This window comes from Spongiibacter sp., from assembly GCF_984394615.1.
On sequence record NZ_CFHTQA010000004.1, the window covers coordinates 1 to 112,411 of the forward strand.

117 protein-coding genes and 5 tRNA genes (1 of these 122 cut by a window edge) are annotated in these 112,411 nt (G+C 55.5%); 40 read left to right on the forward strand and 82 right to left on the reverse strand.

Features of this window, described 5'->3' with window-relative positions:
* Positions 1-248 precede the first annotated feature (248 nt).
* Entirely contained in the window at positions 249-587 is a 339-nt protein-coding gene (locus AC5DB9_RS02575) for a hypothetical protein (protein ID WP_204996545.1), read from the reverse strand.
* A 571-nt stretch (positions 588-1,158) separates the two neighbouring features.
* On the opposite strand from AC5DB9_RS02575, the gene AC5DB9_RS02580 reads away from it, so the two are divergent.
* Complete coding sequence (locus AC5DB9_RS02580; RefSeq protein ID WP_272993671.1) at positions 1,159-1,473, forward strand: hypothetical protein; 315 nt, start codon at positions 1,159-1,161, stop codon at positions 1,471-1,473.
* 404 nt (positions 1,474-1,877) lie between these two features.
* On the opposite strand, the gene AC5DB9_RS02585 is transcribed toward AC5DB9_RS02580, so the two are convergent.
* From AC5DB9_RS02585 to rrtA, 3 genes are all read right to left on the reverse strand, one after another.
* The gene (locus AC5DB9_RS02585) at positions 1,878-2,231 is read right to left on the reverse strand and encodes a response regulator transcription factor (RefSeq protein ID WP_272993672.1); all 354 of its coding nucleotides are present in this window, start codon (positions 2,229-2,231) and stop codon (positions 1,878-1,880) included.
* Positions 2,232-2,254: 23 nt separating this feature from the next.
* A complete protein-coding gene (locus AC5DB9_RS02590) occupies positions 2,255-3,163 on the reverse strand; it encodes a LysR family transcriptional regulator (protein ID WP_272993674.1) in 909 nt (302 codons plus the stop codon).
* 147 nt (positions 3,164-3,310) lie between these two features.
* Positions 3,311-3,910 (reverse strand): rhombosortase, encoded by a 600-nt coding sequence (rrtA, locus tag AC5DB9_RS02595; RefSeq protein WP_272993677.1) that lies wholly within the window; start codon positions 3,908-3,910, stop codon positions 3,311-3,313.
* Positions 3,911-4,130: 220 nt separating this feature from the next.
* Here rrtA and AC5DB9_RS02600 point away from each other — a divergent pair, with 220 nt between their 5' ends.
* Positions 4,131-6,137 carry a fibronectin type III domain-containing protein gene (locus AC5DB9_RS02600; RefSeq protein ID WP_483374820.1) on the forward strand — a complete coding sequence of 669 codons (2,007 nt, stop codon included), beginning with the start codon at positions 4,131-4,133 and terminating at the stop codon, positions 6,135-6,137.
* Between the two features lie 115 nt (positions 6,138-6,252).
* The gene (locus tag AC5DB9_RS02605) at positions 6,253-6,669 is read left to right on the forward strand and encodes a hypothetical protein (RefSeq protein ID WP_272993682.1); all 417 of its coding nucleotides are present in this window, start codon (positions 6,253-6,255) and stop codon (positions 6,667-6,669) included.
* A 142-nt stretch (positions 6,670-6,811) separates the two neighbouring features.
* Here the strand turns inward: AC5DB9_RS02605 and gspG are convergent, their stop codons facing one another.
* The 8 genes from gspG to AC5DB9_RS02645 form a co-directional block, all read right to left on the reverse strand.
* Positions 6,812-7,276: a type II secretion system major pseudopilin GspG gene (gspG, locus tag AC5DB9_RS02610; protein WP_272993685.1), complete on the reverse strand. Its 465-nt coding sequence runs from the start codon at positions 7,274-7,276 to the stop codon at positions 6,812-6,814.
* Positions 7,277-8,269, reverse strand: coding sequence for a YhdH/YhfP family quinone oxidoreductase (locus tag AC5DB9_RS02615; RefSeq protein WP_272993687.1), 993 nt, complete (start codon positions 8,267-8,269; stop codon positions 7,277-7,279).
* Positions 8,270-8,284: 15 nt separating this feature from the next.
* On the reverse strand, positions 8,285-9,319 hold the full coding sequence (gene sohB / locus AC5DB9_RS02620; protein WP_022957181.1) for a protease SohB: 1,035 nt from the start codon (positions 9,317-9,319) through the stop codon (positions 8,285-8,287).
* A gap of 63 nt (positions 9,320-9,382) precedes the next feature.
* On the reverse strand, positions 9,383-10,030 hold the full coding sequence (locus AC5DB9_RS02625; protein WP_272993690.1) for a hypothetical protein: 648 nt from the start codon (positions 10,028-10,030) through the stop codon (positions 9,383-9,385).
* Positions 10,017-11,759, reverse strand: coding sequence for a FimL-related protein (locus tag AC5DB9_RS02630; protein WP_272993693.1), 1,743 nt, complete (start codon positions 11,757-11,759; stop codon positions 10,017-10,019). The genes AC5DB9_RS02625 and AC5DB9_RS02630 overlap by 14 nt, the downstream gene beginning before the upstream one ends.
* Positions 11,760-11,927: 168 nt before the next feature.
* Complete coding sequence (gene dnaQ, locus AC5DB9_RS02635) at positions 11,928-12,641, reverse strand: DNA polymerase III subunit epsilon (RefSeq protein ID WP_272993696.1); 714 nt, start codon at positions 12,639-12,641, stop codon at positions 11,928-11,930.
* A gap of 2 nt (positions 12,642-12,643) precedes the next feature.
* Positions 12,644-13,090: a ribonuclease HI gene (rnhA, locus tag AC5DB9_RS02640; protein WP_022957185.1), complete on the reverse strand. Its 447-nt coding sequence runs from the start codon at positions 13,088-13,090 to the stop codon at positions 12,644-12,646.
* Positions 13,087-13,860 carry a class I SAM-dependent methyltransferase gene (locus AC5DB9_RS02645; protein WP_022957186.1) on the reverse strand — a complete coding sequence of 258 codons (774 nt, stop codon included), beginning with the start codon at positions 13,858-13,860 and terminating at the stop codon, positions 13,087-13,089. The genes rnhA and AC5DB9_RS02645 overlap by 4 nt, the downstream gene beginning before the upstream one ends.
* Before the next feature lie 92 nt (positions 13,861-13,952).
* Between AC5DB9_RS02645 and gloB the strand changes: the two genes are divergently transcribed.
* From gloB to AC5DB9_RS02705, 12 genes are all read left to right on the forward strand, one after another.
* Positions 13,953-14,723, forward strand: a complete 771-nt coding sequence (gloB, locus tag AC5DB9_RS02650; RefSeq protein ID WP_272993700.1) for a hydroxyacylglutathione hydrolase — start codon at positions 13,953-13,955, stop codon at positions 14,721-14,723.
* 5 nt (positions 14,724-14,728) lie between these two features.
* Positions 14,729-16,321 (forward strand): LysM peptidoglycan-binding domain-containing protein, encoded by a 1,593-nt coding sequence (locus tag AC5DB9_RS02655; RefSeq protein ID WP_272993702.1) that lies wholly within the window; start codon positions 14,729-14,731, stop codon positions 16,319-16,321.
* A 28-nt stretch (positions 16,322-16,349) separates the two neighbouring features.
* On the forward strand, positions 16,350-17,378 hold the full coding sequence (locus AC5DB9_RS02660) for an ABC transporter permease subunit (protein WP_272993705.1): 1,029 nt from the start codon (positions 16,350-16,352) through the stop codon (positions 17,376-17,378).
* Complete coding sequence (locus tag AC5DB9_RS02665; protein WP_272993707.1) at positions 17,378-18,427, forward strand: ABC transporter permease; 1,050 nt, start codon at positions 17,378-17,380, stop codon at positions 18,425-18,427. Before AC5DB9_RS02660 ends, AC5DB9_RS02665 begins: the two co-directional genes overlap by 1 nt.
* Positions 18,420-20,255, forward strand: a complete 1,836-nt coding sequence (locus AC5DB9_RS02670) for an extracellular solute-binding protein (protein WP_272993709.1) — start codon at positions 18,420-18,422, stop codon at positions 20,253-20,255. The genes AC5DB9_RS02665 and AC5DB9_RS02670 overlap by 8 nt, the downstream gene beginning before the upstream one ends.
* Complete coding sequence (locus AC5DB9_RS02675) at positions 20,252-21,247, forward strand: ABC transporter ATP-binding protein (RefSeq protein ID WP_272993712.1); 996 nt, start codon at positions 20,252-20,254, stop codon at positions 21,245-21,247. Before AC5DB9_RS02670 ends, AC5DB9_RS02675 begins: the two co-directional genes overlap by 4 nt.
* On the forward strand, positions 21,240-22,226 hold the full coding sequence (locus tag AC5DB9_RS02680) for an ABC transporter ATP-binding protein (protein WP_272993715.1): 987 nt from the start codon (positions 21,240-21,242) through the stop codon (positions 22,224-22,226). The genes AC5DB9_RS02675 and AC5DB9_RS02680 overlap by 8 nt, the downstream gene beginning before the upstream one ends.
* Before the next feature lie 32 nt (positions 22,227-22,258).
* Positions 22,259-23,371, forward strand: a complete 1,113-nt coding sequence (locus AC5DB9_RS02685; protein ID WP_022957194.1) for an AraC family transcriptional regulator — start codon at positions 22,259-22,261, stop codon at positions 23,369-23,371.
* Positions 23,368-24,255, forward strand: coding sequence for a tyrosine-protein phosphatase (locus tag AC5DB9_RS02690; protein WP_272993720.1), 888 nt, complete (start codon positions 23,368-23,370; stop codon positions 24,253-24,255). Before AC5DB9_RS02685 ends, AC5DB9_RS02690 begins: the two co-directional genes overlap by 4 nt.
* Before the next feature lie 5 nt (positions 24,256-24,260).
* On the forward strand, positions 24,261-25,394 hold the full coding sequence (locus tag AC5DB9_RS02695) for a methyltransferase (RefSeq protein ID WP_272993723.1): 1,134 nt from the start codon (positions 24,261-24,263) through the stop codon (positions 25,392-25,394).
* A 106-nt stretch (positions 25,395-25,500) separates the two neighbouring features.
* Positions 25,501-25,980: a low molecular weight protein-tyrosine-phosphatase gene (locus AC5DB9_RS02700; protein WP_022957197.1), complete on the forward strand. Its 480-nt coding sequence runs from the start codon at positions 25,501-25,503 to the stop codon at positions 25,978-25,980.
* Positions 25,981-26,022: 42 nt separating this feature from the next.
* Positions 26,023-26,892 carry a TIGR03619 family F420-dependent LLM class oxidoreductase gene (locus AC5DB9_RS02705; protein ID WP_272993726.1) on the forward strand — a complete coding sequence of 290 codons (870 nt, stop codon included), beginning with the start codon at positions 26,023-26,025 and terminating at the stop codon, positions 26,890-26,892.
* On the opposite strand, the gene AC5DB9_RS02710 is transcribed toward AC5DB9_RS02705, so the two are convergent.
* Together AC5DB9_RS02710 and AC5DB9_RS02715 are read right to left on the reverse strand one after the other, a co-directional pair.
* The gene (locus tag AC5DB9_RS02710; RefSeq protein WP_272993728.1) at positions 26,870-28,180 is read right to left on the reverse strand and encodes a methyltransferase domain-containing protein; all 1,311 of its coding nucleotides are present in this window, start codon (positions 28,178-28,180) and stop codon (positions 26,870-26,872) included. The genes AC5DB9_RS02705 and AC5DB9_RS02710 overlap by 23 nt on opposite strands.
* Entirely contained in the window at positions 28,180-28,446 is a 267-nt protein-coding gene (locus tag AC5DB9_RS02715) for a hypothetical protein (RefSeq protein ID WP_272993731.1), read from the reverse strand. Before AC5DB9_RS02715 ends, AC5DB9_RS02710 begins: the two co-directional genes overlap by 1 nt.
* 139 nt (positions 28,447-28,585) lie before the next feature.
* Between AC5DB9_RS02715 and AC5DB9_RS02720 the strand changes: the two genes are divergently transcribed.
* Complete coding sequence (locus tag AC5DB9_RS02720) at positions 28,586-29,665, forward strand: 3-deoxy-7-phosphoheptulonate synthase (protein WP_272993733.1); 1,080 nt, start codon at positions 28,586-28,588, stop codon at positions 29,663-29,665.
* A gap of 122 nt (positions 29,666-29,787) precedes the next feature.
* On the opposite strand, the gene AC5DB9_RS02725 is transcribed toward AC5DB9_RS02720, so the two are convergent.
* Genes AC5DB9_RS02725 through nfuA form a run of 4 tightly spaced genes read right to left on the reverse strand, consistent with a single transcriptional unit; the run spans position 29,788 to position 32,109 of the window.
* A complete protein-coding gene (locus AC5DB9_RS02725; RefSeq protein ID WP_272993735.1) occupies positions 29,788-30,582 on the reverse strand; it encodes an endonuclease/exonuclease/phosphatase family protein in 795 nt (264 codons plus the stop codon).
* On the reverse strand, positions 30,583-31,044 hold the full coding sequence (locus AC5DB9_RS02730; RefSeq protein ID WP_272993738.1) for a YchJ family protein: 462 nt from the start codon (positions 31,042-31,044) through the stop codon (positions 30,583-30,585).
* On the reverse strand, positions 31,044-31,457 hold the full coding sequence (locus AC5DB9_RS02735) for an acyl-CoA thioesterase (RefSeq protein WP_272993739.1): 414 nt from the start codon (positions 31,455-31,457) through the stop codon (positions 31,044-31,046). Before AC5DB9_RS02735 ends, AC5DB9_RS02730 begins: the two co-directional genes overlap by 1 nt.
* A 49-nt stretch (positions 31,458-31,506) precedes the next feature.
* The gene (gene nfuA / locus AC5DB9_RS02740) at positions 31,507-32,109 is read right to left on the reverse strand and encodes a Fe-S biogenesis protein NfuA (RefSeq protein WP_272993740.1); all 603 of its coding nucleotides are present in this window, start codon (positions 32,107-32,109) and stop codon (positions 31,507-31,509) included.
* Between the two features lie 156 nt (positions 32,110-32,265).
* Here nfuA and metH point away from each other — a divergent pair, with 156 nt between their 5' ends.
* The gene (gene metH, locus AC5DB9_RS02745) at positions 32,266-35,961 is read left to right on the forward strand and encodes a methionine synthase (RefSeq protein ID WP_273009824.1); all 3,696 of its coding nucleotides are present in this window, start codon (positions 32,266-32,268) and stop codon (positions 35,959-35,961) included.
* Between the two features lie 110 nt (positions 35,962-36,071).
* Positions 36,072-36,293 carry a DUF2970 domain-containing protein gene (locus AC5DB9_RS02750; RefSeq protein ID WP_022957207.1) on the forward strand — a complete coding sequence of 74 codons (222 nt, stop codon included), beginning with the start codon at positions 36,072-36,074 and terminating at the stop codon, positions 36,291-36,293.
* A gap of 66 nt (positions 36,294-36,359) precedes the next feature.
* On the opposite strand, the gene AC5DB9_RS02755 is transcribed toward AC5DB9_RS02750, so the two are convergent.
* Positions 36,360-36,482 (reverse strand): hypothetical protein, encoded by a 123-nt coding sequence (locus AC5DB9_RS02755; protein ID WP_022957208.1) that lies wholly within the window; start codon positions 36,480-36,482, stop codon positions 36,360-36,362.
* A 271-nt stretch (positions 36,483-36,753) separates the two neighbouring features.
* On the opposite strand from AC5DB9_RS02755, the gene AC5DB9_RS02760 reads away from it, so the two are divergent.
* A complete protein-coding gene (locus AC5DB9_RS02760) occupies positions 36,754-38,397 on the forward strand; it encodes a nitrite/sulfite reductase (protein WP_273009822.1) in 1,644 nt (547 codons plus the stop codon).
* A complete protein-coding gene (locus tag AC5DB9_RS02765; RefSeq protein WP_022957210.1) occupies positions 38,390-38,875 on the forward strand; it encodes a DUF934 domain-containing protein in 486 nt (161 codons plus the stop codon). The genes AC5DB9_RS02760 and AC5DB9_RS02765 overlap by 8 nt, the downstream gene beginning before the upstream one ends.
* 68 nt (positions 38,876-38,943) lie before the next feature.
* Here the strand turns inward: AC5DB9_RS02765 and AC5DB9_RS02770 are convergent, their stop codons facing one another.
* The 3 genes from AC5DB9_RS02770 to AC5DB9_RS02780 form a co-directional block, all read right to left on the reverse strand.
* Positions 38,944-39,513, reverse strand: a complete 570-nt coding sequence (locus tag AC5DB9_RS02770) for a YceI family protein (protein WP_272994367.1) — start codon at positions 39,511-39,513, stop codon at positions 38,944-38,946.
* A 170-nt stretch (positions 39,514-39,683) separates the two neighbouring features.
* On the reverse strand, positions 39,684-40,613 hold the full coding sequence (locus AC5DB9_RS02775) for an electron transfer flavoprotein subunit alpha/FixB family protein (protein ID WP_272994369.1): 930 nt from the start codon (positions 40,611-40,613) through the stop codon (positions 39,684-39,686).
* Entirely contained in the window at positions 40,613-41,362 is a 750-nt protein-coding gene (locus AC5DB9_RS02780) for an electron transfer flavoprotein subunit beta/FixA family protein (RefSeq protein ID WP_022957213.1), read from the reverse strand. The genes AC5DB9_RS02775 and AC5DB9_RS02780 overlap by 1 nt, the downstream gene beginning before the upstream one ends.
* Positions 41,363-41,738: 376 nt before the next feature.
* Between AC5DB9_RS02780 and AC5DB9_RS02785 the strand changes: the two genes are divergently transcribed.
* A complete protein-coding gene (locus AC5DB9_RS02785; RefSeq protein WP_272994371.1) occupies positions 41,739-43,394 on the forward strand; it encodes an electron transfer flavoprotein-ubiquinone oxidoreductase in 1,656 nt (551 codons plus the stop codon).
* Between the two features lie 1,120 nt (positions 43,395-44,514).
* Positions 44,515-46,221: a group II intron reverse transcriptase/maturase gene (gene ltrA, locus AC5DB9_RS02790; RefSeq protein ID WP_272994372.1), complete on the forward strand. Its 1,707-nt coding sequence runs from the start codon at positions 44,515-44,517 to the stop codon at positions 46,219-46,221.
* Positions 46,222-46,404: 183 nt separating this feature from the next.
* On the opposite strand, the gene AC5DB9_RS02795 is transcribed toward ltrA, so the two are convergent.
* The 27 genes from AC5DB9_RS02795 to AC5DB9_RS02925 all read right to left on the reverse strand — a co-directional run bounded on the left by AC5DB9_RS02795 (position 46,405) and on the right by AC5DB9_RS02925 (position 73,692).
* Positions 46,405-46,947 (reverse strand): DUF1285 domain-containing protein, encoded by a 543-nt coding sequence (locus AC5DB9_RS02795; RefSeq protein ID WP_272994374.1) that lies wholly within the window; start codon positions 46,945-46,947, stop codon positions 46,405-46,407.
* A gap of 13 nt (positions 46,948-46,960) precedes the next feature.
* Complete coding sequence (locus AC5DB9_RS02800; RefSeq protein ID WP_022957216.1) at positions 46,961-48,133, reverse strand: phosphoglycerate dehydrogenase; 1,173 nt, start codon at positions 48,131-48,133, stop codon at positions 46,961-46,963.
* Positions 48,134-48,154: 21 nt separating this feature from the next.
* On the reverse strand, positions 48,155-48,925 hold the full coding sequence (locus AC5DB9_RS02805; protein WP_272994375.1) for a 4'-phosphopantetheinyl transferase family protein: 771 nt from the start codon (positions 48,923-48,925) through the stop codon (positions 48,155-48,157).
* A gap of 78 nt (positions 48,926-49,003) precedes the next feature.
* Positions 49,004-50,884, reverse strand: a complete 1,881-nt coding sequence (locus AC5DB9_RS02810) for a SurA N-terminal domain-containing protein (RefSeq protein ID WP_272994377.1) — start codon at positions 50,882-50,884, stop codon at positions 49,004-49,006.
* Between the two features lie 112 nt (positions 50,885-50,996).
* Entirely contained in the window at positions 50,997-51,269 is a 273-nt protein-coding gene (locus AC5DB9_RS02815) for an HU family DNA-binding protein (RefSeq protein WP_022957219.1), read from the reverse strand.
* 251 nt (positions 51,270-51,520) lie between these two features.
* Positions 51,521-53,947 carry an endopeptidase La gene (gene lon / locus AC5DB9_RS02820; protein WP_022957220.1) on the reverse strand — a complete coding sequence of 809 codons (2,427 nt, stop codon included), beginning with the start codon at positions 53,945-53,947 and terminating at the stop codon, positions 51,521-51,523.
* Between the two features lie 157 nt (positions 53,948-54,104).
* Complete coding sequence (gene clpX, locus AC5DB9_RS02825; RefSeq protein ID WP_022957221.1) at positions 54,105-55,379, reverse strand: ATP-dependent Clp protease ATP-binding subunit ClpX; 1,275 nt, start codon at positions 55,377-55,379, stop codon at positions 54,105-54,107.
* Between the two features lie 109 nt (positions 55,380-55,488).
* Entirely contained in the window at positions 55,489-56,118 is a 630-nt protein-coding gene (gene clpP / locus AC5DB9_RS02830; RefSeq protein ID WP_022957222.1) for an ATP-dependent Clp endopeptidase proteolytic subunit ClpP, read from the reverse strand.
* Positions 56,119-56,234: 116 nt separating this feature from the next.
* Positions 56,235-57,563 (reverse strand): trigger factor, encoded by a 1,329-nt coding sequence (gene tig, locus AC5DB9_RS02835; RefSeq protein WP_272994381.1) that lies wholly within the window; start codon positions 57,561-57,563, stop codon positions 56,235-56,237.
* 70 nt (positions 57,564-57,633) lie between these two features.
* Positions 57,634-57,718 (reverse strand) — tRNA-Leu (locus AC5DB9_RS02840).
* Between the two features lie 147 nt (positions 57,719-57,865).
* Complete coding sequence (gene fadA, locus AC5DB9_RS02845) at positions 57,866-59,041, reverse strand: acetyl-CoA C-acyltransferase FadA (RefSeq protein WP_272994383.1); 1,176 nt, start codon at positions 59,039-59,041, stop codon at positions 57,866-57,868.
* 18 nt (positions 59,042-59,059) lie between these two features.
* Positions 59,060-61,207 carry a fatty acid oxidation complex subunit alpha FadB gene (gene fadB / locus AC5DB9_RS02850; protein ID WP_272994385.1) on the reverse strand — a complete coding sequence of 716 codons (2,148 nt, stop codon included), beginning with the start codon at positions 61,205-61,207 and terminating at the stop codon, positions 59,060-59,062.
* Between the two features lie 143 nt (positions 61,208-61,350).
* Positions 61,351-62,409 carry a beta-N-acetylglucosaminidase domain-containing protein gene (locus AC5DB9_RS02855; protein WP_272994386.1) on the reverse strand — a complete coding sequence of 353 codons (1,059 nt, stop codon included), beginning with the start codon at positions 62,407-62,409 and terminating at the stop codon, positions 61,351-61,353.
* A gap of 3 nt (positions 62,410-62,412) precedes the next feature.
* Positions 62,413-63,531: a glycine cleavage system aminomethyltransferase GcvT gene (gene gcvT / locus AC5DB9_RS02860; RefSeq protein WP_272994388.1), complete on the reverse strand. Its 1,119-nt coding sequence runs from the start codon at positions 63,529-63,531 to the stop codon at positions 62,413-62,415.
* A 32-nt stretch (positions 63,532-63,563) separates the two neighbouring features.
* Positions 63,564-64,337 (reverse strand): TatD family hydrolase, encoded by a 774-nt coding sequence (locus tag AC5DB9_RS02865; RefSeq protein WP_272994390.1) that lies wholly within the window; start codon positions 64,335-64,337, stop codon positions 63,564-63,566.
* Between the two features lie 63 nt (positions 64,338-64,400).
* On the reverse strand, positions 64,401-64,751 hold the full coding sequence (locus AC5DB9_RS02870) for a PilZ domain-containing protein (RefSeq protein ID WP_022957229.1): 351 nt from the start codon (positions 64,749-64,751) through the stop codon (positions 64,401-64,403).
* Between the two features lie 73 nt (positions 64,752-64,824).
* Positions 64,825-65,808, reverse strand: a complete 984-nt coding sequence (locus AC5DB9_RS02875) for a DNA polymerase III subunit delta' (protein WP_272994392.1) — start codon at positions 65,806-65,808, stop codon at positions 64,825-64,827.
* Positions 65,801-66,436 carry a dTMP kinase gene (tmk, locus tag AC5DB9_RS02880; RefSeq protein WP_272994393.1) on the reverse strand — a complete coding sequence of 212 codons (636 nt, stop codon included), beginning with the start codon at positions 66,434-66,436 and terminating at the stop codon, positions 65,801-65,803. Before tmk ends, AC5DB9_RS02875 begins: the two co-directional genes overlap by 8 nt.
* The gene (gene mltG / locus AC5DB9_RS02885; protein ID WP_272994395.1) at positions 66,433-67,491 is read right to left on the reverse strand and encodes an endolytic transglycosylase MltG; all 1,059 of its coding nucleotides are present in this window, start codon (positions 67,489-67,491) and stop codon (positions 66,433-66,435) included. The genes tmk and mltG overlap by 4 nt, the downstream gene beginning before the upstream one ends.
* Positions 67,484-68,293: an aminodeoxychorismate lyase gene (gene pabC, locus AC5DB9_RS02890; protein ID WP_272994397.1), complete on the reverse strand. Its 810-nt coding sequence runs from the start codon at positions 68,291-68,293 to the stop codon at positions 67,484-67,486. Before pabC ends, mltG begins: the two co-directional genes overlap by 8 nt.
* Positions 68,294-68,326: 33 nt before the next feature.
* On the reverse strand, positions 68,327-69,571 hold the full coding sequence (fabF, locus tag AC5DB9_RS02895) for a beta-ketoacyl-ACP synthase II (protein WP_028968018.1): 1,245 nt from the start codon (positions 69,569-69,571) through the stop codon (positions 68,327-68,329).
* 177 nt (positions 69,572-69,748) lie between these two features.
* Complete coding sequence (acpP, locus tag AC5DB9_RS02900; protein ID WP_022957235.1) at positions 69,749-69,985, reverse strand: acyl carrier protein; 237 nt, start codon at positions 69,983-69,985, stop codon at positions 69,749-69,751.
* Between the two features lie 201 nt (positions 69,986-70,186).
* Positions 70,187-70,924 (reverse strand): 3-oxoacyl-ACP reductase FabG, encoded by a 738-nt coding sequence (gene fabG / locus AC5DB9_RS02905; protein ID WP_272994400.1) that lies wholly within the window; start codon positions 70,922-70,924, stop codon positions 70,187-70,189.
* Between the two features lie 32 nt (positions 70,925-70,956).
* Positions 70,957-71,895, reverse strand: coding sequence for an ACP S-malonyltransferase (gene fabD, locus AC5DB9_RS02910; protein ID WP_272994402.1), 939 nt, complete (start codon positions 71,893-71,895; stop codon positions 70,957-70,959).
* Between the two features lie 41 nt (positions 71,896-71,936).
* Positions 71,937-72,956: a phosphate acyltransferase PlsX gene (plsX, locus tag AC5DB9_RS02915; protein ID WP_272994404.1), complete on the reverse strand. Its 1,020-nt coding sequence runs from the start codon at positions 72,954-72,956 to the stop codon at positions 71,937-71,939.
* Positions 72,957-72,963: 7 nt separating this feature from the next.
* Positions 72,964-73,143, reverse strand: a complete 180-nt coding sequence (rpmF, locus tag AC5DB9_RS02920; RefSeq protein ID WP_022957239.1) for a 50S ribosomal protein L32 — start codon at positions 73,141-73,143, stop codon at positions 72,964-72,966.
* Positions 73,144-73,164: 21 nt separating this feature from the next.
* The gene (locus AC5DB9_RS02925; protein ID WP_022957240.1) at positions 73,165-73,692 is read right to left on the reverse strand and encodes a YceD family protein; all 528 of its coding nucleotides are present in this window, start codon (positions 73,690-73,692) and stop codon (positions 73,165-73,167) included.
* Between the two features lie 131 nt (positions 73,693-73,823).
* On the opposite strand from AC5DB9_RS02925, the gene AC5DB9_RS02930 reads away from it, so the two are divergent.
* A complete protein-coding gene (locus AC5DB9_RS02930) occupies positions 73,824-74,414 on the forward strand; it encodes a Maf family protein (RefSeq protein ID WP_272994406.1) in 591 nt (196 codons plus the stop codon).
* A gap of 3 nt (positions 74,415-74,417) precedes the next feature.
* On the opposite strand, the gene AC5DB9_RS02935 is transcribed toward AC5DB9_RS02930, so the two are convergent.
* Together AC5DB9_RS02935 and rluC are read right to left on the reverse strand one after the other, a co-directional pair.
* Positions 74,418-75,056 carry an HAD family hydrolase gene (locus AC5DB9_RS02935; protein ID WP_272994408.1) on the reverse strand — a complete coding sequence of 213 codons (639 nt, stop codon included), beginning with the start codon at positions 75,054-75,056 and terminating at the stop codon, positions 74,418-74,420.
* Entirely contained in the window at positions 75,040-76,002 is a 963-nt protein-coding gene (rluC, locus tag AC5DB9_RS02940) for a 23S rRNA pseudouridine(955/2504/2580) synthase RluC (RefSeq protein ID WP_272994410.1), read from the reverse strand. Before rluC ends, AC5DB9_RS02935 begins: the two co-directional genes overlap by 17 nt.
* A 518-nt stretch (positions 76,003-76,520) precedes the next feature.
* Here rluC and rne point away from each other — a divergent pair.
* The 9 genes from rne (at position 76,521) to AC5DB9_RS02985 (ending at position 83,841) form a co-directional block, all read left to right on the forward strand.
* Positions 76,521-79,457, forward strand: coding sequence for a ribonuclease E (rne, locus tag AC5DB9_RS02945; RefSeq protein WP_273009656.1), 2,937 nt, complete (start codon positions 76,521-76,523; stop codon positions 79,455-79,457).
* Between the two features lie 155 nt (positions 79,458-79,612).
* Positions 79,613-79,700 (forward strand) — tRNA-Ser (locus tag AC5DB9_RS02950).
* A gap of 141 nt (positions 79,701-79,841) precedes the next feature.
* Entirely contained in the window at positions 79,842-80,510 is a 669-nt protein-coding gene (locus AC5DB9_RS02955) for a Bax inhibitor-1/YccA family protein (protein ID WP_022957294.1), read from the forward strand.
* A gap of 57 nt (positions 80,511-80,567) precedes the next feature.
* Positions 80,568-80,912, forward strand: coding sequence for a DsrE/DsrF/TusD sulfur relay family protein (locus AC5DB9_RS02960; protein ID WP_272992921.1), 345 nt, complete (start codon positions 80,568-80,570; stop codon positions 80,910-80,912).
* On the forward strand, positions 80,913-81,191 hold the full coding sequence (locus AC5DB9_RS02965) for a hypothetical protein (protein ID WP_272992918.1): 279 nt from the start codon (positions 80,913-80,915) through the stop codon (positions 81,189-81,191).
* Positions 81,188-81,421: a hypothetical protein gene (locus tag AC5DB9_RS02970; protein ID WP_022957297.1), complete on the forward strand. Its 234-nt coding sequence runs from the start codon at positions 81,188-81,190 to the stop codon at positions 81,419-81,421. Before AC5DB9_RS02965 ends, AC5DB9_RS02970 begins: the two co-directional genes overlap by 4 nt.
* Before the next feature lie 32 nt (positions 81,422-81,453).
* Positions 81,454-82,440, forward strand: coding sequence for a glycosyl transferase family protein (locus AC5DB9_RS02975; RefSeq protein WP_272992913.1), 987 nt, complete (start codon positions 81,454-81,456; stop codon positions 82,438-82,440).
* Complete coding sequence (trmA, locus tag AC5DB9_RS02980; RefSeq protein ID WP_272992910.1) at positions 82,437-83,534, forward strand: tRNA (uridine(54)-C5)-methyltransferase TrmA; 1,098 nt, start codon at positions 82,437-82,439, stop codon at positions 83,532-83,534. The genes AC5DB9_RS02975 and trmA overlap by 4 nt, the downstream gene beginning before the upstream one ends.
* A gap of 16 nt (positions 83,535-83,550) precedes the next feature.
* Positions 83,551-83,841 carry a 4a-hydroxytetrahydrobiopterin dehydratase gene (locus AC5DB9_RS02985; protein WP_022957300.1) on the forward strand — a complete coding sequence of 97 codons (291 nt, stop codon included), beginning with the start codon at positions 83,551-83,553 and terminating at the stop codon, positions 83,839-83,841.
* A gap of 15 nt (positions 83,842-83,856) precedes the next feature.
* On the opposite strand, the gene AC5DB9_RS02990 is transcribed toward AC5DB9_RS02985, so the two are convergent.
* The 7 genes from AC5DB9_RS02990 to AC5DB9_RS03020 all read right to left on the reverse strand — a co-directional run bounded on the left by AC5DB9_RS02990 (position 83,857) and on the right by AC5DB9_RS03020 (position 88,621).
* Complete coding sequence (locus tag AC5DB9_RS02990) at positions 83,857-84,693, reverse strand: hypothetical protein (RefSeq protein ID WP_272992906.1); 837 nt, start codon at positions 84,691-84,693, stop codon at positions 83,857-83,859.
* Positions 84,690-85,295: a dUTP diphosphatase gene (locus tag AC5DB9_RS02995; protein WP_028968026.1), complete on the reverse strand. Its 606-nt coding sequence runs from the start codon at positions 85,293-85,295 to the stop codon at positions 84,690-84,692. Before AC5DB9_RS02995 ends, AC5DB9_RS02990 begins: the two co-directional genes overlap by 4 nt.
* Before the next feature lie 102 nt (positions 85,296-85,397).
* Entirely contained in the window at positions 85,398-85,637 is a 240-nt protein-coding gene (locus tag AC5DB9_RS03000; RefSeq protein ID WP_022957303.1) for a hypothetical protein, read from the reverse strand.
* Between the two features lie 14 nt (positions 85,638-85,651).
* Positions 85,652-85,975, reverse strand: coding sequence for a hypothetical protein (locus tag AC5DB9_RS03005; RefSeq protein WP_272992901.1), 324 nt, complete (start codon positions 85,973-85,975; stop codon positions 85,652-85,654).
* A gap of 98 nt (positions 85,976-86,073) precedes the next feature.
* On the reverse strand, positions 86,074-86,895 hold the full coding sequence (gene queF / locus AC5DB9_RS03010; protein WP_272992898.1) for an NADPH-dependent 7-cyano-7-deazaguanine reductase QueF: 822 nt from the start codon (positions 86,893-86,895) through the stop codon (positions 86,074-86,076).
* A 10-nt stretch (positions 86,896-86,905) separates the two neighbouring features.
* Positions 86,906-87,679, reverse strand: a complete 774-nt coding sequence (locus AC5DB9_RS03015) for an ABC transporter permease (RefSeq protein WP_022957306.1) — start codon at positions 87,677-87,679, stop codon at positions 86,906-86,908.
* A gap of 24 nt (positions 87,680-87,703) precedes the next feature.
* Entirely contained in the window at positions 87,704-88,621 is a 918-nt protein-coding gene (locus AC5DB9_RS03020) for an ABC transporter ATP-binding protein (protein WP_272992893.1), read from the reverse strand.
* Positions 88,622-88,722: 101 nt separating this feature from the next.
* On the opposite strand from AC5DB9_RS03020, the gene AC5DB9_RS03025 reads away from it, so the two are divergent.
* Complete coding sequence (locus tag AC5DB9_RS03025; protein WP_272992892.1) at positions 88,723-89,124, forward strand: PA2817 family protein; 402 nt, start codon at positions 88,723-88,725, stop codon at positions 89,122-89,124.
* Positions 89,125-89,205: 81 nt separating this feature from the next.
* On the opposite strand, the gene AC5DB9_RS03030 is transcribed toward AC5DB9_RS03025, so the two are convergent.
* From AC5DB9_RS03030 to AC5DB9_RS03055, 6 genes are all read right to left on the reverse strand, one after another.
* A tRNA-Gly gene (locus AC5DB9_RS03030) sits at positions 89,206-89,281 on the reverse strand.
* Between the two features lie 184 nt (positions 89,282-89,465).
* Positions 89,466-89,541 (reverse strand) — tRNA-Glu (locus tag AC5DB9_RS03035).
* Positions 89,542-89,740: 199 nt separating this feature from the next.
* Entirely contained in the window at positions 89,741-90,721 is a 981-nt protein-coding gene (locus AC5DB9_RS03040) for an NAD(P)H-dependent flavin oxidoreductase (RefSeq protein ID WP_491732024.1), read from the reverse strand.
* A 37-nt stretch (positions 90,722-90,758) separates the two neighbouring features.
* The gene (locus AC5DB9_RS03045) at positions 90,759-91,784 is read right to left on the reverse strand and encodes an SDR family NAD(P)-dependent oxidoreductase (protein ID WP_272994575.1); all 1,026 of its coding nucleotides are present in this window, start codon (positions 91,782-91,784) and stop codon (positions 90,759-90,761) included.
* A 29-nt stretch (positions 91,785-91,813) separates the two neighbouring features.
* Positions 91,814-92,314 carry a phosphotransferase family protein gene (locus AC5DB9_RS03050; RefSeq protein WP_337924585.1) on the reverse strand — a complete coding sequence of 167 codons (501 nt, stop codon included), beginning with the start codon at positions 92,312-92,314 and terminating at the stop codon, positions 91,814-91,816.
* Positions 92,197-92,853, reverse strand: coding sequence for a phosphotransferase family protein (locus AC5DB9_RS03055; RefSeq protein ID WP_272994579.1), 657 nt, complete (start codon positions 92,851-92,853; stop codon positions 92,197-92,199). Before AC5DB9_RS03055 ends, AC5DB9_RS03050 begins: the two co-directional genes overlap by 118 nt.
* 121 nt (positions 92,854-92,974) lie before the next feature.
* Between AC5DB9_RS03055 and AC5DB9_RS03060 the strand changes: the two genes are divergently transcribed.
* The 3 genes from AC5DB9_RS03060 to AC5DB9_RS03070 all read left to right on the forward strand — a co-directional run bounded on the left by AC5DB9_RS03060 (position 92,975) and on the right by AC5DB9_RS03070 (position 95,359).
* Positions 92,975-93,694: a TetR/AcrR family transcriptional regulator gene (locus tag AC5DB9_RS03060; protein WP_022957344.1), complete on the forward strand. Its 720-nt coding sequence runs from the start codon at positions 92,975-92,977 to the stop codon at positions 93,692-93,694.
* Between the two features lie 20 nt (positions 93,695-93,714).
* Positions 93,715-94,383: an NADPH-dependent F420 reductase gene (gene npdG / locus AC5DB9_RS03065; protein ID WP_022957345.1), complete on the forward strand. Its 669-nt coding sequence runs from the start codon at positions 93,715-93,717 to the stop codon at positions 94,381-94,383.
* A gap of 286 nt (positions 94,384-94,669) precedes the next feature.
* Positions 94,670-95,359, forward strand: a complete 690-nt coding sequence (locus AC5DB9_RS03070; protein WP_022957347.1) for a TetR/AcrR family transcriptional regulator — start codon at positions 94,670-94,672, stop codon at positions 95,357-95,359.
* 61 nt (positions 95,360-95,420) lie between these two features.
* Here the strand turns inward: AC5DB9_RS03070 and AC5DB9_RS03075 are convergent, their stop codons facing one another.
* The 4 genes from AC5DB9_RS03075 to msrB all read right to left on the reverse strand — a co-directional run bounded on the left by AC5DB9_RS03075 (position 95,421) and on the right by msrB (position 99,296).
* Positions 95,421-95,570 carry a hypothetical protein gene (locus AC5DB9_RS03075; protein ID WP_273009660.1) on the reverse strand — a complete coding sequence of 50 codons (150 nt, stop codon included), beginning with the start codon at positions 95,568-95,570 and terminating at the stop codon, positions 95,421-95,423.
* Positions 95,571-95,702: 132 nt separating this feature from the next.
* Positions 95,703-98,081, reverse strand: a complete 2,379-nt coding sequence (locus tag AC5DB9_RS03080; protein WP_272994581.1) for a TonB-dependent receptor plug domain-containing protein — start codon at positions 98,079-98,081, stop codon at positions 95,703-95,705.
* Positions 98,082-98,661: 580 nt separating this feature from the next.
* Positions 98,662-98,737 (reverse strand) — tRNA-Glu (locus AC5DB9_RS03085).
* Between the two features lie 160 nt (positions 98,738-98,897).
* Positions 98,898-99,296: a peptide-methionine (R)-S-oxide reductase MsrB gene (gene msrB / locus AC5DB9_RS03090; RefSeq protein ID WP_272991362.1), complete on the reverse strand. Its 399-nt coding sequence runs from the start codon at positions 99,294-99,296 to the stop codon at positions 98,898-98,900.
* A 118-nt stretch (positions 99,297-99,414) separates the two neighbouring features.
* Here msrB and AC5DB9_RS03095 point away from each other — a divergent pair, with 118 nt between their 5' ends.
* The gene (locus AC5DB9_RS03095) at positions 99,415-100,647 is read left to right on the forward strand and encodes a pyridoxal phosphate-dependent aminotransferase (protein WP_022957351.1); all 1,233 of its coding nucleotides are present in this window, start codon (positions 99,415-99,417) and stop codon (positions 100,645-100,647) included.
* Here the strand turns inward: AC5DB9_RS03095 and AC5DB9_RS03100 are convergent.
* Together AC5DB9_RS03100 and AC5DB9_RS03105 are read right to left on the reverse strand one after the other, a co-directional pair.
* A complete protein-coding gene (locus AC5DB9_RS03100; RefSeq protein ID WP_272991360.1) occupies positions 100,644-101,582 on the reverse strand; it encodes a class I SAM-dependent methyltransferase in 939 nt (312 codons plus the stop codon). The two genes, AC5DB9_RS03095 and AC5DB9_RS03100, sit on opposite strands and share 4 nt — an antisense overlap.
* A gap of 6 nt (positions 101,583-101,588) precedes the next feature.
* Positions 101,589-102,719, reverse strand: coding sequence for an ATP-NAD kinase family protein (locus tag AC5DB9_RS03105; RefSeq protein WP_272991358.1), 1,131 nt, complete (start codon positions 102,717-102,719; stop codon positions 101,589-101,591).
* A 121-nt stretch (positions 102,720-102,840) separates the two neighbouring features.
* On the opposite strand from AC5DB9_RS03105, the gene AC5DB9_RS03110 reads away from it, so the two are divergent.
* Positions 102,841-103,062, forward strand: coding sequence for a hypothetical protein (locus AC5DB9_RS03110; RefSeq protein WP_272991357.1), 222 nt, complete (start codon positions 102,841-102,843; stop codon positions 103,060-103,062).
* Here the strand turns inward: AC5DB9_RS03110 and AC5DB9_RS03115 are convergent.
* The 4 genes from AC5DB9_RS03115 to AC5DB9_RS03130 are packed head-to-tail and all read right to left on the reverse strand — an operon-like array spanning position 103,028 to position 106,137.
* Positions 103,028-104,161 (reverse strand): 4-phosphoerythronate dehydrogenase, encoded by a 1,134-nt coding sequence (locus AC5DB9_RS03115; protein ID WP_273009662.1) that lies wholly within the window; start codon positions 104,159-104,161, stop codon positions 103,028-103,030. The genes AC5DB9_RS03110 and AC5DB9_RS03115 overlap by 35 nt on opposite strands.
* Positions 104,158-105,072, reverse strand: coding sequence for a 5'-3' exonuclease (locus AC5DB9_RS03120; RefSeq protein WP_272991192.1), 915 nt, complete (start codon positions 105,070-105,072; stop codon positions 104,158-104,160). Before AC5DB9_RS03120 ends, AC5DB9_RS03115 begins: the two co-directional genes overlap by 4 nt.
* Positions 105,072-105,647, reverse strand: coding sequence for an elongation factor P hydroxylase (locus tag AC5DB9_RS03125; RefSeq protein WP_272991191.1), 576 nt, complete (start codon positions 105,645-105,647; stop codon positions 105,072-105,074). The genes AC5DB9_RS03120 and AC5DB9_RS03125 overlap by 1 nt, the downstream gene beginning before the upstream one ends.
* Positions 105,640-106,137, reverse strand: a complete 498-nt coding sequence (locus AC5DB9_RS03130) for a gamma-glutamylcyclotransferase family protein (protein WP_022957358.1) — start codon at positions 106,135-106,137, stop codon at positions 105,640-105,642. The genes AC5DB9_RS03125 and AC5DB9_RS03130 overlap by 8 nt, the downstream gene beginning before the upstream one ends.
* A gap of 129 nt (positions 106,138-106,266) precedes the next feature.
* Here AC5DB9_RS03130 and AC5DB9_RS03135 point away from each other — a divergent pair, with 129 nt between their 5' ends.
* Complete coding sequence (locus AC5DB9_RS03135) at positions 106,267-106,938, forward strand: hypothetical protein (RefSeq protein ID WP_272991190.1); 672 nt, start codon at positions 106,267-106,269, stop codon at positions 106,936-106,938.
* Positions 106,939-106,962: 24 nt separating this feature from the next.
* On the opposite strand, the gene tusA is transcribed toward AC5DB9_RS03135, so the two are convergent.
* From tusA to AC5DB9_RS03150, 3 genes are all read right to left on the reverse strand, one after another.
* Positions 106,963-107,196: a sulfurtransferase TusA gene (tusA, locus tag AC5DB9_RS03140; RefSeq protein WP_028968037.1), complete on the reverse strand. Its 234-nt coding sequence runs from the start codon at positions 107,194-107,196 to the stop codon at positions 106,963-106,965.
* A 62-nt stretch (positions 107,197-107,258) separates the two neighbouring features.
* A complete protein-coding gene (locus tag AC5DB9_RS03145; protein ID WP_157581086.1) occupies positions 107,259-107,483 on the reverse strand; it encodes a YheU family protein in 225 nt (74 codons plus the stop codon).
* Positions 107,484-107,506: 23 nt separating this feature from the next.
* Positions 107,507-107,821 (reverse strand): MTH1187 family thiamine-binding protein, encoded by a 315-nt coding sequence (locus AC5DB9_RS03150; protein WP_272991188.1) that lies wholly within the window; start codon positions 107,819-107,821, stop codon positions 107,507-107,509.
* 94 nt (positions 107,822-107,915) lie between these two features.
* Here AC5DB9_RS03150 and AC5DB9_RS03155 point away from each other — a divergent pair, with 94 nt between their 5' ends.
* Positions 107,916-108,437 (forward strand): glycine cleavage system transcriptional repressor, encoded by a 522-nt coding sequence (locus tag AC5DB9_RS03155; protein ID WP_022957363.1) that lies wholly within the window; start codon positions 107,916-107,918, stop codon positions 108,435-108,437.
* On the opposite strand, the gene AC5DB9_RS03160 is transcribed toward AC5DB9_RS03155, so the two are convergent.
* From AC5DB9_RS03160 to prmB, 5 genes are all read right to left on the reverse strand, one after another.
* Positions 108,434-108,646 (reverse strand): hypothetical protein, encoded by a 213-nt coding sequence (locus AC5DB9_RS03160; protein WP_272991187.1) that lies wholly within the window; start codon positions 108,644-108,646, stop codon positions 108,434-108,436. The two genes, AC5DB9_RS03155 and AC5DB9_RS03160, sit on opposite strands and share 4 nt — an antisense overlap.
* Positions 108,647-108,706: 60 nt before the next feature.
* Positions 108,707-109,138 carry a hypothetical protein gene (locus AC5DB9_RS03165; RefSeq protein ID WP_022957365.1) on the reverse strand — a complete coding sequence of 144 codons (432 nt, stop codon included), beginning with the start codon at positions 109,136-109,138 and terminating at the stop codon, positions 108,707-108,709.
* 22 nt (positions 109,139-109,160) lie between these two features.
* Positions 109,161-110,354: an MFS transporter gene (locus AC5DB9_RS03170; RefSeq protein ID WP_272991186.1), complete on the reverse strand. Its 1,194-nt coding sequence runs from the start codon at positions 110,352-110,354 to the stop codon at positions 109,161-109,163.
* Between the two features lie 6 nt (positions 110,355-110,360).
* The gene (gene aroC / locus AC5DB9_RS03175) at positions 110,361-111,458 is read right to left on the reverse strand and encodes a chorismate synthase (RefSeq protein ID WP_272991185.1); all 1,098 of its coding nucleotides are present in this window, start codon (positions 111,456-111,458) and stop codon (positions 110,361-110,363) included.
* Positions 111,459-111,536: 78 nt separating this feature from the next.
* Positions 111,537-112,411, reverse strand: the 3' portion of a protein-coding gene (gene prmB / locus AC5DB9_RS03180) for a 50S ribosomal protein L3 N(5)-glutamine methyltransferase (RefSeq protein ID WP_272991184.1). 34 nt of this gene lie beyond the right edge of the window; only the last 875 of its 909 coding nucleotides appear in the window; the start codon falls outside the window, past its right edge; it ends in the stop codon at positions 111,537-111,539.

Here is a 112,411-nt window from a genome sequence, read left to right on the forward strand (position 1 = left end):
CGAAAACCTGCAGGGTGGGGTTCTGCGCCACGGTCCGCGAGAGGGCATTGGCAAGCGTGAGAGGTACCTGCTCGGCGTACGCAACAGTGCCCGCCAGGGTTAGCACGAGAAGACACAGCAAGGTGTTAAAAAATTGACGCGGTATTGCCCGCAGCCCATTTTTAATGGGCATTCCAAAAAACATGAAACTACTCCTACGCAAGTCTAAATGACAGTAATTCCCCGGGTTGGGGAAAGTGCTCGCAGGATCAAACGATAGGAGGGCGGAAAGGAGAGGATTGATCGACAGAGGAAAAGCGGGCCCGGTAACCCGTCAGGCTTTTCTCCGGCATATTGCCCAAAGCGTCAGGCAGGTAACCCATCGATAGCATATGGCAGTGCCCATGGCATAGATCACATTGCACGAATGAGTCGCCGGAATCGTCCGGCGCGGCGGGAGACTGATTGCCGATCGTGTCGGCTGGCTCAATATCCGAGGACTCAGTTAAAAGCTCAGCATCATGGTGAACCACTCCCGGATTGTAAAACTGACCCATATCAGCAACAGACACCACCGACTGCAAAGCCATCAGGAGCATCATTGCCATTATGAATCTGCGTCTAACCACGCCAGTTATGCCCAAACAAAAAGGAAGGGAAGTCTAGCGGCACAGCAATTGCCTGTAAAGTCCTCTACGCATTCGGGGGCTACGTTCAGCGCCAAGACATTTACCAAGACCATGAAACGGTTGTCCGTGAGTGCTGGATAAGCTCTATTCATTGGAGTTTTTCCTTTGATTAGCGACTAATATCCAGATTCATTTATTATAGATCGTCAAGTCCCAGCGGTCGGTTGGATGGTTTTTTACCGGGTCAATTTGCAAATCGGCCGCCTGCCACCAGTATTTTCCCAGCCATTGTGATGCGGGCAGAGCGCCTGACTAGACAGCAAATTGAACGGATCGTGATATCCGCGACCATTTCGAACATTACCAGCAGCGTACAGCAGAAGACCGCCAGCAGGAGCGCGAACAATCCCGTTCAGTTAACCAGGGGCTGAAGGATCAGATTCAGGATCTGCAACACCGGCTCGCTCAGGCAGAGTCGAGAACGACAGAGCTATTTGACGCTAATGCGCAGTTACAACGCAATGCTGATGAATTAAAACAGGCCAATGCGGTGCTACGCAGCGACTTGAACGGCAAGATAGAAGATATCCAGAAGCTGAAACACGAGCATGAAGAAGCCGTGACGAAGTGCCGGGAATACCAGTATAAAAATGACCAATTGACGGAAAATATGGCAGTGCTCACCGCTCAGAAAGCAGATGTCGATAAGCAAGTGGCCGTGTTGTCCCAAGCTATGGAGACCGTCAAAGCCGAATTGAAAACTGCCCAAGACAAAGTGATGTTTCTGACGGACGAGAACAAGGTGATTCTTCAGGAAAAGGCGGTGATCCAGGGCCGGTTTAAACAACTTCAGGAATCGCTATAGTTTCATATCAGATAGGATAGAAGTGGCTAATAGCAACGCTTTTACCGCCCTAGCCTACCCCTCATCGCGGAAATCCCCCTGGTGAGCCAAGTTGGAATCTGCCTTACTTGGAATTAATACGGAATTGCTGACAGTAACCATGATTTCATTGACAAGCTTTGTTGGATCGATAGCTACTGGCCGTACAGTGGAATAGAAACGTTACATAACAGAGGCCGCTGCCTGAGTTTATCTGTTATATTCATTATAATTATCAATAAGTTGTGATGCTATGGAAGTTTTATGCTCTATATGTCGAAACACCCCCACTATTGATTTAACTATTGCGGCCGTAAACGCCCCGTCCGCCTTCGTATACTTGGGCATTAGGTTCCCTCTAAAAATGTTGCAGCGCTGGGGTGTCTTTACTGAGTTGCAGCGTTGTTTTGCGAAAAGTCGGCCATATCCAGATGGTTCAGGTTAAGTACACCGTGCTGGACGGCGACCAGTGTCGCCATCGCACGATTTCTAATCCCGAGTTTTCGGTAAATTTCTTTCACGTATCCGTCTACCGTGTACATGCTGATAGATAAGATATTTGCAATCATCTTGTTGCTCTTACCCATCGCGAGTTCTTGGAGCACCTGGCGTTCGCGTGGCGTGAGGGGCAGCGGTTTTGCACTGGAATACGGGGTATTAGCGTTGTCGAGGGGCATTTTGGCGATCACTTTTTCGTTGCGATTGCCGAGTATCTTCCCCTGTGAATACGGGGCTGACAAATGAATAATTCAGCGCTTTCAGATTAGATTATCTTATCCGACCATTCTTTGGCGATGATGCCTGCTACCCACTGATGGAAGTCCTGAATGACTTGATCACCCTGATGCTTGTTGCTGTAGGTCAAAAAACATTCACCGTGTCGGGTAACTTTCTCGACCATTGGCAGCACCAACTCATCGTCGCTGCGCATGAATTGGTAGGACGTGGGCAGGTAGCCCATTGCGACGCCGATGTTGCTCTTCGCGGCCTCAATACTCGCCTGCACCGTGCTGACTACCAGCTCATTCGCAATATCCGGAAGCAGGCCCCACTGCGTTTGCCATCGTGGCCATTGGTAAGTGTCGTTGGCGATTTTAATGATCCGGCAGCCGCTGAAATCGCCGGCGCTCAAGCCGGGGTGTTCAGCGAGGTAGCTCCGTGTGCAGATGGGCGTCAACGAGATTTCTACCAGGGGATGGTAGGTAAGCTCGGGCTCATTGCCACATTCGTGACGGATAGCGACGGTGGTTTCCGACTGCTCCAAATCGACCCGCGAGACATCGGAATCGATCTGGATTGTTAGCTCTGGATATTTCGCCTGGAACTCGTGGATGTTGGGAAACAGTAACAGTGTTGCGATATTTGGCAGGGTATTGATGACAAAACGCTGCTTTTTCCGCTCTTTGCGTACAGCCAGTGTTGCGGTATCAATCAAGTCCAGACCGCGTTTGACGTGCAGATAGTAGCGTTTGCCTTCTGCCGTCAGGGAGATTTTGCGATTTTCCCGTTTGAACAGCGCCACACCCAGATTTTCTTCCAGCGCTTTGATCTGGTGGCTGACTGCCGGGGGCGACACAAACAGTTCGTCTGCGGCATCTTTGAAGCTTAATCGGCGAGCGGCAACTTCAAAAACACGAATCAGGTTAAGTGAAGGCAGGTGCGGTGTGGGCATACGATACGACTCAACGATACAGCAGGCTAATCTATACGAGTGTTGCGGAATAACAACAAGAATATCCTAATGTTACGCGCGATATCACCCTGCACGCCGCAGATGCCGAAATGCCCCACTCCCCTGTTGCTTAGGCAGACCATCACCCTACTCACCTCCACGCCCCAATGCTCGGCTGAGGCGCTGCGCAAGTGCCGACATCGCGCACAGAGTAACGCCGGATACCGCCCCCCATAAATGGGCCTCGGTAGCGACTCGCATGCCTATCAGCAATTCCGTGCTGCGGGTATCCAGCAGTCCGCTTTGTTCCAGTACGATTTTTGTCAGGAGCAGCAACAACAGCACTGGGCCGCTTATCGCATGTTCGCGCCACAGCCAGATGCCGATGACCACGCTTAAACCATGTAACACCCCGGACAAGCCCACATAATGCTCCAACTGGGGCTCCATCAGCAGGAGAAATCCGCTTGAGAGCAGGGCTATGACGATCACGACCGGCAGGAGGTAATTCCTGTTTTTGTCGGGAATCAAACCGGCGAGTAATATCAAGGCAGCGAGATTCATCGCCATGTGTATGAGGTTCGCGTGAACAAAGTGTCCGCTGATTAGCCGCCACGGCATGGCGGCCAGAATGGCCTGGCGTTGATAACTCAACTCGGTTACGCCGCTCTCTGTTACTAGTTGCAGCACTATCAGCAAGGCCGCGATTCCCAGCAGCGCCGGATATGGCCAGTTATTTTTCAACACACATTTCTCAACACGCGCCCTTTAGCGCTCATTTCCAGAGCCCTCAGTAAACACCGAATACTGCCCAGCGTGACCTTAAGGTGTCACATATGCGCGTCAGACTACAGCGGCGTTCTCGGTAGAACGCCCCTTTGCGAGTCGCCGCCGAGATCTGCTTCACACCGCCCCAATATACATGACGAGGTCTCTCCGGATGACGTTTCTGCGCGCAGTCATAACGATGTGCAGGCTGCTTATCGCCCTTTCTCTAATTGCCCCCAGCCATGCCGACACTACCGCGCCACTGCCCTTTCACGGCTGGACGCTGACGCATGACGACATGGCCTACAATTTATCGGCGATAAGCAGAATGCAAGAATTCGGCGTGACACATGTTCAGCTCTCTCACCGCATTGTCACACGCGTCGACCAGTTCCAGTCAGAACCAGAGGTCGTAGATCGCGTCCGGACACTGGCCAGTGCCATCCATAGTCAGGGTGGCCAGGCGATTGTCTGGATGCAGGAGCTTAACACCTCAGATACGCTCTCTTACTGCTTTGACCTGGACGGTGAGCAGATGCAGGAAAAAATGCAGGCCTACCGGGATGCCCTGACAGCCGCGCCGGAAATAGACGGTGTGATGATTAGTTTCGGCAGCGCGCCGAGCGAGTTGCAGTACGTGCTTCCAAGCTGCAAGCCATTGGAGTTTGCACAGCCCAAGGCTCGTTACAAAGCCATCATCGAGGCGGTTTCTCGTGTGGTCATGGATGAGTTCGGCAAGCAGGTGTATGTGCGAACCTTCTATCACAAGGGACACGAGATACCGATTCTTCGCAATGCCTTGCAGGAAACCAAGCGGCCCATTGTGGTGATGTCTAAAGCCGAACCCAATGATTTCGAACCCTATTACCCGCTTAATCCCTTAATTGCCGACGTCGGCGATCACGATCAGTTTTTCGAGCTGGATTGCGCCGGGGAATACTGGGGGCGTGGAGCGCTTCCCTTTGTTGCGATCGAGTACTTCGTACAGCGCTATCGCGAAGCCGCCCAGCGTCAAGCCACGGGCAAGGGCCGCTTTATTGGATCAACGTGCCGAGTCGACCGCTACGAATACTCAGCACTGGAAACCCTGAATGAAGCCAATCTGTTTGCGCAGGCTCAGCTCGTTCGCGACCCCAGTGTGAGCGCGCAGACGATTCTTCGTCGTTTCGTGGAATCGCAGTACGACCTCCCTGTGGGCAGCGATGAGCACCACGTGCTGGCCGACATTCTGCGCCGCACTTATTGGATTGGTCGAAAAATGTACTACGCCAAGGGGGAGTGGGCGTTCAAGAAAGGGAGCGACCTCCCGTCCAGTAATACCGATGCCCTGGGCAATATGATCGACAAGAGCATCTCTCAGTGGGAGCCCGCCTACACGCCGATTACCGCCGCCCTGCTCTCACCCGGCCGCCAGACACTGCAGGAGCTGGGGCAGGAAAAGTTTGAAGCCAGTGACCTCGCGCGGCGAAATCTTGAGGCCCTGGAGCAGTTACGGAGTGCGCTGCAGCCGAGCGATTACACAGCGATCGAGACGCTATTGCTGAAACAGCGAATCGCCGCGGACATTTGGCGGCATATGTCCGGCGCGGTGTTTGCTGCGCGCAGTTTGAACCTGGCGTCGTCGAACTGGGCCGCTTGGCATCTCGAGCAGATGGAAGCGATTGCCCAGCAGTTGGACCAACAGTCCTACCCTCAACTGGCCGATAATACGTATCCCTTCCCTAGCGACGACGTTCGGGCGTTTGTGGAGAGCGAGCGTCGGTTCTTGTTGGCTACCGCAGCCTCCCCGCTGGAACAATTGACTATCAGCATGATTGATATCGTGCCTAGCACTAGCAATTCCCTCACGCTGCGCTGGTTGGCGGAACCCGATACCCAGTACCGCATTGAACTCAGCCAGCAACTTCCCAACTACACGACCGAGATAGCGATCGACGGGACGACTGAGGCCCTGCCGAGCCTGAATGACTTTACGATTACCGATCTTGAGGCGGACTCGCCGTACTGGTTACGCATCACGGCCAGCCGCGGCGAGGAAACGGTGAGCTCTGGCGATTTTCCTGTCTGGACCTTGAGTGCGCTCGATGAGCAAGATTCCGGGACACCGTCACCGCAGGCGCGCTCGGCATCGGGTGGCGGCGCACTGTCACTGTGGTTCCTTATCAGCTTGGCAATGATGCAATGGGCGCGCCGACGCGGGCCTTAGTCTTAGGGCCTTAGTCGTAGCGCGCGTCCCGCCCCACCTGGGCAGCACACTTCCCCCTGCGACCGACAAGCGCGTAATATTGCTCAGGACTTTCCTGTCAAAAGGCGTTGTTGATATGTCACGTGGAATGAAAATCTATGCGGCTCTGCTCGTGGCGCTGGGCGGGTTTATCGTATTCAACATATTTTTCGAGCCGTCAGATGTCAGGGCGCTGAATGCTACGCTGAAACAAGATGAACAACTCAGCAGCTACCCCTACACCTTTCGCGTTTTACGCCTGAAAGATCGCGTGGCGACGATGACATCCCCGCGCTCGGCGTCCGTCCCCGTACCGATGATTATCAGCGTCATCGAGCCGGCGCTAAGCGGCATATCCGTCAACGACGAGCGTTTCTTTGCGGCTCAACAACGCCTTGCCGACATCCAGTCGAGAGCGCATACACTGGTCACCGCCAGCCCCGACGTCGACCGCGTTATATGGGCCTTGGACGAAGCCTGGCTTCAATCTCAGGGAATCACACTGCCCCGCTAACGCCTTGCCCGCGCTACGGCGTTCGTGGGACAAGGGCAATAAAGTAGTTGCTGCTTTGCTAGCAACCGTGTCGCCTCGTGGAATCAAGCCGATGCGTATGAAAGAAAAAGGCTGGGGACGTCTGGGATCAGATTAGCGGGAGCTAGTAGTCGGCGTCACTTTGAAAACGGAGCAACACATCGCGATCAATGCCGCTGCCACCCGCTTCTCCGTCCGAGCCAAAGCTTGTCAGCTCGAAAGAAGGCGGCGCGTCGGAGCTATCGTAGCGATAGGGTCGCTGCCAGGGATCTTCAAGCAGGTTGGCCCGGCTCAAGTAGGGCCCCGCCCAGTTGGGTGCCAGCGGGGCTGTCTGAGGGGGCTGCAGCAAGGCGCTCAGGCCTTGCTCCGCGCTGGGGTAGCGCAGATTGTCCAGTTTGTATTGGTGTAGCGCTAGCGAGATACGTTCGAGATCTGCTGCGGCGTGGTGGTGCATTGCCTCTTCCGCGCGGTGCTTAACCAAACTACTTACATAGATAGCAAGCACCGCAACAATAACGAGCACCCAAATCACCTCGCGACGGGTAATCCCCGCCTGGCGGCGCGCGCAGACACAGTAAGACTCGGACATTTACAGCTTGACTCGGGTTCTCCCGCACACCGAAACGGTAAGAAACCGCGCCAGTTGATCGGGAACGGCTGCCAGTTCAATTTCAGTCAGAAGGTTTGACCACTGGTCGGATGATAACTTCCACGGACCGGCAAAACGCTGCCAAATTTCCGCTTTTCTGGCAGGGGAAATTTCCACTGAATCGACGCCGAGAAGACAAACACCTCGGAGTATAAAGGGGAATACACTGCTTTCGATATCGGTGCCGGCAGCCATGCCGCAGCAGGCCACAGCGCCTTCCGGGCAGATCATTTTCAGCAGATTACTCAGTGGTTCACCACCAAGCGTGTCAACAGCGGCATCAAACTGGGGTTTGACCATCGCCTTTTTCGCCGCATCGTCAAACAAATCAGGTGAACAGCATTGATCCGCGCCAAGCTGCTTCAGCATGGGATATTGCTCCCCCTTGCCGCTGATCGCCGTCACTCTTGCGCCGAGATGACTGAGCAGCGCGACGGCGATAGAACCGACACCGCCACTGGCCCCGGTCACTGCGATGCGCAGACCCTGAAGTTCGCCTAACTGGCGCTGCAATTTGTCGACACAAAGTCCCGCTGTGAGACCTGCCGTCCCCAGGCCCATCGCTTCGGCAGCATCCAGGCCTTCAGGCATTTTCAGCACCCAGCTTCCCGGAACCTGAATTTGTTCCGCCAAGCCGCCGTCGGTATTCATGCCGAGGTCGTAGCCGGTAACGATGACCTTATCGCCCACCTGAACGTTATCGCAGGTAGAGGCCACGACCTCGCCTGCGGCATCAATGCCTGGTGTGTGGGGGAAATTACGGGTAACCCCCTTATTCCCGGCGGCAGACAGTGCATCTTTGTAGTTCAGCGATGAATAGGCAACCGCAACCCGCACCTGTCCCTCTTCGGGCTCGGGGAAGTCACTTTTATCAATCAACTCTACGCGGTAGCTACCCTGCTCTTCTCGAACCTGAATGGCTTTGAATGACATATCGCCCTCCCGTAATCAGCCGTGGAAGCGGCTGCTTCGCAGCTTATCGATAACGCGCCACAGCCCGCGATCAACTGCCCCTTCAGCAGCCAGGCCCAAGCGTTCTTGCAAACTGCGCTTGTATTTGAATTTAACGGCATAAATATCTGCTTCATCGCGCTTTTCAAGCAAATAGTCGTCGCTGGTTGAAAGGCCGTCAATCAGACCTTGGTCGACGGCCCGGCGGCCATACCAGACCTCCCCGGTAGCGATGGCGTCGATATCCAACTGCGGACGGTGCTCTCCCACAAACTCTTTGAACAACTGATGGGTGTCTTCGAGTTCTTCAATGAACTTTTTCCTGCCTTCTTCCGTGTTCTCACCGATCATCGTGAGTGTGCGCTTATGCTGACCAGCCGTATGCAGCTCAACATCGATATCGTGTTTTTTCAGCAGGCGATTGAAATTGGGAAGCTGGGCAACCACACCAATGGAGCCGATAACGGCGAACGGCGCGGCCAACAGGCGGTTGCCGATACAGGCCATCATATAGCCGCCACTGGCGGCCACGCGGTCTATGGCAATGGTCAGCGGGATATTCTTGTCGCGCAGGCGTTGCAATTGTGATGCGGCCAAACCATAGCTGTGCACCAGTCCGCCGGGGCTTTCCAGGCGCAGCAACACTTCGTCCTGTGGCGTTGCAAGCGTCAGAATGGCGCTGATCTCATGGCGCAGACACTCGACCTCTGACGCTCGAATATCGCCGTCGAAGTCGAGAACAAACAGCCGTTTCTTGTCGGATTTCAGTTTGCCTTTGCGCTCTGCTTTCTCGTGCTTGCGCCGCTCCTTGCGCAGCTTTTTATACTGCTCATCATTCATCAGCGCATAGTTCAGGGTGTCCTGCCAGTCTTCAAAACGTTCGTGAAGCCGACTGACTTCTATGTGCCCGTCTTCGTTTTCGCGCTTGTTGCGCTGGGACAACGAGCTGATCAAGCTGATAAGAATAAGGATAAAAACCAGGCCAGTAATCGCTTTAGCGAAGAACAGACCGTACTCAAGCAAAAAGTCCAAGGTGGCTCCAGAGAAAAAGCAAAAGGATCGCCATAGTCTTATGACTGGCCGTTTGGGTCAAGCTCACCAGTGCTGCAAGGCGTTGATGGCAATTGGGTTTTCCGGTTTGATAAACATACCACTGCGCCCGAGGTAGACGCCATAAAGCGCACCGTCAACCAGGGGCGCATATACCCCGCTGCCGAAGTCCACTTCCACCCAGTCCCAGATAAAAGGCTGGTCTCGCAAGAGTTGCCATGAGTCGACCCATTCTCCCCCTTGCAAGGGATAAACACTGCGCAGTTGTTGCGCCTCATCAGCGGGATCACGATAGCGGCTGCTCAGGCGTTCCAGGCGCACCAGATTATTGAGTCCAAGCTTTCCCAGCGCCGCGTCCCAGCGGAGTACCCGCGCATCCAATCGCCACTCATCGCCGTGCATTGTCGCATCCAGCGCTAACTGCTGATCGTCGGTATTGACGTGAATAAGAAAGCCCTTCGCCGGATCCTCGGCCACAAACACCGTGGCAACACGCTGCTCTTCCGCGAGGTTGCGATAGGCCAGCAAATCCTGACTGAGGAACACGACGCCCCCCGTCAGTGGCGCGACGAGGAGTAAGGCAAGCGTTGCACCGAGCGGCCGCCGTCGCAACAGCAGGAGTAGCAGCAGGGTCAGGCCAAGGCTGACACCACACAGCGCCAGCAGCAGACTATCAAGATCAGGAAGCCACATATTCCGGCTCAGCCGTGGCGACGGGGTAGCCCAGTTGTTGCAGGGCCTCTTCGGCAATACCCAGAATACTGTCATCGGGCAGGTGTCGCCGCTCCATCTCGCCCAGGTAGTATTCCATGCTGATCATGGCGTCTGCCAATGTCTCGAGAGACTGGGCATCCCGCGTAGGATCGATATCTCCCCGCGCAACAAACGCTTGCATGAATGCCACCGACGACACCGCGACAGCGGCAAGACGGCGCATTTTCAGCATCTGGAATGCCCCTCTTACGGTATTGAGGCTTGTCGGGGTATTGGCGATATGGGTGGCGTCAAAGCCCGAGTCGATATAGGCGGCAATCGCGCGTTTAACAAGACTGATTGCGCTCTTTGCCTCGTCCAGCACAATCGCCGTCGCTTCGCTGACCTGATTATCGGCACTGATGCTGTCGCGTTTGTCGATACTCAGCGCATTCAGCTCGTCGTAGTTCAGCTTGCGGCGGTCGATCTGCGCCAGACTGCTCTCGATAAATAACAGCGTCTCCGCCAATTCCTCCAGTTCACTGCGGTGGCGACTCAGGTCTTTACCAACAAAACTCAGCAAGGCTTTCGAATGCGTGTTCAACACTTCCGACAAGGAAGGCAGGTTCAGTACCAGCAACACATCGGCGCCCTGCTGCAGCAACTCGCTCAGTGGTCGAATTTCTTCGTCATCACTTCGGCCATGCTGCGCAAGGAGTTCGAGAATATCCTTGGCGTGACGCAACTCGCCGCGCAATTCATTCAATACTGATGATACGGTGTCATAACTCAGCCCGAGCATCTGCTGGCGCAGGCGCTGCAGCTCAGCATCATCGAGTTCTGAGGGTGACGCCCCAATGGCTCTCAGAAGCTTGCCGCCCAGCCCCTCTTGCCACGCTGAAAGCCTGAGCAGGAACAGCAGTTCAGCTTCCAGCACATCGTCGGACGGTTTGCCTGCCGCCAGGCGCCGGAGCTGTCCATCCAAAGCAGACAATACCCGCTTACGTCGTGGGTTGAGCTCCAGCCCCTTATTCAGAAACGCCTCGATCACCGCCGTCGCCAGCAACCAGAAACGCTGTTGGGGGCCGCCAGTCAGCGCCGAGCAGAGCTTGCGCAAGGCACGGGCGATCAGCGTCAACTGCATTTCGACCTGGGCATCGCGCAGTACACCGAGCAAGCCCCGCTGATACGCTTGGCGAACACGTTTCAGCAAGGCCTCAAAGTCCGCCTCTGACAGATTTTCACTGCGCAATACCAGGCGGCTGTCGCGACTGAACAGAAACCCGGTTTCAGGCAGGAAATAGCTGTCTGGCAGCAGCAACTGGCGGTGAGCCGCTCGAAGTTCATTCGCGTGAGTAATGGCCAGAATGGGAATATCTTCTGCGTGGCTCTGCACGAACTCCAGGTACCGGGGCAGAACAAAAAAAGCCGTACTCAGAGCGTTCAGCTGTGCCTCGGGCAATTCCTGCGTGTTAGCAAGAATACTTTGGCAGAGCGCTCGCATTTCATCGGCGATCAGCGCGGCGCCACGCACTTCAATCAAGCGCAGCGTACCGCCAATCTGCCGAAGATCTGTTTCACAATGTTCGAGCAATTGCAGGTCATGTCGCTCTGCAAGAAAGGTCTCAAACACATTGGTCGCTTGCTGGACCGTATTATTCAGTTCTGCATCCACCAGCGCAAAGGAGCTGGTGTTGATGGCTGTTTTTATTTCAACTGGCTTTAACACGCGTGATTGCCCCACCTGATTCCGCCGCAGACCGGCACCTTGATAGGCCGACCCTTTCCGGCTGCAATGGCGCAGTTTTAGCAGGTCTTGCCGACGCTGCCCAGTCTCTGCAATGCGAAATACCTACTGGGACACAGTAAATGCCTGCGTCCATTTGAGTATTGGCTGTCACCCTTCCGGAGAGGAGCGCCATAAACACTGGCCGCCACTGGCCTTGTCAATAATATCCAGCTGCTCCTGATGGGCCGCCAGTTCGACATCGCTGGCACGCACCACCCGCAGCGGTTGACGCTCAGCCGCAAGTCGACGAATGCCACTACTGCCCTCAGCGCTGCTGTCTTCTTCACCCGCCAGCGCCAGATTGGTCTGACCACCGGTCATCGCCAGATAGACGTCAGCGAGGATCTCCGCATCCAGCAGAGCCCCGTGAAGATCGCGCTGGGAGTTATCGACGAAATAGCGCTGACATAAGGCATCCAGGCTGTTGCGCTGTCCCGGATGTTTCTGACGCGCCATGACGAGGGTGTCTAGAACCCCGCAAATCTCGCGAATACGAGGCTGGGCCGACATCAGCCCCAGTTCCATATCGAGGAAGCCCACGTCAAAGGGCGCGTTGTGAATGACCAATTCGGCGCCGCGTACAAACTCCAGGAACTCATCGGCAATCGATGAGAATACCGGCTTGTCTGCCAGCATTTCATTGGTGATGCCGTGAACTTCAATCGCCCCCTGCTCGACTTCTCGCTCGGGGTTGATATACACATGAAAATGGCGCCCGGTGAGCTTGCGGTTAAGCAGCTCGACACAGCCTATTTCGATAATTCGATGGCCGTCGTTGGGGTCGATACCCGTGGTTTCGGTATCCAGAACAATCTGCCGCATGATTACCTCTTTAATTCATCAATACCGCGATTGGCCAGAGCATCGGCCAGCTCGTTCTCGCGGTGACCACTGTGGCCCTTTACCCAATGCCACTCAATGTCATGCTTGGCAGCGAGTTCGTCCAAGGCTCGCCACAGGTCGGCGTTCTTAACCGGGGCTTTGGCTGCCGTCTTCCAATTGCGCTTTTTCCAGTTGGGCAGCCACTCCGTAATGCCTTTGCGCACATATTGGGAGTCGGTCGTCAGGGCAACTTTGCAGGGGCGTTTCAGAGCGCGCAGCGCTTCAATGGCTGCCGTCAGCTCCATGCGATTATTGGTTGTATCCGGCTCGCCGCCATACAGCGGCTTTTCCGTGGTGCCGCTGCGCAGCAACGCTCCCCAGCCGCCGGGGCCGGGGTTGCCGCGGCAGGCACCGTCGGTGAAGATTTCCACTTTACTTGCTTTTGTCATTCCTGAGGTTTTTCTCTGAGATTGCGCGTTGCACCGAGCATGGCCGGGTGCGGGATGATATTGGAACGCCGACGCAGGTTGGCAGACGGCGTCAGCGGCGCGCGGTATTTTGTCGCGCTCAGCACAAAAACACCACCCATCGGCAGCTTTGACGACAGGCTCCGGTGGTTCATAAAGAAGCTTGGCGTATTGATCGGCAGCCGGTGAAAGGTGTAGCGCAAGTCCGCCTGTTCAAAGCCAAGCAGCGACAGCCAGTCATTGAGCCGGTTGAGCGTGAGGCTGTGATGCTGCCACATGGCGCTGCGCTTGACGCGCCCCATCATTCCTCGCAACGCCAGCGGCGACCAGGGGTTGATACCACAAATCACCAGCTTCCCATGGGGAACAATGAGGCGCTCAACCTCTCTGAGAACGGTGTGCGGATTATTGACGAACTCCAACAAGTGATGAAGGACGACCATATCCACCGATTCATTGGCAATGGGCAACTGGTCAAATTCGCAGACGGCGTCGAGAACCTGGCTAAAGCCATACTGACCGATACTGCCGAGGTGAATCGGGCGATGACAAAGTCGGTCATCAACCTGAAACCGCTCGGGAATCATGCTGAGTTTGAGCAGGTTCCTGCGTTCGGTGCTGCAGTCATCCAGCGCGGCATTAATCAATGCCTGCTCTTCCTGCAAGACGGTGCAGCCGACTGGACTCCGAAACCATTCCCGCAACGCGGGAAGCAGAATTTCAGGGGAGTGTTGTGTACGCCATTTAGCCATTGTTCACCTCTGTCGCGCCCCTGTGATCACTGCCTGAGAGCTTGTCTGGCAAGAGATAACTGTTTAACCTGAGCCAAACGAGGTAGCAATTTATGGACGCTCTGTCTGTGACGCCGATTCCGGCGTTCGACGACAATTACATCTGGTGCATTCACCGCGACCAAAACGCCGTGCTTGTCGATCCCGGTGATGCTGCTCCGGCACAGCGCTTTTTGCGCGAGTCTGGCTTTGAGCTTACCGCAATTCTGGTAACGCATCATCACTACGACCACGTCAACGGCATCGCGGAATTGCTGTCTGAGTGGCCGACTGCCACTGTCATTGGGCCCGCCACCGCCTCCCCGGCCATCACCCAGGCGGTCAAGGATGGCGATACGGTCACGCTGTTCGACCACAGCTATCAGGTCATCGCCGTTCCGGGCCACACACTGGATCACCTGGCTTACTATCAGGCAGAAACCGGCCAGTTATTTTGTGGCGACACGCTCTTTGCCGGGGGCTGCGGCCGGCTGTTTGAAGGCAGCCCCGAACAGATGCTGCGCTCCCTCCAGCGCCTTCAGGACCTTCCGGCGGCAACCCGTGTATACTGCGCCCACGAGTACACCTTGGCGAACTTGGCCTTTGCCTTGAAAGCCGAGCCAGAAAACGCCACACTGCGCGACCGTTATAGCGTAGTGACCGAAAAGCGTGAGCGTGGAGAGATCACACTGCCATCCACTCTTGCCCAAGAGTGCGCGAGCAACCCGTTTTTACGAACCGACAGTCCCTCGCTGCGAGCGCGAATCTGCGAGCGCGAAGGAAGCGATACGCTGAGTCAGGTTGAGGTGTTTGCCGCGCTGCGAGGCTGGAAAGATAATAGTTGAAGATAATGACAACGACCGACACATTGACCTGGGGCGTGAACTTGGCCCGTGCACCGAGACTCCTGATCATTTCACTTGGCGTACTGCTGACTGCCTGTGTCAGTCAGCCCTCGCGCCAGCAGGCAGTTGATTATCGCGCCAGTTGTGCCACCTGCACCGCCGATCGCCAGCTCACGGTTGTCCGTAAAACCCAAGCCGTGGCCCCGGAGCCCCAGCCATCGCTCCCCGAGTATCAGGATGTCTGGGAGCGAATCGCCGCCAAACTCAGCTTTACCGATATAGCCCGCCACGCCCGGGTGGAAAAACTGGAAGACTGGTACGCAACACACGGTCATTACATGACCAAGGTCAGCGACCGCGCCGGGCACTACATCTACCATATTATTGAGCAGCTTGAAGCCCGTGACATGCCCGTTGATCTCGCGCTGCTGCCTTTCGTCGAAAGTGCCTACGACCCCTTCGCCTATTCCCACGGACGCGCCGCAGGCCTCTGGCAGTTCATTCCCAACACAGCAAAATATGTCGGTATCGAACAGAACTGGTGGTACGACGGCCGACGTGACGTTCTGGTCGCCACAGACGCCGCACTGGACTACTTAAGCTCGCTAAACCAGCGTTTCGACGGCGATTGGATGCTGACGCTGGCCGCCTATAATGCGGGCGCAGGTACCGTGAACAAGGCGATACGACGCAACAAGAAAAAGGGCCGCCCCACCGACTTCTGGTCGCTGGATTTGCCAAGAGAAACAGAGCGTTATGTGCCAAAGCTGCTGGCACTTGTAAAGATTTTTAGAAACCCGGCAAGCTACAATATCACCCTGCCTCATGTGGAAGACGCGCCACGCTTTGCCAAGATCAATACCGGTGGACAGATTGATCTTGCCAAAGCAGCGAGTCTGGCGGGCATCACTGTCGAAGAGCTCTACCGCTACAACCCCGGATTCAATCGCTGGGTGACGGCCCCCGATGGCCCCCATTACCTGCTTATTCCCACCAGCAATGCCGCGCAATTTCAGACCCAGCTGGCCGCCCTGCCAGAAAAGCAGCGCGTGCGTTGGACCCGCTACAAGGTTGCCAAAGGCGACAATTTGATCAGCATCGCGAAGCGCCACCATGTCGACATTGCCAGTATTCGTCGATTTAACGAACTGAACAGCGATATGCTGCGCATTGGGCAGGAACTGCTGATTCCCGGTGGCAGCCAGTCGGCGCCCCTCGACAACCTGAATCGCGGCGTCGCCAGCAGCGGCCGTCAGCAACGCAAGTACACGGTTCGCCGCGGTGACACCCTGAGCGAAATCGCCAAGATCCACTCCGTAAGCGTCAATCAACTGATTCGCTGGAACCGACTGGATCAGGGCGCCCTGATTAAACCCGGCCAACAACTCTCCATTTGGACCAATGCATCGGCGCCCAGCGGCATTGTTCGCAAGGTGGGTTACAAAGTGCGCAACGGTGACTCACTCTCGGCGATTGCCAGTCGCTTTAAACTCAAAGTTGCTGATATTCTTGAGTGGAATGGGATTGGCCGCAGCAGTTATCTACAGCCCGGTCAGTCGCTGACGCTGTACGTCGACGTAACGCGCGCCGACCTCTAACGAAACCCGCCCTGTCAGGACGCTTTTCATGGCCGGCTATTTTCTGCGCCGAATATTGCTGATCATACCGACCTTTCTCGGCATCACCTTGCTGGTATTCAGCATTACCCGCGTGGTGCCCGGTGGTCCTATTGAGCGCATGATGACCCAAGCCCAGCTCGGCGGCGAAGCTGGCAGCCTCCACCGCAGCGAAGGCGGCGGTACGCTGTCTGACGAGCAATTGGCAGAGCTGGAGCGCTACTACGGCTTTGATCAGCCGCTGCTCACCAGCTATGCCCTTTGGCTGAAGAAGGTGGCCGCCTTCGATCTTGGCCTGTCCACTCGCTATCAGGACCCGGTCTGGGAGATTATTCGCGAACGTTTCCCGGTGTCGATATTCTACGGCGTTACCACGCTGATCCTCACCTACCTCGTCTGTATTCCCCTTGGGCTAATGAAAGGCATCTACCATGGAAGCCGCTTCGACAGTCTGTCGTCCGCCGTGGTATTCCTCGGCTACGCGCTGCCCAGTTATGTAATCGGCATCGCGCTGATTTCCCTGTTTGCCGGGTATTACGACTGGTTTCCCCTCGGCGGCTTTGTGTCGGATGATTACGATGATTTATCAACCTTGGGCAAGGCAAAGGATATTTTTCACCACGCGGTCTTGCCGCTAATCGCCTACCTGGCCGGCAGTTTCGCCGTAACCACGCTGATGATGAAAAATGCGCTGATGGACAACCTTTCCGCCGACTATATGCGCACGGCAGCGGCCAAGGGACTGAGCGTCGGCCAGAGTGTACGGCGCCACGCCTTGCGTAACAGCCTCATTCCGATTGCCACCTCGTTCGGCAACAATATTTCGCTGCTCATCGGCGGGTCTTTCCTGGTAGAGACCATCTTCAATATTGATGGAATTGGCCTGCTGGGCTACGAGGCCGTCATTGAGCGCGACTATCCCATTGTCATGGGGATTCTGGTGATCTCCTCGCTGCTGTACCTGGTTGGCAACATTCTGTCTGACCTCTGTGTTGCGCTGGTCGACCCCCGTATTCGCTTCGGCGGAGGACGCCATTGATGGCACTGCTGAGCAACCCGATTGCCAAAAAGCGCTGGCGGCGATTCAAGCAGTCACGTCGAGGCTATGTCTCTGCCTGGTTGCTGCTGATACTGACCACACTGAGCTTTGCGGCGGAGTTTATTGCTAACAACCGCGCCCTCATTGTTGCCTACGATGGCGAGCTTTATTTTCCCACGCTGTCTGCCCAGTACAGCGGCAGAGATTTTGGGCAGGACTACGATTACGAAGCCAACTATCGGGATCTGCAGCGCCACTTTGCCGATCAGAAGCAAGGTAATTGGGTGCTTATGCCGCCGGTGCCCTTCGGGCCGCTGGAAAACGACTTGATAGATGGAGATTTCCCGCCGAATGCGCCCTCTCTGGCTACCGGCCACTATTTGGGCACTGACACCAGCGGACGTGATGTTCTCGCCAGACTGATTTACGGCTTCCGTACCGCCATGCTGTTCTCCTTGATTTTGCTGCTGTTCAACTATGCCATCGGTGTCGCCATTGGTTGCATGATGGGCTACTGGGGCGGTGCCTTTGACCTGATATTTCAGCGCCTGATCGAAATCTGGTCGAATGTGCCGTTTCTCTACGTCATCATGATTGTTGCCTCGGTCATCACCCCCGGGTTCTGGACGCTGCTTTTCATCATGGCGTTTTTCGGTTGGACCGGCATGACCTGGTATATGCGTACCGCCACCTACAAAGAGGTGGCACGGGATTATGTGATGGCCGCGCGAGCGCTTGGCGCCTCCGGCTCACGCATTGTGTTCCGGCATATTCTGCCCAATAGCGTTTCGACACTGGTGACCTTCGTCCCTTTTTCTGTGGCGTCCGGGATTACCGCGCTGACAGCGCTGGACTACTTGGGCTTCGGTCTGCCTGCGCCGACGCCGAGCTGGGGCGAACTGCTGAAACAGGGAACGGAAAACTTGGAATCCATGTGGATTGTCAGCTCCGTCGTTCTCGCGATGACATTGATTCTGATGTTGGTGGCCTACGTGGGTGAAGCCATCCGTGACGCCTATGACCCCAGGACCTTCAGCTACTATGACTAAGGCCGCTCGAAACTGCCTGCGGCTGATCGTTATCGGCCTGCTGCTGAACTCCTTGACGCTGCATGCAGACGGCAGCGCAACAGCGCTGCCCGCAGAATTACCGCCAACGTTGACGTGGGAAACCAACAACAGTGATCCGACGTTTGCCAGCCCTGAGGCCAAACGCGGTGGCCGCTTCCGCACCTTCGTTACCACCTTTCCGCTGACGCTGCGCCTTGTCGGGCCCGACTCCAACGGCAGTTTTGCGAGCTATATGCGCGCCAATAATTTAGGCTTGGTCGGCGTCCACCCCAATACACTGAATCCCATTCCGGAGCTGGCCACTCACTGGGCGTTCGGCGACGATGGTCACAGCATTTTCTATCGCCTTGACCCCGATGCCCGCTGGTCTGATGGACAGCCCGTCACCGCTGAGGACTTCGTATTTGCACTCGCGTTCATGCGATCAAAGCACATACTTGCGCCCTGGTATAACAACTACTACAGCGAAGTCATTCGCGATGTCGTCAAGTACGACGACCACACTATTGGCGTCCTAGGTGCAGTGGCGAAACCGCGCGATGAAATGCTTTTCGAATACAGCATCTCCCCTGTTCCCGCGCATTTTCACCAGCTCGATGAAAGTTGGGTGCGTGACTACAACTGGAAAATCGCGCCGAATACCGGCCCCTACACCATCGACCGTATTCGCAAAGGCAAGTACATTGAGTTTCGGCGCAAAAGTGACTGGTGGGCTAACGACAAGCGCTATTTCCAGCACCGCTTCAATCCCGACTATATTCGCGTAAAGCTGATACGCGATCTGAACATCGCCTATCAATATTTCCGCAAAGGCGAACTGGACAGCTTCCCGCTCCTCATGCCCCGGCTTTGGCACAAAAAGGCGCAGGGAAAAATCTACGACATGGGCTATGCGGGCAAAATCAAGTTCTACAATGAGGTCCCCCAGCCAATCAGTGGGCTATTCCTGAACGAGGATGCCCCCCTGCTGAAAGATCGAAACGTGCGGTATGCGATAGCCCATGCCCTGAATATCGACAAAGTCATCAACACGGTGCTTCGCGGTGACTATGAACGCCTGCAGCGTACCCACGACGGTTATGGCGACTACAGCAACCCGAATATTCACGCCAGACCTTTCGACCTGAAGAAAGCCAATGCGCTGCTGGACGAAGCCGGTTGGACGAAACGCGGCCCGGATGGCATCCGTGTGAAAGAAGGTCAGCGTTTGAGCTTGCGCATTACCTATTACAACAGCGGTCACAATGATCGCCTGGTGATCCTCTCCCAGGAAGCACGCAAAGCCGGTATTGAATTCGAGCTACAGCTCCTGGACCCATCGGCGGCCTTCAAGCAAATTATGGAGAACAAACACCAAGCCGCCTGGATGGGCTGGTCGGGAGGCGGGCTGTCGCCGCGTTACTGGCAATTCTACCACTCCGATAATGCCCATAAGCCTCAGACGAACAATGTCACGAACACCGACAACCCCGTAATAGACGAGAAAATAGACGCCTACCGTAACGCGACGAAAAAGGCAGACCGTGTGCAGCTTGCTCACGAACTCGAACAGCTCATTTTCGATCAAGGTTCGTTTATCCCCACCTTCAAAGTGCCCTATACCCGTGAGGCATTCTGGCGCTGGCTCAAGCTGCCTGCCTTCCACGGTACGCGGACCAGCGAAAGCCTGTTTGACCCGATGGGCAGCAACGGCGGTCTGTTCTGGATTGATGAGCGGGAAAAACAGGCTATCGAGACGGCAAAAGACGAACACCGGGGCTTGCCACCGCTGATGATTGTCAACAAGCAGTGGGCACAGACACCATGACAAGCGTTCCTCATCCCGCTATTGAAGTCCGCGAGCTGAGCATCGCCATTCGCGATGAGCAGGGCAATGAGCGCCTGATGGTCAGCGATATTTCGTTTCGTATTGCGGCGGGTGAAACCCTGGCTCTGGTGGGCGAATCCGGCTGCGGCAAAAGCCTTACCGCGATGTCACTGCTCCATCTCCTTCCCCAGCCCCAGGTTCGCCTCCACAGCGGCGAGATTATTCTCGCGGGTCAGGCCGTTCACCGTCTTGGGAAAAAACAGTTCCGTAAACTTCGCAGTCATCGTATCGGGGTGATCTTCCAAGACCCCATGACTGCCTTGAACCCCGTTCAGCCTATCGGCAAGCAAATCGACGAGGTGTTGCGCCTGCACCGACCGGAATTGGCGCGGCGTGCCCGTAGAGACCGCTGCCTTGAACTGCTGAAAGATGTGGGGCTGCCAGCTCCTGAAGCCCGGCTGATAGCCTACCCTCACCAGCTCTCCGGCGGTATGCGTCAGCGGGTGATGATCGCGATGGCCCTTGCTGCCGAGCCGGAAGTGCTGATTGCTGACGAACCTACCACAGCGCTGGACGTCACTATTCAAGCGCAGATTCTGCAATTGCTGAAAAAACTGCAGGACGAACGGGGCATGGCAATGCTGTTTATCACCCACGACCTTGCGCTGGTTTCCCAGCTCGCCGATCGGGTCGCGGTGATGTATGCCGGAAAAATCCTGGAGCAGAACCGCGCCAAAGCGCTGTTCAAGTCTCCCAAACACCCCTATACCCGGGGGTTGCTGGCAGCCCTGCCCGCTTCAGCGACAGCCCCGAAGACCTTGCTGACTGCCATGCCGGGGCAAGTGCCGAGCATTGATGCCATGCCGCCGGGCTGTCGTTTTGCGAACCGCTGTGCTTATGCAGATGACCGCTGCCAGCAGCTACCCCCTATCGAGAGGGATAGCGCTGGCGGTGAAGTCGCTTGTCACCACTGGAGGCGACTGAATGACTGAGCCACTGCTGCAGGTGCGTGACCTCGCCTTGCACTTTTACCCTGCGCGCCGCCTGTTCCGTCGCGGTCCGGCGTTGCGCGCCGTCGATGGCGTAAGTTTTGATATCGCCCCCGGCGAAACGTTGGGACTGGTCGGAGAATCCGGCTGTGGCAAAAGCAGCCTGGGCAAGGCGCTACTAAACCTTTACCGCCCGAGCAGCGGAGAGGTTCGCATGCATGGGCAGCCGATCAGTGCGCTGAGTGACCGGCAAATGCGGCCTTTGCGCCGCAACATGCAGATGATTTTCCAGGACCCGTTTGAATCGCTGAATGCCCGTCACACAGTAGGCGCCATCCTCGAAGAGCCGCTGATTATTCATCGGGAAGGCGATCGCGCAAGCCGGCAAAAGCGAGTCGCCGCATTGCTGGAGCAGGTTGGACTTCCGCAGTCCGCCCAAGATAAATATCCACATGAATTCAGTGGTGGCCAACGCCAGCGTATTGGCATCGCCAGAGCTATCGCCCTGCAACCGAAACTGCTGATCTGTGATGAAGCGGTCTCGGCCCTGGATGTGTCGGTGCAGGCACAAATCCTGAATCTGCTACTGGAAATACAACGGGAGCTGGGGCTCAGCATGCTGTTTATCTCCCACGATATCTCCGTGGTACAGCACGTCAGCGATCGTATTGCCGTCATGTATCTCGGCGAGATCGTGGAAATCGGCGAGGCTCAGGCCGTTCGTCAGCATCCCGCCCATCCGTATACCCAAGCACTGCTGGCCGCGGTTCCACAGTTGGGAGCCGAACAGCTGCCCGTGGTGGCGCTGGAGGGAGACATGCCCTCTCCCATGGACATGCCCACCGGATGCCGGTTTGCCGGGCGATGTCCACACCGCCGCCCCAAATGCGAGGAAACGGCGCCACGGCTTGAGTCGGAAAGCCTTCATTCACGCGCCGTTGCCTGTCATTTCTGGCGGGAAATTTCTCCCCAATTGCCGTAAACTGGGCGATTAAACCGCCGTGGGAAGACACCGTGCGCAGCAGTAACCTCCATGCAAAACGAGACCCCGTGCCGCTGAAATATGCCCGCAGCATGTTGCAGGTGGCTGAGGCGCAGGGGTACAACAGCGCGGAGATATTGCGTTCACTGCAGTTACCCATCGACCCACTGGCTGATAATGCGGACCTTGAAGCCCCTATCGACGCGCGTTATTACTCGGTTATTTACCGGCGGGTCATGTCATTGCTGCAAGACGAATCCTTTGGTTTGGGGCTGCGGCAAAAAACGCCGGCAGGCAGCTTCCGCATGTTGTCGCTGTTTATTATTCACTGCGAAACGCTTGAGCAGGCACTGCGCAGGGCATCGGAATTCATTATTTTCTGTCGCACATTGAGAGAACTGCCCAGCGCGTCCAAACGGCCGGTTGAGCGGCTCGGCGATGGGACCGGGCTGTATCGCTTTCCCGCCGACATGGAGCTGGCAGAGAGTGACGATACCGATGAGCAGCGTTACACCATGGCCCACACCATGGCGATTTGGCGCCGCTTTTGTCAGTGGTTAATCGGCAAGCCGCTGGATCTCGTCGCGATACGTATGCAAGCCAGCAAACCTGAGAATCCCGAGTATTTCGAGCAGCTGTTCAGCTGCGAAATTCAGTACGGCTGTAGTGACAACGCCTTTGTCTTGGCAGAGCACTGTCTGGATTGCCCGCTGATCCACACCGAAGAGTCGTTGCGTAAATTTCTACGCGACGCGCCCTACCATCTGTTGGTTGCCCAGGATGATGATGACACCTCACTGCTTTCACAGATGAAGCGCATTGTCGGCACGGACCTGAGCCACGAATTTCCCAGTGTTGTCACCATGGCGGAACACCTGAGCATGTCGGTGCGGACGCTGCGTCGACGCCTCAAGGATTTGGGAACAACCTACCAGCAGTTCAAAGATGAGCTGCGAAAAGAACACGCTCTGCGCTGGCTCAACCAACCAGAGCTAAAAATTAACGCCGTCTCAGCGCTGCTGGGCTTTGACGAACCCAGCGCCTTTCACCGCTCCTTTAAAAAATGGACGGGAATGACACCAGGGGAATACCGCGCCAGCCGCCAGTCAGCCAAACCCCAAAATAATCAAAGGCAATCCGGATGAGCGAACACGACATTGCGAAAACCCTGCACCTGCAATCGGCATTTTCCCAGCTTAGTGCCGATGAACGCCCGATACCCGCGCAGCTACCACCCAAAGAGCGCCTTGCGCTGCGAAAACTGCCCTTTGAGCAGGCCCACAATTTCCGAGACCTGGGTGGCTATCTGAGCGGCGATGGCCGCTATACCCGCTGGGGCAAGATTTATCGTACCGACAAGCTTTCCTCACTGAGCGAGCAGGATCAGCGCTACCTTCAGCGACTGGGAGTTAAACGCATTGTCGATTTCCGCTCCGATGAAGAACGCAATACGGCGCCCCATACCCTGCACCCGGAAAGTCGCATCCTGATCGACCCACTACCCATTAATGTTGAGGCCGCCCAGATCGAGCGCGTGACCGCTCGCCTGCAGGAGCAAAATGTCAGCGCCGAGGACATGGTTGAGTTTCTGATGAGTGCCAACCGCGCCATGGTGACGCACTTCACGGACACCTACCGGAATTGGATACACTCGCTGCTCAGCGACGACCACTATCCCCAGTTATTCCACTGCACGGCAGGCAAAGACCGAACAGGGTTGGCTGCTGCCTTGTTGCTGCGTGCCCTTGGCGTCTCTGAGGAGACGGTGATGGAAGACTACCTCGCGACCAATCACTACACAGCGGCGCGTATCGACGAAATCATTCGCCAAATCCAGGAAATGGATGTATTCAAAGTTGAGGAGCCGGTCATTCGCACGCTGTTCCATGTGCAGCCTCAGTATATCAATGCCGCCTTCGAAGTAATTGCCGAGCGCTACGGCGATATAGAAGCCTACCTCCAAGACGGCCTCGCTCTGGACCGTTTCCAACGGGAACAGCTTCGCGATATGTTGCTTGAGGAGCTGTAAGCCGCTTGAGCAATACCGTTTTTGACAATCCTTTTGGGCAGATTCAACTTCAGCGCAGACCTCGTCGCCGCAATGAAGTACTGCAGGGATGGGATAATGCCGATCACTACTTGCTGCAGCATCTGGCGGAATCCCCGCCGCCAAGCGGCGCCCGCCTGCTTATCGTTAATGACAGTTTTGGCGCACTGGCCTGCGCACTGGCCGACTACGATTGCCTTGCTTGGTCAGACTCTGCGGTCAGCCATCTGGCCACTCAGGAAAATTGTGCTGTAAACGGCCGCAAGGCGCCCACATTGTTGAGCAGTACTGAAATCCCACAAGGCGACTTCGACCGTGTGATCTATCGTCTGCCTCGCAACCACACGCTGATGCGCTATCAACTCCAGCATATAGCCCCCCTCCTGCCTAATGCCGATGCATTCTGCGCAGGCATTATGGCGAAATACCTTGATGCCGCCACAATGGCCGTGATCAGCGACAGCATCGGCGACGCCGCCGCGTCACTGGCATGGAAAAAAGCCCGCCTCGTACGGCTCAATCAAGTGAAGCAAAACGTCGCCCCTGATGACGACTGGCTACCGTTCTATGCCGAAGATTACCAGCTTGAGTTGGGTAATCGCGGCAATGTGTTTTCGCGAGGGAAACTGGACCGAGGCAGTCGCCTGCTGATCGCAAGCCTGCCGCAGCTCAATACGCCCGCGTGCGTTGCCGATTTGGGCTGCGGCAATGGCCTGCTCGGCTTAATGGCGGCTCGACAATGGCCCGACGCTCAGCTCGATTTTTTTGACGAGTCCTACATGGCTGTGGCCAGCGCTCATCGGAATTGGCGGGAAAACCGCTTTGAGGAAAAGCGTGCCGCATTCCATGCCGGCGATTGCTTGCAGTGTTACGGTGATGAGCATTTTGATTTGATCCTCTGCAATCCGCCTTTCCATCAAGAACAGCAGCTCGGTGACCACATTGCCCAACAGATGTTTGCCGATGCCAAACGATTCCTCCGTCCCGGAGGACAGTTCTGCGTGGTGGGTAACCGCCACCTTAATTACCACGTCAGCCTGAAAAAGCGCTTCGGTAATTGCCGGGTCATCAATACCGACGCTAAATTCGTGGTATTACTTGTAGAGCAAGAGGCACGCTGACACGCGGCACTAGAGCACAGCGCCAACCAAACGGGTGATGGCAGGCCAACACCCCCCGTGATAGCCTCCAGCGCGTCGCTTATTCACGCACAGATTGAAGTTTGCCATGACCATCCATGTTGTATTTGTCTGCCTCGGTAATATCTGCCGCTCTCCCGCCGCTCAGGGAATTTTTGAGAAAAAAGTCAGCGATGCCGGGCTCGATCAGCGCATAACGGTCGATTCCTGTGGCACCGCCGCCTTTAATATCGGCAAATCACCCGACCCGCGTTCCGTCTCTGCCGCCGCCAAAGCGGGCTATGACATCAGCCAGCAGATCGCCCGGCAGATCGACGACGATGATTACCATCGGGGCAGCTATCTTATCGCGATGGATCGCAACAATCTGGGCAATGTGATGGCTTGGGCGCCGAAGAATTTCGACGGCGAGATCAAGCTCTTCCTCGATTACTGTCACCACGGTGGCAACCGGCAGATTCCAGATCCCTTTTATGGCAAGGCCGACCAGTTTGATACGGTTATCCGCAGCTTGGAAAAAGCAGCAGATGGCCTCCTCCATTACATTCGGGAGCAACATTCGCTGTAATTCGACTCCCGCATCACGACCAACAATAACAACAGGTGCACCATGAAATTTGTTCTATCTTCTTCGTTTTGTCCGCTTCACGAATTGCGTGAGCTGGCGGTAGCCGCGGATCAGAGCGGCTGGGAAGCGATGTCGTTCTCAGACCACGTCGTCAATCCCGAAACGCTCAGCCACGATTACCCCTATACCGACGACGGCTCGCGTCGCTGGGCACCTTTCACCGACTGGCCAGACCCTTGGGTCATGACTGGTGCACTCGCCGCCGTGACCGAGCGCTTGAAGTTCACCAACAACATCTTTGTATTGCCGATGCGCAACCCGTTTCTCGTTGCCAAAGCCATCAGCACTGCCGCGATTGTCTCCAATAACCGAGTGATTCCGGCTATCGGTGTGGGTTGGTCTAAAGATGAGTTCGGGCTTCTTCAGCAGGATTTTCACACGCGCGGCAAACGCACAGACGAAATTCTGGAGATTCTGCCGCTGCTGTGGACCGGTAAAATGGTGAGCTATCGCGGTGAGTTTTATCAGTTTGACCCTCTGGAGATGAATCCTGCGCCCAGCGAAATTCCGCCAATCTGGGTCGGCGGTATCAGCAAGGCGGCGATGCGCCGCGCTGCACGCTGTGATGGCTGGGTCAGCGACCTTCAGACCAGCGCCGAGATCATTGAATGTCTGGATTTCATCAAACAGTGCCGACGGGAACTGGGACTTGAGAACACGCCATTCTCGGTGATGGCGACGCCCTCCGACGCTTTTACGCCGGATGGCTACCGGCACCTTGAGGATCACGGCGTGACGCATATCCTCACCCAGCCCTGGCCTTTCTACCATGGCAATACCGACGACCCGGCGAAAAAGCGGGACGGCGTGCTGCGCTATGCTGAGGATATTATCCAGCAGATGGACGACTGAGCCAGACCATAGACTCCAGGTGGTGGGTATGAGGGAACATATCCACCGCCACCGCCTCACGAATGTGAAACCCGCCCTCACAGAGGATGCTGAGGTCTCTGGCCAGACTGGCTGGATCACAAGACACATAAACCAGCGATTGCAGCTCTTTCGACGTGGCCAGTGCTTCACACAGGGCTTTGGCTCCGGCGCGCGGCGGATCAAGCAAGACCTTGGCGGCACCGCGCAGCACAATATTCTCACTGTCAAACAAATCAGCCCTGGCAAACTCAATGCTAAGCCCCAGTGCGTCCGCCCTTGCCGAGGCGCGCTCGAGCATCGCGTCCCCCATATCCAGCCCCAGCACATGGGCCCCGCTGTGGGCCAATGCGAAGCTGAAATTCCCCAAGCCACAGAAATAATCCACAATCTGCTCGCCAGCGTGTGGAGCCAACCAGGTAATCGCCTGCTCAATCATTTCGGTGTTCAGGGGGCGGTTGGCCTGCGTGAAGTCCCCCGGTACAAAACTGACACCCAGCTCGCCACCGTAACGCAGCGTTGGAAAGCCACCGTTCCAGTGCGCCTGATTACTGGAAACGCTATGAAGCTCTAGCGGCTGCAAGGCGACTTTCAGTGCCTCACACCAGTCAGTGTCCACCTCCTGCGGAAGCGTCAGGGCGAGCCCAACACGCCCGTCGTCATCGCAGGCGAAATGCAATTCCGCCGTTTTCAGGTTTTTAAGCGTACTCAGAAGTAATGGACGCGCTGCCATCACCGCACGCTCCAGCACAGATTCCAGTACAGGACAGGCCTCAACATCCACCAGGTGATGGCTGGCCGCGGCACGAAAACCCAAGTGACCGGCGCGGTAGGAAAGCCTTGCCCGGTGGCGGTAGCCCACGCCCTCACCCGCCAGCAGCGTAACCTCAACATTCGCATGCTGCGCATCCATTGCGGCTTGCAGGCGATCGCGCTTGTAGCTCCGCTGAGCCGCGAGCTCCAGGTGCTGTAACTGGCAGCCACCACAATCACCAGCGTGAGCACAGGCCACCGGCCGACGGCTGGGTGAGGCATCGAGAATCTCCACCGCCAGTGCCTCATCGAAGCGCTTCTGTTGACGCAGTAAGCGCACATTGATGCGCTCTCCCGGCAGCGCGTTGGCCACAAATACGACTTTTCCACCGTGATACGCTACGCCTCGGCCATCATCCGCCAGACGTTCAATGGATAATGTCTCGATCTTCTGCGGCGGCGTCCGGGGTTTGGCACGTCGCTTGTCCGGCTTTCCAGGCTTGAATATTTTCGCCATCAACGCAGTCCTGTCGCCGGGATAAACTGCCGGTAAGCCTGCAAGCACTGCTGCTGACGTTCGCGTAGCTGCCGCTGCTCAAATTCGGACTCCGCCCTCACCTCAGCCAGGGAGTCACAGGGCATATCACTGATGGCATTGTGCGGCTGTTCTCTCACCACCGGAGACAGACGCACTACTGAGCCGACGTCGGCATCGTCGGGCTCAGCCGCCCAAAGGCCGACAGCGGATAACAGGCCAATGGCCAATAGGGTTGTTCGCTTCATTGTGCGTCTCGATGCCCGGTTCGCTGGAAATCCGCGTATTTTAGCGCCAGAGGCGCCGCCTTGATATTTTATTGCGGTCTTTTTCGGTTAGAATATCAGGCTCTATTGCGATTGCAGCGGAACAGAATCCGGAAGTTTTATGCCAGAAACCGTTATTGAAAACCTAAACGTTGCCGCACAGGAAGTGCTGATTACTCCTGCGCGACTGAAAGCCGCTCTGCCCATGAGTGACAAAGCCAAAGCTGTCGTGGCTGAAGGTCGTGAAACCGTGCGCAACATCCTCGATGGCAAAGACCACCGTATGTTTATCGTGGTGGGCCCCTGCTCTATCCACGATACGGAACTGGCGATGGACTATGCCCAGCGTTTAAAAGCGCTGGCAGACGAGTTGCAAGATACGCTGGTTATCATCATGCGTGTCTATTTTGAAAAGCCTCGCACGACGGTCGGCTGGAAGGGGCTGATTAACGACCCCTATCTGAATGACACCTTCAAAATCGAAGATGGGCTGCATATCGGCCGCAAGCTGCTACTGGACATCACCGAGTTGGGACTGCCTACCTCGACCGAGGCACTGGACCCGATTTCGCCGCAGTATCTGCAGGACTGTATTTCCTGGTCCGCCATCGGCGCCCGCACGACGGAGTCTCAAACCCACCGGGAAATGGCCAGCGGCCTCTCCTCCGCAGTTGGCTTTAAAAATGGCACGGACGGCAACCTGGATGTAGCCATGAACGCGATCGGTTCGGCCGTGAAGCCTCACCGTTTTCTGGGGATTAATGGCGAAGGCCAGGTTGCGGTTATCCACACCCGTGGCAACCGCTATGTACATGTCGTACTGCGCGGCGGCAGCACCGGCCCGAATTACGACTCGGTACACATCAAACTTTGTGAGGCTGCACTTGACAAGGCCGGTTATCCGCAAAACATCATGGTGGATTGCAGCCATGCGAACTCCAACAAGCAGCCAGAGCTGCAGCCGCTGGTGATCGAGAATGTGACCAACCAGGTGATTGAAGGCAACGCCTCGATTGTCGGGTTGATGGTCGAAAGCAATATTCGCCCCGGTAACCAGAAAATTCCGGCAGATCTATCTGAGCTGGAGTACGGCGTATCAGTAACCGACGGCTGTATCGGCTGGGAAGAAACGGAAGTGGCCCTGCGCGATATGCGTGACAAGCTTCGGGATGTCCTGCCCAAACGCAAGCGCAATGTCTGACATTGCGGTGTGTAATATAAAAAGGCGCCTTTTGGCGCCTTTTTTGTTTCTAAAAGATCCAGATGGGAGATCCGCGCGTAAAGCTTAGTGCTTCTACACCATCTATGGCTGTTTGCCCCGGTTTACCGGGGCTTTTTTATTCTGGGGGCATTCACTTTAACCCCCCCAGCCGCATTCAGTTCACCGGGCAGTTCAAACTCCGCGTACAGCGCACAGTGGTCCGACAGTGACTCCCAAGGTTCGCCATGTAACAACTGGGCATGGCGTAAGGTCAATCCTCTAAAATATACCCGATCCAGCGGCAACAGCGGCCTCTTCGATGGGAAGCTTTTCACTGGTCGTCCATATTGCTCGCAGAACGCCTCTTTCAGATCGAGGTTTAAAAAGCGCCGGTGCAATCGCTGGTGCCAGTCATTGAAATCACCCGCAATGATCAGCGCATCATCCCCGCTGACGCGATCATTCAACTGCTCGTCAAGCCGCTTGAGCTGTCGCCGTCTCTCCCAGGCAAACAATCCCATATGAGCGCAGACGAGCTGCACGCCGGGCGCGATTTTAGCGAAAAGCAGCCCCCGCTGAGAGCGGCGCATTACGGAAATATCGACATTGTCGACGGCAATAATCGGGTATTTGCTCAGTATGGCATTGCCGTGGTGGCCATGCTGGTACACAGCGTTCCGACCATAGGCATAGTGGCTCCAGACGCTATCCGCGAGATACTCAAACTGTCCCGCATCAACCCAATTACTGTGCTTCTGGGCATTCTGACGGTTTTGTCCCACTACCTCCTGAAGAAACACAATATCTGCGTTGACGCGGCGTATCCCTTCGCGGATTTCCTCTAGCAAAAACCGCCGGTTATCGGCGTTAAACCCTTTGTGAACATTGTAGGAAAGGATACGCAGAGGAACAGACATTCAACACTCCGGATGGCATTTCTTCTGTTTACGGCCACTGCCACAGCAGCAGGGATCGTTGCGGGACAATTTGACGGGCGGCAAAAAGCGGCCATCAACATAGCGCCACACCCCATCGACACGTTCGAAACGGGAACGCTCCCGGAGTTGCTGGATTTTTCCCCCATCAAGGAAAAATGCCACAAACTCGACGTCTGCATCGCCGTCGCTGTTCTCACGATGATCGAGAACACGCAGCCCCAACCACTCAGTCTCCAGCGCCTCGCCCGGCTTTGGCGCCGCGCTGAGCGTCTTGGGATGCCATGACTCGCGCAGATACGCGATATCTCTGAGTACATAAGCACTGTAACGCGAGCGCATTACCTGCTCTGCGGTGGCCTCGCGGGACGGCTGCTGATGCAACAGGCGGCAGCAATCGGCATAGAGCTCACCGCCGCCGCAGGGACAATCCGCATTGAGCATCAGCGCGCGGGCGGAGGTGGAATCTTTGAGGAGTCGGTGGGCTGCCAGCTATCCGGCAAAGCAATCGCCGCCCGGGTCTTTCTGTCAAAGCCCACAATGATCGTGCTGCATGTCGTGGCACACTCGCCATTGGCGTAGATATGATGCTCTATCGTCATGCTCTTGTTGCCAACCCGGCTGCACCAGCTATCGACGACCACTTCATGGTCAAAGCGAATTTCATGCAACATATCCATTTTCACACTGGCAACCACGTTGTGAGGTGCCGGCGAGAGCTTTTCCACCTCTGTGAAAAAATCGATACGCGCCAAGTCAAAGTACTGCGCGTAGACACTGTTAGAAACGTGCCCAAGGAAATCGAGGTCAGAAAAGCGCACCTGAATCCGGGTGCGCGTGTAGGGAAGCTGAATCATGGGGTAAATCCTTCTTCAACGCGGCGCGATGCCGCGAGAAACTGCAGGCTTACTTGAAATACGCGTTATCAGTATTGCTGTGGTCAGTCGTGTCGCGCACACCTGCCAGCTCCGGGATGTTCTCCAGCAGTGTTTTCTCGACCCCTTCTTTGAGGGTCACGTCAACCATGCCGCAACCCTGGCAACCACCGCCGAATTTCAAGACGGCATAATTGTCAGCGGTGATTTCCAGCAGCGAGACTTCGCCACCGTGGGCGGCCAGCGAAGGGTTCACCTCGTTGTAGAGCACATAGTTCACGCGGTCTTCCATTGGGCTGTTGGCGTCAACACGGGGCAGCCGGGCATTCGGTGCTTTGATGGTCAATTGACCACCCATACGGTCTTTGGCGTAATCAATCAGTGCTTCGTCGAGGAACGGGACGCTGCGCAGCTCGAAATAGGCTTCAAAACCCTCATAGGGCACCACCACGTCGTCCTCTTTGGCATCGCCGTCCCGACAATAGGCAATACAGGTCTCAGCCTTGGGAGTGCCTGGCTGGGTGATAAATACCCGAACGCCGACGACATCGTCCTGTTTGGAAAGCAACTCAGCAAGATAGCCTTGGGCAGACTCAGTAATCGTTAAGTTAACCTTGGCTTGCTCTGTTGTCATGTTCACCTCATTCTGACACTGCGCACTGACGGGAAAACTCACACGATGAATTTCTATGCGCAGCAGAGTATCTGATAGAATTCCGCAGTTTAACACGAAGCCCCTACCGGCCACAGCCTCGGGGCGTTAACACGCTATTTACGCATCAGGATATTCATGAAGCCTTCAACCCCTCGCCCCGACGCCCTAAAGGCCGCCTTAAAAGACCGCATCTTGGTAATAGATGGGGCCATGGGGAGCATGATTCAAGAATACAAACTGGAGGAAGCCGCCTACCGCGGCGAGCGCTTTGCCGACTACCACCTCGATCTGCGCGGCAATAACGACCTGCTCACCCTCACCCGCCCCGATTTGATCCGCGACATTCATCAGGCGTTTCTGGATGTCGGTGCCGATATCATCGAGACCAATACCTTCAATTCCACCGCCGTGGCGCAGGACGATTACCAACTGGGCGAGATTGCCGAAGAGTTGAACCTGGCCGGCGCTCGCCTCGCTCGCGAGATGGCGGATGCAGAAACTGCAAAGAACCCCGCCAAGCCGCGTTTTGTGGCGGGGGTGATCGGCCCCACCCCGCGGACGGCATCCATCTCCCCGGACGTAAACGATCCGGGCGCCAGAAACATCACCTTCGACAAGCTGGTTGAGGATTACTATGCCGCCGTGCGCGGACTGGTGAACGGTGGCGTAGACCTGCTGCTGATTGAAACCATCTTCGACAGCCTGAATGCCAAAGCCGCCGTCTACGCGGTTCTGCAGTATTTCGAAGATCAGAGCATTGAACTGCCCATCATGATTTCGGTGACCTTTCCGGACACCAGCGGGCGTACCTTGTCCGGCCAGACGCCCAGTGCCTTCTGGAACAGTATTTCCCATGCCAAGCCGCTGATTGTTGGCACCAACTGTGGTCGTCGATTCAGTGAGATACGACCGTTTGTTGAAGAACTTTCTGAAGCTGCGGAATGCTATTTCAGCGGCCATTTCAATGCGGGCCTGCCCAATGAGTTCGGCGAGTACGATGAAACCCCCGCCGACATGCATGACGAGCTTCGCGATTTCGCTCAGCGGGGCTTTCTGAATCTGGTCGGCGGTTGCTGTGGCACCACACCGGGACATATCGAAGCGATCGCTAAAGCCGTCGAAGGCATCGCGCCGCGCCCCTTGCCCGAACTCCCAGTCGCCTGCCGCCTGTCGGGGCTTGAGCCTTTCAATATCAGCGCCGACAGCTTGTTCGTCAATGTCGGCGAGCGCTGTAATGTCACCGGCTCCGCAATATTCAAGCGCCTGATTCTCGAGGGCAATTACGACGAAGCCCTGTCGGTAGCCCGACAGCAAGTGGAGAATGGTGCCCAGATCATCGACGTGAACATGGACGAAGGCATGCTGGATGCCAAGGAAGCCATGGTCACCTTCCTTAATCTGATTGCCTCTGAGCCGGATATTTCCCGTGTGCCGATCATGGTCGACTCGTCGAAATGGGACGTCATCGAAGCCGGACTGAAGTGTATTCAAGGCAAGCCGGTTGTGAACTCGATCTCTCTGAAAGAAGGCGAAGAGGAATTCCGCGAGCGCGCAAGCCAGTGCATGAAGTTCGGTGCGGCCGTCGTGGTAATGGCTTTTGACGAAACCGGCCAGGCCGACACCTTCGCCCGCAAGGCCGAAATCTGTAAGCGCTCCTATGACATTCTGGTCAACGAGATCGGCTTTCCGCCCCAGGACATTATTTTCGACCCCAATATCTTCGCCGTTGCCACGGGCATAGAAGAGCACAACAACTATGCCGTCGACTTCATCGAGGCCACCGCCTACATCAAGCGTGAACTGCCTCATGCGATGGTGTCCGGAGGGGTCTCCAACGTGTCGTTCTCGTTCCGGGGCAATAACCCCGTCAGAGAGGCCATCCACTCTGTATTCCTCTACCACGCCATTAAAGCTGGCATGGATATGGGTATCGTCAATGCTGGCCAGCTCGCCATCTACGACGACCTCCCCGCTGAGTTGCGCGATGCCGTCGAAGACGTGGTACTCAACCGGCGCGATGACGGAACAGAGCGCCTGCTGGATATCGCCGAGAAATATCGCGGTGACGGCAAAGGCAGCACTCAGAAAGAAGACCTAAGCTGGCGCGAATTACCCGTTGCCAAACGTATTGAGCATTCTCTGGTGAAAGGTATTTCCACCTTTATCGAGGAAGATGCCGAAGCAGCACGTCAGGAGGCAGCCCGTCCCATTGACGTGATCGAAGGGCCGCTGATGGACGGCATGAACGTGGTCGGCGACCTGTTTGGCGACGGCAAAATGTTCCTGCCTCAGGTGGTGAAATCTGCCCGCGTGATGAAGCAGGCCGTTGCGTACCTGAACCCCTATATCGAAGCCCAGAAAGAAGTCGGTGCCAAGGCCAACGGCAAGGTGCTGATGGCCACGGTGAAAGGCGATGTCCACGATATCGGCAAAAATATTGTTGGCGTTGTGCTCCAGTGCAATAACTTTGAGGTTATCGACCTGGGCGTTATGGTGCCCTGCGACAAGATCCTGGAGACAGCCAAGGCCGAAGATGTCGACATTATCGGCCTAAGCGGGCTGATCACCCCGTCATTGGACGAAATGGTGCACGTTGCCAGTGAGATGCAACGCCTGAACTTTCAGGTACCGCTGATGATAGGCGGTGCCACAACATCGAAGGCTCACACCGCAGTAAAAATTGAGCCGAAATACCAAAACGACGTTGCCGTTTACGTTCCCGATGCCTCTCGCAGTGTCGCGGTAGCGACACAACTTATCAGCCGCGACATGAAAGCCAATTTCGTGGCAGAACGACGCGATGAGTACGAGCGCGTTCGCGCGCGCCGCGAGGGTAATCAGCGTAAAACCCGACTGCTCGACTACCCGACGGCATGCAGCCGCGGCCTCAATATCGACTGGGCTGATTATCAGCCACCGACGCCAGCCTTCCTTGGCACCCGCGTGTTCACTGATTATCCCTTGGAAAAACTGCGTGAAACCATCGACTGGACGCCCTTCTTCATCTCCTGGGGGCTGGCGGGCAAATACCCCAAAATCCTCAACGACGAAAAAGTCGGCGAAGCCGCTCAGAACCTGTTTAACGACGCCCAGCAAATGCTCGACAAGCTGATCAACGAAAAGCGGATTCACGCCAATGCCGTTATTGGCTTCTGGCCCGCGCAGCGTCGTGGCAGAGATGATATTGCCGTCTTCAATGAACAGGGCGAGGAAATCAATATCCTTCACCACCTGCGTCAGCAGGCAGAAAAGGCCGACAACAAACCGCAAATGAGCCTGGCTGATTACATTGCGCCGGAAGGCAGTGGCGTTAAGGATTATATTGGCGGCTTTGCGGTGACCACCGGCATCGGCGCCGACGAACTCGCCCAAGAGTACGAGGCCGCCAATGACGACTACAGCGCCATTATGGTCAAAGCGCTGGCGGATCGCCTGGCGGAATCCTTCGCGGAGCATATGCACCTGCGCGTACGCAAGGAATTCTGGCCTTACGCGACAGATGAATCACTGAGTAACGAGGAATTAATCAAAGAGGCCTATCGCGGTATTCGCCCCGCTCCGGGCTACCCGGCCTGCCCGGACCACACCGAAAAAAGTACCCTTTTTGAGCTGCTTGATGCCACCAACGCAACGGGAATCAGCCTTACCGAGCACCTGGCCATGTTCCCCGCCGCCGCCGTCAGCGGCTTTTATTATTCGCACCCCGATTCGCGCTACTTTGCGGTGGGACGTGTAGCCAAAGATCAGGTCGCCGATCTTGCCAAACGAAAGGGCATGGAAATGGCGACCATGGAACGCTGGCTATCTCCCATTCTGGATTACGATCCCTGAGGCATCGCGGAAAGTCCGCTAAGGCTATGCGGGAAAAGCACTTAGCCTTGGCGGACTCGGCAAGGCTATTATGCAAACGGTAAGATGGGCTGACTGGTTAAGGACATGAAATGACAGACCCCGACAAAAAAGACGAGAAAAAACCCGGCCCGCTGCAGGTTGTCGGTAGTGTAATTTCTGCAGCATTTGGTGTGCAGAGCAGCCGCAACCGTGAGCGCGATTTTCAGCACGGCCGCTTTCGCAATTACGTGATTGCGGCCGTGGGCTTCGTGATGGTGTTTATCGTGGTCGTCTTCAGTGTGGTGCAGATGGTGCTGAAAAGCGCTGGCTGACCCCATTTCTCGAGCAATAAAAAAGGCTGCCGAGGCAGCCTTTTTTATTGCAACCGTCACCGGCTCTTAATAGCCAGGCATGCCGTGAAGCCAGTAAACCACAGTACCGACCACAATGGTCAGGATCGCAACGGCGGCGCAAGCATCAGCAAAACTGTCCTCACGCGCTTCTTGATTGTTGTCAGACATAGCAACCTCAAAAGATTATCGGAATAAAATACCGGATTATTCCGGCAGACAAAGACGGCGCATTATAACAAGTTTCTGGATAACGAAATCCACTAAATGATAATCGGCCAGACGTATAAGCCTTATCCGCAAAAAGCATTAGCGATATAACCGATAACATTTTAAGATTCGCGCCAGATTGCTATTAAGCCCTCCGGCAGAGTTCTCCGCCGGTATCGCCGGGCTTCCGAGCCCTACAAGACCGATTTAACGCGAGAGATTTCAACGCTTTATGTACGCCTACGACCAGTACGACCGGCAAATTGTCAGCCAGCGTGTCGCCCAATACCGGGACCAAACCGAACGCTACCTGGCAGGTAAAATCAGCGATGAGCAGTTTCTGCCGCTGCGCCTCCAAAACGGCCTTTACGTTCAACGCCTGGCCCCCATGCTGCGCATCGCGGTTCCCTACGGCACGCTCAACAGCCAACAGTTGCGCAAACTGGCGCATATTTGCCGCCATTACGACAAAGGCTACGCGCACATCAGCACGCGGCAGAATATTCAGCTGAACTGGCCAAAACTCGAAGAAGTTCCCGACATTCTCGAAGAGCTACTCGAGGTCGATATGCACGCCATTCAGACCAGCGGCAACTGTATTCGCAACGTGACTGCTGACCAGTTCTCAGGCGTCGCTGCAGACGAGGTGGAAGATGCGCGCCCCTGGTGTGAAATCATTCGCCAGTGGTCAACGTTCCACCCCGAGTTTGCCTTCCTGCCCCGCAAATTCAAAATTGCCGTGTGTGGTTCCGAACAGGACCGTGCAGCGGTGATGGTGCACGATATCGGCCTGCAAATTGTTAAGGATCCCGAGGGCAACACCGCATTCAAAGTGATCGTGGGCGGCGGCTTGGGTCGCACCCCGGTGATTGGCAGCGTGATTCATGACGCCCTCCCCCCACAGCACCTGCTGACATACCTGGAAGCCATCGTCCGGGTCTACAACCAACTCGGGCGCCGGGACAACAAGTTCAAAGCGCGAATCAAGATTCTTGTTCGCGCCATGGGCGCTGATGCCTTCAAGGCGAAAGTGGAAGAAGAATGGGCCTTCATCAAGGACGGTCAGCTGAGCCTGCCCGAGGAAGAAGTCGCGCGCGCCAAGTCGTTTTTCACGGCACCCGATTACCTAGCGCTGCAGAATGAGGATCTTCAGGCTGTCGCTCTTGAGAGCCCGGCGTTTGCCCGTTGGCTTGCGCACAACGTGCACGCGCATAAGCAAGACGGCTACGCGATCGTTACCCTATCACTGAAAACCACCGGCGTAGCGCCTGGTGACATTACCGCAGAACAATTCGTGGCTGTTGCGAATCTGGCTGAAGAATATGGCTTCGGCGAGGCGCGAAGCACTCATCAGCAAAATATGGTGTTGCCAGATGTACAGCAGAAGCAGCTTTTCTCTCTGTGGCAGCGGCTGGAGAGCCTAGAGCTGGCCAGCCCCACTGTGGGCACGATGAATGATATTATCTGCTGCCCAGGTGGGGATTTTTGTTCGCTAGCCAACGCGAAATCTATTCCGATTGCAGAAGCGATTCAGCGTCGCTTCGACGATCTGGATTACCTCTATGATCTTGGCGAGATCGAACTGAATATTTCAGGCTGTATGAATGCCTGCGGCCATCACCATATCGGCAACATTGGCATTCTCGGTGTTGATAAGAAAGGGCAAGAGTTTTATCAGGTTTCCCTCGGCGGTAGCCAAGGGTTAAACGCGTCACTGGGTAAAATTCTGGGGCCATCTTTTGCACAGGAAGATATTCCCGACGTTATCGAGAAAATTCTGAACTGCTACGTAGAGCGTCGCCAGCCCGACGAGGACTTTCTCGACACTTTCAATCGCATTGGCCTGGAGCCCTTCAAGGAGCGTGTATATGCCTAATATCATTAAGCAGGGCCAGATCGTCGAGGACAACTGGCAAGTGTGGCGCGACAGCGACTCTCTGCCGGACAGTGCCCATGTTATTGTTCCGCTCGCCCTCTGGCAGGCACAGCGTGATGCCCTGCTGGCCAAAGGGCCTGTAGCATTGTTTCTCGCCAGCGACGAGTCTCCGAAAGCCCTGAGCGATGACGACCTGGAAAAAGCGGCCTTTATTGCCGTCGATTTCCCCAAATTCATGGATGGCCGGGGCTTCAGTTATGCACGCGAGCTCCGGGAACAGCGTCACTATCAGGGCGAAATTCGCGCCATTGGCGATTTTATGCGAGACCAGCTTTTCTACATGCAACGCTGTGGCTTCAGCAGTTACGCGCTGCCCAGCGAAGAACTGGAAGCCGCATTGGCCAGCTTCAATGATTTTACCGAAAGCTATCAGCCGTCTATCGATCAACCGCGACCGCTATTTCGCAGACGCGCCTGACAGCAGCTCGATCCCCACAAAAAAGCCCGCTTTTAGCGGGCTTTTTTGTCTTTGGTGACATTCGCGAGTTATTTAAAAATCACCGAAAAAGTCACGGGTACAGCCAGAGAAATGTTATTCAAACCGGCGAGACTGCGCAGCTTGCCGATACCCGGTGCCAACTTGTGTCGAGTCACATCAATAAAACCAGGAGTGACCGTCGCGACGCTCAACTCACCGCCGCTCAATCGCGTCACCTGCGTCTGAAATATCATGGGGACGGTATTACCATTCAAGGTCAACTCCCCTTTCAACTCTACTGCCTGTTGCTCACCCGCTTTCAGTGCGCTCACCGACTCGAGATCGACATCAGCCACGAAATTCGCCGTTTTATACTGCGCGGTATCGAACAGGTATTTGCGCATGCGCTCATCACGGATTTCGATGCCGCTGTTAATGCTGTCTAGGGCAATCTCTATGGTTGCTTTACCGCTCGCGTCATCGATACTGCCAGCCACCTTTTTAAAGGTAAACAATTCTGCAAAACGGTCATTCTTGACACTGGTGATGTTCAGTGTCGAGCGACTGCTATCCATTTCCAGGGCATTCAAGCCACTGGCAGCCAAAGCCAGCGCTGCCGCACGGAAGAGCTTTTTCATTACCACACACTCCTTTCTTGATGAACTCGCATTGTTGGACAATATAATCCCAAAAAATTACCGACCATCTTACAAAGAATGGCTGCTCTTTGCAGATGTCCTGCGCATAAAAAAGCCCGGCCAAATGACCGGGCTTCTCATACGCTCAAAGCGTAATGCGATACAGCTGCTTAAATCGCGCTTTCCAGCTCAGGCAGTGCATCAAACAAATCGGCAACCAGCCCGTAGTCGGCGACCTGGAAGATGGGAGCATCTTCGTCCTTGTTGATGGCAACAATGACTTTGGAGTCTTTCATGCCTGCAAGGTGCTGGATGGCACCGGAAATGCCCACGGCAATATACAGCCCGGGAGCAACGATCTTGCCGGTTTGACCGACTTGCATATCGTTGGGTACAAAGCCTGCGTCAACAGCGGCACGAGAAGCACCCACTGCGGCACCCAGCTTGTCAGCCAGCGAGTACAGCATGCTGAAGTTATCGCCGTTCTGCATACCGCGTCCGCCAGAGACAACGATGTCGGCAGCAGTCAGGTCAGGACGATCGCTCTTAGCCAGCTCTTCTTTATCGAAGCTCGAAATCGCTGCGTCTTGGGCACTGGCTACGGCTTCAACAGCCGCAGAACCACCTTCAGCTGCGGCGGCATCAAAAGCGGTTGCACGTACAGTGATCACCTTGATCGGATCAGAAGACTGCACCGTTGCGATAACATTACCCGCGTAGATGGGACGCTTGAACGTGTCAGCGCTTTCTACAGCGATAATCTCAGAGATTTGTGCAACATCCAGCAGAGCTGCTGCACGCGGCAGCGTGTTCTTACCATTGCTGGTCGCAGGAGCCAGAATGTAACCGTAGTCCTTGCCCAGCTCGGCAACCAACAGCGCAACGTTCTCAGCCAGTTGATGACCGTAGGCAGCATTATCAGCCACCAGAACCTTGCTCACGCCGTCGATTTTCGCTGCAGCTTCCGCTGCAGCACCACAGCCTTCACCGGCAACCAATACGGCGATATCACCGCCGATCGCTTTTGCCGCTGTCACGGTGTTCAGGGTTGCCCCATTGATAGAGGCGTTATCGTGTTCTGCAATAACAAGAATGCTCATTAGATTACCTTCGCCTCGTTTTTCAGTTTTTCAACCAGTTCAGCAACGTCGGCCACCTTGATGCCTGCCTGACGCTCTGCCGGCGGCTCAACTTTCAGTGTTTTAACACGTGGCGTTACATCGATGCCCAGCTCGTCAGGAGTCAGAGTATCCAGCGGCTTTTTCTTGGCTTTCATGATATTCGGCAGTGAAGCATAACGGGGTTCGTTCAGACGCAAGTCTGTAGTCACCACTGCGGGCAGTTTCAGTTTCACTGTCTGCAGACCACCATCGATTTCGCGAGTGACTGCAACGCTGTCGCCATCAACCGCAACTTCTGAAGCGAATGTCCCCTGACCCATACCAGCCAACGCGGCCAGCATCTGACCAGTCTGGTTGTTGTCACCGTCAATGGCCTGCTTGCCCATGATGACCAGCTGAGGCTGCTCTTTATCAACAACCGCCTTCAGTACTTTGGCAATGCCCAGAGGCTGAACGTCTTCATCGGTTTCGACCAAAATGCCGCGGTCAGCGCCCAGCGCCAACGCAGTACGAATTTGCTCTTGGGCCACTTTGGGGCCGATCGATACAGCGACGATTTCAGTAGCGACGCCTTTCTCTTTCAGGCGCACAGCTTCTTCAACAGCGATTTCACAGAATGGATTGATCGCCATTTTGACATTATTCAGATCAACGCCAGTACCATCCGACTTGGGACGCACTTTGACGTTGTAGTCAACGACTCGTTTGACAGCAACAAGAACCTTCATGGATTCCCCAGTAAACGCGTAAATGAATGGAAATAGCTAACGTCCTTACGCTGCGGATTGAAAAATCGATCCGTCCAGACGAAGCCCCTTATAAAAAGCGCCGTTATATTGACGCCATTGCCCCGCGAGGTCAACCAAACCGGCCTATTCACCGCCTGAATAATGAGAATTAACGACATTGAATTTGATGCTTTTATAACCCAAAAAACGGCAAGAACAGCGAACAGCGCCGGACTCTGCCCTCCTCTATGCACGTAAAGCCACTGCACACTTGTAGCCTTTCCAAGCGCATCCCCCTATAATTTCGCCTTTTGACGGCGCCCAAAGGCTCAGACTATAAGGGCTGCGCTGAACTTGGTATTAAAGGAGAGAGACTGTGGAACGCGAATCGATGGAGTTTGACGTCCTGATCGTCGGCGCTGGTCCTGCGGGTCTGGCTGCGGCCTGTAAAATTCGCCAACTGAGCGAAAGCACCGGCCAAGACATCAGCGTGTGTGTAGTAGAAAAAGGCTCCGAAGTCGGCGCCCACATCCTTTCGGGCGCGGTCTTCGAGCCCACGGCTCTGAACGAGCTGTTTCCCAACTGGAAAGAGATGGGCGCACCGTTGAACACTGCGGTCACTGGCGACGACATCTACTACATGACCAGTGCGGAAAAGGCGACCAAAGTACCGGGTTTCGCCGTCCCCAAGACCATGCACAATGAAGGCAACTACATCATCAGTCTCGGCAACCTCTGCCGCTGGCTGGCAGAGCAAGCAGAAGGCATGGGAGCAGAAATCTACCCCGGCTTTGCCGCTTCTGATGTACTTTATAACGAAGATGGCAGCGTTAAGGGTATTGTGACCGGCGACATGGGTATTGCTGCCGACGGAAGCCAGAAAGACAGCTACATGCCCGGCATGGAGCTGCACGCCAAATATACTCTGTTCTCGGAAGGTTGCCGCGGCCACTTGGGTAAGCGGCTGATTGAGAAATTCGACCTGAGTGCGGGCAAAGATCCCCAACACTATGGCATTGGGATCAAAGAACTGTGGAAAATCGATCCAGCCAAACACGAAGAAGGCAAAGTTATTCACGCCACTGGCTGGCCGCTTTCAGAAAATGGTGCCTTTGGTGGTAGCTTCCTCTACCACATCGAAGACAACCAAATTTCTATCGGCCTGATCACCGATCTGTGCTATGACAACCCCTGGTTGTCGCCCTTCGAAGAGTTCCAACGCTTCAAGCAACACCCCGTTATCAAACAGTACCTTGAAGGGGGCGAGCGTGTTTCATACGGCGCTCGGGCCATCTCCAAAGGCGGTCTTCAGTCTCTGCCCAAAATGACCTTCCCAGGCGGCCTGCTGATCGGCTGTGACGCCGGCACACTGAATTTCGCCAAGATTAAAGGCAGCCACACTGCAATGAAATCGGGCATGATCGCTGCGGAAGTGGTTCACAAGGCCTTGACGGCCGACAGTAAATCCGGCGAAGAGCTGACCGAGTACACCACCGCCTTCGAAAACTCCTGGCTGTATGACGAACTCTACGCGCAGCGTAACTTTGGTCCTGCACAACACAAATGGGGCAACTTCATCGGCTCGGCGTACGCCTTCGTTGATATCAATATCTTCAACGGCAAACTCCCGTGGACAATGCGCGACGATCATGCGGATTACGCGCAGATGAAACCCGCTGACAGCTGCAAGAAAATCGAGTACCCAAAACCTGACAACAAAATCAGTTTTGACCGCCTCAGCTCGGTATTCCTGTCGAATACCAACCACGAGGAAGATCAGCCCTGTCACTTGACCCTGAAAGACCCAGAGCTGCCAATTCGCGAAAACCTGCCGAAATACGCCGAGCCTGCTCAGCGCTACTGCCCGGCCGGTGTTTACGAGGTAGTTGAGGATGAGAGCGGCACAGCGCGCTTCCAGATCAACGGCCAGAACTGCGTTCACTGCAAAACCTGTGACATCAAGGATCCGGCTCAGAACATTGTCTGGGTAACGCCTGAGGGCCTGGGCGGCCCCAATTACCCCAACATGTAAGTGCGACGAGAGTCGCGCTTGCGCGCTGTAAGATGCTGATTTAAATAGCATTTTACAGTATCGAAGAGCAGCTCAGGCTGCCCTTCAACCCCTGTCAAGTGAGGTGGAGAGGTTTTCCGGTACTCACGAAACAGGTTCAACGGTGGTACGACTTAGCAAGTCCGAGTCGGTGCCGTTGAGAACCCTGCAACCCTGGTATTACTGGGGTTGCATACGCACCTCAGTAAAATCTTCCCTGAAGAACAGGGTCGGGGTTGGAGTAGACAAGGGAGGAAAAGCAGAAATTGCATTTCCAACCAAACCGTTGAGCGAGCTAAACCGGTAACGGCAAAGCTTCTAAACGGTTGTCGATGCAAGCATGTAAAGCTGCGTTGATGATTGTCGATCTGACCACGATGACTGTCTTATCAGTTATTTCTCAGTCAGCAGACGACCGATTGTGTGACCAATCGTAGCCTAGGGGCAGCGCATCTCTGGTAACGGAGTTGTGTGAAGCGCCCTGACAATGTACCCCCGCGCAAGCGGTGTACTGTCTCCGTGAGGCGGCATGCAGAGACTGCCAGTAGCAAGGCGGTTGAGGGGCTAGGCTGGAAGGTAAGGTGAACGTAAGTGAACTGTTGATAAACGTCGTTATAGAGGAAAGAGCCAAAGCTACTGATAGGCTCTCACCAAAAGGTATGTGGTTGGTTATTCCGCTTTACATTCGGGATACGTCACCCTAAGCACCACCGGCGAAGAGACAGCACCTACCCCTTCCGTGTCATCAACGTGGAACTCGGTAAGCCCGTAGTTGCGCCTCATTGAGGCAGGAGCGTCGCAAGGCAATCTGTTGCGACTGCGGGTAAGGGAGGATGGAAAAAGCGAAGGCTCTGCTGTAATGGCAGGGATACCCGCCTGAAACATGGCGGGCAGCGAAAGCTGTGCCCACTTCCATCTGGTCTCTCATGGCGAGAGATCTGGATAACCCTCTACCGGGACGTAGAAAAGAAAAGGCAGCCCGGAAGGGCCGCCAATTCCGATTTACATCTTAGGGTAAAAATCGGTCAGGAGTTCGAACTGTTGTTCGGCTCCTCACCGAGCCGAGTTCCGAACTCCTTCCAATTACGAGAAGGAGATTAGCATGACTAGCGTTTCGCCAATAGCGGAATCTGCGGTCTCCGGCAGACCGGAACACTGGCACCAGATTAACTGGGGACACGTGAACCGAACTGTTCGAGGGATACAGATTCGCATCGCCAAGGCAACACAGGAAGAGGATTGGCGCCGGGTGAAAGCCCTGCAACGATTCTTGACCCGCTCGTTTTGCGGCCGCGCATTAGCCGTGCGACGAGTGACTGAGAACCAGGGCCGCCGCACACCGGGAGTTGATGGTGTGCTGTGGTCTACGCCCGAGGCCAAACGGCGGGCGGTGGGTCAATTGAAGTGCCGGGGATACCGTGCCCTGCCCTTGCGGCGAGTACGGATTCCTAAAGCGAATGGGAAAGAGCGCCTTCTGGGCATTCCTACCATGCGCGACCGGGCAATGCAGGCGCTGTTTCTACTTGCATTGCAACCGGTATCGGAAACCCGTGCCGATCCGAACTCCTATGGGTTCAGACCGGAACGCTCCACGGCAGATGCCATTATGCAGTGCTACATGCTCTTGCGTAAGAAAGGCTCCCCGCAGTGGATATTGGAAGCCGATATTAAAGGCTGCTTTGACCACATCGACCATCAATGGCTGGTTGATAACGTCCAGATGGACAAACGTGTTTTACGTAAGTGGCTGAAAGCCGGAGTGGTGGATATGGGTAGAGTGTGGGAAACGGTTGAAGGTACACCGCAAGGTGGCATCATCTCCCCTACGCTCGCCAATATGGCGCTCGACGGTCTGGAAGCATTGTTGGCCGAGCACTTCGGTGCAAAGGGCAGCAAGAAACTGCGGAAGCACAAAGTGGGGCTAGTGCGTTACGCGGATGACTTCATTATTACCGGCACCTCGAAAGAGCTGCTGGAAACGGAGGTCAAACCGCTGGTGGAGAAATTTCTGGCCGTTCGCGGCCTGACACTATCCGCTGAAAAAACGCATGTTACCCACATCGACCGTGGCTTTGATTTTCTAGGATGGAACGCACGCAAGTACGGGGGCAAATTGCTCATCAAACCGTCCGAGAAAAATACCAAGGCGTTTCTTACGAAATGCCGAAGTATTATCAAGAGCTACAATGGTGCCAGACAAGCACACCTCATCTGGCAGTTGAACCCAGTCATTCGTGGCTGGGTCAATTACCACAAGCATCAGGTGGCCAGCGACGCATTCACGCGAGTGGATGCGCAACTCTGGCAAGCTCTATGGCGCTGGGCGCGTCGGCGACACGCAAAAAAAGGTAAGCGATGGATTGCCAAGCGGTACTGGCGACACATTGGTAACCGAGCGTGGACGTTCGCTGACGATACTGTTGATGTAACGGGAACTGAGAAACGGGTTAAGTTGATATATGCAACGGACACTCGAATCAAGCGGCACATCAAGATCAAGGCGGATGCCAATCCCTTTGATCCTGACTGGGAGCTGTATTTTGAGGAATTGAGGCAGACGCGAATGCAGGATTCCCTGCAATATCGCCGACGCGTAAATTCTCTATATATGCAGCAATCGGGGCGGTGCGTAGTTTGCAATCAACCTATTTCCCATGAAACAGGCTGGCATGAACACCATTTGACCCGCAGGGTCGATGGCGGCAGTGACAATCTGGCTAACTTGGTACTTCTCCACCCGACCTGTCATAACCAGGTTCATCATCAACACCTCTCAGTTGTGAAACCGGCCTCTTTGGAGGCTTCGTAGAGGCTTGAGCCGTATGCGGGGAAACTCGCACGTACGGTTCTTAGGGGGCTGGGGCGCAGTAATGCGCCCCGGCTACCCGACAACCCAAAAGGGCAGCTTACGCTGCCCTTTTTTTGCACGACTATTGATGACACATCAATGCTTCAGCCACCCATCGTCATGACTGGCAACAGCGAGAATCGATCAGCAGCTCCCCAACTCAAAGTTACTGCCTGAGGAAGCCAAAATCAGCTTCCCATCTTCTTGTTCCGCCATCTCCACCAGACGATAGAACGAAGCGCGATTTACCCTCGCCGCCAAGCCATATTCCGTCATGACGCTGGGTTGCGGCTCTCCAGAGGTTTCATCTTCGGTCACGATTAATGGGTGTTCAGCAGCAATCGCATACCAGCGATTAACATTGGTTTTTACCGCTACACGCTGCTCAGGAGTACCTTGATTTTCGATTTCCGTATCAACGACGATGAGCGGCAGATCATCGACAATCAGCCGCCACTTTTCGACAGGCGTCACCAGGTAATACTGCCCGTCGTCCTCACGGCGAAGAATAGACGAGAAGAGACATACCAACTCTTGACGCTTGATCTCCCCGCCTTCATGAAACCATCGTCCGTCGGCCGTGATACGAATATCGATATCGCCACTGAATTCCGGATGCCACTTGTCGAGCGGCGGGCGTCCCTTCTGCTCACTCAGTAGTTTCTCAATGCTGTCCAGCGCCGACATAGCCACCTCCTGCTCAGCGAATCAAGCGGACGTTGATCACTCCTTCCAGCGCCGCAATTTGCTCCAGCAACTCCTCGCCAACATCACTGGCGAGATCAATAAGATTGTAGGCAATTTCATCGCGGCTCTTGTTTAGCATATCAACGATATTGATGTTTGCATCGGAGAGAATGCCGAGAATACTGCCCAGAATCTTGGGCACATTGTGGTTGGCAACCGCCAGTCGACACTCGCCACTGCGCTCCAGGTACAACGCCGGAAAGTTCACAGAATTGCTGATGTTGCCGTTACGCAAAAAGTCGTCCAATTGATTCGCCGCCATGATGGCGCAGTTCTCTTCGGCCTCGTCAGTGCTGGCACCAATATGCGGCATGAGAATCACGTCGTTGCGACCAATCAGCTCAGGCGTTGGGAAGTCGGTGATAAATTTACGCAGGCGCCCGGCGTTTAGGGCTTCTACGACCGCATCGATATTGACGATTTCTTCCCGCGCAAAATTGAGCAGACAGGTCCCTGGGCGGCAATTGCCCAGCAGATCGGCGTTAACCATGCCTCGAGTTGAATCGAAGACCGGCAAATGCAGCGTGATGAAGTCTGCCTTGGCGAACAGGCTGCCAATATTCTCCATTTTTTGCACCGCGCTGGGCAGTCGCCAAGCGGCATCGACGGACAGCGCAGGATCATAGCCAATCACCTGCATGCCAAGATCCAGCGCTGCTCGGGCAATCATAGAGCCAATGGCGCCCAGGCCAACAATACCTAGCGTGCGCCCCTGCAATTCATTACCTTTGAAGCGCTTCTTTTCCTTTTCAAGCAGCTTGGCAAGCTCAGCACCATCCTTCATGTCGCCCAACGTATCGACATAGGCAATACCTTCAAGAATGCCCCGCGAGCCCAGCGTGAGGCCGGAAATCACCAGCTCTTTTACCGCATTTGCGTTGGCACCCGGGCTGTTAAAGACGGGAATGCCACGCTGCGTACATTCGGCAACAGGAACATTGTTGGTCCCCGCCCCGGCGCGCGCGATGGCTTTTACCGATTCGGGAATATCAGCATTCTGCAATTTATGACTGCGCAGCAAAATGGCATCTGGCGAGCTGAATTCGCTGGCGATCTCGTATTGCTCTCTGGGCAGACGCTCCAGGCCTTTGACAGAAATCTGGTTCAAGGTAAGAATTTTGTACACACTTCCTCCTTCTCGTTTCACTTAACGGGCCGTGCCGGGCAGAATCTCCTGCAGCGACGCCAGCTCTTTACACTCCACTTTTGGAATGCAGCGAAACGCATTGATATTATTAATTTTTCCCGCAACTACCAGAGCCGCAGTGAAATCGTCATCCTGGGCCAACAGGCGCAAATCCCAGCGCCCTGCATCATCGGCATCCAGGCGCTTAACCTGCATGCCATCTAACAGCACGGAGAAATCGTGTAGCGGAATAGACAGCCCCTCACCACGCGCCTTGAGATAGGCCTCCTTTAACGTCCAGAAGCGGAAAAAGGCGGTCAGGCGCCCTTCAACCTCGATCTCTTTGAGAGCCGCCATTTCGGTGTCGGAAAGGTAATCATCCGCTGCATCCAACATTCCCTGGCTGTCGGTCTGAAACTCGACATCAACACCAACATCGACGCCATTGGTGACAGCACACAGCGTCAATCCGTGGGTATGGGCAGCATTAAAGCTTAAATTATGCTGATGCCCGGCGAGGCTCGGCTTACCATAGCGGTTAACCTCGAATTGCAAGGCTTCAGGCGCCATATCAACATACTCTGCGAGCACACAGCGCAAAAACGCTCGGCTCGCCAAATAGTCCTCGGCCTGGCCGGCATGCTGGCGCTGCTCGTATTCCTCCTGCTCATCAGGAGACAGCCACTGCATGTAATGTTGTAGCTTGGGTTTAATGCGGGGATCATCGGTCGCACAGCACCAGATATCAACCTGGCCGGCAGACAAACGCCTGAATTCACGCGTTGTCGTCATTATTATGTCCTTGCCGGGCCGAAAATCACGCACCCGGTTCTCTTAAGAGCAGAATCAAGGGCGCTGCTGCGCCCCCTCTCAGTTGATACTGATTTCTGCGGTGTTCCACAAAATATTAAAATAGCTAGCGAAAGCCTTTGACGCAGCATTTTGATTCATGCTGCGACGTACGCTCGCAAGTGTCTCTGCGTCCAGCGCAGCACGCTGCCCTGCCTGATGGTCTCTCAGCTGCACCACTAAGTAATCACCCGTCTGACGATGTAGCGTCGCCGCACTCACACCACTTTCCTCTGGCAATGGCATTTGGAATACGAAGCGGCGCAGATCCTGTTCAACAGAAATGTCCGTTCTGCGGATAGACTGGGATGCCTGCCATTCCAGCCCCCTCGCCTTGGCGACGGCTTCCGCTCGCTCGCCTGCCGCCATGGCCGCCTCAATTTCCTGCGCATCAGCAACGGCCAACGCCTGAGCTTTCTCAGCCTTCAACTCCGCACTGATATCGGACTTAACCTCGTCAAAAGGCAGAGTTTCCGGCGCTTGGTAAGCATCGACATGAATAACCAAGAAGCGTTCTGGGCTCAATTCAAATACATCGCTGTTTAACGCCTGGTCGCGCAACTCAGCGTCAAAGGCCGCCTGTTTGACGCGCTCATGGCTAAAGAGTTCGCTGTCAGCATCTTCCGTCAGCCAATCTGTCTCTTTGACCTCCAGCCCGAGCTCCTTTGCTGGCATGCTCAAATCTTCTGCGTTGAAAACCAGATCTCTCAAGGTCTCTACCGCGGCCGTCAGCTCAGGCTGCGCTTTCTGGCGGCGCAGACGCTCTGTAATCTCCAATCTCATGGAGTCGAGGCTTGGTGTGTCAGCTTCTTTGATGCTCAGCAATTTAATCAGATGTAACCCCGCCTCGGTTTCCACAGGCTCTGAGACTTGCCCTGGCTCAAGGGAGGCCAAGGCCTCTTCAAATTCAGGAGGGAAACTGTCCCCGCGGGTAAAGCCGAGACGACCGCCATCATCAGCAGAGCCTACGTCTTCAGACAGCGATTTTGCCAATGCCTCGAAGGACTCCCCCGCCATCAGCTTCGCCTCTGCGTCCTTCAGTTTTTCGAGCGCTTGTTCTCGACTTTGCTCATCGTTTATCTCAAGCAGAATATGTGCAGCCTCTCGCTCTGACTCAGTGTTCAGATTGGCCACCATATTTTCGTATTCGGCCTGGACCTGCTCCTCAGAAACTGGCTGATAAAACTGCTCTTCGTTCAATTCCAGATAGGAAAGCTTCACTTTCGGCTGACTCTGAAAGCGCGCACTGTTGGCATCATAAAAGTCACGCAGCTCGTCTTCACTGACCGTGACCTGGTTTTCATACTTGCTCAACGGCACGGTAACCGTGTGGAAGCCCCGTGTTTCGTATAGGTAGGCCACGGCATCATCAACATCAGCGTCCGTAACAAACGCCGAGGACGCAACTGATGCCGAGAGCTGCTGAATGCGCAAGTCAGCACGCAACATTTGCTTGAACAGAGCGCCGCTGTACCCCTGCAGCCTCAACACTTGCTGATACAGGTCTTGAGAAAAGCGGCCATCTTCCTGAAATTGCGGCATGCCCGCAATGACGGCATTGAGCTGCTGATCGGAAACCTCAATACCGGCTTCATCAGCGGCTTGAAGTAACAATTGTTGCTTGATCAATGTATCCAGTGCGGGTTTGCGCAACACGGCATCATCAAGCATGGCCGGATCCAATTGCTGCCCCATTACAGAAATAAAGCGGCGCTTCTGCATCGCGATCGCCTGCTGCAATTCTGCCTCAGAGACTTTTTCGCCATTAATGCTTGCCGCTGGCGGCTGGGATGAGGTGTTAAAAAGGCTGTCGATTCCGAAAAGCGCAAAGGGAACAATAATGATGGCGATGATGACTTTCGCGGCCGTTCCCTGAATGTTATCCCTGATGTTCTGCAGCATGTACGTTGGACCCGTTTAAATATAAAAAAAGCGCATCTTTCGATGCGCCTTTCGACAGAGGCATACCCTCTTTTCAGTGGCGGCTCTGCCTAACGCTATAAGCTGTTCGCCCTTAGTTGCAGGCGTCTTTCAGCGCTTTACCCGCTTTGAAGCTAGGAATCTTCGCAGCAGCGATTTCGATCGGCGCACCAGTCTGAGGGTTACGGCCGGTACGGGCAGCACGCTCTTTGACACTGAAGGTTCCGAAGCCAACCAGTGATACTGAATCGTTTGATTTCAGTGCATTAGTGATCGCTTCGACGGCGGCGTCCAGTGCACGCCCAGCCGACGCTTTGGACAGGTCTGCGGACTCAGCAATAGCGTCGATTAGCTCAGATTTATTCACTTATCCTTCCCCTTCAAATTGTTATGAAAAACCGTATAGCAACGCTGGTGACAACCTACACGCATCGATAAATTACGCGGTAGCTGCCGACTCAGAGAGAGGGTTTTATACCAACTGCCATGGGGCCGGTCAAGGAAACTCTGCGCCACCGGACGCATTATCGCAAATATGCCAAATACAGTTGCCACGGGGGCTGGAGGCTGGTTAATAGATAGCCAACCTCAGCCAAAAACGCTCTATCATATTTTTATTCAATGCGCATTAGGGCGAGCGTTTTCCGCGTTCTCCCGAGATGCCTCAACAGCTTTTTGACCGTCATCAAGGCCGGCAAGATATTCCTCTTCAGAAATTTCCTGAGGAATGCTTTCGAGCGCAATATTGAGCACTTCGTCAATCCATTTGACGGGCCGAATATCGAGGTCTGCTTTGATATTTTCTGGAATCTCTTTCAAATCGCGCTCATTTTCTGCCGGAATCAGCACGGTACGAATGCCACCTCGATGCGCGGCCAATAATTTTTCCTTCAGGCCGCCAATCGCTAACACCTGCCCTCGCAGGGTAATTTCCCCGGTCATCGCAACATCGCTGCGTACGGGAATACCGGTTATCACTGAAACAAGCGCCGTACACATGCCTATCCCAGCAGACGGACCATCTTTTGGCGTCGCACCTTCCGGCATGTGAATATGGATGTCGTGGCGGTCGTGATATTTAGCGGGAATACCAAGGCGCTTGGAGCGACTACGAACGACGGTCATTGCGGCCTGAATAGACTCCTGCATCACGTCTCCCAGAGAGCCGGTCTGCACCTGCCGCCCCTTGCCCACGACCGACACAGCCTCGATGGTCAGCAACTCACCCCCCACCTGCGTCCATGCCAGTCCGGTGACCTGGCCAACCTTGTTCTCCTCTTCGGCCTTACCGAAGGTGTATTTACGTACGCCGAGATAATCCTCAAGATTTGCCGCATTCACCACGATTGGCGTCGACTCATCACTGAGCGCGACATTCTTGACGATTTTCCGGCAGATTTTGGCAACCTCTCGCTCCAATGAGCGCACCCCTGCCTCTCGAGTGTAATAACGAACAATGTCCTGCAATGCGTCGTCATTGATTTCAGCTTCTTTGGCTTTGAGGCCATTATTTTTGAGCTGCTTGGGCACCAGATAACGGCGTGCAATATTAATTTTCTCATCCTCGGTGTAACCGGGGATTCGAATCACTTCCATACGGTCCAGCAGCGCAGGGGGAATATTGAGCGAATTCGACGTGCAGATGAACATGACGTCCGACAAATCGTAATCCACTTCCAGGTAGTGGTCGTTGAAAGCGTGGTTCTGCTCAGGATCCAACACCTCCAATAACGCTGATGCCGGATCGCCACGGTGATCCATCCCCATCTTGTCGATTTCATCCAGCAGGAATAACGGGTTACGAACGCCGGTTTTCGACATTTTCTGGATGACTTTGCCCGGCATGGAACCGATGTACGTGCGGCGATGACCGCGAATTTCAGCTTCGTCACGCACCCCACCCAGCGCCATACGCACGAACTTCCGATTCGTAGCACGCGCGATGGACTCGCCGAGTGACGTTTTGCCGACCCCAGGAGGCCCTACCAAGCAGAGCACAGGGCCTTTCACTTTCTTCACTCGTTTCTGGACTGCGAGATACTCAAGAATACGGTCCTTGACCTCTTCAAGCCCGTAATGATCACTGTTGAGGATCTCTTCCGCTTTCTTCAGGTCGTGTTTAACCCGAGAACGTTTCTGCCACGGGATATTAACCAGCCAGTCGATGTAACCGCGAACCACTGAGGCTTCCGCCGACATCGGCGACATCATCTTGAGCTTGGAGAGTTCCGCTTTTGCCTTCTCCAGCGCCTCTTTACTCATGCCGGCGTCACTGACACGTTTTTCGAGCTCTTCAAGCTCATTGGCGCCATCTTCCCCCTCACCCAATTCGCGCTGAATCGCTTTCATCTGCTCATTGAGGTAGTACTCGCGCTGGCTTTTCTCCATCTGCTTCTTAACGCGACCGCGAATCCGCTTTTCGACCTGAAACAGGTCTATTTCAGACTCCATCAGCGCCATCAAATGCTCCAAGCGCTCGCGCTCGTCGCTCATTTCCAGTACAGCCTGCTTCTGCTCCAGGTCCATACTCATATGCGCTGCAACGGTATCAGCCAGACGTCCTGGTTCGTCAATACCAGCGAGTGACGTCAGAACTTCGGCGGGAATTTTCTTACTGAGATTGATGTACTTTTCAAACTGCGACACCGCAGAGCGAAGCATTACCTCAGCTTCCTCAGCAGGAATTTTCTCTTCAGGCAAAGCAACAATTTCCGCCTGAAAATACTCTTCTTCAGCGGTGATGCTGTTTATTTCTGCTCGGTAATCGCCTTCGACAAGTACCTTGACCGTGCCATCGGGAAGCTTCAATAATTGGAGAATATTGGCCACGGTACCAATGTCGTAAAGGTCTTCGGTGCCCGGCTCATCAACATCGGGGTTCTTCTGGGCAGCGAGAACGATCTCTTTATTGCTGGACATTGCCAGCTCCAGAGCACGAATAGACTTATCGCGTCCGACAAAGAGCGGAATCACCATATGGGGATAGACCACAACATCCCGAAGGGGAAGCAGCGGCAATTCCAGGGTCTCACGTGTATCAGCCATTAGCTCGCCTCGTAGTAATACTGTGAACGCCCGCAGGCAATAAATTCTACGGCTTACGGACGGCTATGGTTCTAAGATGGGGACTTGCCAGGGGAAAAACAAGACTTGACTGTAAACAAAATGACAAAAGCCGCCTGTATAGGCGGCTTTGCAGGTCTTACTCTTCAGGAGCGGCTTTGCGCTGCTCACTGTAGACCAGTATCGGCGGCGATTCGCCATTGATCACGGAAGCATCTATGACCACTTTGCTGACATTGTCGACAGAAGGCAGGTCATACATCGTATCCAGCAACACCGACTCCAAAATAGATCGGAGGCCGCGGGCGCCAGTCTTACGCGCCATGGCCTTCTCTGCGACGGCACGAAGACCATCGTCACGGAAATCAACCTCGACACCTTCCATCTCGAACAATTTAGAGTACTGCTTGGTCAGCGCGTTGCGCGGCTCAGTCAGAATATTGACGAGCGCATCGGCATCCAGCTCTTCCAGTGTCGCAATGACAGGCAAACGACCGACAAACTCAGGAATCAGGCCGTAGCGCACCAGATCTTCCGGCTCGACATCAGCCAAGACTTCACCCACGTTACGAGATTCATCTTTGCTTTTGACCTCAGCACCAAAGCCGATTCCGCCTTTTTCTGAGCGGTCGCGAATCACCCGGTCCAAGCCAGCGAAGGCACCACCACAAATAAACAGGATATTAGCCGTATCCACCTGCAGAAACTCCTGCTGGGGATGCTTGCGGCCTCCCTGCGGCGGAACCGAAGCCACGGTACCTTCAATCAGCTTCAACAGCGCCTGCTGCACACCCTCACCCGAGACGTCACGGGTAATTGACGGATTGTCTGATTTACGCGAAATTTTGTCGATCTCATCGATGTAGACAATCCCCATCTGGGCCTTTTCCACATCGTAGTCGCACTTTTGCAGCAGTTTCTGAATGATGTTCTCGACATCCTCGCCGACATACCCCGCCTCTGTCAGCGTCGTAGCATCAGCAATGGTAAACGGGACATCGAGCAGGCGCGCGAGCGTTTCAGCAAGCAAGGTTTTACCGCTACCGGTGGGGCCCACAAGCAGAATATTGCTTTTGCCCAGCTCCACATCATCCTTGTTCTTGTCGCCATATCGCAGGCGCTTGTAGTGGTTGTATACCGCTACCGCCAATACCTTTTTGGCACGCGACTGGCCAATAACATACTGATCCAGCGTCGCATTAATTTCCTGCGGAGAAGGCAGTTTGCTGCTACCGGACTCGCCAGCGGCTTCCTGCACTTCCTCGCGGATAATGTCGTTACACAGGTCTACGCATTCGTCACAAATGAACACGGAGGGGCCCGCAATGAGTTTGCGCACTTCGTGCTGACTTTTGCCGCAGAATGAGCAATACAGCAGTTTGCCGTTGTCGTCTGCGCCGTCTTTACTACTCATTAACACTCACCTTGTCGATGTTTCGGGGCGAATTTACTTCTGTAAATTAAAATGACCCCTTTTACCCAGTTTTGCAAGTCGCCGGGTACGATCTCTCATACCCTACGGCTTAGCTACGCGAAGTGATGACCTGGTCAACCAAACCGTAATCGCATGACTGCTGGGCATTCATAAAGTTATCCCGCTCAGTGTCGCGAGAGATGGTTTCGTAGTCCTGACCGGTGTGCTCAGCCATCAACTGATTCAAGCGCTCGCGAATAATGAGAATTTCACGTGCATGGATATCGATGTCGGTAGCCTGCCCCTGAGCGCCGCCACTGGGCTGATGGATCATCGTGCGAGCATTGGGAAGAATATAACGCTTACCCTTCGTACCGCCGCTCAGCAAAAATGCCCCCATACTGGCCGCTTGACCGATACACATCGTGCTGACGTCAGGCTTGATAAACTTCATCGTGTCGTAAATGGACAGTCCTGCAGTGACCGAGCCACCCGGAGAGTTGATATACAAGTGAATATCTTTGTCGGGGTTCTCAGATTCCAAGAACAGCATCTGCGCCACGATCAGGTTGGCCATATGGTCTTCAACCGGGCCGACGCAGAAGATAACGCGCTCTTTCAAAAGGCGGGAATAAATATCGTAAGAGCGCTCGCCACGGGCGGTCTGCTCAACGACCATGGGGATCAGGCCGAGATTATTAATGGTATTGTTGCTGATTCCGTCGAAATTGCGGGACATACTCAATTCTCTTAAGTGGCGTGAATTGACTGTTACGTTATGGCATGCCAGAAAAAAATCAAGCGGCGGAACCGAAGTTCAGCCGCTTGACGAGGAATACGAGATCAGCTTGGAAATTAAGCTTCTTCGTCTTCCGAAGACGGCGGCGACATAACCTCTTTGTAGCTTAAAGTTTCTTCGCTAACCTTCGATTTTTCAAGCAGTTTCTCAACTACTTGCTCTTCAATCACAATGCCTTCAATCTGCTGAAGCTGCTGAGGCTGACTCATGTACCAGTTGATGACTTCTTCTTTGTCTTCATAGCTGGCAGCCATTTCTTCCAGCGTCTCACGAACCTTATCGGCATCGGCTTTAATTTCTTCAGAGCTGATCAGCTCATTCAACACCAGGCCCAGTTTTACGCGACGCTCGGCGTTGTCGCGAAACAGGTCATCTGGCAGGATGTCGGCCGGGTTCAATTTCTCAGCGAGAGCACCGAACTGCTGCATCTGCTGGTTGCGCAACGCATCGATCTCTTGCGAGATCAAGGCCTTCGGCACTTGCAGATCGCCGTGAACCGCCAATACGCCATCCATCACTTGAGTTTTAATGCGGTTCTTGGTGGCATTTTTCAACTCTCGCGCCATGTTTTTTTCAACTTCAGCACGAAATGCTTCTTCACCACCCTCTTCTACACCGAATGCTTTGAAGAATTCGTCATCCAGCTCAGGCAGTTTGCGCTCTTTAACCGCGTTGACCTTGATCTTGAACTCGACAGCAGCACCTTTCAGCTCTTCGCTGTGATAGTCCTCGGGGAAGGTCAGTGCGACGACTTTTTCCTCACCGGCAGTCATGCCCACGATGCCATCTTCGAAGCCTGGGATCATACGGCCAGAGCCCAATTCGAGATCGGTACCTTCTGCCTTGCCACCTTCGAATTCTTCGCCGTCTTTGGTGCCGACAAAGTCGATATTGACTTGATCACCTTCGGCTGCCGCACGCTCTGCCACTTCCCACGAAGCCCGCTGTGTCCGCAGATTCTCGATCATTTCATCGATATCAGCAGTGGTAATTTCTGCCACCGGCTTTTTAACTTCAATGCTGCTGTAGTCTTTCAGCTCGATTTCCGGGAAGACTTCAAAGGTAGCGACAAATTCAATGTCCTTACCCTCATCCAGGCTTTTGGGCTCTATCTCCGGACGACCGGCAGGCTTGAGGCCTTGCTGCTGAATCGCTTCGTAGAATGAGTCATTCATCACCTGGCCAAGAACTTCCATGCGCACAGACTGGCCGAAACGCTGACGGATCACCCTCATCGGTACTTTACCTGGACGGAAACCATTCAGTTTGACGGTCTTAGCCGCTTCCTGGAGGCGGCTGTCCACTGCGCTATCAACGCGCGACGAGGGGACACCTACGATTAAGCGACGCTCAAGACCTGACGTCGTTTCTACAGAGACTTGCATGGAAGTTCCTCAAAAGCGATCTAACACACGAACCGCTTTCAGAGCGGCCCGTTTTAAGAATTCTATGAAATGGTGCGGATGGAGAGACTCGAACTCTCACGCCTCGCGGCACCAGAACCTAAATCTGGCGTGTATACCAATTTCACCACATCCGCACACGCTAAGCCGTTGATAATTAACGACTTACTAACAGTTTCGTCCAGCCCGAGCTGAACGAGGCGGGAAATTGTGCCACAGGGCCTGCCCACGATCAAGCAAAGCCCCGTCGCACAGGCCTTTCCGAAGAAAGGCCGGGAAGCACGTTAAACGCGCTCGATGATGGTGCTGATGCCCTGCCCCATACCGATACACATGGTCGCCAGACCGATGCTGGTATCCTGCTGCTCCATCACATTAATCAGCGTAGTAATGATGCGAGTACCGGAACAGCCGAAGGGGTGGCCCAGAGCAATAGCGCCGCCGTTGAGGTTCACCTTATCGTCCATCTTATCCAGCAGACCTAGGTCTTTCAGCACAGGCAGTGCCTGGGCCGCAAACGCCTCGTTAAGCTCGACCGTATCGATATCATCCATGCTCATACCCACACGCTTCAGTGCTTTCTGAGTCGAGGGGACAGGGCCGTAACCCATGATGGACGGATCAACACCGGCAACTGCCATGCTGCGAATTTTCGCACGAGGAGTCAGACCGAGGTCCATTGCGCGCTGGCCGGACATCACGATCATCGCAGAAGCCCCATCAGCGATCTGCGAGCTGGTGCCCGCAGTGACTGTGCCGTTTTTGGGATCAAAAGCAGGACGCAGTGACGCCAGACCTTCCAGCGTGGTGTCGCCGCGAACCGTAGTGTCAGCTTTCACCAGTACTTTGCGACCCTCTTCATCATGGCCCTCAATCGCCATAATTTCCTTGTCGAAAGCACCACGCTCTTGAGCCGCCGCTGCACGCAGATGAGACCGCAGACCGAACTCATCTTGCTGCTCGCGGCTGATGCCGTGCAGCATACCCAGTGCTTCAGCGGTCATTCCCATCATACCCGCGGCACGCGCTACGTGCTTGCTGGCCTGAGGATTGGGGTCAACACCGTGGTTCATCGCCAGATGCCCCATATGCTCAACACCACCCACCATGAAAGTGTCACCGAGACCAGCGGTAATTGACGCCGCAGCGGTGTGCAGGGCTGACATGGAGGAGCCACACAGGCGACTCACGGTCTGGCCTGCGACTTCGTGGGGAAGCTTGGTCATTACCGACATCATCCGAGCGATGTTCCAGCCCTGCTCATTGGTCTGGTTAACACAACCCCAGATCACATCTTCAAACAATGCAGGATCAACACTAGGGTTGCGCGCCAACAGCGCATCAACCAGCGCCGCTGACATATTTTCCGCACGCACGTTGCGGAAAACACCGTTTTTTGAGCGCCCCATGGCAGTACGGGCGCAATCTACAATTACTACATCTGTTGCTTTGAAGTTCATCGTTCTGTCTCCGCCCGATTATTTAAAGAAAGATTCGCCTTTGGCCGCCATCTCGCGCAGGCTGTCAGTCACCTGATACAGCTTGCCAAGGTCGGCGTAGCGATCTGCCATTTCCACGAAGGCTTTCACGCCCATCTGATCGATGTAGCGCATTGCACCGCCGCGGAATACCGGGAAACCAATACCCATAATGAGCCCCATATCGGCGTCTGCCGCACTGCCGACAATGCTCTCATCCAGGCAGCGAACCGTTTCGATGCACATTGGAATCATCATGCGAGCCAGGATGTCGTCGTCGCTCAGCTCAACACTGTTCATCTTGGCCTCAGCGGCCATTGACAGCGCAGTTTCGTCCTCAGTCTTCTTAGGCTTACCGCGCTTATCTTCCTCGTACTTGTAGAAGCCGATGCCGTTCTTCTGACCGTAGCGGTTCGCTTCAAACATCATCTGCGAAATACCTTTAAAAGGATGACGCATACGATCCGGGAAGCCTTCTGCCATCACTTCTGCGGCGTGGAAACCGGTGTCGATGCCGACCACGTCCATCAGATAAGCCGGCCCCATAGGCATACCGAAGCGCTCCATCACTTTATCTACGTGACGGAAGTCGGCGCCGTCGCGCACCAGCATGTCGAAGCCCGCGAAGTAAGGGAACAGCACACGGTTGACAAAGAATCCGGGACAGTCGTTTACAACGATCGGCGTCTTACCCATTTGCAGGGCGTACTTAACTGTGCGCGCAACGGTTGTTTCGCTGGTCTTTTCTCCGCGGATAACCTCAACCAGCGGCATGGCATGTACAGGGTTAAAGAAGTGCATACCGCAGAAGTTTTCCGGACGCTCCAGTGCTTCGGCCAGATAGCTAATGGAGATCGTTGAGGTGTTCGACGCCAGTACCGCGTCCTCGCGGATGTGTTTCTCCGTTTCGGCCAACACAGCGTGCTTGACCTTTGGGTTCTCAACCACGGCCTCTACGATAACATCGGCTTTATCAAAACCGTCATAGCTCAGCGTCGGACGAATGCTGCTCAGCACTGCCGCCATTTTGTCCGGGGTCATACGACCGCGGGCAACACGCTTGGACAACAGTTTGCCAGCCTCTTTCATGCCCAGCTCAAGACCCGCTTCAGCAATATCTTTCATCAGAATAGGCGTGCCTTTATAGGCAGACTGGTAGGCAATACCGCCGCCCATAATACCGGCACCCAACACGGCGCCCTGTTTAACATCGCCACCCTGCTTGGCAATAGTTCTGGCAGTTTTGCTGACGCCCTGCTCATTCAGGAACAGACCCACCAGCGCATCAGCCTGGGGCGTGCGGGCCAGTTTGATGAAATGCTCTATTTCCACTTCAATCGCTTCATCGCGGCTTAGCGTGGCGTTGCGCTCCATGGACTTAACGGCTGTCACAGGTGCAGGCATATTTTTACCCGCTTGCTGTGCCACCATCGCTTTACCGGTAGTAAAGGCCATCATGCGCTCAATATCGTTCAGCTTAACAGGCGACATTTTTTCTTCGCGACGTGCCTGATAATCAAACTCGCCTGCCAGGGTTTTCTTCAGCAGGTCTACAGCTGCATCTTTTAGCAGCTCAGGAGCCACTACGGCGTCGACGCCGCCGTCTTTCAATGCAGCGTCTGGCTTTTGCTGGTTACCGGTGGCAACCCAAAGGTTGGCATTGTCGCAACCGATGACACGAGGCAGGCGCACGGTGCCGCCGAAACCGGGGTTAATGCCCAGTTTGACCTCAGGAAGTCCCACGACAGCCGCAGACGACATCACGCGGAAATCACAAGCCAGACACATTTCATAACCACCGCCCAGCGCAACGCCATTGATGGCAGCAACAGTCGGTACAGGCAGGTCTTCAAAAGCGTTAAAAATGGCATTGGCTTGTTCCAACCAACCGCGCAGCTCGGCGTCTGGCAGCGTGAACAGCTCAGTGAATTCAGTGATATCGGCGCCCACAATAAAAACCGGCTTGCCGCTGGTAACGACCACCCCTTTCAAGCCTGACTCACTGGCCAAAGCCTGAGTAGCTTCGCCGAGTTCTTCCAAGGTCAGCCGGTTAAATTTGTTGACGGAGTCGCCCTGAAGGTCGAAGCAGAGCTCCGCGATGCCATCTTCCAGAAAGCTTGCGCTTAACGCCTTGCCTTGATAAATCATTGTTTTCCCTCTAATCGAGTTCTCTAGTCGAGATGTTGGCGGCGGCATTTGCCTAAAGCAACATGTTTACCATGTAAACATCCGGGTGCAAAACTACCCGAAAGCGATAGGCAAGGCAAGCCGCCGTGTTAAACCCGATTGCCCTACTCGGTGAGGCAATCGGGATCGAAGCGATACTCTTCTCTGAGCCACCCGGCCAACTCAGCCGCCGCAGGGTGATCGATACCATCACAACGCAAAGCCAGTACGGATTTCAAGTCTGTGGGCATCCCATCCAAGCCTTGACGCTGAAAGACATCAGCATATTCCACCAGCACCTCAGCAAGCTCAGCGGGCAAGGTCATCAGCGCGGACTTAAATGCCTCATCAGGACTGAGGCCCTGTTCATAGCCCGCAGGCAAACCCTGCAATGAGAGAAAGGATAGATGATAGGCGTTCATTGGGTTAACAAAATGCCCGCTACAAACCTCTTTCAACCAGGGCTGTCGCCCACGGAACGGCAGGACATTTAAAAACCGGCTACTCTTGCGACCGTCATTCACCGGGTAATTATCCCAAAGCAGCGGCTTGCGCCCCAGCAATTCACTCGCGCGGTGCATATCTTCGCGGCGATACTCGGTTGAAATGACCTGGGGCCCAGTCCACAGCAAATCGACCTCAGCGCCCAAGCCGTTGGCTAATTGCTCGAAATAGCCTTCAGGGCAGCGGCCAAACAGGGTCTCCAGAATAGGATCGTCGCTGTAATAGCTGGGGCACATGGCTAGTCTAACCCCCGGCAGCGCGTCCCTTACAACAGCCATAACTGCCAGTTGACGCGCTGCGAGCTGGGGAACTCCCGCAGGCAGATCATCAAATAGAATCCAAAGCATGGCTGGTTTCAGGGATTGAATTTGATTTAGCTTACGTCGAAGATCACGCTGATCCTGATCACCGAATTCGCTCTGCAAACCCGCTGGCGACAGCCCCACCCCCCAGTCGATACCAGCCTGAATGGAAGCCTCTGAGAGAGACCACAACCTTGCCGAATGCTCTTTGGAAAAGTCGTCACGCCAGCGACTGCGCAAACTACTATCCCCTTTAGGGGCATAGATATAGGCGTTGTACCCCCAGTCTCGCAACAGCCGGGGAAGTTCCCGACGCTGCTCCCAGCGCCACTGGCGACCGTAAAAACCCTCAATGACGCCCAGCGGCCACCGTTTCATCGCTCAGCCGCGGTAATAGCGCTGTGGGAAAAAGGCGCTACTGCGCACCGATACCGGAATTTGCCTGCCGCGAACATCAGCAAACAGCGCGTCTCCGCCATCCAGCACGACGGCATCAATATAGGCCATCGCGATAGGTCCACCTGTAGAAGGCCCAAAGCCGCCGCTGCATACTTCGCCAACCGCTTTTCCTTGCCCAGTCACAATGACACTGTGCTCCCGCACCGGCGCGCGGCCATCAATATCCAGCAATACCCGACGCTGGGGAACACCCCTGCTCAACTGCTCCTCAACTGCCGCCGAACCAATGTAACCGCCGGCCCTGTCTCCACCGGGGCGGCGGCACTTCTGAATCGCCCACATCAAGTTCGCTTCAACAGGACTGCGCTGACTGTCCATATCGTGGCCGTAGAGACACAAGCCAGCCTCCAGTCTCAAGGAGTCGCGCGCACCCAAGCCGATCGCCTCCACTTCGGGCTCCGCAAGCAGGCATCTGGCTAGTGCCTCGGCCTGATCACTGGCCACCGAAATTTCAAAACCGTCCTCGCCGGTGTACCCCGAACAACTCAACCAGCAATCATTGTTGCCGACAGACGCATAGGCCGTATCCATAAAACGCATTTCCGCAGTAGCGGGCGCAAGACGGCTCAACACCTCGCGTGCTTTGGGGCCCTGCAACGCCAGTAATGCGCGATCCTCCAACAGTTCCAACTCGATGGAATCCGGCAGGTGCTTACGCAGCCAGGCGGCGTCGTCATATTTACAGGCGGCATTGACGACCAGCATGAAATCCTCGCCTCGATTGGCCATCATCAAATCGTCCAGAATTCCGCCTTGCTCGTTCAGCAGCATGCCGTAGCGCTGGCGAGATTCTGCAAGCCCAAATACATCTTGCGGCAGGATAGCTTCCAAAGCCGCCGCGATATTGTCCCCGCTCAGGCGAATCTGTCCCATGTGTGATACGTCAAACAGGCCTGCGGCATCGCGCGTGTGAAGGTGTTCTTTCTTCACCCCGAGAGGATACTGAACCGGCATCTCGTAACCGGCAAAAGGTACCATCTTGGCACCGAGTTCCAGATGCAGCTTGTACAGCGCAGTGCGCTTGAGAGAGGCGTCGCTCAATGGTTTTCTCCAGAATGATTGGCCTGAGTCCTTCAGGCAAAGCGGAACAAACGGTCAAAATTCTGGCTGGTCTGCGCGGCGACTTCGCTGAAGGACATACCTTTCAGCTCGGCAACGCACTCCGCCACTTCTCGAACATATTTGGGTTCGTTCTTTTTACCGCGGTAAGGCACGGGCGCCAGGTAGGGAGAATCGGTTTCCACAAGCATGCGCTCCACCGGAACGCGCTTCACCACCTCACGCAAGTCTGCCGCATTTTTAAATGTGATGATGCCCGAGAAGGAGATGTAGTAGCCCATGTCCAGAGCCGCACTGGCCATCTCCCAAGACTCGGTAAAACAATGCAGGACCCCCGCCACCGAGGGATCACCATGCTCGCGTATCAGTTGCAAGGTGTCCTCCCGAGCATCGCGAGTGTGCACAATCACCGGCTTACCCGTAAGCGCGGAGGCGCGGAGATGGTTGGCGAAGCTGCGTTTCTGCGCCTCGCTTTTCTCGGCGCTATAGTAGTAGTCCAGTCCCGTTTCACCGATAGCAATGACCTTCGGCTGATCGGCTAATGCGACAAGCTGCTCCACCTCGCAGAGCTCGTCGCTGATATCCAACGGATGTATGCCTACCGAGGCATAGATATTGTTAAAACGCCGGGCTATGTCCACAACCGCCGGGGCATTCCCCAGATCAATGCCAATACACAGCATACGATCAACCCCACGCTCAGCGGCGGCGGCGACGGCCGCCGCAAGATCGCCGTCGTAAGGTTTCAAATCGATACGATCAAGATGGCAATGACTATCTACCAGCATGGGACGCAGAATTCCTTATGTGCAAAATACGGCGACCATTACATCCATGGCCGCCCAGGTCTGTTACATGGTGTGGGTAGGTTTTTCGGATTCCAGAATACCAGCGAGATACGCTTCAATTTTCTGATTGGCGGTGCGGTCCTCGCCAATGAACTGAACGCCAATACCGGCCGCGCGATTGCTTTGCGCTCCTCGTGGCGTGATCCAAACAACGCGGCCAGCAACGGGGATTTTTTCCGGCTCATCCATCAATGTCAGCAGCATAAACACCTCGTCACCAACCTGATACTGCTTCGTTGTCGGGACAAATAAGCCGCCATCGCGAACAAAAGGCATGTAGGCCGCATAAAGTACCGCTTTATCGCGGATGGTCAGCGATAAAATGCCGTTGCGCGCGCCCTGAGGTCCACTCATCAATACAGCTCCACCTCGTCAACAACCAGTCTGAGAACCCATTTCGTACTCACTATATCAAATATGCCATCTGCTACACATGACTGCGCAGCATTGACTGCCAGTCGAGCAGCAACTTTTCCAGAAGTAAGCGTTTGTTCAGGGCCGCACCGCGCAACAGCTTCGCTCTCACGCTCAACACCTCATCCATGAAGACATGCAGCCGCTCATCAGGCAATACAGCAAAAGGCAACCAGATATCGGTTGTCATCGGCTGCCCCGCACTTTTATGCCGAATCAAGGACGACAGGCGTCGCAACCACCAATCGAGCAGCTCAATACTGTCCTGCTCTTGCCACTCTTCCGCTAGCGCTACCGCGTCCTTCCTGCCCGCTACCAGCGCTGCCAGCGCCTCATCCTGGCGCTGCCACTGCGCCAGGCCGTCAGCCTCGAACAACTGCAGTGCCGCAAGCGGACGTCCGCCGCTCTCATCCAACAAGCGCTCAGCGCTGCCACCGCCCCCAAGCTGCGTTTCCAGCCAAGCCAGTGCCTGTTCCCGCACAGGCAAGGGGAAATTCATTTGCATACAGCGCGAGCGTATCGTCGGAAGCAGCTGACTGGGCGAATGGCTGAGCAGAATCAGCACGGTGTCCCCGGCGGGCTCTTCCAGGGTTTTCAACACCGCATTAGCCGTATACGCATTCATGGCTTCCGCCGGGTGTATGAGGGCCAGTTTTCTGCCGCCATCGCGGTGGGCACTTTGTGCGGTGAATTGCTGAAGGCTGCGAACCTGATCGATACCGATCTGCCGCTTACCTTCCTCTGGTGTCAGCTCGCGTAGATCCGGGTGCGAGCCGCTCGCATGCAGCTGGCAGGCTTGGCAAGCCCCGCAGGCCTGAAACCCTTTGGGTTGCTCACACAACAATGTAGCCAGCAATGCGCGCGCAAAGCGCAACTTGCCAATACCGGGTGCGCCGCCAAGAAGCAGTGCATGCGGCAGGCGCTGTTCTTCGTGGAGTTGGGCGAGCTGCTGCCACTGATTGGCATGCCAGGCGTAACTGATCATCGGCTCAGCCATCGGCTTGGCTCAACCAAGGCATTAGTACATCACGGATGTCGGCCTGCACATCGCTCAGCGATTGCGACGCATCAATAATGCGATAGCGATCGGGATCAGCCTGCGCCTGATCAATATATCCCTGCCGCACGCGCTCAAAAAAACTCATCTGTTCTTGTTCGAAGCGATCGAGTTCTCCTCGTTCACTGGCCCGAGACATGCCAATCTCGACGGGAGCATCCAATAACAAGGTCATATCCGGCTGCAGGTCACGATGCACCAACGCTCTAAGCTGAGCGATCGCGGACAACGACAAACCGCGCCCGGCTCCCTGATAGGCAACGGTAGCGTCCGTAAAACGGTCACACAGCACCCATGTACCCGCGGCCAGCGCTGGACGAATGGTTCTGGCAAGGTGTTGTGCCCTAGCGGCGAACACCAAGAGCAGCTCGCTCAACTCATCCATATGCTCGTCACGCGGCGTGAGTAGCAACTGGCGAATTTCTTCGGCCAGGGGCGTGCCACCCGGCTCGCGAGTCTGAATAAAGTCGACACCGGCCTCAGTAAGCAAATCGACAATAAAAGCCATATTACTGGACTTACCAACGCCCTCGCCCCCTTCCAGCGTGATAAAACGTCCTTTATTCATTGGCCTGCCCCCTTAGGAGCTGGACTGGACCGATAGTCCTGCCGTCGACGAAGCTGGTACTGACGAACGGCAGCCTCATGTTCAGCCAGCGTTTCGGAAAAATAATGGCTGCCATCACCCTTGGCGACAAAAAACAGGCTGCTGCCCGGTTCTGGCTGCAGGGCAGCATGAATGGCTTCGCGCCCGGCCAATGCAATCGGCGTAGGCGGCAGGCCGTTAATACGATAGGTGTTGTAGGGATTGCTGTCGTCGCGCAGGTCGCGGCTACGAATATTCCCCTGATACGCGTCACCCATGCCATAAATAATGGTGGGATCCGTCTGTAGACGCATCCCCTTTTGCAAGCGGCGAATGAACACGCCGGCAATTTCACCACGCTCGCCGGGAACACCAGTTTCCTTTTCTATAATAGAGGCCAGAATCAGCGCCTCGTAAGGCGTTGCCAGTGGGAGATTTGGCTGTCGCTTTTCCCACTCGTCCATCAGCACCGACTCCATACGCTGGTAGGCGCGCCGCAACAGTAATGACGGCTCGTCACCTCGATGAAAATCATAGGTATCCGGAAAGAAGAGCCCCTCAGGGTGTTTGGCCAACGGCGCCTCAATACCCAACTGCGCCCACAGTTCCGGCCCTGCCACCAACGTTTCGTCTGCTAACATGGGGCTGCCTTTCAGTTGCGACAATAACTGCTTAACAGTCCATCCCTCGACGAAGGTGAAATGGTGGCGCACCACTTCACCGTTTCGCATCATCGCCAACCATTGCCCCACGGTTGTGCCAGCGTGAACCTGGTATTCCCCAGCCCTCACCTCAGCCATGGAGGGTACTATCCGTGCCGCAATTTTGAGCACGCCCGGCTGCGCTATCCAGCCCCGTTCAGCCGCCTGATTGACCATGGTCGAAAAGCCCGTACCTCTCTCCAACAACATGACGGCACTATCTCCCTCAATCTGCAAACGCCGATCGAAATAATGGTCGACGTAGCCGACCAGAAGCACGCCGGCAATAATGACCGGAAACAGCAGCGCGGCAATAATTCTGACTAATTTAAGCATGAAACTGCGAATCAAACTCCCGTTGCAATGTCCGGCATAACTCACCGACCGGAAGGGACACACAGCCCACCGCCGTCACCGGCCAAATACCAAACACGCTGTTGCAGACAAACACTTCGTCGGCCTTGGGCAAAGCACTGGGACCCAGCCGCCCCTCGCGACAGTCGACGCCATGGCCACTCGCCCACTCGATAATTTTCTTGCGCATAATACCCGCGACACCACTGCGTGCCAGTGATGGCGTCATCAGCGTTCCGTCTTTGACCACGAACAGATTACTTCGCGTTCCCTCGACGAGGCAGCCAGAACCATCCAGCATCAGTCCCTCGTCGCAGCCACTGCGCGCCAATTCCGCAGCCGCAAGGACCTGCTCCAGGCGGTTGCAGTGCTTTATGCCAGCCAGCGCAGGATTCTCTGCCAGCCGCGTCTGGCAGAGCATTAGCCGTGCCCCCTTAGCCCAACAAGTATTACCGGGGAGCGGCCACAGCGACAACAAGCGCTCGGCTTCCCGCTCAGCACCGAAGTACCCACGCCCGCCGGCACGGCGATAACACTGGATTTTCAGCACCGTTGGCGCAACGACATCCACCAGGATTTCAGCGATCTCTCGGTGAAGCGCCGGGATGTCGATCCACAGACCAAGACGCGCCGCCCCCTGTACCAGACGCTGGAGATGCTCATCTATCCAAAGAACCCCATTGGCATCCACCCTCAGGGTTTCAAAAACACCGTCGCCGTAGGCGGTTGCGCGATTGTTTGGCAAGGCAGATGCACAGGGACGACCATTTAGCAGGGCGCTCAATGCGAGACTCCACAGGCCTTCGACAAGACTCGATCAGTCATCAAGCTTTGCAAACAGCAAGCTGCCATTGGTGCCGCCAAAGCCGAAGGAGTTGGACATGCTATAGCGGATGTCACGAGGCTGCGCATTGTTGGGCACATAGTTCAAATGACAGCCGTCATCCGGATCATCGAGATTAATCGTCGGCGGCGCCACCTGATCGCGAATCGCCAACACCGAGAAAATAGCCTCGACCGCACCCGCAGCCCCCAGCAGGTGTCCAACCATGGACTTCGTCGAACTCACAGCGACCTGACTGGCAGCACTTCCCATCAACTGCTCTATCGCTCGACTTTCCGCAACATCTCCCGCCACCGTCGAGGTACCGTGAGCATTGATATAGTCAAGCTTGTCCGCACTCAAGGCGGCATCATTGAGGGCAGCACGCATAGCAGCCAGTGCGCCACGACCATCTTCCGGGGGCGACGTCATGTGGAAGGCATCACAGCTCATCCCGAAGCCCTGCAGTTCCGCATAGATTCGCGCGCCACGCCGGCGAGCAGATTCCAGCTCCTCAAGCACCAGCATGCCAGCGCCATCCCCCAGCACAAAGCCATCGCGGCCTTTATCCCAGGGACGGCTTGCCGCCTGTGGGTCATCGTTGCGTGTGGACATCGCACGCGCCGCGGCAAAGCCACCCAGGCCCACGGGGGTGGTGGCCATTTCCGCGCCACCAACCAACATGGCATCGGCATCGCCGTAGGCAATCATCCGGGCGGCCATGCCGATATTGTGGGTGCCCGTCGTGCAGGCAGTGGTAATCGCTATGCTCGGTCCCTGCAGGTTATGGCGAATGGCCATCAAACCCGCCACCATGTTGATAATGGCACCAGGCACGGTAAATGGTGATAGCTTGCGGGGACCGCTTTTCTCAATAATCATGCGGCTGTTTTCAATCAATCCGATACCGCCAATACCCGAGCCAATAGCCGTACCGAAGCGCGGCGCATTTTCCTCGGTGATTGTAACTCCAGCATCAGCTAACGCTTGTTCCGCTGCAGCAATCCCGTAGTGTATGAAGGGGTCAAAACGCTTGGCTTCCTTTGCCGACATATACTCATCGACGCTGAAATCTTTAATCGACGCGCCAATCTGCGTCGAAAAGGCTGACACATCAAAGCTGTCGAGAACACCAACACCACTGCGCCCATCCAGTATGTTCTTCCAGCTCTCATCCATTGAATTGCCGAGTGGGCTGACCATCCCCATACCCGTCACGACGACTCTACGCTTTGACATGTTTTCCTCCAGAATCACTCTTCACCGCCTATACGGTGGATGGCGCGTCAACAGACCGCCAGTACCGGGCGCAATACTATCTCAAAGCGCCACCAACATAATAATCAGGCATAAAAAAAGCCGCTCTATATGCTATAGAAACGGCTTTTTCGTGACGGCTTTCGCCGTACAGAAAACTTACTGCAGGTTTTCTTTGATGTAATCGATAGCCAGCTTCACGGTAGTGATTTTCTCGGCTTCTTCATCAGGAATCTCAGTTTCGAATTCCTCTTCGAGGGCCATTACCAGCTCAACGGTATCCAGAGAATCTGCGCCCAGATCTTCTACAAAAGAGGCAGACTCCTGAACGTCGTCTTCCTTAACACCGAGTTGCTCTGCCACAATTTTCTTGACGCGTTCTTCAATGCTACTCATGGTCGTAAATGACTCCTAATTGATTTTAAGTTTGGAGCGCCCAACTTCAACCAACGCGGTCGAAGAAGAGGTCGTTCATCGAATACGTGTTGTATACCGCTCAGCACTTGCCGCTAATTCTACCTCGACTGCCGAGCCTTGTGCATAGCAAAATCTGAAAAATTCAACATTTCCGGACAGAAAGCTCTATTTTTCAGATGTTTACGCCATATACATCCCGCCATTCACATGAATGGTTTCACCTGTAATGTAGCCACCGGCATCACCAGCAAGAAAGGCCACCACCGACGCAATCTCTTCAGGCTCACCTAGGCGCTGCAAGGGAATTTGCCCCTTAAGAGCATCGCGCTGCTCGTCAGGCAATTTTTTAGTCATATCGGTATCGATAAAGCCCGGCGCCACGCTGTTTACCGTTATGCCACGCGAACCAATTTCCCGTGCCAAAGCGCGGGTAAATCCATCCATACCGGCTTTCGCCGCAGCATAGTTGGCCTGCCCCGCGTTCCCCATAGAACCCACAACAGAGCTGATATTGATGATTCTTCCCCAGCGGGCTTTGGTCATGCCACGCAGTGATGCCTTGGCAATGCGGTAAAGAGAGTTGAGATTGGTGTCGATGACATCGAACCACTCGTCCTCTTTCATACGCATCATAATGTTGTCCTTGGTAATACCGGCGTTATTGACCAGCACGGTTACCGGACCATACTGTTCTGCAATCGCCTTCAGCACCGCGTCAACCGACTCAGAAGACGACACATCCAGCGCCATTCCTGTACCCGTCACACCATGCTCGGCAAAGCGCTCGCTAATCGCCTGCGCACCTGATTCAGACGTTGCCGTTCCCACGACGGTCATACCCGCCTTGCCCAACTCAAGGGCGATCGCTTTACCGATTCCCCGGCTGGCACCCGTGACCAGTGCAACTTTTTCGCTCATAGCTAAATCCTTATTCCTTATTGACTGCGAACTTACTGAGAAACGGCTGCCAGCGCCGCATCGAGAGTCGATGGACTATCGACGTTCAGGCATGTCAGCGACTTCTGAATCCGTTTATTGAGGCCACTCAACACCTTACCCGGCCCACATTCGAGCGTGCATTCCACCCCTACTTCAGTCATCGCCTCAACGCAGCTCACCCACTTCACGGCGCTGTATATCTGCTCGGTAAGCAGGGCCTTAATTTTTGCAGGGTCGCTTTCAGTCTGTGCATGCACATTGTGGACCACAGGAATGACAGGTGAGTTAACGGTCAACTCCGCCAGCGCTTGTTCGAGCTTTTCACCTGCTGGCCGCATCAATGAGGTATGGAAAGGTGCACTGACCGGCAGCAGCATGGCCCGCTTGGCACCGGCTTCCTTGAGCTTTTCAATCGTTGCCTCAACCGCTGCAGTGTGCCCCGCAATAACCACCTGACCCGGAGAGTTATAGTTGACCGCTTCAACCACGCCCTCGGCGGCTGCACAAATTTCTTCGATTTGCGCATCCTCCAACCCCAGAACTGCGGCCATCGCCCCTTCTCCCACTGGCACAGCCGTTTGCATGAACTGCCCGCGGGCCCGCACCAACTTGACCGCATCAGCAAAGTCGAGCGCACCAGCGCAAACCAGTGCGGAGAATTCACCCAAGCTGTGCCCAGCCATAATTGTCGGCTGCAAGCCGCCCTGTGCCTGCCAAAGGCGCCAAACGGCCAGACTGGAAGTGAGCAGAACGGGCTGGGTAGTCTCGGTCATGTTCAGCTGAGACTGCTCGCCCTGCTGAACCAGCTCCCACATGTCATAACCCAAAGCCTCAGAGGCTTCGGCAAATGTTTGCTTCACGCTGGAATAGGCCTCTCCGAGCTCAGCCAGCATGCCCACTTTCTGTGAACCCTGACCGGGAAAAACAAACGCCAGTTTTTGTGCTTCCATCTGTCGCTAATCCTTTTATTTAATCAGTGAGTAGTAATGTCTTATGTCGGCAGGACCGGCATGTCCCGCAATTGATGGGCAATCCGCGCAGGCAATTCCTGCTTCATGGCTTTACTTGTGTGCCGAATTGCGGCCAGAAAACCCTTTGCATCGCTGCCACCATGGCTTTTCACTACCAGCCCCCGCAAGCCGAGCAACACCGCGCCGTTGTAATAACGGGGGTCATGACGGCGTTGAAAGCGGTTAATCACTGGCAATAACAACAGGGAAATGAGGCGGCCGCGCCAAGTACTGAGCAACTCTTCACGTAATGTGCGCCCGATATAGGATGCCGTTCCTTCGCTGACTTTCAGTGCGATATTTCCCACAAAACCATCGCAGACGACAACATCCACCCTGGCACTAAAAATATCACCACCCTCTATAAACCCGATGTAGTTGAGCGCGGCATCGCCTTCCAGCATCTGCGCCGCCTCCTGCAATACCGGCGTTCCTTTGATCAGCTCTTCACCGATGTTCAGCAGGCCCAGGCGAGGCGACTCAAGGCCATCTATTGACGATGCCAGCGCACTGCCCATCACGGCAAACTGCCGAAGCTCTTCGGCTCCGCACTGTACATTGGCGCCCAGGTCAAGCATATAGGTGTGGTGATTGTCAGCGGGAATAGCAGCGCAGATTGCGGGCCGCCTCACACCTTCCAATCGCTGAACGATAATACAGCTCATTGCCACTAGCGCGCCGGTGTTGCCGGCACTCAGCACGCCTCCTACTTTGCCATCTCTCAATAATTCAAGGGCCACAGCCATTGACGACTGCGGTCGCGAGCGCAATGCCTGAGCAGGTTTTTCATCCATCGGCACCACGTCAGGGGCGTGATGAACCGTAAGGCGCGGGGAATCAAAGCGCGCTTTCTCAAGCTGCTGCCGGATTGCAGGCTCGTCGCCAACCAGGGTGATATGAAGTTGTGAATTCTCGTTCAGTGCGAGAATAGAGGCAGGGATAGTTGAGCGGAGACCGACGTCTCCGCCCATTGCATCAACAGCGAGTCGCAGTGATGCCACGCAAAAGTCAGTCGTCTTTACCAGCGACTACTTTACGGCCACGGAAGAAACCGTCCGCAGTAACATTGTGACGCAGGTGCTTCTCTCCGCTAGTCTGATCAACAGACAGCGCTGCGCTGGACAGTGCATCGTGAGACCGACGCATACCGCGACGAGAACGGGTCTTTTTGCTTTTCTGAACAGCCATGGCTCAACAATTCCTCTTTACTTAATCTCGGGGCTTTAACGACCCCAGCACAGAAAACGGTGACTCACCCTTTTCTTCACTTCCGGCGCCTTCCGGCGCGGGGTAATCGACAGGTGCATCGGCTGCACATTCACGCTTATCATGGTAGTTGACGAACGGCGTGCTGATAATTAATTCATCCTGCAGCAGTTCATCCAGCTCAAGCAATTCTTCTCCCAGAATCACCGGATCCAGTGATTTTGGCAGCGCCTTAGCTTGCTCTTCGGTCCAGACAATCGCCAATGCAAACTCTGCAACTATCTCGACTGGCATCGGCTGAAGGCAGCGCTGACAGAACACATCAACACTTGCTACCGCTTTGCCATCGATACGGTAAAACCCCTGCTCTTCACGATACAAGCGAATATCGACCGTCACTTCACCTCGATCCGAGGCTAGCCCGGCCGCAAAACGCGGCAATGTACTCACACTTGCCTGAGCACGAATATTCGCAGTGGTTGCGCATAACTTCCGCGCATCAATCTGCTTGGGCAGGGGCTGGTTTTGCATAAGCGCGCAATCATAGGGATTTGCCCCCACGATGTCAAAGCAAAAAGCTGTATTTCTAAGCGCTTAGGCCACGCATTCCGGGCATCAGGAGAATTTTGATAAAGTAGCCCAATTCACAGCAAGGAAAAACCATGACCACCCCCTTTCCCACCCTCATTCTCGCTTCCGCCTCCCCTTACAGGAAACAACTGCTGGAGCGACTGGGTTTGGACATTGAGTGTCACCCGGCCAATGTAGACGAAAGCCCTCTGCCGAATGAAACACCCCACCAGCTCGCGGGCCGCCTTGCCTCCAACAAGGCAAGAACCGTTGGCGCGCAACATGAAGAAGCGTGGATAATCGGCAGCGACCAGGTGGCAGAATTGGACGGCTGCGCACTGGGCAAACCAGGCAACGCCACAAAAGCCGCCGAGCAGCTGCGCAACTGCTCCGGCAAAACCGTTGTTTTCCATACGGGACTCAGCCTGTTTCGCCACAGCGACGCGCGGGAACACCACTGCGTAGAACGCTATGCCGTCACCTTTCGCCCCCTGAGCGACGACCAGATAGAGCGATATATCACCGCCGAACCAGCTTTTGACTGCGCAGGCAGTTTCAAAATGGAAGGACTCGGGATTAGCCTATTCAGCGCATTAAGCGGCCGCGACCCCAACAGCCTCATCGGCCTGCCACTCATCCGGCTTATCAACTTTCTTAATAAAGAAGGCTATACCCTACCTTGATCGCTACGCCTCAAGGTATGCCACCAGCTCAGCAAACTGATCCACCACCCGCAGAGGCGACCAGCGAAGCAAGCGCTCCGGCGCATGCGCTCCATAACTGACACCAATGGATGGCATACCAAGCTTGCTGGCCATTTCCAGATCGTACTCCGTATCACCCACCATCAATGCCTCATGTGGCGACACCGAGAACTGGCCGCACAACTCCTGCAACATCAGCGGATGTGGCTTGGACGCTGTTTCATCAGCACAGCGACTGCCTGCAAACAGCGCCGCCTCTGGTAAATGGGAAAACACACGATTCAAACCCTTGCGGCTTTTCCCAGTGGCAACACAGAGTGTGTGCCCGGCCGCATGCAACCTCTCCAAGCCGTCGCCAACCCCCGCAAAAAATGAACAGGGTTTCTGATCCGCCTCAACAAACTGCCGGGAATAGGCTGCTCGCATCAGCTCCACCCCTGCCAACCCCAGCTCAGGATAAAGCTGGCCGATCGCCACGCCGAGCTCAAGCCCGATAATATTGTGGATTGCTTCCGCCTCAAGGGGCTCCAACTGCCGCTCGATAGCGGCGGCGCGCATACAGCGCACAATTTTGTCCGCTGAGTCCATCAGCGTGCCATCCCAGTCAAAAATCAGCAGCATCTGCGCCCTTCTCCTCCAAAATGGCTTGCAAATCTGACGGAAGCGGCGCGGTCACCGAAATTTTTCGCCCACCCAACTCAAATGACAACGAGTGTGCATGCAAAAATAGGCGGCGAAGCCCCCTATCTCGAAAACGCCGGTTCAACTCGTCATCACCGTATTTCTCATCACCAAGAATCGGGTAACCCGCATACTGACAATGCACACGAATTTGATGGGTTCGCCCAGTAATCGGCTTGGCCTCTACCAGCGTCGCCCCGGGAATACGTTCAATTACACGATACTCGGTCAACGACGGCTTACCTTCCAGACCCGCACGCACCATACGCTCACCGGATTGCAGCACATTCTTCTGCACGCGCACATTAACCTGCTGTTTACGGACTGGCCAACTTCCCGCCACCAGCGCCAGATAGCGCTTATCAACCGCATGCCTTTTCTGAAGAAGAGAATGCAACTCTTTGAGAACTGAGCGCTTCTTAGACACCATTACACAGCCAGACGTATCTCGATCAAGGCGGTGCACCAACTCCAGGTGACGCTCTTGCGGATACAGCTGCCGCAGCGACTCTATTAGGCCCAGCGAAACACCGCTGCCACCATGAACAGCCAAGCCAGAGGGCTTATTGATAACCATCAAGCCAGCATCTTCGTACAGCACGGCGTCGCGAATCTCTTCGCCCAAGCCCTTGGGCACCGGCGCCTCCTCGCGAACCGCCAGACGCACAGGAGGAATACGCAACACATCTCCCGCAACAAGCTTGTACGCAGGCTTGGCTCGAGACTTGTTAACCCGCACCTCTCCTCGCCGTAAAATGTTATAAATCTTTGACTTAGGAACGCCTTTTAACTCCCTCATCAAGAAATTATCCAATCGCTGACCGGCGAAATCTGCACTAACGGTTACAAAGCGAACGGCGGGATTGACCACTCCGTCTGACGTCACGTAATACCTCGGTAAATCATTGAGACAACTACTGAATCCTGTTATATTCGCCCGGTAGCGGTCGGGTCCGGTTCCCGCCACAGCAAGGGCTGTGCAGCGAGGGAAAACCGCCGACTCCTACCAGAGGCTGACACTGCCAACATTTTTGGCTTCGCCTCTCGACGTGAACAAGTAGCGTACCGGCGGCATTCTAGCGTAGTGCCGGTACATAAAACATTGTGCCGCTGAGATTTGTCGGCACCGCAGATGTGATAGAACTCTGTTAAAGCGAAAACCAACGAAGACGTTATCGATATCCGGCGCTTATACCCTGCGCCTGCCGTATTAGACGGACGAACGAATTGACCGCAGCCACTGCGCGCGGAATTGAATGCGGCGACGACATTGCCGCCTCACGATGAGAACGCTGGCCGACTCGGCCCCGGTGCCCATAAGGCCCAATCGACTCATTGAACGCTAATAGATGCTCAATCACATGAGCGGCCCGGCAAGTCCCAGCTTTTGGGATTTTCTAGCTCATGAAAAGAATGCTTATTAACGCAACTCAGCCAGAGGAGTTGCGTGTTGCCCTCGTTGACGGGCAGCGGCTGTACGATCTGGATATTGAAAACCGCACCCGTGTCCAGAAAAAGGCCAACGTCTACAAAGGGAAAATCACCCGCGTAGAACCCAGTCTGGAAGCGGCTTTTGTCGACTTCGGCGCCGAGCGCCACGGCTTCCTCCCCCTCAAAGAAATCTCCAAGGAATACTTCTACCAACACCCCTCTGATGTCTCCGGTCGCGCCAAGATCAAAGATCTGGTCAAGGAAGGCACGGAAGTCATCGTACAGGTAGAAAAAGAGGAACGCGGCAATAAAGGCGCAGCGCTGACCACGTTTATCAGCCTCGCTGGTCGCTACATGGTACTGATGCCCAACAACCCGCGTGCGGGCGGAATCTCACGCCGCATTGAGGGTGAAGAGCGCGCCGCTCTGCGCGACGCACTGAACAGCATCAATATTCCCGAGAGCATGGGCGTCATCGTGCGCACTGCCGGCATCGGCCGCAGCTCAGAAGAACTGCAGTGGGATCTCGACTACCTGCTCCACCTCTGGTCAGCTATCCAGCAGGCTGCCGAGGAGCGTAAAGCTCCAGTCCTTATCCTGCAGGAAAGCAATGTCATTATCCGCGCAATCCGGGACTACCTACGCGACGATATTGACCAAGTGTTGATTGACTCTGAGGAGTCCTACAACGAAGCCATGCACTTCGTGGAACAGGTCATGCCGCACTTTAAAAATAAAGTGCGCCTGTATCAGGACCAGGTTCCGCTGTTCAACCGCTACCAGATCGAATCGCAGATCGAATCGGCCTTCCAGCGCGAAGTTCAGCTTCCCAGCGGTGGCTCCATTGTTATCGACCCTACCGAGGCTCTAGTTTCTATCGATATCAACTCCGCCCGCGCCACTAAAGGCGGCGATATTGAAGAAACCGCCCTGCAAACCAACCTTGAAGCTGCTGACGAGATTGCTCGCCAGTTACGCTTGCGCGACATTGGCGGCCTGATCGTTGTCGACTTTATTGACATGATGGCAGCCAAAAATCAACGCGAGGTGGAAAATCGCGTCCGTGAGGCCATGTCCAGCGATCGCGCCCGCGTGCAAACCGGTCGCATTTCCCGCTTTGGCCTGCTGGAAATGTCCCGCCAGCGACTGCGCCCGTCTCTAGGAGAAACCAGCGCCAAGGTCTGCCCCCGCTGCAGCGGGCAAGGCACCATTCGCGACACCAAGTCGCTGGCCCTGTCTATTCTTCGCCTTGTCGAGGAAGAGGCCAACAAAGAGAAAAGTGCTGAGATTCGTGCCGTAGTCCCCGTCAATGTCGGCTCCTACTTGCTTAACGAAAAACGCACCGCGATCTATGCAATTGAGCAGCGCAGCAATGTTCGCGTCGTGGTCATTCCTGCGCCACACCTCGACACGCCTCACTTCGAAGTTGTCCGTCTGCGGGAGAGCGACATCGAAGGCGATGCAGAAATCAGCTACAAAATCGCTGCTGAGGTTGAAGCGGCTGAAGAAGAGCTGAGCAAGATTGAAGACACTCCAGCAGTGGCTCCCGCGGCTGTTGTGCGCACCCTGGCGCCTAAAACGCCGGCCCCTGCTCCCGCGGCGGTCAGCACTGATGCGAGCGACGACAAAAAGGCCAAGGCTGATTCCGCTAACGCGAAAGCAACGCCTGACGGTTTCTTCGCAAAACTCGCAAAAGGGATCGCCGCACTCTTTAAAACCGAAGAGCCTGAGCCGGAACCAGAACCCGCGCCGCGTCGCAACAATAACAACCGCAGCCGGAACAATAACGGCAATCGCAACAACCGTAACAACAACGGCAATCGCAATCGCAATAATCGCAACCGCAATAACCGCCCCGCTCAGAACGCTGACGGAGAGGAAAAGGCGGGCGATAAAAATGCCAATCGTGAGAAACAAAGCGACAACCGCAGTGAAAAGCCCGCCGAGAATCGCAATGGTGAGCGTCGTAATAACCGCAATAATCGCAATCGCAACAACGATCGCAATGCCGACAAGGTAAATGCGGCGAAAGAAACCGATCGCAATGAAAGCAACAACGCGGACGACAACAGCGACAAGCGCAACAGTGACAACGCCAATCGTCCGAAGCGTCGCGGTAATCGCAAGCCCCGTGGCCCGCAGGAGCGCAAGCGCAGCACGGTTCCCAGCGAGGAGCTTTCTGACGACGCACGTAACAGCATCGTAAGTGAAGCGGGTAACGAAGAGCCCAAAGCGGAAGCAACTCAGCAACAGGCCCCGCAAACCGACGTCAGTGCTGAGAAGCGGCCTGAGACTCCGGTCGCCAACGAAACGACCACGGAAACGCCGGTTAAAGCCGACGAGGCTGCCACTACCCCGCAACAGGAAAATGTCGACACCGCAGCGACCGCCAAGGAGCCTGCGAGCGAGACAGCAGACACGGACAGCACAGAAGCCCCTGTAACTGAGGAAATCTCTATAACTGAGGCCGCCTCCGAAAAACCGGCGACTGTCACAGAGACTACTCAGACGGAAACGGTACAAGCCGAGCAGGAAGAAAGCGCACCAGCGGACGCAGCACCGGACATCGATTCGACGCAAAATACTGAGGCGAAGGCCCCAGAGCCTGCGTCCAACGCGCAAGAAACGTCAGAGCCTGCGTCCACTGAACCAGCAGCCGTCGCCGAGCCAGAAGCACCGGCCAAGAAAGCGACCACCACGCAGCTTGAGGTGGCTAAGCCTCCCGTCAGCGTGGCCAAACCGAAGGGCCGCGCCGCCAATGACCCTCGCGAGTCACCGAGCCCGGTAGAGGCTGTAGAAATTACCACCGGTACACCGACACCACCGGCGCTCGACCCAACACTTACCGCTCAGCCCGACCCGAATCGCCCGACGCTTCCGAGAGCGGCGAACGATCCCCGCAACAGCTGAAGCGAAACACCAACAAGCCCGGCCTAGCGCCGGGCTTTTTATTTTCAGCGCCTCTCCCCCTGCGCAAAAAATCGCCACACCGGGCTGATTTATAAGTCTTTTTTAGCAAGATGCTTGTTTCAGAAACAAACCTAGGTATAATCTCGGGCTTCTCCGGAGGGGTGGCTGAGTGGTCGAAAGCACCGGTCTTGAAAACCGGCGACGGGCGACCGTCCCAGGGTTCGAATCCCTGCCCCTCCGCCATTTTTCTCCCCCTGCAAATTCCCTCCCAACACCTTCAATCTGTGTCGCAAGCGTCCTCGCAAAAAGCACCGAATCGTGTTTCCAAACAGCTTTTCTATGCGTATCATCTGATGAGTGCTTTGCTTATTTACGGAGAAAACCATGCAAGATAAGCCTGTATTTCAGACCAACGCGGCCACCGCGCCGGCCGTCGAAATAAACAAGGTTTTGCGCAATACCTACATGCTGCTGGGACTTACCCTGCTCAACAGCGCCCTGTTCGCCGGTGTCGCCATGGCAATGGACCTTGGCCGAGGAGCCGCACTGGGCTTGATGCTCGGCTCACTGGTCATGCTGTTTGTCGTCAACGCCACAGCCAACTCAGGCAAGGGGCTCATCGCCACATTTGTGTTCACCGCAATGATGGGCGCGTCGTTGGGGCCCATGCTTCAAGCTTATTTGGCGCTGCCAAACGGCCCTTCGCTCGTCATGCAAGCGCTGGGTGGCACAGCCATTGTGTTCTTTGGTCTTTCCGCCTATGCACTCACCACCCGAAAGGACTTCTCCTTTATGGGCGGCTTCCTGATGGTTGGCCTACTGGTCATCGTCGGAGCGAGCATCGCCAACCTCTTTTTCCAGGTTGCAGCGGTTTCACTCGCGATTTCGGCCGCAGCGGTCTTCATCATGTCTGCACTGATTCTGTTTGATACTAGCCGCATTATTCACGGCGGTGAAACCAACTACATCCGCGCCACCGTTGCGCTGTATCTGGACATCTACAATCTCTTTGTTCACCTGTTGAGCCTGCTGGGCGTTTTCAGCGACGACTAAACAACGATATGCCAGCCGCGCAAGCGGCTGGCATTCTCCCCCTCAGTATCAACAACCATGCAATTCGCCATCATGCTCAGCGGTCAGCTCGACCACCCTCATCATAAGATCGCACTGCGTCTCTGCCGACAAGCACTTGATGACGGGTATCAGCTCAATATTCTCTTTTTCACTGGCGACGCCGTGGCCAGTGGTTGTAAAAATACCGGCTCATCAAATCAAGCGGATTGGCAGCAATTGGCCCGTGACAGTGGCGCTGAACTCATTCTGTGCAGTCGCAGCGCCGACGCACTCGGGATCCATAGTGAGCATGTGGCCCCCCATTATGGGCTGGGCGGATTGGCATTATGGATCGACGCCAGCCTGACCGCTGACCGCTGCCTGCAGTTTGGGGGCGAGTAGATGTTGCTGCTCGTCAGTCACGCTAGCAAGCTCCACTTGGCCTCCGATATTGCACTGACCTCTGTTGTATTCGGCCTGGAGCCCACATTAGTCCTGTGGCCAGCGGTAGCCAGGCGCTTTGCTGATGATGCCCCTCTGAAAAAGAAGCTGGAAGAGTTTGGCGTATCATCCCTTTTTCAACTCAGTGCGAACAGCGACTGTTCACCAGACATCCCTGTCATCGACGCACATCAAATCACCACCTTGACGACACAGCACCAAAAGGTACAGAGCTTTTGAGCTGTCTTCACCTGATACAAAGCGATACCGGTTTCCAACACGCGCAGGCGGTGGTGAATGATGGCGACACCATTGTGCTGTTTCCGTTAGCCGGCCAACCCAAGCTCACAATATCTCCGACGATTTCGATCTATCAGCTCAAAGACAGCGGCCTGCCAGACATCCCTGTCATCAGCGATACCGAATTTATTGCGCTCTGTTGCCACCACCAGCAGGTGCTGAGCTGGTAAAATCCGCTTTTAAGCAATTCTAGGGCACCAGCATGAGTGAACATCCCTTTGCCCCCTATGTTCGTATTCTGGGGAAAGGTAAAACCGGCTCCCGCTCACTGAGCATGGACGAAGCCTATGCCGCGATGAACATGATCGTGCGTGGTGAAGTGGAAGATGTGCAACTGGGTGCCTTCCTCATGCTACTCCGTGTGAAAGAGGAAAGTCCGGAAGAACTGGCGGGCTTCGTACGCGCAGTACGCGATAATATTCCCGCACCGACACTCTCTGTCGACCTCGACTGGGCGAGCTACGCCGGCAAACGCCGCCAACAAGCCTGGTATTTACTAGCTGCGCTTGCATTGGCTGACAGCGGACTGCGGGTCGTCATGCATGGCGCTGCGGGCCATACCGAAGGCCGTTTTTACAGCGAGCAATTGCTCGCGTCGTTAGGGGAAACGGTTGTCCAAGACTGGCAGCAGTGCAGCGACGCACTCGACCAGCGCCAATTTTGCTACGTTCCGCTTTCGCTGATGTCACCGCCACTGCAACGTATCATTGCCCTGCGCAATCACTTCGGCCTGCGCTCTCCGGTACACAGCCTAGCCCGCCTGCTGAATCCGTTTCGTGCGGAATATTCCATACAGAGCATATTTCACCCCGCCTATGCCGAAAGCCACCAGCAAGCGGCGGCGTTGCTTGAACAGCCCCATGCCGTCGTTTTCAAAGGCGAAGCCGGTGAAGCGGAGCGCAAACCCGAGGCCATTTGCCGCACGCACAGTGTCCATTGCGGCGCACTGGGCGAACAAAGCTGGCCGAAGCTGATTGAAGGGCGCCAAGCCTGGCAGGAAGAAATGAGCAGTGCTCCACTTCGCGCGGCCTGGCGCAACGATGAAATAGACGACTACGGCCGTCAAGCCATCATCGGCACCATAGCCATTGCCCTTCAGCTACGCGACAGCACCCTCGACCAGCACGCCGCTATGAATGCTGCCGCCGACGTCTGGGCCTCCCGTAACCGTCAACGAATCGATTCATGAGCCATTTAAGCATCTCCCCAGAAAACTACAGCACATTGCTTGAGCAGAAAGTGGCGCGCTGCCGTGAGCGTTTCAACTCGCTGTCACTGCCCGACCCACAAGTCATTGCCTCTGCACCTGAGCACTACCGCATGCGCGCGGAATTTCGTATCTGGCATGAGGGCGATGATCTTTACTATGCGATGTTTGATCCCGCTGATCCGAAAACGCCGCTGCGGGTAGACGATTTCCCCGTTGCCAGTCTCGCCATCTGCGAGCTGATGCCGCGGCTACGCGACGCCCTGATAGCCGAGCACTCACTGCGCCACCGGCTTTTCCAGGTCGAATTTCTGAGCACCCTCAGTGGGGAAATGCTGGTCACGCTGGTCTACCACCGCCGACTGGACGATAGCTGGCAGGCTGCCGCCGAGCTGCTGAGTGAACAACTGAATATTCAAGTTATTGGCCGTAGCCGTAAACAAAAATGCGTCCTCGGAAGGGACTACGTCAATGAAGTACTGCCTATCAACGGGCGGGAATTCCACTATCGCCAGTACGAGGGCGGATTCACTCAGCCCAACGCCAATATCAACTGCCAGATGATCGAATGGGCACTGGAAAAACTGGGGCCATCAGAACAGGACTTGCTCGAGCTTTACTGCGGCAACGGTAACTTTACGGCGCCACTATCCCGACAGTTCCGGCGCGTGCTGGCCACGGAAATTTCCAAAACCTCCGTCAAAGCCGCAAGGGAAAATTTTGCCGCCAACGGCATCGATAATGTCGACATTCTGCGGATGTCCAGTGAAGAATTCACGTCAGCACTTAACGGAGAACGGGAATTCCGTCGTCTGGCCGAGGTCAACTTGCCTGACTACGCACTGAATACGGTGCTGGTCGATCCGCCCCGCGCTGGGCTGGATGAGGGGACACGGGCGCTGGTATCGCGGTTTTCAAGAATTGCCTACATCTCTTGTAACCCCGAAACACTGTCGCGAGATCTGCAGCAGTTGAGTCGTACTCACCGCGCCAGCCATTTCGCGCTCTTTGATCAATTCCCCTACACTGATCATATGGAATGCGGCGTGATTCTTGAACGCAGCAACGCCGACTGATACGAGGACAGGAAGCATGACAGTCAAATTGACTGACAAAGAACTGAGCGATGCCCTGAAACAGCTTAAACGCTGGCAGCAGGAAGACGACTGTCTGGTTCGTGAATTTGAATTCGACAACTTTATTGCCGCCTTCGCCTTCATGAGTCGGGTTGCCATACGCGCCGAGAAAATCGACCACCATCCGGACTGGTCGAACAGCTATAACAAGGTCAGAATCTCACTGACCAGTCACGATACCGGCGGCCTGACGGCGCGAGATCTCGCACTGGCCGATGCGATTGATCAGGAGTTCAGCAAGTGCTGAGCGCTCCGCCCCGTGTTAAAGCACGGCGATCCCCAGTTCGCGCAGTCGGCGACTGAGATAATCATCCAGTGCACTCAGGTCTTCCGGGTGCACATCAATCACCGCTATTTTCATTTCCCGGCAGGCTTCAGACCTCGCCATGCGAGCGGTCAGCTCATCGGGGTGCTCTGCCCCACTCCACAGCTCGATGCACAGTCGATGCTCCGCCAGGAAAAAATCACATACCCCCAGCTCGCTGCCAAACAATTGCTGAGCCGAGGCGTAGCGCAACCCGGCGAGGTACAGCCAGTTTGCCAACTGGCGATGCGCCGGGCTCTGACAGTGCATGCCGTCAATACTCGGCGGGTTCTGATCTAACAGGTCCTCACTCGCTTGACTGCGCCGATGCAGCTCAAGCAAGGGAGGATGGTCCTGCATTTCCTCGGGCCACATCACATAGCTCTGGCCGTTCTGCGGATTTTCACAGGGTTGTGCCCCATACTGGAGGCCAGTAGGCGTCGCCTCCCAGCCCCGGCGACCAGGACTGATATAGCCCAGTGCATGCAGCAGTCTATTTAACTGACGGGCAGTAATCCCCAACGGCCGCCCTAGATCGGCCGGCGATAACAGGCGTTGACTCTCCATCGCCTGAAAAAGCCGGTGTTCCACGATCTTCGCCGGCCAGACAATATAACGACCGTAACGCTTGCTGTTAATGTAGCGACCGCCCTCAAACTGGCCCTTACCGGTCAGTGCCCAGCCATCGTCGACCTTTCTAATCCAGCCGTAATCCTTCAGCGTGGAAAACAACTGCTGCACCGGCAGCTCCAGCTGCCGGGCGAGTGCTGAAGTCGAGAGCGCCTCGTCACTCACTCGGCAGTCGCCCCCGGGTAACGGGTTTTGAGGCTGACATATACCAGATCAGCATAGTCATTCGCTTGGCTATCCAGCTCGGCGAGAATCTCCACCAGGTGGACATTGTCCTCACGACCATCCCACACCTTGATGTAACTGCCATCTTTATAACCATGGTCTTGCCGGAAGAAATTGAGGACGTTTTTACCCACGTACTGACGGTACAGGCTGTCGAAATCCAGCCCCGAAGCGTGGAGCAAATCGCGGAATAGAGAAACGGAAAAGGAGCGGGTTTGCAGGCTATGCGCCGCCAGTGCTTCGGTAGCCAGCAGCACATCAGTCTCGCCGGTGGCTGACGCCTCCAGCTCAGCCAGCATGTTCGCGGCAATGTCTTCGTGGCTCAGACCGGGGGCGAACAAGGCACTCATGCCAAAATGCCAGATATCCACAACCTCCAACTGCACCTGCTCGGTGTCGCTGTGCTGTTTCTTCCACCACTTGTAGCCCTGGTGATCCATCAACTCACCGCATTCAATCCATACGGCGCGATACCACTCATAGCCCTGCTCAGTCCATTGCGGATGGACGCGCTGATTCATGCGATCCTGCATGCCAAGCATGGTAGTAAAGGCTGATAACAAGGCTTGGTTCGACACCGTCTTCTCCCGTGATTCGCAAAGCCTGTCATCATAAAACAAAGCTCGCGCGGGTGATACGGCAGGCTAGCTTGCTGAATCGCAGTGGGACATGTCCGTTTCAGCCAGCGCGATGAGCCGGGCAAGCGCGTCGGGACTAAAGTTTTCCCGCTCGTCGCTTTCCACGCGGCTTAAGATTACCGCAGGAATCTGAGCGGCAAAATTGGCGGCATAGACCAGTCGCCGGGGTTGAGACCAGACCATAATGTTAGAGCTGGGGCCGTGAAGCGTGTAGCGCTGGCTGCGAATAAGGTTGGGCTTCCACATGCGTCAGACAGTCCTCATGCGCAACGGCGAATGCGTAATGGATCGAGGCCGACGCGCAAGCTGCGACCGCAGGCGAAATCCACCAATGGCAGGCTTCGCTCAGTCAGCAAGATCGCGGCAACCGCCTCGGGAAGATTAGGCAGGCAAAGCATTTCACGGGGCGATTCGGCCTGAGGGAAACTAACGAGCAGATCGTAACGCGCTTGCTTGCGCTCATCGCGACTCTCGCACAGCTCATAATGAACATCATCGATATCGCGGGGAAAAGCATGGTCAACGGCGAGATGGCTCACCGTGCCATCATCGTTATAGTCGATCAAATAACTGGCGATTAACATACCCGGCCCCTGACTCATTTCCAATGCAGAGATTATCGCCAGCAGGCCGCCGAACCACTATCCGTTGAACTACCTAGCAGCGCATCGCAAGGCCGGTACTATTGCCTAAACTCTCTGCTATTCAACGGCTTTGCGCTCGGATCACTGCTCCGCCAAGGATTGATATCCAGACCGCCGCGCCGCAGGTAGCGGGCGTAAACGGTCAGCGATTCCGGCTGACATTGTCGCCAGATATCGCAAAAAATCTGTTCCACACATTGCTCGTGGAAATCGTTCTGTTGGCGAAATGACACCAGATAGCGCAACAACGCCGCCTCATCCAATTTCGGGCCGTCACAGCAAATATGCACACTCGCCCAATCGGGTTGCCCGGTCACTGGACAACGTGAGCGCAGCAAGTGGCTGTAATAACTCTGCGCCAACTGCCGGTCGTCGTGGCAAGCCAGCAGCGCGGCGTCCGGTTGATAATCGCGCATTTCAATGTCCTGCTCATCCAGACACTGCCCCCGCATAGCATCAATACCGAGCCCGCCGGGCCATGCCTCGGGACGATGTAAAACGACTGTCACCGGCGCACCACAGGCCGCACTCAAGTCGTTCTGCAACGTTTTCTGTACCGCATCCGTACTCGCCCAGCGTCCCTGATTAAAGGAATTCAGATACAGCTTGAAGGACTTGGACTCAATGATATTCGGCGAATCCGCCGGGAAGTGGAACTCCCCGCAGGCCACCAGAGGCTTGCCCCGCTCATTCAACCAGGACATTTCATAGGCATTCCAGATATCCACGCCCGCAAAGGGAAGATCGCCCTGAACGTTCAGGCGTGAGCGACCGTCAAGACGAGGAATCGGGTGTAAAACGTCAGGCGAATACTGCTCGGGATACTCGACCTGACTGCCCAGGGGGCCGTGAAGACTCATTGCCGACTCCTCACTGACGCAGGCGCTTGCCGCTGTTGAGCAAGTGCATGCAATAGGCGTAAGCCAGCAAGGTGAATACCGCGACCATCAAAAAGGCCGTGCCAACATTGACATCAGAGACCCCCAGCACGCCATAGCGGAAGGCATTGACGATATAGAGCATCGGATTCAGGCGCGACACCCCTGCCCAAAAGTCTGGCAGCAGATCTACCGAATAAAACACGCCACCGAGATAGGTCAGCGGCGTGAGGACAAACACCGGCACGATCGAGACATCGTCGAAATTATTGGCATAGACCGCATTGATAAAGCCCGCCAGCGAGAACATTACCGAGGTCATCAGCACAATACCCACGGTCACCCACAAGTGATGGATGTGCATCTTGGTAAAAAACAGCGACAGCAATGTGACGATCAGCCCCACCAGCAAACCGCGCGCTACGCCGCCGAGCACATAGCCCCAGAGCACAGTATTGTTGGACATGGGCGACACCAGAATCTCTTCGACAAAACGCTGGAACTTGGCTGCAAAAAACGACGACACCACATTGGAATAACTGTTGGTGATCACCGACATCATAATCAGCCCCGGCACCACAAACTGCATGTAGCTGAAGCCACCCATCTCGCCGATACGGCTACCGATAAGCGTGCCGAAAATAATAAAATACAGCGACATGGTGATGGCTGGCGGCAGCAACGTCTGCATCCATATACGCAGGAAACGCCGGATTTCCTTCCGGATGATGGTAAAAAACGCGATCCATTGTTCACGGGCGGTCATACACTTCCCCTCTTGCGCCTTGGCCTAGTTCTTGTTGTCCAACAGCGATACAAACAATTCTTCCAGACGGTTGGCCTTATTGCGCATACTCGTCACCTCAATACCTTGCGCAGACAGCGCCGCGAACACCGCATTGAGTGAAGCCCCTTTTTCCACCGCAACTTCCAGCATGTGGTCATCCGTTTTCTGGGTATCAAAGCCCGCCAACTGGATGTCATCCGGCACACTCTGCAGGGTATCCAGCACAAAGGTTTCTCGCTGCAGCTGCTTGAGCAGACTTTTCATCTCGGTGTTTTCGGCGATCTCGCCATGATCGATAATGGCGATGTGGCGGCAAAGGCTCTCCGCCTCCTCCAGATAGTGCGTGGTGAGAATGATGGTCGTACCCTGCCGGTTGATCTCCTGCAGGAACGTCCACATTGAGCGACGCAGTTCGATATCTACCCCGGCGGTCGGCTCATCAAGAATTAACAGGCGTGGCTGGTGCACCAGGGCACGGGCGATCATCAATCGACGTTTCATGCCCCCTGACAGCATACGCGATGCCGTGTGACGCTTGTCCCACAGGTCGAGCTGCTTCAGGTAGGTCTCCGCGCGCTCGCAGGCGAGGTCTCGGCTAAGGCCGTAGTAGCCCGCCTGATTTACCACGATGTCCCACACAGTTTCAAAATTGGAGAAATTGAATTCCTGCGGAACTACGCCGATCTCTTTTTTGGCCAGCGCCAGCTCACTATCAATCGAGTGCCCAAACACTTCAACACTGCCCGCGGTTTTCTTTACCAGCGAACAGATGATACCGATGGTGGTGGATTTACCGGCCCCGTTGGGGCCTAACAACGCAAAGAAGTCTCCCTCCTGAACCTCGAGATCAATGCCTTTCAGTGCTTCGAAGCCATTGTCGTAGACTTTCCGCAATCCCTTTATTTTCAGGGCCTTGCTCATAGTTTCACCCCATTCACAAATTCGCGTGACAAGCCGTCTATTTTGCCACGGCAGACAGATCGAATACACTGGCGCGCTTCAGTTACCGGTAGGGAGCCAGCGTGAACAGCCGATCGCATTATTTTCTGAATCTTGTTGAACAACTTGCCAGCCAGTGCAAAAACGGCCTGCCCGGCCATGGCGGGCACAGTGAGGACGCCATCAGCAACACCATCGACACCGTGGAACAGTTGACGAGCCGAATGGCGCAGGGCGAGGACAGCGCAGCCCAGGGCCAGGCTCTGATCAGTCAGATCATTGCCCACTTTCCCGACATTGCCGCCATCATGCACCGCGATCTGCTGTGGTGCTTCGGTGGCGACTGCCTGCACTTTCTCAGCGACGACGAGCTTGCCCGCTATCAGCAACTCGAGGAACGGTACTATGAGGACTGCGGCGCCGAGGATTCGGCAGAAACGGGCCTGTATGGCGATCTGCGGGCAAAGGTGTTTGGCATGCACTGAGTCCGCCACGCGGACTCCACCTCAGCCGCGCCTTATTCGGGACGAAAAAAAAAGCGAAACAGTTGTTTCGCTTTTTTTGTTTGGAGCGGGAAACCGGGTTCGAACCGGCGACCTCAACCTTGGCAAGGTTGCGCTCTACCAACTGAGCTATTCCCGCGTAATGCCTTGTGCAGACTAAGAGCAACACATTCAACTCTTGTCTTTACTGCTTTGATATTTAAGCAGTTTTTACAAATCGGCGCGAATTCTAAAACCCGTCCAATTTACTGTCAAGCATTGCTTCGCCTCAATGCCTGTTTGAATATTTGCGCTGAAACTCAGCCGCCAATACCCAGAAATAATGGCGTCCCCTAGGGGACTCGAACCCCTGTTACTGCCGTGAAAGGGCAGTGTCCTAGGCCACTAGACGAAGGGGACGCAGTCTTTTTCAGAACCCCCAAAAAGGGTGCCCGTCAAAAGAGGTGGCAATTTTAGTGGCCGCTTGTGGGGCCGTCAAGGCTATTTTCCAGCTTCCTTCGCTTTTTTTCACCGAAAATGAATGCCTTGCATCTACGGCAAACCGGCAGTGACTAAAGCCTGAACAGATTGACCACAAATTGCACTAAAGAGCTGACCATTACAGCATTGGCAGACGGGCTTGCGCCCTAGCCAACTCCTCCCGGCATTCGACCATCATGCGCTTGAGAAGCTGCGCACAGCTCGGGATATCGTCAATCAGCCCGGCGACCATACCGGCAGTAATAACGCCACCATTGGCGTCACCGGAGAGCAACGCTTCACGGCCTCGCCCCCCCCCCGCCACAAGGTGGCGGATATCCTCAAAAACACAGCCTCCAGGCTGATTTTCAATGCTGAGTACCTCATTCGACACCGCATTGCTGAGCACCCTTGCGGTGTTACGCAGACTCCTGAAGATCAACCGCGTATCGCGTTCACTTGCATTAATCAGCGCCTGCTTAATATTGTCGTGAATGGGCGCCTCCAGCGTGGCGCAAAACCGTGTTCCCATGTTTACGCCCTGAGCACCGAGCGCTAACGCTGCCGCCATGCCACGACCATCCGCGATACCGCCCGACGCAATCACCGGAATATCCAGTGCCGCTGCCGCAGCGGGAATCAATACCAACCCCGGCACGTCCTCCTCACCCGGATGGCCTGCGCACTCAAAGCCATCGATGCTGATGGCATCCACCCCCAGTGACTGCGCTTTCAGTGCGTGCCTGACCGCAACACACTTGTGAATCACTGTAATATCCGCCGCCTTGAGGCGTGGCCAGAATTCAATGGCCTCGTTACCTGCGGTTTCGACAATCTGCACACCACTATCGATAATCGCATCGATATAGTCGCTGTATGGCGGTGGGTTAATCGAGGGAAACAGGGTCATATTGACCCCAAAAGGCTTGTCCGTCATCTCGCGACAACGGGCAATTTCGTCACGCAATGCATCGGGAGTGGGCTGGGTCAGCCCTGTGAGAATACCTAGCCCTCCAGCATTAGACACTGCAGAGGCTAATTCCGCACGCCCTACCCACTGCATTCCCCCCTGAATTATCGGGTAAGCAATGCCCAGCAGCTCGCATACTGCGTTCGCCATAGTGACTCCTCCATAGTTTGAAACAGCGGGACCGTTTTCAGTCTTTGGGGAGCGGTTTCGGACGATCCATTTTGAATAGATCTGTACCGCGGGCATACCAGCCACTGCCGTGAACGCGACCGATCAGCTTCATCGCCGGGGTATCTAAATAGACCTTATCCGGGTCGAGGATGAATTCATCCTTTATATGTGTCACCAGAATCTCGCCAATCACAATGGTCTGACGCGGTCCGATTTCCAGCATTTCCAGGCTACGGCATTCGAAGCTAACCGGGCTGCTGGCGATACGCTCAGGCGTCACCGCCGTCGATGGCAGGGTTTCGATATTGGCGTACTCCAATTCATCCAGATCAGCCGGCGCATCAATACTGGTCATATTCATTTTTTCAGCATCCGCTTCGCAAACCAGGTTAACGACGAACTCGCCAGTCGCGGCGATGTTGCTCGCGGTATTTTTCATCCCGCCAGTAGCCGGATCTTTGAGCAAGCCCAACACCACCATCGGCGGTTCATCGCCTACCGCATTGAAAAAGCTGTATGGTGCCGCATTGCGCGTGCCGTCCTCAGACACCGTCGTATTGATAGCCCCTGCCTTTGACGCCGCATAGGCAGGATTTCCCTTATTGGCGCGATAACCCGACAGTGAGCTGACGATCGTAATGGAACCCGCAGACGCTTCCAGCGCCGGGCGAAAACGGCGTGAGCAATGCATCAGGCTATCGAGGTTAACGGCCATCACGCGATCCCAGCCTTCCTGTTCAAACTCGCGGCGCTGATACTCCACGGCGCCCTGACAGAGAATCAACACATCCATACGACCTTCAGCAAAAGGCTCAGGCGCGCTGGCAATCGCGTCGGGATCGCCCACATTTACACAGCTGTAGCCAACGCCGCTGAGGTCGGAGCCACTGACTCCATCATAATCTGCGGCAGTTTTGCGGGTGCCCCACACGTGAACATCTGCGCCACGCTGGCGAAACGCCTGGGCAATACCGTTGCCGATGCCGCTTGAACCGCCGACAACCAGCACCGCTTTGCCAGTAAAATCTGTATCATCATGCATTGATCTGCTGCCTTCTTTTATTACTTGTCTTAACGAATCCAACGCAGCGCACGCTCAAACAGGCGTACCGCCTTTCCGTGCAATGCGTCGCCAGTTTCTTTGGGAGCGCGTCCTGCGCAGGCTCGCGCGTGAGTCCCCTCCAGCAAAATACCGAGCTTGTAGCAGGCCAGTACGCCATACCACTCAATGTGCGACAGATCCCGCTCGGAGCGAGCACGGTAGTGCTCCACCAGCTCTTGCGCAGAAGGGAAGCCCTTCCAGGGGGTAACGGTCGTTGTTTGCTGACCGCCCTCGTCGTCGGGCCAGGTTGCCAACAGCCAGCCGAGATCCAGCAGCGGGTCACCAATCGTGGCCAACTCCCAGTCAACAATCGCAGCTAACTCCGCGCTGTCTTTGCGATACATCACATTAGCTAAATGGTAGTCGCCATGAAGAATACCCGGCGTGAATTCCGTCGGCCGATTCGCGTCCAGCCATTCGGCGACACGCGCCCACCCGGCAGGCTCTCGGCGCCGGGCCAACCCGCGCAATCGCTGTAACTTTCCAGTTGTCGCTGCCAGCGGGATACCTGACGCTCCAGATAATTATCAGGACGCCCGAAGCCCTCAAGCCCTACCGCGCGATAGTCCACTGCGCCCAGCGCGGCGATACCTTCTACCAGCGCCAAGCCCATACGGTGGCGAATTGCCTCCGACCCGGCGTGCAGCGGCGGCAAGCCGGTCACCGGATTAAAGCCATCGACGGGCTCCATCAGATAAAAGGCCGCTCCCAATACATCCTCGTCAGGGCAGCCGGCAATCAGGCGGGCATGAGGCACATTCGTGGTCGCCAGTGCCCCCAGTACTCGCGCTTCGCGGCGCATGGTTTCGTTCGACCCTGCACGCAAGTGTGCGGGCGGGCGGCGCAAGACAAAGCTGCGACCGTCGCGCTCAAAGCGCAGAAGAATATTTTGAGTGCCTCCAGCCAGATCCTGCACATTTTCAAGGGGCCCCTGCCCCAATTGCTGCTCATCCATCCACGCCTGCAGACGCTTAAGATCCACCAGTTCAGCTGTTGTTACGGAGTTCAAAGCAAATGGCTCCTTCGCTGCGTCTTCGCTTTTTTAATTATTGGAAGACTGACTTGCATTAAAATTAATTCATTTGGATAATTCGCATGAATTTAAAAAAAATCAACGAATTTTAACCTCTATGGCAAGATTAGTTAGCAAGTCAGAAAGCGGCCCGATAGCCCAACTAAAGCAGACAGCGTGCAGATTGTTTGCAGAAAGAGGCGTGGACGGCGTCACTGTCCGCGAGATAGCAATGGCAGCCGGGCAAAAAAACCACAGCGCGGTGGGCTACCACTTCGGCTCAAAGGAAGGTCTGGTTAAAGCGCTTATCCTCGATGGGGCTGTTGCCATCGACAAACGCCGCAATGCCATGATTGATGACATCGAGGCGCGAGGCGGCCCGGAAAATATCCGGGAGGTTGTGCAGGCCTTAATTTATCCCTCCGTCAGCCTCGACAAAGACAGTCTCGCGACAGATCACTATGTCCGCTTCGTCACCATGCTCAGCATGACGCATCGCGAACTGTTTATGGACACACTGGAAAATCGCTGGAATTCCGGCTATCTGCGCTGCCTGGAACACCTGCGCAAACTCATGCCGGAGATGTCCCCCGCATCAAAAAATCAGCGTTTTGTTTTCATGGGAGGCCTGCTTGGCAGCGTGCTGGCGATGCGCGAGCGGGCGCTGGCCGATACCGAACGCCCCCACCCGACCTGGCGATCTGAGCACACCCTGCAACACCTGGCGTTGACCATGGCCGCCATGCTCGAAGCACCCGCAGATCCAAGCGATGCCGCTGACGGCATCGAAGACGATAAAAAACCTTTCAGCGCCCCAATGCTCGGCTTTGTCGAGTAGGGCTTAATCAGGATAACAAGATGAACAATCAGAAAACTCTCGCCGTTCTGGGCGGCACTGGCAATGAAGGCAAAGGACTGGCACTGCGCTGGGCTAACGCAGGCTACAAGGTCATTCTCGGCAGCCGATCCGCCGAAAAAGCAGCCGAAGTTGCCGAAGAAATGAACGCCATTCTTGGCAGCTCGAACGTCAGTGGCTGCGGTAATGTGCAGGCTGCGGAACAGGCAGACATTGCCGTGCTCACCGTCCCCTATTCCGCCCAACGCGCCGTCGTTGAAGAAGTACAACATGCTCTCAGCGGCAAGATCTTGGTGGATGTTACGGTTCCCCTAAAACCGCCGCGCGTCTTTCAGGTGCAACTGCCGGATAACGGCTCCGCGGTTCAGGCGGTGCAGACCTTCCTCGGCGATGGCGTGAAAGTGGTTTCGGCCTTTCAGAACATTTCTGCCCACCATTTAACCGATCTCGACTACCAGTTCGACTGTGAGGTACTGGTGTGCGGAGACGATGCAGAAGCCTGCGAAACGGTCATCCAAATGTCCGAAGCCATTGGCCTGCACGCATGGCATGCAGGGGTTCTGGCAAACTCGGTTGTGGCAGAGGCATTGACCTCGGTACTGATAGCAATCAACAAACGCTACAAGACCCCCAGCGCAGGCATTCGCATCACTGGCGTTAACGCCGCCTGACACCAAAAGCTGTCGCTCTTCTCTCTTACTGCTTGCTGAGTTCATCAGCAGGCGGTGCTTGCTATTTCTTTGTCAAAGCTCAAAACTCCATGGTAGTATAATTTTCATATTTGGGAGTTATAGCGACTTCCCGCTTAGGAAAAAACCATAAGGCTATGAGCACAAAACTGTCTAAGCAGGCCGTAAAAAGGCGGCAAAATATCGCGCCCGCCGCAGATAAGCTGCGCTGTCAGATAACAATAGCCAAGCAAAAAAAAGATGATCACGCTGCAGGGAACAGCCTCTAATGCCAAAAAAAGCTCCACAACGCCCCGCCAATTACCAAAGCCCGGCCATTCGTGAGCGCCGACGCCGAATACTCAACGAAGCCCGCTTGATGATATCTGAGAAAGGTATCAATGATTTCAGCATGGATGAGCTTGGAGTGCGCGCAGGCGTTGCCAAGCGTACGCTCTACAATGCGTTCAACAGCAAAGAACTGATCATCTCTACTGCCATTCAACAATACTTCGACACCTTCATCGAGAAGATCCCCTACTCCACCCCGCCGGGAAGCTTACCGCGTATCGTTGAGCGCCTGGCCTGGATCGTGCGTCGAAACAAAGAGATCCCCAACTACATTAAGGCGCTGATGGCGATCTATTTCAGCCCCGATATCGAGGATGATATTTGGGAGTCCATCCACATGCTGGGTGTGCGCTTCAATATGGAGTGGATCAAAAAGCTGACCAGCAAGCGTCAGCTGCAACCCTGGATTGATCCGGAGCAGATGGCTCACGATATCATTCGCATCGAATACGGCGTTATCAGCGACTGGTGTCAGGGGCGAATTGACGACGACGACTTCCTTCCCCATATTCTTCTCTGCTACCTAAACTATGTGGTTGGCGCCACCAAAGGCAGAGCCCGCAAAGAAGTCGAAGATATGCTCAAGCTGCTGCAAACTGGCGAGCTGCTGGAAGCGTACAACAGCTAAGAACTACGAAGTCACAAATAAGAAGTCGTAAAAAGGGGCTTTCGCAGCCCCTTCCCCTGCACTATTTCACTTGCGCAGGCTGATAGGGAAAGCGCGCGATTCTGTGACCGAGAATTGAACTCACCCAGATTTCCTCACCCACCTGAAGCGCCGTTGTGGCAAGCCCCAAATCATTTCCGGCATCGACACGCCACTTCTGAACAATCTTCATCGATGCGGAGTCAACCTCCACAACCGTCAATACCGAAGGACACTCATCCTTCCCTTTGACGCAATCCAGCAAGCCATTGGGCGTTGTATGCTGACCGGTTGCCAGTACGGCCCCACGGATGTCCAGCGCAGGTTATCCGGCATAATTAGCTGACGCAATACGAATCTCTGTCGGCAGCGCATTCGGATCAGGACGAGTTACCAGCGCACACTCGGCACCACCACTCTGGAAGCAGTTGTTCACAATCTGCTGAGCAGACAGCGCACCAATCGCATCCTGAATTTCGATACTGTAGTAGTCTATAGACAGGCTCAGACCGGGAACCGCTTGCGGGGTATAAACAACACCAAAGGTGAAGGTATCCGCCTCTTCCGGCTCAAGATCACGGTTACCACCGTTTACCTGAGGGATATTGTCCTGCAGCCCCGTCTGGGGATCAAAAATGGTACTGATCGTAGACTGATCACCGGCATAGAGATTGAACAGCGACGGCGCACGAATATCGCGAGATACAGTGGCACGCAGCAGCACTTCATCAATGGTGCGCCAGGTCATACCGAGCTTCCAGGTATCCACAGGACCACTGGTGCTGTAATCGGTGTGGCGAACCGCCGCATTCAAGTCGAGCTGTTCAAACCCAGGGCGACCGGCAATAACAGGCACGTTCACTTCCGCAAACGCTTCCCAAACATCAACACTGCCATCAGCAACACCGATATTGGTCAACCAGTAGTGCAGCGCAGAAGAAGGTACGCCTCTCAGACCTGCGAAATGCTCGTCGCGCTCCGCTGCCTCATCCAGCAGCGCCGGATCAGCATTGCTGCGCAGCTTCAGGTCTTCAGTACGCCATTCCGCACCAAATGCCATGTCTACCGGACCGGCAGGCAATGTAAATGCGCTGCCTGTCACTTCGAAGGCAATCAAGTCCTGAGTCGTTTTCGCCACATAACTGGAAGTGCCTGTCGCATAGGCGTAGCCTTCCGGCGTGGCGATGCTCGGATCACCACTCATGATGTTCATCGGCTTACAGTCAGCGAAACGCGCCGCAACCGCAGGGTCTGCACTGAGCGATGCACGACAGACGATATTGCCCGTGCCATCATCAACCGCATCCAGCGCCGCGTAAGTGCGCTGCCAGTTATACAGGCCGGACTGATCCATGGTGTGCTCGGACTCACCGTGGCTGATATCCAGCCCCCAGCTCCAGCTCTCATTGATATCACCGTCCAAGCCAGCGGCGAACATCATGAACTCGGTTTCTTCCTCAGTATATGGCTTGGGGCCCGTACCGAGGTAGTGAGCCAGCTTGAAGCTGTCAGTCGGCGCCAGCTCGGCCTGCAACGCGGCGGGCAAATAGGCGTTATCACCATAAATCGTTGCAGAAGTAGCCCCTACCAGCGAGTTTGCCAATGAGGTGTACTCAACTTCGCTGCTTGAGTACAGGCCCTGAACATGACCTCTCACACCGTTTGAAAAGTCATAAATCGCCTTACCGAACAACTGCTCTGTGGTAAGCGGTGCTACGCCTGTTACATCAAAGGGAACGGTATAGCCATCGCCGCCGGAAGCATAAATCGGCGATCCGGTTGCCGTACCGGGATCAAAAGGCACGATATTCCCGCTCTGGTCAAAACGTTGACCATTGTAGGAGAAACCCGCGGGACCGCCACTGATCAGGCCATAGTCAGATGCCACCGTCAGACGGCCATTCTTGTAACGCTTATACGGATTCAATGCGCCGCCAGGCACACAGTCAGACGCGTTGGCGCTGACACAGTTCGGGTTGCTGCCTGCAAAAATCCAGCCCTGACGACTCGCATCACGATCATTTCGCATCATGCCATCGCTGTCGTAGCGCTCGGCACTCAACAGGACGTGACCATTGCCTTCAGAGAATTCAAAGCCCGTCGCCACCCCAATACGGTTGTGCTCGTTGTCTCCCTGCTCGGAAACACCGCCCTGAATATTAAGCTTGGTGCCCACGAAACTGTCGTCAACGATAAAGTTAACAACGCCCGATACCGCGTCAGAGCCATAGGCCGCAGACGCACCGCCGGTAACAACTTCAACTCGCTGCATCAGCAAGTTGGGCATCACGTTCACATCGACATCGCCCAGGAACGTGGTCTTTGGCATTCTCATGCCATCCATCAGGATCAGCGTTCGTTTTGAACCGACACCCCGAAGGTTAAGCAAGTTGCCGTGAGAGGCCGTATTGGAGAAATTATGCTGACTCTTGGCCGGACTGCTCGACAACTGGAATTGCGGCAACTTGTTCAAGGCATCGGGAATATTCGTTGGCTGCATATTCATCAGGTCATCGGTAGATGCCACGGTGACCGGGGTAGGTGCAGTGAAGCCATCACGCTTGATGCGGCTGGCCGACACAACTACCTCTTCTACAGCCGAATCCTGTTCCACCACCGGATTCTCTTCTGTTTGAGCATTGGCGGATGAAACACCCATCAGCGCATTGGCAATAGCCAATGACAACAGCGTGCGTTTTTTCATAGGGATCCTCTTACGCTTAATATTATCTGCTTTATTTCAGGACCGAGACAATGGACGCGCACACCGCGCCCATTGTAGCTAACCATCTCTTTCACTCCTGCGCCTCGAAATCACCCTGCCGCGAATTCCCAAGAGAACAACACTGTGTCACTTAGAGAGCTGCGACCTTTTTCGGAGGCGCGCGGGCACAGACCCACGAAACGAATAGTGCACGGCGCTGCAAAAAAAGCAACTAATTTTAACCTGCAAAGCAATATTAGAATCCCATCAAAACGCCGCGAATGAGTGCTGCCCCCTCTCCAAATCGCGAACACACTATAAATACAAGGCCTTAAGGCACTCGAAGCCAGCAAGGGCGCAAGCCACCTGAAGGGCAACGTTTACGAAAAATTGTCGGTTTTCGAGCAGAATCTGAGGAAGAAACGTCAGAAAAGGGGGGATAAATCAGCCAGCGTGAAGACAAGCCCGATAAACGGAGTGTCGCGCAATAGCCGCTAGGGAGGTGATTTTCGGATACACGTCGTTAACGAACGCGAGCCGACAAGGAAAAAAAGGATAGGTATTACAAGGGGGAAGTAAATGGCGTCCCCTAGGGGACTCGAACCCCTGTTACTGCCGTGAAAGGGCAGTGTCCTAGGCCACTAGACGAAGGGGACGCCGCAAACCTTCCAGACCACGAGTCAATAACGTCTGAAAGTGGCGCGCATTTTATGGAGGCCTCCCGGCCACGTCAAGCAGCAATCGGCAAGAAAACTGAAATAATTGAATATTCCCGGCTCGCCTGCCGATTTTTCAGGCAATCTGCTCACATTTCCTTCAAGTTGTTGATTTATCGAGCTTCAAGGACAGGGAGTTAATACAGTACCGCAGCCCTGTGGGTGCAGGCCCATCCGGAAAAACGTGCCCGAGATGGGCGTCACAGCGAGCACAGGTGACTTCCTCTCGAATCATGCCGTGACTGGTATCCCGGTGAACATCCAGCACCTCGCTGGCTTTGGGCTGATAAAAACTGGGCCAGCCAGAGCCGGAGTCGTACTTGGTCTGCGAATCAAACAGCGGCTCACCACAGCATCGACAACGGTATACGCCATCGCTCTTTTCGTTGTAATACTCGCCAGTAAACGCACGCTCGGTGCCTTTTTCACGACAGACGTGGTATTCCTCAGGACTTAAAAGTTCCTGCCACTCTGCCTCGGTTTTCACGACTTTTTCCATCAATATCACTCCACCTGTCGATTGGCTAAGGCGTATACTACGCTCAATAGCTAACACGGTCGCTGACTGCCTGACGCGCAGCGCTTCCGCGCCATTACTCCAATTTTAGAAGACTGACATGAGCAATTACTACAAATCCAGCAAGCTGCACGACGTGTGTTATGACATTCGCGGACCCGTGCTGCACCGCGCCAATGAGCTGGAAGAGGAAGGTTATCGCATCCTCAAGCTCAATATCGGCAATCCGGCCACGTTTGGCTTTAATGCGCCGGAGGAGATTATTCAGGATGTGATTCGCATGCTGCCTGAAAGTGAAGGCTACAGCGATTCCAAGGGCCTGTACTCAGCGCGCAAAGCGGTAATGCAGGAGTGCCAGAAGATCGGCATACCCGGCGTCGAGGTCAATGACATCTATCTGGGCAATGGCTGCAGTGAACTGATCACCATGGCCACGCAGGCACTGCTCAATATCGGTGACGAGGTACTAATCCCCTCACCCGACTACCCGCTGTGGACGGCAGTCGTCTCGCTGAGCGGCGCCAAGCCTGTCCACTACCGCTGCGACGAAGAAAATGACTGGCAACCGTCCATCGAAGATATCCGCAGCAAGATTACCAGCCGCACCCGGGCGATTGTCATTATCAACCCCAATAACCCGACCGGCGCGGTCTACAGCCGCAGTATGCTCGAAGAACTGGTCAGCATTGCCGAAGAATTCGAACTGGTGGTGTTTGCCGACGAGATTTACAGCAAAATTCTGTACGACGATGCCGTGCACATTCCACTGGGCAGCATTAATCCCGACGTGCTGTGCCTGACGTTCAATGGCCTGTCCAAATCCTATCGTCTCGCGGGTTTCCGCAGCGGTTGGATGATTGTGTCTGGCCCCAAGGAACGTGCCAGGGACTACATAGAAGGCCTGGATATGCTGTCATCGATGCGACTCTGCGCCAACGTACCGGCCCAGCACGCCATTCAGACGGCACTGGGCGGCTACCAAAGCATTAACGAATTGATTCTGCCCGGAGGCCGCCTATTGGAACAGCGGGATATTGCCTGGGAAATGCTCAATGATATTCCCGGTGTGAGCTGTACCAAGCCGAGGGGCGCACTTTACATGTTCCCCCGCCTCGACCCCGAGGTCTATCCGGTGGCTAGCGACGAGCAACTGGTGCTGGATCTGCTCAACCAGGAAAAAATCCTGCTGGTGCAGGGCACGGGCTTCAACTGGCATGCACCGGACCACCTGCGCATTGTATTCCTGCCCAACAAGCTGGATCTGGCAGCTGCTATTGAGCGCTTTGGCCGCTTTCTGCGAGGCTACCGCAAAAAGCTCCACGCCGTCGGCTAGGCTGGCGCACGATATCGCAATACCTTGAGGGCGCCATCAGCGCCCTTTTCAGGAAAGTCCTCCCGGCCCGGCAAGCGCGCTTCAAACTGTGCCTCGGGCCAGAACGCCGCTACCTGTTCCCTAAGAAACGCTTCTCCCAGCCACGGCGCATTCAAACAAAACAGCACTGACGCCGCCGGTGCGCAGAGCTCCGGCATTCGGCGAATCAGCTTTTGGTAATCGCGCTCGGCGTCAAAACTGCCCTTCTGCCGCGACGGCGGATCGCAAATGATAATGTCATAGGGGCCGAGCTTTCCCAGCTTTCCCCAGGATTTAAGAATATCGTGACCGAGAAAACGTACCGACTCCAGCGGCTGCCCGTTAAGACGGTGATTCTCCCGCCCCCGTGCCAGCGACGCTTTACTCATATCAATATTCACCACAGACTCGGCACCCGCAGCCAGCGCCGAGACTGAAAATGCACAGGTGTAGGAAAACAGATTCAACACCCGTCGCTCTCTGGCAACCCCCTGCAACCAGCGCCGAGTGGGCGCCATATCCATAAAGTAACCGATATTCTGTTGGCGCCCGGGGGCCAGCAAAAAACACAAGCCCTGCTCTCGGGCGACAATTGGCGCCTCTGGCAAGCGGCCCCATAAACATTCCACCGGGGTGTCGGGCTGGTAGCGATGCTGCACCATGGCGCACGCCAGCTCTCCACCGAAACAGCTTTTCAGGTGGTCGCAAAACGCTGACCAGAATGTCTCGGGCGGCTCCCTATAAAGCACCAGCCACAACAGCGGTGAAAACCAGTCGACAGTGAGCCATTCATAGCCGGGGTAGCACTGACCGCGACCATGAAACAGGCGACGGGCATCCCCGCCGTCAACCATCTGCCCGGCCCAATGCTCAAATGCACTGAGCTGAAGAAATTCGTCGAGATTCAAGTTCGTCATCACCGCTCAACCCGCCGCGCTGACGCGGTACATAACCTGATCACGATAGCCGGTCAACACGGGAATATAGCCCTCCCAGGCGCGATCCAGCTCTGGGTCGTTGCTGTCGACCAACAGCGGGCGTCCTTCCAGACTTTTCAGCTTGGTTTTGCTGGCCAGCACCAGAAAATGCTCACGGCCAATACGCCGTATCAGCGCTGGGGTCAGCTGCTGGTTCCCCCGCCCCAGAATATGCCCCTGCCCGCCGATAGCGGAAATCAGCACTTGCACCGGCCCGTTGTGGGTATCCAGCGCGGCGGCAATCTGTGTGGCATTCGCATCCGCCTGTAACAGCTCACCGGCCCTCACCAGATCAAAGCCAAGCAAGGTGAATGGCAGGCCCAAGGCATTCATGAATCCCGTCGTGGTACTGCCGGGACCGACGATATACAGGGTGTCGTCGTCGCAGGTCTCCATCAACTCATCAGCAATATCGGCAATGACCAGCTCTTCGACTTCACGGCCGCCCTGCTTGACCTGCTGTAGAAAGCCACCGAGCCTCGGCACCAACAGCTCACCAAAATGCTTGGAACGAACGCGTCCCTCACGGAAAGCGGCCTCATCAATATCGCGCACTTCCTGCAGGGTAATGTCCACCAGATCACCGGCGATGAGCGCCTTGAGAATCTCCGCCGCTGCGTCCGGGTTCACCGCATAAACCGCCGAGTGCATCTTCACGCCAGCGGGCACTCCCAGCACCGGGAAGTCCTCTCCGACGGCGCGATAAATATCCCTGGCTGTGCCATCGCCACCAACAAACAGCAGTAGATCCACCCCCGACGCCCGCAGGGCCAATGCCGCCCGATGTGTATCGTCCGGCGTACTTAATGGGCTGACCGCGGCCCCCAACGATTCGAATGGCAGGCCATCGGGCACCGCCGCCCCCGCCATAGCCCCCTCAAAACCATAAACCGTCACCGGCAGCCCCACGAGCAGCGCGAGACAACGACGTGCCCGAGGCAAGGCGCGGCTGTTTGCAATATCATCGGCGACCTGCAGACGAAGAGCCTCCGGCAACTCATCGCTGCCCTTCAAACCTTCCGGGCCGCCCAAGCCCGCATAAGGATTGACGATCAGCCCCAGCTTAAAATTCGACATGTTCAGTAAAAATCCTTTCGGTTTCCTGTGGGCATTACCTACAGACAGTCCGTGTTTCATTGTGGCGCAATAACACAGACGGATAATAATGACGCTTCACCAATACAGGGAATTCCACGCTTTGAATACACGACAGCAACAACGCAACGATGTCTCTCTCACTTCTTCTCACCAACGCCATCGCGCCCAGCGACACTTTGAACAACGCTATGCTGCCAGCCTGATTGACGATAAGGGACGGGAAATCCCCATCGACAGCCAGAGCGTTCAGCGCTGCCTGGAACAACTCGCGGGGAGCGACAGTGAGTTCATCTGCTACCTTGCAAGGCGGCAAGCAAGTTGAACCCCGCCGTATCGAGCTGTTCACCTACGTAACGGCAGTAAGCAAACTCCCGCCGCTCGGGGTAGTGTTTACGCAAGCCATCAAACGCTGCAGCCGGATCGTCGGCAAGCAGTGACTCGCGAAATCTCCTGTCGTCACCGCGGGGATCGTACACAGCCAGCGCCGCTTCTCGAAGCAGCTCAGCGCCGTGCGACTCACTCAGCTCAACGACAGGCTCCGGCAGTCGGGTCGCCGCCAGTGCAGTGGGCGCCTTCAGTCCACGACGCTGACAGTGGGCCAGCAGCTGCTCAGCGATAGCCCGGCTACCGGCAATTTTTCCATCCAGGCTGTAACCGGCAATATGTGGTGTGGCGATAAGACACTGCCCGGCAAGCTCGCGGCTTACACCCGGCTCCCCCTCCCATACATCCAGTGCCAACTCAATATCCGGCCTCAGCTCCCTAAGCTGCAATAACTCTTCGGTAGCCACAACCTCGCCACGCCCCGCACTGACAACCAGCGATGAGGATGGCAACCGCGACAGTTGTGCCGCATCCAGCATATGGAAGCTGGGGTATTCTCCACCGCGTGTCAGCGGCGCATGGAGGCATAGCACGTCGCAAGCAAGCACAGCATCAAGGCTGCTCAGACGGGCATCGTCTGCCGGGGCCAACAGCGGGTCATAGGCACAACAGGGAATATCCAGCCCGGCCAAGCGATCTGCCAGTCGCCGGCCAACATTGCCGAATGCGACAATTCCCACCTGCCGCTCTCCGCTCAGCAACGACGCCCAGCGCTGGCGATCCAGACACAGTACGCTGATTACGTAGTCCACCACAGAATCTGCATTGCAGCCTGGTGCCGTGGCCCACTGTATTCCCTGCGCGTCCATAAACGCCGTATCTAAATGATCGCGACCAATGGTGCAGGAGCCGACAAATCGCACAGGACTGCCAGACAGTAAGGCAGCGTTGACCCGAGTGACCGAGCGCACAACCAGCGCATCGGCATCGCGCAGATCGGCAGCGGTCAGTGAGCGACCCGCAAAGCGACGCAGTTCACCAAAGGGCGCGAACAAGGTCTCGGCCTCGGGCACATTTTCATCAGCGTAGATAATCATGATTTTGGTCCTGTTGGCGCGACAAACGCTCGGGGATAGCGTGACTGAAGTGTGTAGAGATAGTTTGCCGATAAGCCCAGCGCTTCGCCCTGCCCCATCCAGTCATCGACTGCGGGCTTGCGCAAGGCCACCTGCTCGAAACCGGGCAACGCCAGATCATCCCGCAAGCGACAGAGCTGCCGGAAGAGAAACAGCTTTTCTCGGGCATTGGCAAACTTATCACGCAGGTCTTTGGCCCCCCTCACCGGTAAGGCCGCTAGGCCATCCAGGTCGCGGTAAATTGCTTCCAGCGAGGGGTAGTGTTCAAAAATCACTTTCGCGGTCTTCTCGCCGACGCCCTTCAGCCCCGGAATATCATCTACCGCATCCCCTGCCACCGCGAGAAAATCCGCCACACGCTCGCAAGCCACACCCCGCTCACGTCGCCAGTCCTCAGCGGAACGCGGTGCACTGCCAAAGTGCCACAGACGATCGGCGTCAGCACACAAGAGTTGCGCTAGATCTTTGTCGCGACTGACGATAGTCACCGCGAGGCGCTGTTCTCGCGCCTGTCGGGCAGCACTGGCGAGAATATCATCCGCCTCGAACTCGGCCTCCGCATGGCAGTACAGGCCCAAGGCCTCGCTCAAGCGCCGACAGGCGCGAAGCTGGTAGGCCAGTGCCTCGTCAGGCAGCACACGGCGAGACTTGTACGCGGGATACAGACGCTCGCGATAGCCGCGCCCCAGGCTTTCATCAAAGGCGATCAGGACATGAGCGGGACGCTCGCTGTGCAGAAACTTGAGCAGGGTTTCCAGATAGCCTTCCAGTGCGTTCAGCGGAAAGCCCTGTTCACTCACGTGGCGCGCCTGCCGGGCAAAATAGGCCTGAAAGATGTACACCGACGCATCGATGCCATAGAAACGCGACATCAGGAACGCAAATCTGTCAGCAGCAAACGGCTGGGATCGATCGCCAGCGGCTGACAAAACGCTACAGCCAACGCCCGCCGAAAACGCTCCGCCCGCGGGGGCAGCCCTTCGGACGCGTAGCGATGCGCCCGCTGCCATACGGCCAGGGCAAAGGGAAAATCATCAATATCTCCGCCAGAGAGATTGTCGATACTAACGCGAAACGGCAAACCCGCCGCCATGGCAAAGAACCACTCCAGCGCCTGAGGGCAACTCTCCACCCGTTCAAATTCGCGCTGCTGTACCTCGTTGCGACCGTCTGGCTCATACCAGTAGCCGTAGTCATCCAACTGCCGCCGTGCATCACCGGCAATGCACCAATGCGCCACTTCGTGCAAAGCGCTGCGGGCAAAGTCTTCGCGGTACCAGACCGTGTGAAGCTCACCCAGGCTCCCTGCCGGTACATAAAGGGGCTCCTCTGCACCACCGCAGAGCTGTGTTCGGTAGTCTCCGGCAAAACAGCGATCGAACACAGCCGCAATCTGACGATCCAGCGGCGCCCCGTCAATCACCCATTGTTCGGCCAGCTCAATCATTAAAGAGCAGCCCCCGCTCCGGACAGCCAGACTCGACATGCTGGCAAGGCTGCTGCCGGAGAAAATCCAGATAACTCGGCGAAAGATACGCCTCCCCCGCCAATAAGTGCTCCAGATAGCGGCTTTGTGGCAACAAGCCCTCGCAGACAAAAGCTGGGTTAGCGAGATATACCCAGGCCGAACGATGTCCGAAATCGCCGGACACTTGCAGGCATTCTCGACTGTAACGTACGGGGGTGCCCTCGAAATGATCCATCTTATCGATATCCTGCCCGCTGGTCAGTGCATAGAGCACGCCTTCAACGCAGCTATTACTGGTCGGCACGATATTGGCATAAGCCACCCCGGGCTGGTTGTGTGCAGCCTTGTTAAAACGCAGGCCGTAACCGGGTAAACGCGCGGCCCAAAGATCAATAAACGACAAGCCCCTGGCGCGCATCCGCGCCGGGTTCATATTGGAGCCATAGGCGAAATAGTAGTTGCAGATCACAAGACAAAACCGTTTTTGTGCTTGGCAAATGAATAATGACCGGGTAATTTTATCAGAAAGGGGATGCATCGTACGCGCTGCGGCAACCCGCCCAACGACGTATTCTCCCCCGCAACGAGAGGAAGCGTCATGGCGACACGTCAGTCCGGCAGCACCCACTCCGCGAAGATCCTCCCATTCACCCCCTCCAGCTCACGCATACGCTGTATTTCTCCCGCCTATGAAGGCCACTGCCTGCTATACAGCCACCATGCCCTATCACGGGACAAACTCTACGCCATTCGTATACTCTGCTGGGCCCGGCTGGCCGATGGCCGCGACGTGGCCGTGGTGCCGTGGCTGAACGATATCAGTCACTGCCGGGATTTGAATGACGCGGAAACCGGCCTTGCCGTGGGCTATTACGATCCGGCCTGCGATGACCGCTTCGACACACTTCCCAGCCAGCACCGCGCTGCGCTGGACGCCCTGTCCGAACAAGTTGCAATGGATAAGGCCCACGGTATTCTTCAGGAAATTCCCGACCTGATCGGCAGCCATGCCGCCATGGTCAAGGACAGCGACGAGCTGGTGCTGGAGCCGGTTGTGAGTTGGCAGTTGCGCGGTGATGGCCGCATGCAAGCGATGCTTGCTGACCCGGAGCGAATTACCCAGCAGCCGGTGCTGCCCGGCGATCCCTGCCTGTACGCGGCAGATCACGAGTCGGGGCTGCGTTACTACTTTCAGTACCACATCGCCAATCAAATCAAGAATGGCGGCGCCATGAGCACCCGCATTTTGGGACAGTTAATCCGGCGCTGACGATCTAGTGCTGGAGTTCGCGATTCAGGCCTTACGCACCCAGTAGCGGTACTCGCTGTCACTGTGCTGCTGGTCCAGCAGCTCATGGCCGAGAAAGTTGCAGAATTTGGGAATGTCGCGGGTCGTAGCCGGGTCGGTCGCCAGAATCTCCAGCACCTCGCCCGACGGCATATCGCGAATTTTGTTGTGTAACAGCATCACCGGCTCCGGGCAGGTCAGCCCGCTGGTGTCGAGATGGTGGTCGGCGTTCTCAGTCATGATCGTTACTGCGGTGAGTGGGCCGTCTATTGTGCGGCCGGTGGTGCAAAAATCAAGCTTGCTCACCGCGCACGGGGCAACACCGACCAGCTTTCGGTTTCCGGGCAAAAGGCAATAAAGGCGCGTTCGCTCTTCAGTGCCTCACGCAATTGCGCAATCTTCTCCGCCTCACTCAGCTCCTGCTCGCCGTAGTCGGTACCATCGCGACTGACCATCTCCTGCAGCATACCCTCAAAGGCGTCTTCACTCAGTTTTTGCCAGGGAATTTCCAAATACTCGGACATCATTTCTCTCATCTAAAAAGCGGTCGTTACTGCTGTTGCTGCGCCTGTTGCAACGCCTGCACGCTGTCGATTTTATCTTGCAACGACTGCGGCCGATCCACACGGCTGCCGATCTTGAGCTGGGTGTGGATTCGCGCAGCGCCCATCTCGTGAATACGCTGGTGACAGTGTTTGATCGCCGCCATCACGACTTCCCACTCCCCTTCGATATTGGTGCCAAAAGCGTGCAACTGACAAGACAAGCCAGCCTCATCAAGGATCTTCTGACACTCGGCAATATAGGGTGATAGTGACTCACCGGCATTGATGGGGATAACACAAAATTCGACCTGTAACTGCATCGTCTCACCTATCGCGCTTTGCACTCGTGATTTGTTAACTCAGATATCGTATCGTTAGGCTCCGCGACTGTCTCTAGCCAAACGGAATTTCACCTTGAATACATCACTGGTTTTCACCTTTATCAGCAAGGACCGCCCCGGTCTTGTCGAAACCCTTTCCGCGGCCATTGCCGATGCCAACGGCAGCTGGCAGGAGAGCCGTATGACCCGGCTGGCCGGTCAATTTGCCGGTATCGGCCGGGTGAATATCGCCAAGGACAAACGTGACGTACTGGTCAGCGCGCTGCAAGCGCTGTCCGCTGACGGAATCACAGTGAGTATCGACAACAGCGACAGCGATAGCGGAGAAGCCGCCGAGCAGCTCTGCCATCTGCAGATTGTTGGCAACGACCGCCCGGGCATTGTTCGGGAAGTCAGCCGCGCGCTGAAAGAGCGCCAGCTCAATGTGACCGAGCTGAGCTCAAACATCACCAGTGCGCCAATGACCGGCGAGCCGCTGTTCGAGGCCAGCGTTACCGCCGCTCTGCCGCCGGGCTGTGATCTGGATGAACTGGAAGACGCGATGGAAGATATCGCGGAATTGCTGAGTGTGGATATTGATATTGAACGGGGCTAACCGCGCCCGCCGAGACTTTTAAACAGCCACACCGTCGCCGCCGCCAGCGCGGCGATCACCGTCACCCCCAGCACACATAGCAGCAGATAACCGAGAATATCCCGCCAGGGTACGTCAAAACTCCACACGGCCGACGACACCAGCATCAATGTCGCCAGTACCGCCAATACGGGTGTGCGATAGCGTTTGAAGGTGTGCAAGCACTGCATCAGCTCATCCTTCTCCTGTTTTTCGGGGTGTTTTCGCGTGTCGGCCAGGGGGCGACGGAATCAGGCGAAACTGTCTTCTTTGAGCCACTCGCAGCGCAGGCGGCCCGAGTCATCACCGGGGGCATGATAGTCGCCTTCGGCCTGCCATACAAAGGTATGCGTGCCGTTATAGGCGGTTTGTAAATGTACGGTCGCCGTCACCCAGTACATTTTGGAGAGCATCCGTTCGAACTGACGCAGCCAGGCATCCCATTCGTGCTCCACCGCCTTGTAGGAACTGCCGAAGTGAATCACATCGGTCTGACAATCACCAAAATCAATGGCGCGCTGAGGCACCGAAAACATCTCCCGGCACAGCAGCGGCCACTCTTCTGCCGACGGCAGGGTATCGGTGATCTGCTGATTCACCTCTCGCCGCTCCTGTACATCAACACCGTCACGCACAAACAACATATCGGTGATACAACCGTACACGACTGACTCTTGAGACATGGCTAGCTTCCGTTGTTTTTTCTCAGTCTACCCCAGCCGTTGGCGCTGAACGATGATTGGCATCGGTAGACGTGGTTGGGGTCTCAAAATAGCGCCAGGCCAGCCAGGCGGCCAGTGCCGCGGCTGCAGCCGCCACCCAAAAACTGTAACGGGCGCTGATATCCCAGGCATAACCGCTGAACAGTGCGCCCATGGCGCCGCCAGCGCCAAAGCTCAGCCCGCTGTACAAGGCCATGCCCTGCCCATGATGGGCGGTAAAGAAGCGCCGGATAGTTTCCACTGCGGCGGCATGAGCGCTGCCAAAACTCGCGGCATGCAGGCACTGCGCCACAATCAGCAGCGCTGTAGACGCCGCAAATTCAGCAATCATCCACCAGCGCAGCGCGGTGAGCGCCAAACTGGCAATCAGAATATGGCGCAGCCTGAAACGCGCCAGCAGCCGGTGCATCCCCATAAACAGCAAAACTTCCGCCAGCACGCCCAGCGACCAGAGCATACCCGTCGCGGTCGTACTGTATCCCTCTCCCTCCAGATAAATACTGAAAAAGGTGTAGTACGGGCCGTGGGAAAACTGCAGTAGAAAGCTGGTAGCAAAAAACGCCAGCACCGCCGGTTTGCTCAGAATACGTCTCAGCGAGCCAGGACTGCGATCACCGCGACTGAGCCCCTGGGGATTCTCGGCAACCAGCAGGCTGCCGAGCCAGATAGCGGTAAGCAGGCCGGTGATAATCAGTAAAAGATGCGCGATTGGGTGATAATCCAGCCATGCGCCCACCGCCAATACGGCGACAATAAAGCCGATCGATCCCCACACCCGAATCAGCGAATAGCGTGCATAACGCCCACTGAGATGGCTGAGGGTGAGCACGTCGAACTGCGACAGCACCGCATTCCAGAAAAAACTGTAACCCGCCACCACAGCGGCAAGCCAATAGAAATCCTGTCGCCAGAACACCCCGGCAAAGGCCAGTATCGCCATCAGCGAACCAAGGCGAATAATGCGGGTACGGCAGTCGTAACGGTCGGCGAGATAACCCCAGATATTGGGCGCAATCACCTTGGTGACCATTACCAGCGCCGACAGAATACCGATCTCACCCGAGGAGTAGCCCAGCGATTTCAGGTACAGCGACCAATACGGCAACCACGTGCCGAGCAGGCCGAAGTAGAAAAAGTAAAAGGCTGACAGTCGCCAGTACGGCAGCTGTTCCGTCATACCGGCTTAGCGAGTTCCGGGAATCTTCGGGGTGGTACAGTCCACATTGGCGTTCTGACCGCGGTGACGCAGCAGGTGATCCATCAGCACAATCGCCAGCATGGCCTCGGCAATCGGCACCGCACGGATGCCCACGCAGGGGTCGTGGCGACCCGTGGTGATGACATCGACCGGTTCACCCTGCTGATTAATGGTTTTGCCGGGGACCAGAATGCTGGAGGTCGGCTTCAGCGCAATATGCGCCACGATATCCTGACCACTGGAAATGCCGCCGAGCACTCCGCCGGCGTTGTTCGAGGTAAATCCCTCAGGCGTCAATTCGTCGCGATGTTCGCTGCCCTTGGCCTCAACACAATCGAAACCCGCACCGATCTCCACGCCTTTAACGGCGTTGATGCCCATCAGGGCATGGGCGATGTCAGCGTCGAGGCGATCAAACACCGGTTCGCCCAGGCCAACCGGAACGGCGGACGCCACGACACTGATCTTCGCGCCGATAGAATCGCCGGACTTACGCAGTGCCTGCATATACGCTTCCATCTCTGGAATCTTATCGGCATCGGGACAGAAGAAGGGGTTGCTTTCCACCAGGTCCCAGTCCAGCTTTTCCGCTTTAATAGGCCCCAGCTGCGAGAGGTAACCACGCACCAGAATACCGTGTTGCTCGGCCAGGTATTTCTTGGCCACAGCGCCTGCGGCCACACGCATCGCCGTTTCTCGGGCCGACGAGCGGCCACCGCCGCGATAGTCCCGCAGCCCGTACTTTTGCTCATAGCTGTAATCGGCGTGCATGGGACGGAAGCGATCTTTGATCTTGCCGTAGTCCTTGGAGCGCTGATCACGATTTTCAATCAGCAGGCCTATGGACGTGCCGGTGGTTTTGCCTTCAAACACGCCAGACAGAATTTTGACTTCGTCGTCTTCCCGACGCTGTGTGGTATAGCGGGAGGTGCCGGGCTTGCGGCGATCCAGGTCTTTTTGAAGGTCAGCTTCGGTCAGCGCCAATCCCGGTGGGCAACCATCAATAATCGCGCCCAACGCCAGACCGTGACTTTCGCCAAAGGTGGTAACCGTAAACAACTTGCCAATGGTGTTGCCAGACATGCAAAAATCCTGAATTCAATCGTTCTGCCCCGACTGCGGAGCGAGGAATGCAAATTATACGTGAAAGCCGGAGCGGCGTCAGAGCCACTGCTGGGCAGCGAGCAGCTCTTCACGGCTCATGCAGAAGACCCCATGTCCGCCGCGCTCGAACTCCAACCACGTGAAGCCGATCTGCGGATACGCCTCGTCGAGAGCCAGCCAACTATTACCCACTTCTACCACCAGCAGACCGCCCTCTTCCAGGTGCGCTGCCGCGTCGCGCAGAATCTGTCGGGTAATATCCAAGCCGTCCACCCCAGAGGCCAGACCCAGCGCCGGTTCACGGTGGTATTCCTCTGGCATCTCTGCCAGATCGCGGGCATCGACATAAGGGGGATTGCTCACAATCAAGTCGTAGCGCTGACCATCCAGCCCGGCAAATACATCAGACTGACAAGCCTGCACACGATCACCCAGCTCGTGCCGCACAATATTGATATTTGCCACATCCAGCGCGTCCGAGGAAATATCGACCAGATCGACGGAAGCGTCATCAAACGCGTAGGCGCAGGCAATGCCGATACAGCCGCTGCCAGTACATAAATCCAGCACCCGGCTCGGTTCACCCGCAAGCCACGGCGCAAAGCCATTTTCCACCAGTTCGGCAATAGGCGAACGCGGCACCAGTACCCGCTCATCGACATAAAATGACAGGCCAGCAAACCAGGCTTCATGAGTGAGGTAAGCGGCAGGCAGACGCTCATCGACCCGGCGCTTTAGCAGCGCGAGTACGCGCTCGCGCTCCTCCATAGTAAGGCGTGCTGAAAGCAACTCGTCGGGGCTGTCGAAGGGCATGTGCAGTGCATGAAGTACCAGCAGCCGCGCCTCGTCGAGCGCGTTGTCAGTGCCGTGACCAAAGAACAGCCCGGCGCGAGTAAATTCGCTCAGTCCCCAGCGGATATAATCACGGATGC

What these genes read in the sequence shown, in the direction of transcription:
- AC5DB9_RS03040 (WP_491732024.1), bottom strand. Translation starts at nt 90,721, where the DNA reads ATGGCGAACGCAGTATGCGAGCTGCTGGGCATTGCTTACCCGATAATT.
- AC5DB9_RS03070 (WP_022957347.1), top strand. Translation starts at nt 94,670, where the DNA reads ATGCCAAAAAAAGCTCCACAACGCCCCGCCAATTACCAAAGCCCGGCC.
- gloB (WP_272993700.1), top strand. Translation starts at nt 13,953, where the DNA reads ATGGACGCTCTGTCTGTGACGCCGATTCCGGCGTTCGACGACAATTAC.
- AC5DB9_RS03165 (WP_022957365.1), bottom strand. Translation starts at nt 109,138, where the DNA reads ATGTCTCAAGAGTCAGTCGTGTACGGTTGTATCACCGATATGTTGTTT.
- AC5DB9_RS02810 (WP_272994377.1), bottom strand. Translation starts at nt 50,884, where the DNA reads ATGCTGCAGAACATCAGGGATAACATTCAGGGAACGGCCGCGAAAGTC.
- AC5DB9_RS02975 (WP_272992913.1), top strand. Translation starts at nt 81,454, where the DNA reads ATGAGTGAACATCCCTTTGCCCCCTATGTTCGTATTCTGGGGAAAGGT.
- AC5DB9_RS02870 (WP_022957229.1), bottom strand. Translation starts at nt 64,751, where the DNA reads ATGAGTGGACCTCAGGGCGCGCGCAACGGCATTTTATCGCTGACCATC.
- AC5DB9_RS02675 (WP_272993712.1), top strand. Translation starts at nt 20,252, where the DNA reads ATGACAAGCGTTCCTCATCCCGCTATTGAAGTCCGCGAGCTGAGCATC.
- fabD (WP_272994402.1), bottom strand. Translation starts at nt 71,895, where the DNA reads ATGGAAGCACAAAAACTGGCGTTTGTTTTTCCCGGTCAGGGTTCACAG.
- gspG (WP_272993685.1), bottom strand. Translation starts at nt 7,276, where the DNA reads ATGTCCGAGTCTTACTGTGTCTGCGCGCGCCGCCAGGCGGGGATTACC.
- AC5DB9_RS02805 (WP_272994375.1), bottom strand. Translation starts at nt 48,925, where the DNA reads ATGACGACAACGCGTGAATTCAGGCGTTTGTCTGCCGGCCAGGTTGAT.
- AC5DB9_RS02710 (WP_272993728.1), bottom strand. Translation starts at nt 28,180, where the DNA reads ATGGCGAAAATATTCAAGCCTGGAAAGCCGGACAAGCGACGTGCCAAA.
- AC5DB9_RS03170 (WP_272991186.1), bottom strand. Translation starts at nt 110,354, where the DNA reads ATGACGGAACAGCTGCCGTACTGGCGACTGTCAGCCTTTTACTTTTTC.
- AC5DB9_RS02930 (WP_272994406.1), top strand. Translation starts at nt 73,824, where the DNA reads ATGACCACCCCCTTTCCCACCCTCATTCTCGCTTCCGCCTCCCCTTAC.
- AC5DB9_RS03020 (WP_272992893.1), bottom strand. Translation starts at nt 88,621, where the DNA reads ATGAGCAAGGCCCTGAAAATAAAGGGATTGCGGAAAGTCTACGACAAT.
- AC5DB9_RS02960 (WP_272992921.1), top strand. Translation starts at nt 80,568, where the DNA reads ATGCAATTCGCCATCATGCTCAGCGGTCAGCTCGACCACCCTCATCAT.
- AC5DB9_RS02755 (WP_022957208.1), bottom strand. Translation starts at nt 36,482, where the DNA reads ATGTCTGACAACAATCAAGAAGCGCGTGAGGACAGTTTTGCTGATGCT.
- AC5DB9_RS03150 (WP_272991188.1), bottom strand. Translation starts at nt 107,821, where the DNA reads ATGCAGTTACAGGTCGAATTTTGTGTTATCCCCATCAATGCCGGTGAG.
- AC5DB9_RS02575 (WP_204996545.1), bottom strand. Translation starts at nt 587, where the DNA reads ATGGCAATGATGCTCCTGATGGCTTTGCAGTCGGTGGTGTCTGTTGCT.
- nfuA (WP_272993740.1), bottom strand. Translation starts at nt 32,109, where the DNA reads ATGACAACAGAGCAAGCCAAGGTTAACTTAACGATTACTGAGTCTGCC.
- msrB (WP_272991362.1), bottom strand. Translation starts at nt 99,296, where the DNA reads ATGGAAAAAGTCGTGAAAACCGAGGCAGAGTGGCAGGAACTTTTAAGT.
- AC5DB9_RS02670 (WP_272993709.1), top strand. Translation starts at nt 18,420, where the DNA reads ATGACTAAGGCCGCTCGAAACTGCCTGCGGCTGATCGTTATCGGCCTG.
- AC5DB9_RS03160 (WP_272991187.1), bottom strand. Translation starts at nt 108,646, where the DNA reads ATGCAGTGCTTGCACACCTTCAAACGCTATCGCACACCCGTATTGGCG.
- trmA (WP_272992910.1), top strand. Translation starts at nt 82,437, where the DNA reads ATGAGCCATTTAAGCATCTCCCCAGAAAACTACAGCACATTGCTTGAG.
- rnhA (WP_022957185.1), bottom strand. Translation starts at nt 13,090, where the DNA reads ATGACAAAAGCAAGTAAAGTGGAAATCTTCACCGACGGTGCCTGCCGC.
- AC5DB9_RS02765 (WP_022957210.1), top strand. Translation starts at nt 38,390, where the DNA reads ATGCCTAATATCATTAAGCAGGGCCAGATCGTCGAGGACAACTGGCAA.
- acpP (WP_022957235.1), bottom strand. Translation starts at nt 69,985, where the DNA reads ATGAGTAGCATTGAAGAACGCGTCAAGAAAATTGTGGCAGAGCAACTC.
- rpmF (WP_022957239.1), bottom strand. Translation starts at nt 73,143, where the DNA reads ATGGCTGTTCAGAAAAGCAAAAAGACCCGTTCTCGTCGCGGTATGCGT.
- AC5DB9_RS02665 (WP_272993707.1), top strand. Translation starts at nt 17,378, where the DNA reads ATGGCACTGCTGAGCAACCCGATTGCCAAAAAGCGCTGGCGGCGATTC.
- queF (WP_272992898.1), bottom strand. Translation starts at nt 86,895, where the DNA reads ATGAGTCTTCACGGCCCCCTGGGCAGTCAGGTCGAGTATCCCGAGCAG.
- AC5DB9_RS02655 (WP_272993702.1), top strand. Translation starts at nt 14,729, where the DNA reads ATGACAACGACCGACACATTGACCTGGGGCGTGAACTTGGCCCGTGCA.
- fabF (WP_028968018.1), bottom strand. Translation starts at nt 69,571, where the DNA reads ATGTCAAAGCGTAGAGTCGTCGTGACGGGTATGGGGATGGTCAGCCCA.
- aroC (WP_272991185.1), bottom strand. Translation starts at nt 111,458, where the DNA reads ATGTCTGGCAACACCATTGGCAAGTTGTTTACGGTTACCACCTTTGGC.
- AC5DB9_RS03105 (WP_272991358.1), bottom strand. Translation starts at nt 102,719, where the DNA reads ATGTCGAATTTTAAGCTGGGGCTGATCGTCAATCCTTATGCGGGCTTG.
- AC5DB9_RS03060 (WP_022957344.1), top strand. Translation starts at nt 92,975, where the DNA reads ATGGCAAGATTAGTTAGCAAGTCAGAAAGCGGCCCGATAGCCCAACTA.
- AC5DB9_RS02725 (WP_272993735.1), bottom strand. Translation starts at nt 30,582, where the DNA reads ATGTCTGTTCCTCTGCGTATCCTTTCCTACAATGTTCACAAAGGGTTT.
- rne (WP_273009656.1), top strand. Translation starts at nt 76,521, where the DNA reads ATGAAAAGAATGCTTATTAACGCAACTCAGCCAGAGGAGTTGCGTGTT.
- AC5DB9_RS03080 (WP_272994581.1), bottom strand. Translation starts at nt 98,081, where the DNA reads ATGAAAAAACGCACGCTGTTGTCATTGGCTATTGCCAATGCGCTGATG.
- AC5DB9_RS02700 (WP_022957197.1), top strand. Translation starts at nt 25,501, where the DNA reads ATGACCATCCATGTTGTATTTGTCTGCCTCGGTAATATCTGCCGCTCT.
- AC5DB9_RS02720 (WP_272993733.1), top strand. Translation starts at nt 28,586, where the DNA reads ATGCCAGAAACCGTTATTGAAAACCTAAACGTTGCCGCACAGGAAGTG.
- AC5DB9_RS02925 (WP_022957240.1), bottom strand. Translation starts at nt 73,692, where the DNA reads ATGCAAAACCAGCCCCTGCCCAAGCAGATTGATGCGCGGAAGTTATGC.
- AC5DB9_RS02590 (WP_272993674.1), bottom strand. Translation starts at nt 3,163, where the DNA reads ATGCCCACACCGCACCTGCCTTCACTTAACCTGATTCGTGTTTTTGAA.
- AC5DB9_RS02795 (WP_272994374.1), bottom strand. Translation starts at nt 46,947, where the DNA reads ATGTCGGCGCTGGACAGCATTGAGAAACTACTGAGTGAGCAGAAGGGA.
- AC5DB9_RS03000 (WP_022957303.1), bottom strand. Translation starts at nt 85,637, where the DNA reads ATGTGGAAGCCCAACCTTATTCGCAGCCAGCGCTACACGCTTCACGGC.
- tmk (WP_272994393.1), bottom strand. Translation starts at nt 66,436, where the DNA reads ATGAATAAAGGACGTTTTATCACGCTGGAAGGGGGCGAGGGCGTTGGT.
- AC5DB9_RS03015 (WP_022957306.1), bottom strand. Translation starts at nt 87,679, where the DNA reads ATGACCGCCCGTGAACAATGGATCGCGTTTTTTACCATCATCCGGAAG.
- AC5DB9_RS02855 (WP_272994386.1), bottom strand. Translation starts at nt 62,409, where the DNA reads ATGAAACGGTGGCCGCTGGGCGTCATTGAGGGTTTTTACGGTCGCCAG.
- AC5DB9_RS02600 (WP_483374820.1), top strand. Translation starts at nt 4,131, where the DNA reads ATGTGCAGGCTGCTTATCGCCCTTTCTCTAATTGCCCCCAGCCATGCC.
- AC5DB9_RS02615 (WP_272993687.1), bottom strand. Translation starts at nt 8,269, where the DNA reads ATGTCATTCAAAGCCATTCAGGTTCGAGAAGAGCAGGGTAGCTACCGC.
- fadA (WP_272994383.1), bottom strand. Translation starts at nt 59,041, where the DNA reads ATGAACTTCAAAGCAACAGATGTAGTAATTGTAGATTGCGCCCGTACT.
- AC5DB9_RS03120 (WP_272991192.1), bottom strand. Translation starts at nt 105,072, where the DNA reads ATGTCGCGTTTCTATGGCATCGATGCGTCGGTGTACATCTTTCAGGCC.
- mltG (WP_272994395.1), bottom strand. Translation starts at nt 67,491, where the DNA reads ATGCTTAAATTAGTCAGAATTATTGCCGCGCTGCTGTTTCCGGTCATT.
- clpP (WP_022957222.1), bottom strand. Translation starts at nt 56,118, where the DNA reads ATGTCCCGCAATTTCGACGGAATCAGCAACAATACCATTAATAATCTC.
- AC5DB9_RS02680 (WP_272993715.1), top strand. Translation starts at nt 21,240, where the DNA reads ATGACTGAGCCACTGCTGCAGGTGCGTGACCTCGCCTTGCACTTTTAC.
- AC5DB9_RS03145 (WP_157581086.1), bottom strand. Translation starts at nt 107,483, where the DNA reads ATGATGTCCGAGTATTTGGAAATTCCCTGGCAAAAACTGAGTGAAGAC.
- AC5DB9_RS03045 (WP_272994575.1), bottom strand. Translation starts at nt 91,784, where the DNA reads ATGCATGATGATACAGATTTTACTGGCAAAGCGGTGCTGGTTGTCGGC.
- fadB (WP_272994385.1), bottom strand. Translation starts at nt 61,207, where the DNA reads ATGATTTATCAAGGCAAGGCGTTAAGCGCAAGCTTTCTGGAAGATGGC.
- AC5DB9_RS02625 (WP_272993690.1), bottom strand. Translation starts at nt 10,030, where the DNA reads ATGTGGCTTCCTGATCTTGATAGTCTGCTGCTGGCGCTGTGTGGTGTC.
- AC5DB9_RS03075 (WP_273009660.1), bottom strand. Translation starts at nt 95,570, where the DNA reads ATGAAGATTGTTCAGAAGTGGCGTGTCGATGCCGGAAATGATTTGGGG.
- AC5DB9_RS02605 (WP_272993682.1), top strand. Translation starts at nt 6,253, where the DNA reads ATGTCACGTGGAATGAAAATCTATGCGGCTCTGCTCGTGGCGCTGGGC.
- AC5DB9_RS02965 (WP_272992918.1), top strand. Translation starts at nt 80,913, where the DNA reads ATGTTGCTGCTCGTCAGTCACGCTAGCAAGCTCCACTTGGCCTCCGAT.
- AC5DB9_RS02735 (WP_272993739.1), bottom strand. Translation starts at nt 31,457, where the DNA reads ATGATTCAGCTTCCCTACACGCGCACCCGGATTCAGGTGCGCTTTTCT.
- AC5DB9_RS02875 (WP_272994392.1), bottom strand. Translation starts at nt 65,808, where the DNA reads ATGGCTGAGCCGATGATCAGTTACGCCTGGCATGCCAATCAGTGGCAG.
- tusA (WP_028968037.1), bottom strand. Translation starts at nt 107,196, where the DNA reads ATGACTGAGAACGCCGACCACCATCTCGACACCAGCGGGCTGACCTGC.
- ltrA (WP_272994372.1), top strand. Translation starts at nt 44,515, where the DNA reads ATGACTAGCGTTTCGCCAATAGCGGAATCTGCGGTCTCCGGCAGACCG.
- lon (WP_022957220.1), bottom strand. Translation starts at nt 53,947, where the DNA reads ATGGCTGATACACGTGAGACCCTGGAATTGCCGCTGCTTCCCCTTCGG.
- AC5DB9_RS03095 (WP_022957351.1), top strand. Translation starts at nt 99,415, where the DNA reads ATGAGCAATTACTACAAATCCAGCAAGCTGCACGACGTGTGTTATGAC.
- AC5DB9_RS02705 (WP_272993726.1), top strand. Translation starts at nt 26,023, where the DNA reads ATGAAATTTGTTCTATCTTCTTCGTTTTGTCCGCTTCACGAATTGCGT.
- metH (WP_273009824.1), top strand. Translation starts at nt 32,266, where the DNA reads ATGAAGCCTTCAACCCCTCGCCCCGACGCCCTAAAGGCCGCCTTAAAA.
- AC5DB9_RS02780 (WP_022957213.1), bottom strand. Translation starts at nt 41,362, where the DNA reads ATGAAGGTTCTTGTTGCTGTCAAACGAGTCGTTGACTACAACGTCAAA.
- AC5DB9_RS03005 (WP_272992901.1), bottom strand. Translation starts at nt 85,975, where the DNA reads ATGTTAATCGCCAGTTATTTGATCGACTATAACGATGATGGCACGGTG.
- fabG (WP_272994400.1), bottom strand. Translation starts at nt 70,924, where the DNA reads ATGAGCGAAAAAGTTGCACTGGTCACGGGTGCCAGCCGGGGAATCGGT.
- AC5DB9_RS02760 (WP_273009822.1), top strand. Translation starts at nt 36,754, where the DNA reads ATGTACGCCTACGACCAGTACGACCGGCAAATTGTCAGCCAGCGTGTC.
- dnaQ (WP_272993696.1), bottom strand. Translation starts at nt 12,641, where the DNA reads ATGCGGCAGATTGTTCTGGATACCGAAACCACGGGTATCGACCCCAAC.
- AC5DB9_RS02775 (WP_272994369.1), bottom strand. Translation starts at nt 40,613, where the DNA reads ATGAGCATTCTTGTTATTGCAGAACACGATAACGCCTCTATCAATGGG.
- clpX (WP_022957221.1), bottom strand. Translation starts at nt 55,379, where the DNA reads ATGAGTAGTAAAGACGGCGCAGACGACAACGGCAAACTGCTGTATTGC.
- AC5DB9_RS02645 (WP_022957186.1), bottom strand. Translation starts at nt 13,860, where the DNA reads ATGGCTAAATGGCGTACACAACACTCCCCTGAAATTCTGCTTCCCGCG.
- tig (WP_272994381.1), bottom strand. Translation starts at nt 57,563, where the DNA reads ATGCAAGTCTCTGTAGAAACGACGTCAGGTCTTGAGCGTCGCTTAATC.
- AC5DB9_RS03100 (WP_272991360.1), bottom strand. Translation starts at nt 101,582, where the DNA reads ATGACGAACTTGAATCTCGACGAATTTCTTCAGCTCAGTGCATTTGAG.
- AC5DB9_RS02985 (WP_022957300.1), top strand. Translation starts at nt 83,551, where the DNA reads ATGACAGTCAAATTGACTGACAAAGAACTGAGCGATGCCCTGAAACAG.
- npdG (WP_022957345.1), top strand. Translation starts at nt 93,715, where the DNA reads ATGAACAATCAGAAAACTCTCGCCGTTCTGGGCGGCACTGGCAATGAA.
- AC5DB9_RS03135 (WP_272991190.1), top strand. Translation starts at nt 106,267, where the DNA reads ATGGCGACACGTCAGTCCGGCAGCACCCACTCCGCGAAGATCCTCCCA.
- AC5DB9_RS03125 (WP_272991191.1), bottom strand. Translation starts at nt 105,647, where the DNA reads ATGATTGAGCTGGCCGAACAATGGGTGATTGACGGGGCGCCGCTGGAT.
- AC5DB9_RS02770 (WP_272994367.1), bottom strand. Translation starts at nt 39,513, where the DNA reads ATGAAAAAGCTCTTCCGTGCGGCAGCGCTGGCTTTGGCTGCCAGTGGC.
- AC5DB9_RS02730 (WP_272993738.1), bottom strand. Translation starts at nt 31,044, where the DNA reads ATGCTCAATGCGGATTGTCCCTGCGGCGGCGGTGAGCTCTATGCCGAT.
- AC5DB9_RS02690 (WP_272993720.1), top strand. Translation starts at nt 23,368, where the DNA reads ATGAGCGAACACGACATTGCGAAAACCCTGCACCTGCAATCGGCATTT.
- AC5DB9_RS02995 (WP_028968026.1), bottom strand. Translation starts at nt 85,295, where the DNA reads ATGCTTGGCATGCAGGATCGCATGAATCAGCGCGTCCATCCGCAATGG.
- AC5DB9_RS02955 (WP_022957294.1), top strand. Translation starts at nt 79,842, where the DNA reads ATGCAAGATAAGCCTGTATTTCAGACCAACGCGGCCACCGCGCCGGCC.
- AC5DB9_RS02865 (WP_272994390.1), bottom strand. Translation starts at nt 64,337, where the DNA reads ATGCTGGTAGATAGTCATTGCCATCTTGATCGTATCGATTTGAAACCT.
- AC5DB9_RS02935 (WP_272994408.1), bottom strand. Translation starts at nt 75,056, where the DNA reads ATGCTGCTGATTTTTGACTGGGATGGCACGCTGATGGACTCAGCGGAC.
- AC5DB9_RS02715 (WP_272993731.1), bottom strand. Translation starts at nt 28,446, where the DNA reads ATGAAGCGAACAACCCTATTGGCCATTGGCCTGTTATCCGCTGTCGGC.
- AC5DB9_RS02750 (WP_022957207.1), top strand. Translation starts at nt 36,072, where the DNA reads ATGACAGACCCCGACAAAAAAGACGAGAAAAAACCCGGCCCGCTGCAG.
- AC5DB9_RS03115 (WP_273009662.1), bottom strand. Translation starts at nt 104,161, where the DNA reads ATGATTATCTACGCTGATGAAAATGTGCCCGAGGCCGAGACCTTGTTC.
- AC5DB9_RS02660 (WP_272993705.1), top strand. Translation starts at nt 16,350, where the DNA reads ATGGCCGGCTATTTTCTGCGCCGAATATTGCTGATCATACCGACCTTT.